103 protein-coding genes and 1 pseudogene (2 of these 104 only partly in view) are annotated in these 115,343 nt (G+C 62.4%); 66 read left to right on the top strand and 38 right to left on the bottom strand.

Annotation, left to right across the window (positions count from 1 at the left end):
* Positions 1-519: the 3' portion of an ABC transporter permease gene (locus BLU76_RS09630; protein WP_013692177.1), read on the top strand. Its footprint begins 408 nt before the window's first position; 519 of the gene's 927 nt are visible here — the last part of the coding sequence; the start codon falls outside the window, past its left edge; its stop codon occupies positions 517-519.
* 52 nt (positions 520-571) lie between these two features.
* Here BLU76_RS09630 and BLU76_RS09625 read toward each other — a convergent pair whose 3' ends face one another.
* Complete coding sequence (locus tag BLU76_RS09625; protein WP_063323082.1) at positions 572-1,009, bottom strand: hypothetical protein; 438 nt, start codon at positions 1,007-1,009, stop codon at positions 572-574.
* Between the two features lie 81 nt (positions 1,010-1,090).
* On the opposite strand from BLU76_RS09625, the gene BLU76_RS09620 reads away from it, so the two are divergent.
* The 3 genes from BLU76_RS09620 to BLU76_RS09610 all read left to right on the top strand — a co-directional run bounded on the left by BLU76_RS09620 (position 1,091) and on the right by BLU76_RS09610 (position 3,758).
* On the top strand, positions 1,091-1,441 hold the full coding sequence (locus BLU76_RS09620) for a MerR family transcriptional regulator (protein WP_053118143.1): 351 nt from the start codon (positions 1,091-1,093) through the stop codon (positions 1,439-1,441).
* Between the two features lie 25 nt (positions 1,442-1,466).
* Positions 1,467-2,153 (top strand): SDR family oxidoreductase, encoded by a 687-nt coding sequence (locus BLU76_RS09615; RefSeq protein ID WP_063323084.1) that lies wholly within the window; start codon positions 1,467-1,469, stop codon positions 2,151-2,153.
* Between the two features lie 246 nt (positions 2,154-2,399).
* Positions 2,400-3,758 carry an 8-oxoguanine deaminase gene (locus BLU76_RS09610; protein ID WP_092222541.1) on the top strand — a complete coding sequence of 453 codons (1,359 nt, stop codon included), beginning with the start codon at positions 2,400-2,402 and terminating at the stop codon, positions 3,756-3,758.
* A 243-nt stretch (positions 3,759-4,001) separates the two neighbouring features.
* On the opposite strand, the gene BLU76_RS09605 is transcribed toward BLU76_RS09610, so the two are convergent.
* Positions 4,002-5,093, bottom strand: a complete 1,092-nt coding sequence (locus tag BLU76_RS09605) for a calcium:cation antiporter (protein WP_092222539.1) — start codon at positions 5,091-5,093, stop codon at positions 4,002-4,004.
* Between the two features lie 314 nt (positions 5,094-5,407).
* Here BLU76_RS09605 and BLU76_RS09600 point away from each other — a divergent pair, with 314 nt between their 5' ends.
* From BLU76_RS09600 to BLU76_RS09590, 3 genes are all read left to right on the top strand, one after another.
* Positions 5,408-6,490, top strand: coding sequence for a BMP family ABC transporter substrate-binding protein (locus BLU76_RS09600; RefSeq protein ID WP_092222537.1), 1,083 nt, complete (start codon positions 5,408-5,410; stop codon positions 6,488-6,490).
* An 84-nt stretch (positions 6,491-6,574) separates the two neighbouring features.
* Positions 6,575-7,540 carry a 2-oxoglutarate and iron-dependent oxygenase domain-containing protein gene (locus BLU76_RS09595; protein WP_092222535.1) on the top strand — a complete coding sequence of 322 codons (966 nt, stop codon included), beginning with the start codon at positions 6,575-6,577 and terminating at the stop codon, positions 7,538-7,540.
* An 83-nt stretch (positions 7,541-7,623) separates the two neighbouring features.
* Complete coding sequence (locus tag BLU76_RS09590) at positions 7,624-8,577, top strand: adenosine deaminase (RefSeq protein WP_092147117.1); 954 nt, start codon at positions 7,624-7,626, stop codon at positions 8,575-8,577.
* 170 nt (positions 8,578-8,747) lie between these two features.
* Here BLU76_RS09590 and BLU76_RS09585 read toward each other — a convergent pair whose 3' ends face one another.
* The 3 genes from BLU76_RS09585 to BLU76_RS09575 form a co-directional block, all read right to left on the bottom strand.
* Positions 8,748-10,124, bottom strand: coding sequence for an MFS transporter (locus BLU76_RS09585; RefSeq protein WP_092222532.1), 1,377 nt, complete (start codon positions 10,122-10,124; stop codon positions 8,748-8,750).
* A gap of 110 nt (positions 10,125-10,234) precedes the next feature.
* A complete protein-coding gene (locus BLU76_RS09580) occupies positions 10,235-10,969 on the bottom strand; it encodes an ArsR/SmtB family transcription factor (RefSeq protein WP_092147111.1) in 735 nt (244 codons plus the stop codon).
* A 141-nt stretch (positions 10,970-11,110) separates the two neighbouring features.
* The gene (locus BLU76_RS09575; RefSeq protein ID WP_092147108.1) at positions 11,111-12,040 is read right to left on the bottom strand and encodes a LysR family transcriptional regulator; all 930 of its coding nucleotides are present in this window, start codon (positions 12,038-12,040) and stop codon (positions 11,111-11,113) included.
* 113 nt (positions 12,041-12,153) lie between these two features.
* Between BLU76_RS09575 and BLU76_RS09570 the strand changes: the two genes are divergently transcribed.
* A complete protein-coding gene (locus BLU76_RS09570) occupies positions 12,154-13,167 on the top strand; it encodes a zinc-binding alcohol dehydrogenase family protein (protein ID WP_092147105.1) in 1,014 nt (337 codons plus the stop codon).
* A gap of 174 nt (positions 13,168-13,341) precedes the next feature.
* Positions 13,342-13,512: a hypothetical protein gene (locus BLU76_RS31475; RefSeq protein WP_170845930.1), complete on the top strand. Its 171-nt coding sequence runs from the start codon at positions 13,342-13,344 to the stop codon at positions 13,510-13,512.
* A gap of 1 nt (position 13,513) precedes the next feature.
* Here BLU76_RS31475 and BLU76_RS09565 read toward each other — a convergent pair whose 3' ends face one another.
* Positions 13,514-14,716 (bottom strand): multidrug effflux MFS transporter, encoded by a 1,203-nt coding sequence (locus BLU76_RS09565; RefSeq protein WP_063323093.1) that lies wholly within the window; start codon positions 14,714-14,716, stop codon positions 13,514-13,516.
* Positions 14,717-14,811: 95 nt separating this feature from the next.
* Positions 14,812-15,009 carry a heavy-metal-associated domain-containing protein gene (locus BLU76_RS09560; protein WP_092222530.1) on the bottom strand — a complete coding sequence of 66 codons (198 nt, stop codon included), beginning with the start codon at positions 15,007-15,009 and terminating at the stop codon, positions 14,812-14,814.
* Between the two features lie 148 nt (positions 15,010-15,157).
* Between BLU76_RS09560 and BLU76_RS09555 the strand changes: the two genes are divergently transcribed.
* From BLU76_RS09555 to cueR, 3 genes are all read left to right on the top strand, one after another.
* A complete protein-coding gene (locus BLU76_RS09555) occupies positions 15,158-15,541 on the top strand; it encodes a hypothetical protein (protein ID WP_092222528.1) in 384 nt (127 codons plus the stop codon).
* A gap of 104 nt (positions 15,542-15,645) precedes the next feature.
* Positions 15,646-18,039: a heavy metal translocating P-type ATPase gene (locus BLU76_RS09550; protein WP_092222526.1), complete on the top strand. Its 2,394-nt coding sequence runs from the start codon at positions 15,646-15,648 to the stop codon at positions 18,037-18,039.
* The gene (gene cueR / locus BLU76_RS09545) at positions 18,036-18,449 is read left to right on the top strand and encodes a Cu(I)-responsive transcriptional regulator (RefSeq protein ID WP_063323097.1); all 414 of its coding nucleotides are present in this window, start codon (positions 18,036-18,038) and stop codon (positions 18,447-18,449) included. The genes BLU76_RS09550 and cueR overlap by 4 nt, the downstream gene beginning before the upstream one ends.
* A gap of 380 nt (positions 18,450-18,829) precedes the next feature.
* Here the strand turns inward: cueR and BLU76_RS09540 are convergent, their stop codons facing one another.
* Together BLU76_RS09540 and BLU76_RS09535 are read right to left on the bottom strand one after the other, a co-directional pair.
* Entirely contained in the window at positions 18,830-19,723 is an 894-nt protein-coding gene (locus BLU76_RS09540) for a PA4780 family RIO1-like protein kinase (protein ID WP_079301706.1), read from the bottom strand.
* Between the two features lie 239 nt (positions 19,724-19,962).
* Positions 19,963-20,754, bottom strand: a complete 792-nt coding sequence (locus BLU76_RS09535) for an AraC family transcriptional regulator (RefSeq protein WP_072340309.1) — start codon at positions 20,752-20,754, stop codon at positions 19,963-19,965.
* A 79-nt stretch (positions 20,755-20,833) separates the two neighbouring features.
* On the opposite strand from BLU76_RS09535, the gene BLU76_RS09530 reads away from it, so the two are divergent.
* Positions 20,834-21,862 (top strand): bile acid:sodium symporter family protein, encoded by a 1,029-nt coding sequence (locus BLU76_RS09530; RefSeq protein WP_092222524.1) that lies wholly within the window; start codon positions 20,834-20,836, stop codon positions 21,860-21,862.
* Here the strand turns inward: BLU76_RS09530 and BLU76_RS09525 are convergent.
* Positions 21,849-23,126, bottom strand: a complete 1,278-nt coding sequence (locus tag BLU76_RS09525) for an acetyl-CoA C-acetyltransferase (RefSeq protein ID WP_063323100.1) — start codon at positions 23,124-23,126, stop codon at positions 21,849-21,851. The genes BLU76_RS09530 and BLU76_RS09525 overlap by 14 nt on opposite strands.
* 259 nt (positions 23,127-23,385) lie before the next feature.
* On the opposite strand from BLU76_RS09525, the gene BLU76_RS09520 reads away from it, so the two are divergent.
* Both BLU76_RS09520 and BLU76_RS09515 read left to right on the top strand, forming a co-directional pair.
* Positions 23,386-24,738: a 3-oxoacyl-ACP reductase gene (locus BLU76_RS09520; protein ID WP_092222522.1), complete on the top strand. Its 1,353-nt coding sequence runs from the start codon at positions 23,386-23,388 to the stop codon at positions 24,736-24,738.
* Positions 24,739-24,740: 2 nt separating this feature from the next.
* A complete protein-coding gene (locus BLU76_RS09515; RefSeq protein WP_092222520.1) occupies positions 24,741-25,595 on the top strand; it encodes a MaoC family dehydratase in 855 nt (284 codons plus the stop codon).
* Positions 25,596-25,673: 78 nt separating this feature from the next.
* Here the strand turns inward: BLU76_RS09515 and BLU76_RS09510 are convergent, their stop codons facing one another.
* Genes BLU76_RS09510 through BLU76_RS09495 form a run of 4 tightly spaced genes read right to left on the bottom strand, consistent with a single transcriptional unit; the run spans position 25,674 to position 27,930 of the window.
* Positions 25,674-26,228: a DUF4136 domain-containing protein gene (locus BLU76_RS09510; RefSeq protein ID WP_092147088.1), complete on the bottom strand. Its 555-nt coding sequence runs from the start codon at positions 26,226-26,228 to the stop codon at positions 25,674-25,676.
* 20 nt (positions 26,229-26,248) lie between these two features.
* On the bottom strand, positions 26,249-26,866 hold the full coding sequence (locus BLU76_RS09505; protein ID WP_063323104.1) for a DUF4136 domain-containing protein: 618 nt from the start codon (positions 26,864-26,866) through the stop codon (positions 26,249-26,251).
* 12 nt (positions 26,867-26,878) lie between these two features.
* Positions 26,879-27,628 carry a methyltransferase gene (locus BLU76_RS09500; protein ID WP_063323105.1) on the bottom strand — a complete coding sequence of 250 codons (750 nt, stop codon included), beginning with the start codon at positions 27,626-27,628 and terminating at the stop codon, positions 26,879-26,881.
* Positions 27,625-27,930 carry a MazG-like family protein gene (locus BLU76_RS09495; RefSeq protein ID WP_003186192.1) on the bottom strand — a complete coding sequence of 102 codons (306 nt, stop codon included), beginning with the start codon at positions 27,928-27,930 and terminating at the stop codon, positions 27,625-27,627. Before BLU76_RS09495 ends, BLU76_RS09500 begins: the two co-directional genes overlap by 4 nt.
* A gap of 164 nt (positions 27,931-28,094) precedes the next feature.
* Here BLU76_RS09495 and BLU76_RS09490 point away from each other — a divergent pair, with 164 nt between their 5' ends.
* A complete protein-coding gene (locus BLU76_RS09490; RefSeq protein WP_018607618.1) occupies positions 28,095-28,388 on the top strand; it encodes a hypothetical protein in 294 nt (97 codons plus the stop codon).
* Between the two features lie 278 nt (positions 28,389-28,666).
* Positions 28,667-30,016 (top strand): MATE family efflux transporter, encoded by a 1,350-nt coding sequence (locus BLU76_RS09480; protein WP_092222518.1) that lies wholly within the window; start codon positions 28,667-28,669, stop codon positions 30,014-30,016.
* Positions 30,017-30,019: 3 nt separating this feature from the next.
* Here BLU76_RS09480 and BLU76_RS09475 read toward each other — a convergent pair whose 3' ends face one another.
* The 6 genes from BLU76_RS09475 to BLU76_RS09450 form a co-directional block, all read right to left on the bottom strand.
* Complete coding sequence (locus BLU76_RS09475; RefSeq protein ID WP_092147082.1) at positions 30,020-30,817, bottom strand: DUF4123 domain-containing protein; 798 nt, start codon at positions 30,815-30,817, stop codon at positions 30,020-30,022.
* Positions 30,814-32,121, bottom strand: a complete 1,308-nt coding sequence (locus tag BLU76_RS09470) for a type VI secretion system Vgr family protein (protein WP_092222516.1) — start codon at positions 32,119-32,121, stop codon at positions 30,814-30,816. The genes BLU76_RS09475 and BLU76_RS09470 overlap by 4 nt, the downstream gene beginning before the upstream one ends.
* Before the next feature lie 427 nt (positions 32,122-32,548).
* Positions 32,549-34,462: an arginine decarboxylase gene (speA, locus tag BLU76_RS09465; RefSeq protein WP_014336393.1), complete on the bottom strand. Its 1,914-nt coding sequence runs from the start codon at positions 34,460-34,462 to the stop codon at positions 32,549-32,551.
* Positions 34,463-34,673: 211 nt separating this feature from the next.
* A complete protein-coding gene (locus BLU76_RS09460; protein WP_053118082.1) occupies positions 34,674-35,045 on the bottom strand; it encodes a translation initiation factor Sui1 in 372 nt (123 codons plus the stop codon).
* Positions 35,046-35,213: 168 nt separating this feature from the next.
* Positions 35,214-35,771: an NUDIX hydrolase gene (locus tag BLU76_RS09455; protein WP_063323109.1), complete on the bottom strand. Its 558-nt coding sequence runs from the start codon at positions 35,769-35,771 to the stop codon at positions 35,214-35,216.
* A gap of 3 nt (positions 35,772-35,774) precedes the next feature.
* Complete coding sequence (locus tag BLU76_RS09450; protein WP_003197431.1) at positions 35,775-36,842, bottom strand: DUF2333 family protein; 1,068 nt, start codon at positions 36,840-36,842, stop codon at positions 35,775-35,777.
* Between the two features lie 284 nt (positions 36,843-37,126).
* Between BLU76_RS09450 and BLU76_RS09445 the strand changes: the two genes are divergently transcribed.
* The 5 genes from BLU76_RS09445 to accC all read left to right on the top strand — a co-directional run bounded on the left by BLU76_RS09445 (position 37,127) and on the right by accC (position 43,440).
* A complete protein-coding gene (locus BLU76_RS09445) occupies positions 37,127-38,797 on the top strand; it encodes a GGDEF domain-containing response regulator (protein WP_092147078.1) in 1,671 nt (556 codons plus the stop codon).
* 52 nt (positions 38,798-38,849) lie between these two features.
* Positions 38,850-40,796 carry a methyl-accepting chemotaxis protein gene (locus BLU76_RS09440; RefSeq protein ID WP_092222514.1) on the top strand — a complete coding sequence of 649 codons (1,947 nt, stop codon included), beginning with the start codon at positions 38,850-38,852 and terminating at the stop codon, positions 40,794-40,796.
* Positions 40,797-41,102: 306 nt separating this feature from the next.
* Complete coding sequence (gene aroQ / locus BLU76_RS09435) at positions 41,103-41,555, top strand: type II 3-dehydroquinate dehydratase (protein WP_063323112.1); 453 nt, start codon at positions 41,103-41,105, stop codon at positions 41,553-41,555.
* A gap of 47 nt (positions 41,556-41,602) precedes the next feature.
* On the top strand, positions 41,603-42,067 hold the full coding sequence (gene accB, locus BLU76_RS09430) for an acetyl-CoA carboxylase biotin carboxyl carrier protein (protein ID WP_003197423.1): 465 nt from the start codon (positions 41,603-41,605) through the stop codon (positions 42,065-42,067).
* 17 nt (positions 42,068-42,084) lie between these two features.
* Positions 42,085-43,440 (top strand): acetyl-CoA carboxylase biotin carboxylase subunit, encoded by a 1,356-nt coding sequence (accC, locus tag BLU76_RS09425; RefSeq protein WP_003197421.1) that lies wholly within the window; start codon positions 42,085-42,087, stop codon positions 43,438-43,440.
* 81 nt (positions 43,441-43,521) lie between these two features.
* On the opposite strand, the gene BLU76_RS09420 is transcribed toward accC, so the two are convergent.
* A complete protein-coding gene (locus tag BLU76_RS09420; protein ID WP_092222512.1) occupies positions 43,522-47,490 on the bottom strand; it encodes a DUF6543 domain-containing protein in 3,969 nt (1,322 codons plus the stop codon).
* Between the two features lie 193 nt (positions 47,491-47,683).
* On the opposite strand from BLU76_RS09420, the gene prmA reads away from it, so the two are divergent.
* From prmA to BLU76_RS09385, 7 genes are all read left to right on the top strand, one after another.
* Positions 47,684-48,562, top strand: a complete 879-nt coding sequence (prmA, locus tag BLU76_RS09415) for a 50S ribosomal protein L11 methyltransferase (RefSeq protein ID WP_092147072.1) — start codon at positions 47,684-47,686, stop codon at positions 48,560-48,562.
* Between the two features lie 30 nt (positions 48,563-48,592).
* On the top strand, positions 48,593-49,819 hold the full coding sequence (locus BLU76_RS09410; protein WP_092222510.1) for a DUF3426 domain-containing protein: 1,227 nt from the start codon (positions 48,593-48,595) through the stop codon (positions 49,817-49,819).
* A 185-nt stretch (positions 49,820-50,004) separates the two neighbouring features.
* A complete protein-coding gene (gene dusB / locus BLU76_RS09405; RefSeq protein ID WP_092147068.1) occupies positions 50,005-51,012 on the top strand; it encodes a tRNA dihydrouridine synthase DusB in 1,008 nt (335 codons plus the stop codon).
* On the top strand, positions 51,009-51,329 hold the full coding sequence (fis, locus tag BLU76_RS09400) for a DNA-binding transcriptional regulator Fis (RefSeq protein ID WP_003186237.1): 321 nt from the start codon (positions 51,009-51,011) through the stop codon (positions 51,327-51,329). The genes dusB and fis overlap by 4 nt, the downstream gene beginning before the upstream one ends.
* 83 nt (positions 51,330-51,412) lie before the next feature.
* Positions 51,413-53,020 (top strand): bifunctional phosphoribosylaminoimidazolecarboxamide formyltransferase/IMP cyclohydrolase, encoded by a 1,608-nt coding sequence (gene purH, locus BLU76_RS09395; RefSeq protein WP_063323116.1) that lies wholly within the window; start codon positions 51,413-51,415, stop codon positions 53,018-53,020.
* Positions 53,021-53,160: 140 nt separating this feature from the next.
* Positions 53,161-54,456, top strand: coding sequence for a phosphoribosylamine--glycine ligase (purD, locus tag BLU76_RS09390; RefSeq protein ID WP_063323117.1), 1,296 nt, complete (start codon positions 53,161-53,163; stop codon positions 54,454-54,456).
* A 99-nt stretch (positions 54,457-54,555) separates the two neighbouring features.
* The gene (locus tag BLU76_RS09385) at positions 54,556-57,345 is read left to right on the top strand and encodes a hybrid sensor histidine kinase/response regulator (RefSeq protein WP_063323118.1); all 2,790 of its coding nucleotides are present in this window, start codon (positions 54,556-54,558) and stop codon (positions 57,343-57,345) included.
* A gap of 15 nt (positions 57,346-57,360) precedes the next feature.
* Here the strand turns inward: BLU76_RS09385 and BLU76_RS09380 are convergent, their stop codons facing one another.
* From BLU76_RS09380 to BLU76_RS09370, 3 genes are all read right to left on the bottom strand, one after another.
* A complete protein-coding gene (locus tag BLU76_RS09380; RefSeq protein WP_092147066.1) occupies positions 57,361-58,038 on the bottom strand; it encodes a hypothetical protein in 678 nt (225 codons plus the stop codon).
* The gene (locus BLU76_RS09375; RefSeq protein WP_092147064.1) at positions 58,035-58,751 is read right to left on the bottom strand and encodes a hypothetical protein; all 717 of its coding nucleotides are present in this window, start codon (positions 58,749-58,751) and stop codon (positions 58,035-58,037) included. Before BLU76_RS09375 ends, BLU76_RS09380 begins: the two co-directional genes overlap by 4 nt.
* Before the next feature lie 64 nt (positions 58,752-58,815).
* Positions 58,816-59,625: a hypothetical protein gene (locus tag BLU76_RS09370; RefSeq protein ID WP_092147062.1), complete on the bottom strand. Its 810-nt coding sequence runs from the start codon at positions 59,623-59,625 to the stop codon at positions 58,816-58,818.
* A gap of 234 nt (positions 59,626-59,859) precedes the next feature.
* Between BLU76_RS09370 and BLU76_RS09365 the strand changes: the two genes are divergently transcribed.
* The gene (locus BLU76_RS09365; protein WP_014336378.1) at positions 59,860-60,456 is read left to right on the top strand and encodes a MarC family protein; all 597 of its coding nucleotides are present in this window, start codon (positions 59,860-59,862) and stop codon (positions 60,454-60,456) included.
* Between the two features lie 3 nt (positions 60,457-60,459).
* Here the strand turns inward: BLU76_RS09365 and BLU76_RS09360 are convergent, their stop codons facing one another.
* Complete coding sequence (locus BLU76_RS09360) at positions 60,460-61,281, bottom strand: hypothetical protein (RefSeq protein WP_092222508.1); 822 nt, start codon at positions 61,279-61,281, stop codon at positions 60,460-60,462.
* Positions 61,282-61,498: 217 nt separating this feature from the next.
* On the opposite strand from BLU76_RS09360, the gene BLU76_RS09355 reads away from it, so the two are divergent.
* Positions 61,499-62,149 (top strand): hypothetical protein, encoded by a 651-nt coding sequence (locus BLU76_RS09355; RefSeq protein WP_092222506.1) that lies wholly within the window; start codon positions 61,499-61,501, stop codon positions 62,147-62,149.
* A gap of 132 nt (positions 62,150-62,281) precedes the next feature.
* Here the strand turns inward: BLU76_RS09355 and BLU76_RS09350 are convergent, their stop codons facing one another.
* From BLU76_RS09350 to cobG, 5 genes are all read right to left on the bottom strand, one after another.
* Positions 62,282-69,352, bottom strand: a complete 7,071-nt coding sequence (locus BLU76_RS09350; RefSeq protein WP_092222504.1) for a TcdA/TcdB pore-forming domain-containing protein — start codon at positions 69,350-69,352, stop codon at positions 62,282-62,284.
* 421 nt (positions 69,353-69,773) lie between these two features.
* A complete protein-coding gene (gene cobJ / locus BLU76_RS09345) occupies positions 69,774-71,462 on the bottom strand; it encodes a precorrin-3B C(17)-methyltransferase (RefSeq protein ID WP_092222502.1) in 1,689 nt (562 codons plus the stop codon).
* Positions 71,462-72,193, bottom strand: coding sequence for a precorrin-2 C(20)-methyltransferase (locus BLU76_RS09340; protein ID WP_092222500.1), 732 nt, complete (start codon positions 72,191-72,193; stop codon positions 71,462-71,464). The genes cobJ and BLU76_RS09340 overlap by 1 nt, the downstream gene beginning before the upstream one ends.
* Positions 72,193-72,819 (bottom strand): precorrin-8X methylmutase, encoded by a 627-nt coding sequence (locus tag BLU76_RS09335; RefSeq protein WP_092222498.1) that lies wholly within the window; start codon positions 72,817-72,819, stop codon positions 72,193-72,195. The genes BLU76_RS09340 and BLU76_RS09335 overlap by 1 nt, the downstream gene beginning before the upstream one ends.
* Positions 72,812-74,131: a precorrin-3B synthase gene (gene cobG, locus BLU76_RS09330; RefSeq protein ID WP_092222496.1), complete on the bottom strand. Its 1,320-nt coding sequence runs from the start codon at positions 74,129-74,131 to the stop codon at positions 72,812-72,814. The genes BLU76_RS09335 and cobG overlap by 8 nt, the downstream gene beginning before the upstream one ends.
* A 339-nt stretch (positions 74,132-74,470) precedes the next feature.
* Here cobG and cbiE point away from each other — a divergent pair, with 339 nt between their 5' ends.
* The 24 genes and pseudogenes from cbiE (at position 74,471) to BLU76_RS09205 (ending at position 97,993) form a co-directional block, all read left to right on the top strand.
* Positions 74,471-75,682 (top strand): precorrin-6y C5,15-methyltransferase (decarboxylating) subunit CbiE, encoded by a 1,212-nt coding sequence (gene cbiE / locus BLU76_RS09325; RefSeq protein ID WP_092222494.1) that lies wholly within the window; start codon positions 74,471-74,473, stop codon positions 75,680-75,682.
* The gene (locus BLU76_RS09320; protein WP_092147048.1) at positions 75,675-76,772 is read left to right on the top strand and encodes a cobalt-precorrin-5B (C(1))-methyltransferase; all 1,098 of its coding nucleotides are present in this window, start codon (positions 75,675-75,677) and stop codon (positions 76,770-76,772) included. The genes cbiE and BLU76_RS09320 overlap by 8 nt, the downstream gene beginning before the upstream one ends.
* Positions 76,769-77,491, top strand: coding sequence for a cobalt-precorrin-6A reductase (locus tag BLU76_RS09315; protein WP_092222492.1), 723 nt, complete (start codon positions 76,769-76,771; stop codon positions 77,489-77,491). Before BLU76_RS09320 ends, BLU76_RS09315 begins: the two co-directional genes overlap by 4 nt.
* Before the next feature lie 476 nt (positions 77,492-77,967).
* A pseudogene (locus tag BLU76_RS32265) lies at positions 77,968-78,078 on the top strand (transcriptional regulator); the annotation flags it as partial.
* A 311-nt stretch (positions 78,079-78,389) separates the two neighbouring features.
* Entirely contained in the window at positions 78,390-78,788 is a 399-nt protein-coding gene (locus BLU76_RS09305) for a DUF2946 domain-containing protein (RefSeq protein ID WP_092222488.1), read from the top strand.
* Between the two features lie 47 nt (positions 78,789-78,835).
* Positions 78,836-79,315 carry a copper chaperone PCu(A)C gene (locus BLU76_RS09300; RefSeq protein WP_092222486.1) on the top strand — a complete coding sequence of 160 codons (480 nt, stop codon included), beginning with the start codon at positions 78,836-78,838 and terminating at the stop codon, positions 79,313-79,315.
* A 12-nt stretch (positions 79,316-79,327) separates the two neighbouring features.
* On the top strand, positions 79,328-79,777 hold the full coding sequence (locus BLU76_RS09295) for a DUF2946 domain-containing protein (RefSeq protein ID WP_256572059.1): 450 nt from the start codon (positions 79,328-79,330) through the stop codon (positions 79,775-79,777).
* Between the two features lie 162 nt (positions 79,778-79,939).
* Positions 79,940-82,066, top strand: a complete 2,127-nt coding sequence (locus BLU76_RS09290) for a TonB-dependent copper receptor (RefSeq protein ID WP_092222482.1) — start codon at positions 79,940-79,942, stop codon at positions 82,064-82,066.
* Between the two features lie 203 nt (positions 82,067-82,269).
* Positions 82,270-83,649, top strand: coding sequence for a PepSY-associated TM helix domain-containing protein (locus tag BLU76_RS09285; protein ID WP_092222480.1), 1,380 nt, complete (start codon positions 82,270-82,272; stop codon positions 83,647-83,649).
* 115 nt (positions 83,650-83,764) lie between these two features.
* Positions 83,765-84,553 carry an ABC transporter ATP-binding protein gene (locus BLU76_RS09280; RefSeq protein WP_092222478.1) on the top strand — a complete coding sequence of 263 codons (789 nt, stop codon included), beginning with the start codon at positions 83,765-83,767 and terminating at the stop codon, positions 84,551-84,553.
* Complete coding sequence (locus tag BLU76_RS09275; RefSeq protein ID WP_092222476.1) at positions 84,550-85,497, top strand: ABC transporter substrate-binding protein; 948 nt, start codon at positions 84,550-84,552, stop codon at positions 85,495-85,497. The genes BLU76_RS09280 and BLU76_RS09275 overlap by 4 nt, the downstream gene beginning before the upstream one ends.
* Positions 85,494-86,504, top strand: a complete 1,011-nt coding sequence (locus BLU76_RS09270; protein ID WP_092222474.1) for a FecCD family ABC transporter permease — start codon at positions 85,494-85,496, stop codon at positions 86,502-86,504. The genes BLU76_RS09275 and BLU76_RS09270 overlap by 4 nt, the downstream gene beginning before the upstream one ends.
* Positions 86,505-86,786: 282 nt before the next feature.
* Positions 86,787-88,052 carry an urea ABC transporter substrate-binding protein gene (gene urtA, locus BLU76_RS09265; RefSeq protein ID WP_063323138.1) on the top strand — a complete coding sequence of 422 codons (1,266 nt, stop codon included), beginning with the start codon at positions 86,787-86,789 and terminating at the stop codon, positions 88,050-88,052.
* Positions 88,053-88,210: 158 nt separating this feature from the next.
* The gene (gene urtB, locus BLU76_RS09260; protein WP_092222472.1) at positions 88,211-89,713 is read left to right on the top strand and encodes an urea ABC transporter permease subunit UrtB; all 1,503 of its coding nucleotides are present in this window, start codon (positions 88,211-88,213) and stop codon (positions 89,711-89,713) included.
* Entirely contained in the window at positions 89,713-90,792 is a 1,080-nt protein-coding gene (gene urtC / locus BLU76_RS09255) for an urea ABC transporter permease subunit UrtC (RefSeq protein WP_092222470.1), read from the top strand. The genes urtB and urtC overlap by 1 nt, the downstream gene beginning before the upstream one ends.
* Positions 90,789-91,658 (top strand): urea ABC transporter ATP-binding protein UrtD, encoded by an 870-nt coding sequence (gene urtD, locus BLU76_RS09250; protein ID WP_092222468.1) that lies wholly within the window; start codon positions 90,789-90,791, stop codon positions 91,656-91,658. The genes urtC and urtD overlap by 4 nt, the downstream gene beginning before the upstream one ends.
* A gap of 133 nt (positions 91,659-91,791) precedes the next feature.
* Entirely contained in the window at positions 91,792-92,490 is a 699-nt protein-coding gene (gene urtE, locus BLU76_RS09240) for an urea ABC transporter ATP-binding subunit UrtE (protein WP_092222464.1), read from the top strand.
* 30 nt (positions 92,491-92,520) lie between these two features.
* A complete protein-coding gene (locus BLU76_RS09235) occupies positions 92,521-93,372 on the top strand; it encodes an urease accessory protein UreD (RefSeq protein ID WP_092222462.1) in 852 nt (283 codons plus the stop codon).
* An 89-nt stretch (positions 93,373-93,461) separates the two neighbouring features.
* On the top strand, positions 93,462-93,764 hold the full coding sequence (ureA, locus tag BLU76_RS09230) for an urease subunit gamma (RefSeq protein ID WP_003197350.1): 303 nt from the start codon (positions 93,462-93,464) through the stop codon (positions 93,762-93,764).
* Positions 93,765-93,773: 9 nt separating this feature from the next.
* Entirely contained in the window at positions 93,774-94,307 is a 534-nt protein-coding gene (locus BLU76_RS09225) for a GNAT family N-acetyltransferase (RefSeq protein ID WP_092222460.1), read from the top strand.
* A gap of 5 nt (positions 94,308-94,312) precedes the next feature.
* Positions 94,313-94,846: a GNAT family N-acetyltransferase gene (locus BLU76_RS09220; protein WP_072340210.1), complete on the top strand. Its 534-nt coding sequence runs from the start codon at positions 94,313-94,315 to the stop codon at positions 94,844-94,846.
* Positions 94,843-95,151: an urease subunit beta gene (locus tag BLU76_RS09215; protein ID WP_092222458.1), complete on the top strand. Its 309-nt coding sequence runs from the start codon at positions 94,843-94,845 to the stop codon at positions 95,149-95,151. Before BLU76_RS09220 ends, BLU76_RS09215 begins: the two co-directional genes overlap by 4 nt.
* A 141-nt stretch (positions 95,152-95,292) precedes the next feature.
* Positions 95,293-96,993, top strand: a complete 1,701-nt coding sequence (ureC, locus tag BLU76_RS09210; protein WP_072340207.1) for an urease subunit alpha — start codon at positions 95,293-95,295, stop codon at positions 96,991-96,993.
* A 139-nt stretch (positions 96,994-97,132) separates the two neighbouring features.
* The gene (locus tag BLU76_RS09205) at positions 97,133-97,993 is read left to right on the top strand and encodes an RHS repeat-associated core domain-containing protein (protein ID WP_256572662.1); all 861 of its coding nucleotides are present in this window, start codon (positions 97,133-97,135) and stop codon (positions 97,991-97,993) included.
* A 76-nt stretch (positions 97,994-98,069) separates the two neighbouring features.
* Here BLU76_RS09205 and BLU76_RS09200 read toward each other — a convergent pair whose 3' ends face one another.
* Positions 98,070-98,372 (bottom strand): chaperone modulator CbpM, encoded by a 303-nt coding sequence (locus tag BLU76_RS09200; RefSeq protein ID WP_092222454.1) that lies wholly within the window; start codon positions 98,370-98,372, stop codon positions 98,070-98,072.
* Between the two features lie 252 nt (positions 98,373-98,624).
* Positions 98,625-99,566, bottom strand: coding sequence for a DnaJ C-terminal domain-containing protein (locus BLU76_RS09195; protein ID WP_092147016.1), 942 nt, complete (start codon positions 99,564-99,566; stop codon positions 98,625-98,627).
* A gap of 296 nt (positions 99,567-99,862) precedes the next feature.
* Between BLU76_RS09195 and BLU76_RS09190 the strand changes: the two genes are divergently transcribed.
* The gene (locus BLU76_RS09190; RefSeq protein WP_092222452.1) at positions 99,863-101,128 is read left to right on the top strand and encodes an Hsp70 family protein; all 1,266 of its coding nucleotides are present in this window, start codon (positions 99,863-99,865) and stop codon (positions 101,126-101,128) included.
* A 103-nt stretch (positions 101,129-101,231) separates the two neighbouring features.
* On the opposite strand, the gene BLU76_RS09185 is transcribed toward BLU76_RS09190, so the two are convergent.
* The 4 genes from BLU76_RS09185 to BLU76_RS09170 form a co-directional block, all read right to left on the bottom strand.
* Positions 101,232-102,245, bottom strand: a complete 1,014-nt coding sequence (locus BLU76_RS09185; RefSeq protein WP_003197331.1) for an AI-2E family transporter — start codon at positions 102,243-102,245, stop codon at positions 101,232-101,234.
* Between the two features lie 218 nt (positions 102,246-102,463).
* Complete coding sequence (locus BLU76_RS09180) at positions 102,464-102,745, bottom strand: PsiF family protein (RefSeq protein ID WP_092147012.1); 282 nt, start codon at positions 102,743-102,745, stop codon at positions 102,464-102,466.
* A 137-nt stretch (positions 102,746-102,882) separates the two neighbouring features.
* A complete protein-coding gene (locus BLU76_RS09175; protein WP_092147009.1) occupies positions 102,883-103,773 on the bottom strand; it encodes an esterase/lipase family protein in 891 nt (296 codons plus the stop codon).
* Between the two features lie 118 nt (positions 103,774-103,891).
* Complete coding sequence (locus BLU76_RS09170; RefSeq protein WP_092147007.1) at positions 103,892-104,530, bottom strand: FMN-dependent NADH-azoreductase; 639 nt, start codon at positions 104,528-104,530, stop codon at positions 103,892-103,894.
* A gap of 136 nt (positions 104,531-104,666) precedes the next feature.
* On the opposite strand from BLU76_RS09170, the gene BLU76_RS09165 reads away from it, so the two are divergent.
* Together BLU76_RS09165 and BLU76_RS09160 are read left to right on the top strand one after the other, a co-directional pair.
* Positions 104,667-105,608: a LysR substrate-binding domain-containing protein gene (locus BLU76_RS09165; RefSeq protein ID WP_092222450.1), complete on the top strand. Its 942-nt coding sequence runs from the start codon at positions 104,667-104,669 to the stop codon at positions 105,606-105,608.
* Positions 105,609-105,665: 57 nt separating this feature from the next.
* Positions 105,666-106,196, top strand: a complete 531-nt coding sequence (locus tag BLU76_RS09160; RefSeq protein WP_003197320.1) for a ferritin-like domain-containing protein — start codon at positions 105,666-105,668, stop codon at positions 106,194-106,196.
* Positions 106,197-106,302: 106 nt separating this feature from the next.
* Here BLU76_RS09160 and BLU76_RS09155 read toward each other — a convergent pair whose 3' ends face one another.
* Positions 106,303-108,378 carry an AsmA family protein gene (locus tag BLU76_RS09155; protein ID WP_092222448.1) on the bottom strand — a complete coding sequence of 692 codons (2,076 nt, stop codon included), beginning with the start codon at positions 108,376-108,378 and terminating at the stop codon, positions 106,303-106,305.
* Positions 108,379-108,755: 377 nt separating this feature from the next.
* Here BLU76_RS09155 and BLU76_RS09150 point away from each other — a divergent pair, with 377 nt between their 5' ends.
* From BLU76_RS09150 to BLU76_RS09115, 8 genes are all read left to right on the top strand, one after another.
* Entirely contained in the window at positions 108,756-109,223 is a 468-nt protein-coding gene (locus BLU76_RS09150) for a hypothetical protein (RefSeq protein ID WP_092222446.1), read from the top strand.
* A gap of 158 nt (positions 109,224-109,381) precedes the next feature.
* On the top strand, positions 109,382-110,014 hold the full coding sequence (locus BLU76_RS09145; RefSeq protein WP_063323156.1) for a TetR family transcriptional regulator: 633 nt from the start codon (positions 109,382-109,384) through the stop codon (positions 110,012-110,014).
* A gap of 465 nt (positions 110,015-110,479) precedes the next feature.
* Positions 110,480-110,863 (top strand): DUF6124 family protein, encoded by a 384-nt coding sequence (locus tag BLU76_RS09140; protein WP_092222444.1) that lies wholly within the window; start codon positions 110,480-110,482, stop codon positions 110,861-110,863.
* A gap of 224 nt (positions 110,864-111,087) precedes the next feature.
* On the top strand, positions 111,088-111,588 hold the full coding sequence (gene ureE, locus BLU76_RS09135) for an urease accessory protein UreE (RefSeq protein ID WP_063323158.1): 501 nt from the start codon (positions 111,088-111,090) through the stop codon (positions 111,586-111,588).
* On the top strand, positions 111,585-112,259 hold the full coding sequence (locus BLU76_RS09130) for an urease accessory protein UreF (protein WP_092146999.1): 675 nt from the start codon (positions 111,585-111,587) through the stop codon (positions 112,257-112,259). Before ureE ends, BLU76_RS09130 begins: the two co-directional genes overlap by 4 nt.
* Positions 112,260-112,268: 9 nt before the next feature.
* Complete coding sequence (gene ureG / locus BLU76_RS09125; protein ID WP_003197309.1) at positions 112,269-112,883, top strand: urease accessory protein UreG; 615 nt, start codon at positions 112,269-112,271, stop codon at positions 112,881-112,883.
* A 31-nt stretch (positions 112,884-112,914) separates the two neighbouring features.
* A complete protein-coding gene (locus tag BLU76_RS09120; RefSeq protein WP_092222442.1) occupies positions 112,915-113,487 on the top strand; it encodes a HupE/UreJ family protein in 573 nt (190 codons plus the stop codon).
* A gap of 200 nt (positions 113,488-113,687) precedes the next feature.
* Positions 113,688-114,821, top strand: coding sequence for an AGE family epimerase/isomerase (locus tag BLU76_RS09115; RefSeq protein ID WP_092222440.1), 1,134 nt, complete (start codon positions 113,688-113,690; stop codon positions 114,819-114,821).
* A gap of 156 nt (positions 114,822-114,977) precedes the next feature.
* Here BLU76_RS09115 and BLU76_RS09105 read toward each other — a convergent pair whose 3' ends face one another.
* Positions 114,978-115,343, bottom strand: partial view of an SDR family oxidoreductase gene (locus BLU76_RS09105; protein ID WP_003197302.1) — the final stretch only. Its footprint extends 399 nt past the window's final position; 366 of the gene's 765 nt are visible here — the last part of the coding sequence; its start codon lies beyond the right edge, outside the window; it ends in the stop codon at positions 114,978-114,980.

The following is a 115,343-nucleotide window of genomic DNA, read 5'->3' as shown; positions in this document are numbered from 1 at the left end:
ATGCTGTTTGCCCAGGATCTGCTGGTTTACCTGTCCTTCGCGCTGTTTGCCCTGGTGGCGTGGATGATTGTGAAAAGTCGCGTCGGGTTGATCATCCAGGCCGTCGGCGAGAACCCCGACGCCGCCAGTGCCATGGGCCTGCCGGTGTTAAGGGTGCGGACCCTGGCGGTGCTGTTCGGCGGCGCCATGGCCGGCCTGGCCGGCGCCTATCTATCGTTGGCCTACACGCCGATGTGGGCCGAGAACATGAGCGCCGGGCGCGGCTGGATCGCCCTGGCGCTGGTGGTGTTCGCCAGTTGGCGGGTGTGGCGCCTGCTGCTGGGCGCCTACCTGTTCGGCCTCGCCAGCATCCTGCACCTGGTGGCCCAGGGCTTGGGGCTGGCGATTCCATCGAGCTTGCTGGCGATGTTGCCGTATGCCGCGACCATTGTGGTGCTGGTGCTGCTGTCCCGGGACGCCGTGCGCACCCGACTGTATGCGCCGGTGTCCTTGGGGCAACCTTGGCAGGCGGGGCATTGAAGTACACCTGTGGCGAGGGAGCTTGCTCCCGCTGGGGCGCGCAGCGTCCCTCTTAGGAAGGCGACTGCTGCGCAGTCGAACGGGAGCAAGCTCCCTCGCCACGGACGGGCAGTGTCTGCACGACGCCCCACACCACCTCGAAAAACAGGAAAACCCACAACACCGCACTGGCCCCATGAAGCAGCGCATACAGCATCCAGGCGGCAAACAGAAACCGCCCCGTCGCGTCATAACGCCCATACAGCGGCTGCGGATCCCGAATCCGCAGCACCGCCCATACGCAGACAATCGAGCCCAGCAGATTCACCATCAGCACATGCGCCGGCGCAAACGGCGGCAGTTCTCCAGGCAGGTCGAATAGCTGAGCCAAGCTCATCAACACACCATGCAGCGCCGCAAAGCTCCACGGCGTGACCAGCGCGGCCGACACGATCAGGTCGTACCAGGCACTGCCGAGCACCACCCGGCGATATTGCATCGAAGTCCACATACACTTTGCTCCAGATAATTGGGGAGCGAAAAGGCTAAAGCCTGGGGTATGCTCCAAGGTCAAGTCCTCTGGAGTTCCACAATGCGCATCGGTGAATTAGCCCAGGCCTGCGCCGTCAGTCGAGACACGCTGCGCTTCTACGAGCAGCGGGGCCTGATCGCAGCGACGCGCAGCGCTAACGGCTATCGCGACTACCCCGCCGACGTGGTCCAACTGGTGCTCTATATCAAGACCGCCCAGCGCCTGGGCTTTACCCTGGGCGAGATCGGCGCCAGCGTCGCCGCCCTGTGGAACGCCCCCGACCCGGACTGCGCCGTGACGCAATTGCTGCAAGACAAACTGAACCTGATCGAAACCCGTATGACCGAACTCGACGCGTTGCGTCACGAGCTGAAACAACGGCTCGGGCAACGCTGTCCATTAAATCCATGACCTTTTTCTTTCAAGGATGCCTCTCATGAATTCGGCAAGAAACGCATTGATCATCGGCGCCTCCCGGGGCCTGGGCCTTGGTCTGGTGAAGACCCTGCTCAGCGATGGCTGGAACGTGACCGCCACCGTGCGCAACCCGCAGAACGCAGAGGCTTTGAGGGCGCTGGGCCCGGTGCGGATCGAAAGACTCGACATGGACGACCAGCAAGCGGTCATCGCCCTGAGTCAACAACTCAAGGGCGAAACCTTCGACCTGCTGTTCGTCAACGCCGGCGTCAAGGGTCCGGACAACCAGAGCCCAGGCGGCGCGACGCTGGCCGAAGTCGGCCAGTTGTTCTTCACCAACGCCGTGGCCCCGATCAACCTGGCCCAGCGCTTTGTCGGCCAGATCCGCGACGGTAGCGGCGTGCTGGCGTTCATGAGCTCGGTGCTGGGCAGCGTGACCATGCCCGACGCCCCGGAACTGGCGCTGTACAAGGCCAGCAAGGCGGCGCTCAATTCGATGACCAACAGTTTTGTCAGCCAACTGGGCGAGCAGGCATTGACCGTACTGTCGCTGCACCCGGGCTGGGTCAAGACCGACATGGGCGGTGAAGGCGCGGACATCGATGTCGAGACCAGCACCCGCGGGTTGATCGACCAAGTGAATGCCTTCGTCGGCAAGGGCGGGCATCACTTCGTCAACTACAGGGGCGAAACGATTCCCTGGTAACCCATCTTTCCTCTGTGGGAGCGAGCTTGCTCGCGATGGCGGCCTTACATCCAAGATTGATGTCGCTGATCTACCGCTATCGCGAGCAAGCTCGCTCCCACAGGGGTCTCGACCTGACACTGGATCTGCGCCCGGCAACCTGAGTAAACTCCGCACCTCGCCCTGTCCAACGGGCGACCCTGGATCAGCAGACAGGGCATCACTGAGCTGGCTAACCTGAACCCACTTTCAGAGGAGCCGGCCACCATGCCTGCGACCCGTACCTGGTTAAAAAATCCCCTCGCCATTTTCACCGCCAACGACCTCGATGCCCGTGGCGGCCTCGTCCTGCAGGACGGTGTGATCGTCGAACTGCTGAGCGCCGGCCAACAACCCACCCAGCCCTGTGACGACATCTTCGATGCACGCGAGCATGTGATCCTGCCGGGGTTGATCAACACCCACCATCACTTCTACCAAACCCTGACCCGCGCCTGGGCGCCGGTGGTGAACCAGCCGTTGTTTCCCTGGCTCAAGACCCTCTACCCAGTGTGGGCGCGGCTGACCCCGGAAAAACTTGCCCTGGCCAGCAAAGTGGCCTTGGCCGAGTTGCTGCTGTCAGGCTGCACCACGGCGGCCGACCACCACTACCTGTTCCCCGAAGGCCTGGAAAATGCCATCGATGTGCAGGTGCAGAGTGTTCGTGAACTGGGCATGCGCGCGATGCTGACCCGCGGGTCCATGAGCCTGGGCGAGGCCGACGGTGGCTTGCCGCCGCAGCAGACCGTGCAGCAGGGCCAGGTGATTCTCGACGACAGCCAGCGCTTGATCAGCCAGTACCATGAGCGCGGTGACGGCGCCCGGATCCAGATTGCCCTGGCGCCCTGCTCACCGTTTTCGGTCACGCCCGAGATCATGCAGGCCAGCGCCGAGCTGGCGGAAAAACTCGACGTACGCCTGCACACGCACCTGGCCGAGACCCTCGATGAAGAGGACTTTTGCCTGCAACGCTTCGGCCTGCGCACCGTCGATTACCTGGACAGCGTCGGCTGGCTCGGACCGCGCACCTGGCTGGCCCATGGGATTCATTTCAACCCGGATGAAATCGTCCGCCTCGGCACCGCCGGCACCGGCATCTGTCACTGCCCAAGTTCGAACATGCGCCTGGCCTCGGGCATTTGCCCGACCCTGAACCTGACCGCCGCCGGCGCTCCCGTGGGCCTGGGGGTAGACGGTTCGGCATCCAACGATGCCTCGAACATGATCCTCGAAACCCGCCAGGCGCTGTACATCCAGCGCCTGCGCTATGGCGCGCAAGCGATCACACCGGAACGCGTACTGGGCTGGGCAACCCGGGGCTCGGCGCAACTGCTCGGGCGCGGCGATATCGGTGAATTGGCGGTGGGCAAGCAGGCCGACCTGGCGCTGTTCAAGCTTGATGAGCTGCGCTTTTCCGGCAGCCACGACCCGGTCTCGGCGCTGCTGCTGTGCGGTGCGGATCGGGCGGATCGGGTGATGATCGGCGGGCAATGGCGAGTGATCGATGGGCAGGTCGAGGGCTTGGATTTGAAGGGGCTGATTGCCGATCACAGCCAGGCGGCGCGGGAACTGATCGCCGGAGCCTGATCCAGCCAAAATCCCCGGTGGGAGCCAATGCGGTTCATTTAAGAAAAATGATGGACCTGTGGCGAGGGAGCTTGCTCCCGCTCGGCTGCGAAGCAGTCGTAAACCGGTGTGTCCGATGCTCCGTATTTGGCAGGTTTTGGGGCCGCTCCGCGGCCCAGCGGGAGCAAGCTCCCTCGCCACGGGTTTGTCGATTGCCCTAAGTGAACAGCAAGCCCGCTCCCACAGTTTGGTTTTGTGCAGGGCCTAAAGCCCCAGCAGGGACAACATGATGAACGTCGCGAACAACACAAAATGGGTCATGCCTTCGATGGCATTGGTTTCGCCATCGTTGAGGTTGATGGCGCTGACGATCAGGGTGATGAAGATCATCACCGTCTGCACTGGAGTCATTGCCATCTGGAACGGCTGGCCGGTGTAGAGGGCCATGGCCTCCATTACCGGCACGGTCAGGATCACGGTGGACAGCGAAGCGCCCAGCGCGATATTCACCACCGACTGCATGCGATTGGCCAGGGCCGCGCGCAGGGCGGTGAGGATTTCCGGTGCGGCGGAGATGGCGGCCACCAGGATCGCCGTGACCACCGGCGGCGCACCCGAGCCTTCCAACCCCAGGTCGAGGGCCTTGGACATGACTTCGGCCAGGGCGCCGATAATCACCACGCCAACCACCAGCGCACCGATGGAAAGCGCCAGGCTGATGGGTTCCGGTTCGTTTTCCAGCGGCTCTTTCTTGCGGCGTTTTTCCGGGTAGCTGTAGCTGAAGAAGTAACTGTGAGGCCCGACCTGCATGCGCAGGAACAAGGTGTACAGCACGATCATCGCGCCAATGGTAAAGGCCGAATACATTTCCCAGCTCTCGCGGGGAATGAACTCCGGCACCACCATCGATACCCCCATGGCGGTGAGAATCATCACGCTGTAGGTGCGCGCCGAATCGTCGTTGTAGGCCTGCTCGCCATGCTTGATCCCGCCCATCAGCGCCGCGAGCCCGAGGATGCCGTTGATGTCGAGCATCACCGCCGAGTAGATCGTGTCCCGCACCAGTGTCGATGACGCTTCGTTGCTCATCATGATCGCCAGGATCACCACCTCCACCAGCACCGCCGACAGCGTCAGGATCATCGTGCCGTAGGGATCACCGACCTTTTCCGCCAGCAGTTCGGCGTGATGGGCCACGCGCATCGAGGCGGCGACGATGAAGCCGATCAGCACCAGGCCGCTGATCAACGCGACCAGTTGCCCGTTGCCCAATAGCCAATGTTCCAGCGGATAGGCGATACACGCGGCGATCAGCGCCAGCAACAGCAGTTTTTCTTGCTTGAGCAAAGTGAGCATCGCAGGCCTGTCAGCGTGGGCGGGTCATGAATTACTGACTATAGGAGGCGGTGAACGTTTCGTTCGGTGTGATGCACCAGGGGGTGGCGAGTGGCGGGCGGCGCGCACCTTTATCGCCCGGACGATCTTACTGTGGCGAGGGAGCTTGCTCCCGCTGGGGCGCGCAGCGGCCCCCGGCTTTTACAGCCGCTGCGCGACCGAGCGGGAGCAAGCGCCCTCGCCACAATTGGACCGTGCCGATTAGTTGTCCTGTTGGTCAGCATTTTGCATTAGTGCCGTACAGCCAACCTCACAACAAAATGGAGTTCGAGTTCATGCACAAACGCCCCTTGAAGAAGTTGCTTTGCGCCGTTGTCGCCGCCGTCGGCCTGGGCGCCGGCCTGAATGCCAGTGCCGCCGACCCGCTGAAGGTCGGCTTCGTCTACATCGGCCCGATCGGCGATCACGGCTGGACCTATCAGCATGAACAAGGGCGCAAGGAGCTGGCGGCGAAATTCGGCGAGCAGATCACCACCAACTACGTGGAAAACGTGCCAGAGGGTGCCGATGCCGAGCGGGTGATCCGCAACATGGCCAAGGACAAATACGACCTGATCTTCACCACCTCCTTCGGCTACATGAACCCGACACTGAAAGTCGCCAAGCAGTTTCCCAAGGTGATCTTCGAACACGCCACCGGCTACAAGCAAGACAAGAACCTGGGCACGTACCTGGCTCGCACCTATGAGGGCCGCTACATCGGTGGTTTTCTCGCGGCCAAGATGACCAAGACCAAGAAGATCGGCTACGTCGCCTCCTTCCCGATCCCGGAAGTCATCCGCGACATCAACGCCATCCAACTGGCCCTGAACAAGTACAACCCCGGCAGCGAGATCAAAGTGGTGTGGGTCAACTCCTGGTTCGACCCGGGCAAGGAAGCCGACGCCGCCAACGCGCTGATCGATCAGGGCGTGGACGTAGTGTTCCAGCATACCGACAGCCCGGCGCCGATCCAGGCCGCCGAGCGACGCGGCGTCTATGCGGTGGGCTACGCTTCGGACATGGCTCACTTCGGTCCCAAGGCGGTGCTGACCTCCATCGTCAATGACTGGGGCCCGCATTACATCCAGGCAACCCAAAGCGTGCTCGACCACAACTGGAAATCCCAGGACTACTGGGGTGGCCTGAAAGAAGGCACGGTGAAACTGCCGATCAGCGACCTGGTGCCAGCAGCGGTCAAGGGCGAAGCCGAACAGATCATCGCTGACATCGAGAGCGGGACCTTCCATCCGTTCACCGGCCCGATCAAGGACCAGGCCGGCGTCGAGAAAATCCCGGCGGGCGTGAGCGCCACCAACGCGGAACTGGCGTCGATGAATTATTACGTCGAAGGCATGAAGGCTGAGATTCCCAAATAGTCCCCAAAACCAACCTAAAACCTATTATGGGAGCGAGCAAGCTCGCTCCCACATGAGGTATCTATTTCAAGCCAGGAAAGCCGCATGAACAGCCTGCCCATCATCGACATCAGCCCGCTCTACGGCGACGAGCCCAGCGCCTGGCAAACCGTCGCCGAGCAGATCGACCAAGCCTGCCGCCAATGGGGCTTTTTCTACATCAAGGGTCATCCCATCAGCCCGGCGCGTATCGCCGAGGTGCTGGGCAGTGCCCAACGCTTCTTCGCCCTGCCCGTCGAAGAAAAACTCAAGATCGACATCACCCAGACCCGCCACCACCGTGGCTACGGCGCCGTCGCCACCGAACAACTGGACCCGACCAAGCCCAGCGACCTGAAGGAAACCTTCGACATGGGCCTGCACTTGCCGGCCGATCATCCCGACGTGCTGGCGGAAAAACCCCTGCGTGGCCCCAACCGCCACCCGGACCTGATTGGCTGGGAAAGCTTGATGGAGCAGCATTACCGCGACATGCAGGCACTTGCACAAACACTGCTGCGGGCCATGACCCTGGCCCTGGGTATCGAACGGGACTTTTTCGACACGCGCTTCAACGAGCCGGTCAGTGTACTGCGCCTGATCCACTACCCGCCCCGCCGCACTGCCAGTAGCGCCGAACAGCAAGGAGCCGGCGCCCATACCGATTATGGCTGCATCACCTTGCTCTATCAGGACGCCGCCGGCGGCCTGCAAGTGCGCAACGTCGACGGCCAATGGATCGACGCGCCGCCCATCGACGGCACCTTCGTGGTCAACCTCGGCGACATGATGGCGCGCTGGAGCAACGACCGTTACCTGTCGACGCCGCATCGAGTGATCAGCCCGCTGGGGGTGGACCGGTACTCGATGCCGTTCTTTGCCGAGCCGCACCCCGACACGCTGATCCAATGCCTGCCCGGTTGCCGGGATGACGCCCACCCGCCAAAGTACCCAACGACGACCTGCGCCGAATTCCTGCTGTCGCGCTTCGCCGACACCTATGCTTATCGGCGTGAATCGCTCGCCGTGTAGTGGATCAGCCGGTCAGGTTTTACCCGACAGGGCGGCCAGCGCCTGTAGAATGCCCGCCATCGATTCGCTGATGAGAAAAGACCATGTACGACTGGCTGAACGCCCTGCCCAAGGCTGAACTGCACCTGCACCTGGAAGGCTCGCTGGAGCCCGAACTGCTGTTCGCCCTGGCCGAACGCAACAAGATCGCCCTGCCGTGGAGCGACGTCGATACCCTGCGCAAGGCCTATGCCTTCAACAACCTGCAGGAATTCCTCGACCTGTATTACCAGGGCGCCGATGTGCTGCGCACCTCCCAGGATTTCTATGACCTGACCTGGGCCTACCTGTTGCGTTGCAAGGCGCAGAACGTGATCCACACCGAACCGTTCTTCGACCCGCAGACCCACACCGACCGTGGTATCGCGTTCGAAGTGGTGCTCAACGGCATCGCCGCCGCCCTCAAGGACGGTGAGCAGCAACTGGGCATCACCAGCGGCCTGATCCTGAGTTTCCTGCGCCACCTGAGCGAAGAACAAGCCGAGAAGACCCTCGACCAGGCGCTGCCGTTCCGCGAGGCCTTCGTGGCCGTGGGCCTGGACAGCTCGGAAATGGGCCATCCACCGAGCAAGTTCCAGCGCGTATTCGACCGCGCACGCAACGAAGGCTTCCTGACTGTCGCCCACGCCGGCGAAGAAGGTCCGCCCGAGTACATCTGGGAAGCCCTGGACCTGCTGAAGATCCAGCGCATCGACCATGGCGTGCGAGCCATTGAAGACGAGCGACTGATGCAGCGGATCATCGACGAGCAGATTCCGCTGACCGTGTGCCCGCTGTCCAACACCAAGCTGTGCGTGTTCGACGACATGTCGCAGCACAACATCCTCGACATGCTCGAACGCGGTGTGAAGGTGACGGTGAACTCCGATGACCCGGCGTACTTCGGCGGCTACGTCACCGAAAACTTCCACGCGCTGTATACCCATCTGGGCATGACCCAGGACCAGGCCAAGCGCCTGGCGCAGAACAGCCTGGATGCGCGGCTGGTAAAACCTTAGCGTTGTGGAAATGAGCTGCCCTTACCACAGGGAACAAAGAACAACCTGTGGCGAGGGAGCTTGCTCCCGCTCGAGCGCGAAGCGGTCGCAACCGATGGGTTTCGTTCATGTGACGAGAGGACTGCTACGCAGCCCAGCGGGAGCAAGCTCCCTCGCCACGGGAATGCCTATCACCTTATCGCCTCGCTCAACTCCTCCAACGTCTTGCCCCGGGTCTCCATCCCGAACAACCAGACCACCCCCGCCGCCACGGCGAAGCACAACGCGCCCAGGGCGAACACGCCACCCTGGCCGGTGATGGGAAAGACCAGGCCGGTCACCAGCGGACCGAGCAGCGAACCGATGCGTCCCACCGCCGAAGCAAAGCCTGAGCCCGTGGCCCGGGCCGAGGTGGGGTACAGCTCCGGCGTGTAGGTGTAGAGCACCGCCCACATGCCGAACAGGAAAAACTGCATCAGCAAGCCGGTGCCGATCAACAGGCCGACGTTGCCGCCAAACACCGCGCTCTGCCCATACAGAAACGCCATCGCCCCACCGCCCAACAGCGTGATGACGCACACCGGTTTGCGCCCCCAGCGCTCCACCAGCCAGGCCGCCATCAGGAAACCGGGAATCCCGCCCAGGGAAATCAGCACCGTGTAATACACCGACTGGGTCACCGCGAACCCCGACTGCTGCAACAACGCGCTGAGCCAGGACGTCAGGCCATAGAAACCGAGCAAGGCAAAGAACCAGACGCTCCAGATCATCATCGTGCGCTGGCGATACAGCGGTGACCAGATCTGCGCCAGGGCCGAAAAGAAATTGCCCGGCGCGCTCTCAACCCTTGGCAAACGGATCGGCTCCGGCAGGTTCTGATACCCCAGCGAGGTCCGGACCTTATCTTCGATTCGCTTGAGCACCGCGTCCGCTTCATCGCCCCGACCGGCTTGCTCCAGCCAGCGTGGCGACTCGGGAATGAAGAAACGAATCGCCAGGACAAACACCGCTGGCACCGCCAGCACCAGAAAGATGTCGCGCCAGCCGACCACCGGCAGCAGGAAATACGACAGCACCCCCGCCGCCACGAAACCCAGCGGCCAGAAGCCGTCCATCAAGGCGATGTAGCGGCCCCGACGCTTGGCCGGGATCAGCTCCGAAAGCATCGACTGGGCAATCGGAAATTCCATGCCCATGCCGATGCCCAGCAGGATGCGAAACAGCGTCAAGGTCTCGATGTCCTGGGCCGTGGAGCACAAGTAACTGGCAATGCCCCACAGCACGATGCTCCACTGGAACACCGGCTTGCGCCCGAAACGATCGGCCAGCATGCCCGACAGCGACGCCCCCACCACCATGCCGAAGAAGCTGGAGCTGGCGAGCAAACCGGCCTGGGCGGTACTCAGGCCGAACTCGGCTTTGATCGATCCCAACAGGAACGTCATCATCGCCAGGTCCATGGAGTCAAAGAAAAACGCCAGGGCGATGATGATGAAGATGACCCGGTGGTAACCGCTGATGGGTAACCGTTCCAATCGTTCCGCCGCACTGTAGCCGTGAGTGTCCATGCTGCCTCCCCCAATCCGATAATTCCCCGGACCGAGTGTGCGCGAACCTCGCAGGTGGCTATTGCTGAATACGACCTGCCGACAGCCCTGAGCGACGCATCGAGCGTTCTCTAGATTGCCATCTCCACCGTGTCCTGCCGGGCGAACCGCTGGATTTCCTGCTGGCCGAGCGTCGTCACCTGCAGGGCTCGCGAATCGTTCGGCAAGCTCAGCCAACCCGACTGCATGAACAGTTGCAGCAGGGCCGCCCCCAGCGCGCCCCCCAGGTGTGGACGACGCTCGCTCCAGTCCGGGCAGGCACAAGCAATGCGGGCGTTGCGATGGGCCAGGGCCTGGATGAACAGGCCACGTTCGGCCAACTGATTGGCGCCTTTGTGGGTGACGATCACCCGCTGCTCGAACTGCTCGATCCACCCGGCATCCAGCAGTTGCTGATACAGGTCCGCCGCCAGGGTGCCCCCCAGGTGATCGTCGCAAAGTCTGGCCCGCATCAACGACGTGGGAGCCGACGGCGCTTTGCTCGGCATGACCCGGCGCTTGAAGATGTCCGGGATCTGGCGCGGCGTACTGACCAGCGTCGCGCTGGCCAGCGCTTCGACGGCAGCACCGATTTCAGGGGCTGCCAGGCGGAAAAACCGCTTGCGGCCCCGGGCTTCGACTTTCAACAGGCCTCCAGCGGACAGGCGTCCCAGATGCGCGCTGGCCGAGGACGGCGACAACCCGGCGAGCAATGCCAACTCCTCGGCCTGGCGGGCCGTGCCGTCCATCAAGGCCCACATCATTGCGCTGCGCTTGGGGTCAGCCAGCAGCGTGGCGATCTGGCTGATGCAAGGTGCATGTTCCATGTATTCACTCCCTGTTGAATCATTCGTCTACTGCTCTGGCGCAGGCGGCCGATAGTATAAGCGGGGCGGTCGAGCTTTCCTGTCCTCCGGAAACCTTTGGAGGCGATTGTTCCTGAGGGAAAATTCTCTATTTGCCCGCGACTAATGGCCGGCCCCCGTCAAGACTGGAAAACGAGCCGTCAACTCACCGCAGCGGGCCTGGAGCATGTCCCGTAAAAGGTTGATGGGCTTGCTTAATTGCGCCCGGTGGGCACACAGCAGATTGAGGGGCGCGCGTTCGCATTGCAGGTGCGGCAATAGGATTTTCAAGCGTCCGGCCAGCACGTCCGTGGACACATCCAGCCACGATTTATAGGCAATCCCGGCACCCGCCACCGCCCAGCGTCGCACCACATCGGCGTCGTCACTGAAACGGTCGCCACTGACGGTGAGGCTCACTTCCCGTTTGCCGTCATGAAAACCCCACCGGTCATGGACCCGACTGCCCAGCATGTACAACAGGCAGTTGTGCTGGGCCAGTTGTTCCAACTGATGGGGTGCACCGTGGCGAGCCAGATAGTCCGGCGATGCGCACAGCACCCGGCGGTTATCCGGGGCAATGGGCAGGGCGACCAGGCTCGAATCTTCCGGATCGCCATAACGCAAGGCGATGTCCACCGGCTGCTTGAACAGATCGGCGATGCGATCGCCCAGCAACAGCCGCACCGTCAGCCCGGGGTACTCGCGCTGGAACGCATCCAGCCAGGGCAGCAGCAGGTTGCGTCCCAGGTCCGACGGTGCGGACAACTGCAACACCCCACTGACCTGGTCCTGGCCACTGGTCAACAACCGCCGGCCCTCGTCAAGGCTGCTCAATGCAGCCCGGGCATATTCGAGAAAGCCCTCGCCTTCGGCCGTCAGGCGCAGGCTACGGGTGGAACGGGCCAACAGCCGCGCGCCGAGGTGCTGCTCGATCCGTTTCAACGCGGCACTGGCCACCGCCGCCGACAGGTCCATGACCCTGGCCGCAGCCGAAAGACTGCCCAGGTCCGCCGCCCGGACAAACAACTGCAAGTCATCGAAGCGAAGCATGACGACTCCATTATCAAAAAATCATTGAAAGAGCCTGTTCTTTTAGCCGGTTTTATCTCGACGATAAATAGCTAAACATGGCTTCCATCGAATTCATCTCACGGAGCCGCTTCATGAAAGCCATCGCCTACTACCACTCGTTGCCTATCACTGACCCGCAATCGCTCCAGGACATCGAGCTACCAGAACCGGTCGCCGGTCCCAGGGACCTGCTGGTGGAGGTCAAGGCTATTTCGGTCAACCCGGTGGACACCAAGGTCCGCCAGAACGTCCAGCCCGAAGACGGCGCAGCCAAGGTGCTGGGCTGGGACGTGGCCGGAGTGGTCAAGGCGGTGGGCAGCGAGGTTACGCTGTTCAAGGCCGGGGACCAGGTGTTCTATGCCGGCTCCATCGCCCGGGCCGGCGGCAACAGCGAGCTGCACGTGGTGGATGAGCGCATCGTCGGCCACATGCCCAAGACCCTCGGTTTCGCCGAAGCGGCGGCGCTGCCGCTGACGGCCATTACCGCCTGGGAGTTGTTGTTCGAGCGCCTGCAAATCCAGGAAGGCCAAAGCGACCTGGGCCAGAGCCTGTTGATCGTCGGCGCGGCGGGAGGCGTGGGTTCGATCCTGACGCAACTGGCCAGCCAACTCACCGGGCTGAAGGTGATTGGCACCGCGTCCCGTGTGCAGACCCAGGATTGGGTACACAGCCTGGGGGCCGACCTGGTGATCGACCACAGCCAGCCATTGAGCGAAGTGTTGAAAGAAGCGGGCCAGCCCCAGGTGACTCACGTCGCCAGCCTGACCCAGACCGACCAGCATCTGGACCAGTTGGTTGAAGCCCTCGCGCCCCAGGGCAAACTGGCGCTGATCGACGATCCCAAGGCGCTGGACGTAACCAAGCTCAAGCGCAAGAGCCTGTCGTTGCATTGGGAATTCATGTACACCCGCTCGCTGTTCGAAACGGCCGACATGCTTGAACAGCACAAACTGCTCAACCGCGTGGCCGCCCTGATCGACGCAGGCACACTGAAGACTACGGTTGGCGAACATTTCGGCACCATCAACGCCGAGAACCTGCGCCGGGCGCATGCCTTGCTGGAAAGCGGCAAGTCCAAGGGCAAGATTGTGCTCGAGGGCTTCTGACGGCAGGTCGAAACACTTCACCTGTGGAGAGGGAGCTTGCTCCCTCTCCACAGGTGTTGCATTAACTTGGGACCGCACCGTCAGTCCGAGAATTGATCCTTGTCACAATTGCGATCGCATTCGGGTCTACACTCGAGGCCTTTGCAACGCAATCTTTTCGTGAGGAGGTCAGCAATGAAGATCCTGATAAAAGAAGTGGCAAAATCCCAGTGGCAAGTGCGCCTTGACCAGCACGTCGTCACCTTCCGTACCGAGGCCGAAGCCCAGGCCTTCGCCAGCACCCTGCAAGCGCGGATCCTCGCGCCCCATCATTTCCCCGAACAACAGCAGCGCGCGGTCGGCTGAGTCAGCCCTCGCGACTGGCCTGGGCCAATGCCCGGGCATTTTGCAGGCGACGAGTCAGCATCGCTGCGCCCACCACCAACAGCCCGCACAGGCTGATGACCAGCGCCATTGGCACGGCGGTGCCGTCATGCAGCGCCGCCACCAACGAGGCTGCCCCGGCGGCGACGGAAAACTGCAGGCATCCCAGCATCGCCGAAGCACTGCCGGCCCGGGCGCCCTGCCCGTTCATGGCGCAGGCCGAGGCATTGGGAAGGATGCAACCCAAGCTGGCGATGCAGATAAACAGTGGAACCAGCAACGGCCACAACTGCGCAGGTTGCAATGAACTGACGGCCAGCAAGCTCAGCCCGGCGCCCAGGTAGACCCATACCGCGCGGCTCAGCAGGAACGCCGGGCCGCGCTTGGACAGCAGCCGGGCGTTGACCTGCGCAACCAGGATGAAGCCCGCCGCGTTGGTGCCGAACAGCCAACCGAAATGTTCGGCCGGTACACCGTAGAGCTTGATAAAGACGAAAGGCGAACCAGCGATGTAGGCAAACATCCCAGCGATAGCGATACCCCCCGTCAGCGCATGGCCGAGGAAGACAGCGTCGGTCAATAACCGGCCATATTGGCGCAACGCCCCCGACAACGGTTGCCGAGGCACATAGTCCGGCAAACTTTCCGGCAGCCACAAGGCCACCGCCGTCGACGCCAATGCACTGAACAGGGTCAGGGCAATGAAAATTGACTGCCAGCCATGCAGGTTCACCAGCAACCCGCCCAGCATCGGCGCGAGAATCGGCGCCAGGCCCATCACCAGCATCAACTGCGAAAACACCTTGGCCGAACCCACCGCATCGCATTTGTCGCTGACCACCGCCCGCGAGATCACCATCCCGGCGCATCCACCCAGGGCCTGGACGAAACGGGCGCCGATCAGCCATTCCAGGCTCGGCGCATAGGCGCAGGCCAGGGAGGCCAGAGTGAACAGGCCGACGCCAGTCAGCAGCGGAATGCGCCGCCCGAACCGGTCCGCCACCGGCCCATAGGCCAGTTGTCCGATGGACAAGCCGAGGAAATAGGCCGCCAGGGTCAACTGGATGTGTTTTTCATCGGTACCGAAGGCCGTGGCCATCGCCGGAAAGGCAGGCAGGTAGAAGTCGATCGCCAAGGGACCGAAAGCGCTCAAGGCGCCAAGAATCAGAATGGTACGGAGGTTCATCGGGCGTCCAGCTCAGGCGTCGTTCGACAGCCCGACAGTCTAGCCGTGCCGGACGCTCTTGAACATTCCGGTAGGTCGCTAACGATTAAAAAACTTCAAGCAGGGCTGGCCTCGTAGCCCTCCTCCTTGATGGCCGCGAGCACGGCATCGGCCGGCAACGAACTCTGGACCTGGACAGTCTTGGCGCCCAGGTCGATTTGCACATCGGCCGCCGGGTCCTTGGACTTGACCGCCTGGGTGATGGCCTTGACACAGTGACCGCAGGACATGCCCTGGACATTGAAAGTTTGCATGAGATAACTCCTTGGGATTGAGGTTGCCAGCAGTCTCAAGCTTGCCATCATGGCAAGGTCAAGTTCTGACAAAAACTGCCGGGCTGGCAATCGGCATCGCGCTCAGCCAAGCTGCACACATCAAGGATTTAACACCGGAGGTTCAGCCATGCGCTGGTCAGCGTTCAGCCTGTTTTGCATGCTCGGTTTTTCAGCGGTGGCGCCCCAGGCATCGGCCGCCGGCGAAGACTACGGCGTGTTGATCATTTCTCGCGAGCGCCTGGAAGTGGCGACCAGTTGCGAAATCGGCATCTACATCCAGGATCAGCTCTCGGCCAGGCTGTTCCAGGAGCAAAGCACCTCGTTCAACCTGCCGCCGGGCCAGTTCTCCTTGCGCCTGAAGTTGCTGCCAAGCCAGGCACAGGGGTGCAACCCGGGCATGCTCGCGCCAGGGTCGCAGAACATCACCCTCAAGGCCGGTGACATTCTGAAGTTCCGCATCGCCATGAATGAACAAGGCATGTACCTCAAGCAGGCGGGGCTCGGTTACTGACACGCCACTTGAACTTGTGGCTCGCTCCCACAGAGGATTGGCGCTTGACCTTGCCAACATGGCAAGGTTGATCCTGTAGTCATTCACTACAGGGAGCGTGACCGATGTCCGAATCCACCACATTCGATCTACCCATTGCCGGCATGACCTGCGCCAGCTGCGCCGGACGGGTCGAGCGGGCCTTGAGCAAAGTCACCGGTGCCAGCGCCGTCAGCGTCAACCTGGCGACGGAACTGGCGCGTGTCCAGGCCCCCGAAGGTAGCCTGCCGGCCTTGAAGCAGGCCGTCGAACAGGCAGGCTATAGCGTTCCGGTGCACACCCTGGAACTGAACATCGAAGGCATGACCTGCGCTTCCTGTGTCGGCCGGGTCGAACGCGCCTTGGGCAAAGTCGACGGTGTGAACAGGGTCAGCGTCAACCTGGCCAATGAGCGGGCCCACCTCGAACTGCTCGGCCAGGTGGATCCACAAAACCTGATCGATGCGGTCAAGCGCGCCGGCTATGACGCCACTGTCTGGCAGGCCGAACAGCCCGCCGACACGCAGGCCAACCGTCTGAACCGTGAGCGCCTGATATTGGCGCTGGCGATTGCGCTGTCCGTGCCGCTGGTACTGCCGATGCTGCTGCAGCCGTTCGGCGTGCATTGGATGCTCCCGGCCTGGGTGCAGTTCGCCCTGGCGACGCCGGTGCAATTCATCTTCGGTGCGCGTTTCTACGTCGCCGCCTTCAAGGCCGTGCGTGTCGGTGCCGGGAACATGGACCTGCTGGTGGCCCTGGGCACCAGCGCCGGCTACGGCTTGAGCCTTTATGAATGGGTGATCGCCCGCCCTGGCGGCATGCCGCACCTGTACTTCGAAGCCTCGGCCGTAGTGATTGCCCTGGTACTGCTCGGCAAATATCTGGAAAGCCGCGCCAAGCGACAAACCGCCAGCGCCATCCGCGCCCTCGAAGCCTTGCGTCCGGAACGGGCGATCCAGGTGATCGATGGCCAGGAGCGGGATGTTGCCATCAGTGCCCTGCGCTTGAATGACCTGGTGCTGGTCAAGCCCGGCGAACGCTTCCCGGTGGACGGCGAAGTACTGGAAGGCCAGAGCCACGCCGACGAAGCGCTGATCAGTGGTGAAAGCCTGCCGGTGCCCAAGCAGCCCGGCGACAAAGTCACCGGCGGCGCCATCAACGGCGAAGGTCGGCTGCTGGTACGCACGCTGGCCCTGGGGACCGAAACCGTCCTGGCGCGCATCATCCGCCTGGTAGAAGACGCCCAGGCCGCCAAGGCCCCGATCCAGAAACTGGTGGATAAAGTCAGCCAGGTGTTCGTACCGGTGGTGCTGGCGCTGGCCCTGGCGACGCTCATCGGTTGGTGGCTGTACGGTGCGCCACTGGAAACCGCGCTGATCAACGCCGTCGCCGTGCTAGTGATCGCCTGCCCCTGCGCCTTGGGCCTGGCAACGCCCACGGCGATCATGGCCGGCACCGGCGTGGCCGCGCGTCACGGGATTCTGATCAAGGACGCCGAGGCGCTGGAGCGTGCCCATGAAGTCAACACCGTGGTGTTCGACAAGACCGGCACCCTGACCTCCGGCACACCGCGCATCGCCCACTTGACGGCCCTGGAAGGTGATGAAGACGCGCTGCTGAAAATGGCCGGCGCCCTGCAACGCGGCAGCGAACACCCGCTCGCCAAAGCCGTACTGGATGCCTGCGCCGAGCGCGGCCTGGACGTGGCGGATGTCAGCGACAGCCAGTCCCTGGCCGGACGCGGCATTACCGGTAGCCTCGACGGGCATCGCCTGGCCCTGGGCAATCGCCGTCTGCTGGACGAACTGGGCCTGGCCCCCGGCTCGCTGGCCGAGTCGGCACAGGCCTGGGAGACCGAAGGTCGCACGTTGTCCTGGCTGATCGAACAAGGCGCGATGCCTCGGGTGCTGGGCCTGTTCGCCTTCGGTGATACCCTCAAGCCCGGCGCCCTCGCTGCCGTACAGGCCCTCAATGAGCGCCACATCGCCAGTCACTTGCTCACGGGCGATAACCGGGGTAGCGCCCGGGTGGTGGCCGAGGCGCTGGGGATCACCCAGGTCCATGCCGAAGTGCTGCCGGCGGATAAGTCCGCCATCGTCCAGCAGTTGAAAACACACTCGGTAGTGGCGATGGTCGGCGACGGCATCAACGACGCCCCAGCCCTGGCCGCCGCCGATATCGGCATTGCCATGGGCGGCGGCACCGACGTGGCGATGCATGCCGCGGGCATCACCCTCATGCGCGGCGATCCGCGACTGGTGCCGGCGGCGCTGGATATCAGCCGCAAGACCTACGCCAAGATCCGCCAGAACCTGTTCTGGGCGTTCGTCTATAACTTGATCGGCATCCCCCTGGCGGCGTTCGGTTTTCTCAACCCGGTGCTGGCCGGCGCGGCCATGGCGTTGTCGAGCGTCAGCGTGGTCAGCAATGCGTTACTGTTGAAGTTCTGGACACCCAAGCAGTTGGAGGACAAGCGATGAACATCGGCCAAGCGGCCCGCCAGAGTGGCCTGAGCGCGAAGATGATCCGTTACTACGAGTCCATCGGCCTGCTCAAGGCCGCCCATCGCACCGACAGCGGCTACCGGATCTACGGCGCCGATGACCTGCACACCCTGGCGTTCATCAAGCGCTCCCGCGACTTGGGGTTTTCCCTGGAAGAGGTCGGCAAATTGCTGACCCTCTGGCAAGACCGCCAGCGCGCCAGCGCCGACGTCAAGGCCCTGGCCCGGCAACACATCGATGAGCTGAACCAGAAAATCCGCGAACTGGCCGAACTGCGCGACACCCTCCAGGACCTGGTGGAACACTGTCACGGCGACCACCGTCCGGATTGCCCGATCCTCAAGGAACTGGCGTCGGGGTGCTGCCAGGAAAACGCCCCCCTCTGACATTCCCAGTGGGAGCGAGCTTGCTCGCGATGACGGCGATACATTGAACATGGATGCAAGCTGATCCACCGCTATCGCGAGCAAGCTCGCTCCCACAGGGGGACTGCGGTGGGTCTAGGATTTTGCAGTGCCTAAAAAAAACCCGGCCTTGGCCTAATGCTATTCATTCAAGAAAATGAGGAACCTGTGGCGAGGGAGCTTGCTCCCGCTCGGCTGCGAAGCAGTCGTAAACCGACGGGAGCGGTGTGTCTGACGCTGCGCATTTGGCAGGTTTAGGGGGCCGCTTCGCGGCCCAGCGGGAGCAAGCTCCCTCGCCACGGGTTTGGCGATGGCCTCAAGTGAACAGCATTACGGCCTTGGCCGGGTTTCTGGTCAACCGATCATTGCATCCAAGGCGGAGGCGGCTCTTCAGCTTTGCCCGGCGGGGCATCATCGGCGGCGCGGACGGCCTGGCGACGTTCCTCGTCCAGGCGCGCGGCCTCGATCTCGCGCATGATCCCGCCGACATCCGCCAGCTCTTCCGGCTCGTCGAACTCGCCGGTTAACACACTGGCCGGATGCAAGGTGCCGGCTTCATACAGCGCCCACATTTCCTTCGCGTACTTGGTGCGCTTGAGCTCCGGAGCGAACCGGCCGAAGTAGGACGCCATGTTGCCCACGTCCCGCTCCAACATGCTGAAAGCATGGTTGTTACCCGCAGCATCCACGGCCTGCGGCAGGTCGATGATCACCGGCCCGGTCGGCGTGAGCAGGACGTTGAACTCCGACAGGTCGCCGTGCACCAGACCGGTACACAGCATCAGCACAATCTGGGAAATCAGATAGGCGTGATATTCCCGGGCCTGGTCCGGCTCCAGCACCACGTCGTTCAGACGCGGCGCTGCATCGCCGTACTCGTCGGCCACCAGTTCCATCAGCAGCACGCCTTCAAGGAAGTCGTATGGCTTGGGCACGCGCACACCCGCGCTGGCCAAGCGGAACAGTGCCGCCACTTCGGCATTCTGCCAGGCGTCCTCGGTTTCCTTGCGCCCGAACTTCGAGCCCTTGGCCATGGCCCGGGCCTGACGGCTGTTGCGGACCTTGCGGCCCTCCTGATATTCGGCCGCCTGACGAAAACTTCGCTTGTTCGCCTCCTTGTAGACCTTCGCGCAACGTAGCTCGTTGCCGCAGCGCACCACATAAACAGCTGCTTCTTTACCACTCATGAGTGGGCGCAGCACCTCGTCGACCAGACCGTCCTCGATCAGGGGTTCAATGCGTTTTGGAGTCTTCATCAGCTTTTATTGTGGGTCCTTTATTACCAAACACGCGAATGACAGTCGTTATACGGCAATCCTTCCTCCACGGGGAGGGGTTGCCGACCTATGAACTTGCGATGCACACAATGTGCCTGATTAATCGACCGAGCCGAATCATAGCCGAGACCGGACTTGGCGTTGGCAACTGAATGCGAAGGCATTTGCGACAAGAGCTGACAGCCGTGCCTACCGTCGGTTGTAAGCGATGCGACGACTCAATGCTTGAACAGTTCCCCCGGCGTAAAGCCGAACATCCCCTTGAACGCGGCAATGAACGCGGACGTTGAATCATACCCACAGGACAACGCAGCGCTGGTGACGCTGTCGCCCTGCTCCAGCGACCCCAGGGACGACAACAGGCGCATGCGCTGGCGCCAGGCGCGAAAGCTCAGGCCGGTCTCGCGCTGAAACAGGCGCATCAGGGTTTTTTCCGACGTACCCAGACGCTCAGCCCAGGCGTGCAAGGTGACGTTCTGCTCAGGCTGTTCGATCAACTCGTTACACAGCCCCAGCAGACGGGCATGTCGCGGCAGCGGCAGGGAGAATCCCACTTCCGGCAGGGTCGCCAGTTGGTCCAGCAACACCTGCACCAACCGTTGTTCCTGGGTATCGCCTTGCGGGTAATCGACCGGAAGCTGACAGAACACCTTGATCAACTCACGGGCCAGTGGCGTGACTTCCAGCACCCGACAGCGTTCATCGGCCCAGGGGCAGGCGTGACGATGGACATACAGGCTGCGCATTTCCGCCCGGGTGGAGGTCACCACCTGATGTTCCAGGTCGGCCGGGATCCAGATGCCCCGTTGTGGCGGGGCAAAGAAGCTACCCGCGGCGGTGTGTACGCCGAGAACGCCGCTGATGGCGTAGGAAAATTGCACCCAGTCATGACGATGGGCTTGCGTCCAGGAACCGGCGCTCAAGCTTTCGACGCGGGCATACAGCGGCCTCGGCAATTGCGCCAGGTCGGGGATACGTCGTTCCAGCTGCTGGTGTCCGTTAGGCGGCATTGATTGGCCTTATGTCGCAAGACGACTGATGAGGACGACGTTAGGCTAAGTCGACTTTTCTTACAACATGCGGTGCCCTATGCATATCCTCAGACACCTCAAACGCATGGTGACCGACTGGTTCCTGTGCGGCATGGTGCTCGCCACGCTGCTGGCGTACTTCTTTCCCACCTTTGGCGCCACGGGCGGTGCCATGCATGCCGAATGGGTGGTCAACATCGGCATCTTCGTGGTGTTCTTCCTGCACGGGGTCAACCTGTCCGGCGAACAGATCCGCCACGGTTTGAAGAACATCCGCCTGCATGTGATGGTGCAGGGTTTCACCTTTGGCGTGTTTCCATTGATCTGGCTGATCAGCCACTGGCTAGTCGGCAGCCATGTGCCCGCGCTGCTGATGCTGGGGTTCTTCTACCTATGCGCCCTGCCCTCGACGATTTCTTCCTCGGTGGCGCTGACCGGCAGTGCCGGCGGTAACGTGCCGGCGGCGATTCTCAACGCGAGCCTGTCCAGCGTACTGGGGATTTTCCTGACACCGCTGCTGGTCAGTTTCGTGGTCGGCAGCGGCGCCGGAGGTATCGACCTGGGGTCAACCTTGCTCGACCTGTGCCTGATGTTGCTGCTGCCACTGGTGCTGGGGCAGTTCCTGCGGCGTTGGCTGGCCGGCTTTTTCGGTCGGTATAAACGCTACACCAGCATCATCGACAAGCTGGTGATCCTGCTGCTGGTCTACGCGGCGTTCTGCAACTCGATGGTATCCGGCATCTGGCAACAGCAAGGCCACGGTGTGCTCTTGAGCGCAGTGCTTGGCAGTGCCGTACTGTTGGCGATCATCTTGTGGGCGACCACCCGCACCGCCCGCGCCCTGCACTTCAGCAGCGCCGATGAGGTTGCCGCGGTGTTCTGTGCCAGCAAGAAATCCCTCGCCGCCGGAGTGCCCATGGCGGCGTTGATTTTCGGCAACCATCCCGGCCTGGGGCTGATCCTGCTGCCGATCATGATCTATCACCCGCTGCAGTTGATCGTCTGCTCGATCCTCGCCGAGCGCTACGCCAGCCATCACCGGGAACTGGCGTCCCGCCAGGACGGCGCGGTCCTCAACGCTCGATAATCGCCGTCACCCCCTGGCCTGCGGCGGCGCAGATGGAGATCAAGCCGCGACCTCGCCCGGCGGCATCAAGCAACTTGGCGAGGTTGGCGACAATGCGCCCGCCCGTGGCGGCAAACGGGTGCCCGGCGGCCAGGGAACTGCCCTTGACGTTCAACCGGCTGCGGTCGATGGACCCGAGTGGCGCGTCGAGGCCCAGGCGCGTCTTGCAGTAGTCCGGGTCTTCCCAGGCCTTCAGCGTGCATAACACTTGGGCGGCGAACGCTTCATGGATCTCGTAGTAGTCAAAGTCCTGCAAGGTCAAGCCGTTGCGCGCCAGCAACCGCGGCACGGCGTAGACCGGGGCCATCAACAGTCCTTCGGCGCCATTGACGAAATCCACCGCCGCCGTTTCGCCGTCGCGCAGGTACGCCAGGATCGGCAGGCCTCGGGCCTTGGCCCACTCTTCGCTGCCCAGCAGCACCAACGAAGCGCCATCGGTCAGTGGCGTGGAGTTGCCCGCCGTCATTGTGCCCTTGGCGCTTTTTTCGAAGGCCGGCTTGAGGGCAGCGAGTTTTTCCAGGGTCAGGTCCGGGCGCAGGTTGTTGTCCCGGGTCAGGCCAAGAAACGGTGTCATCAAGTCGTTCTGCCAACCTTCGGCATAGGACGCGGCCATTTTCTGATGGCTTTCCAGGGCCAACTGGTCTTGCGCCTCCCGGGGGATCTGCCAGGTCTGGGCCATCAATTCGCAATGCTCCCCCATGTTCAGGCCGGTGCGCGGTTCGTTGATGCGCGGCAGGTCGGGGACGAGGTGCTGGGGACGCAGCTGCAGGAAGGTCTTGATCTTGTCGGCGGTGGTCTTGGCGCGATTGGCTTGCAGCAGGATCCTGCGCAGGCCTTCATTGACCGCGATCGGCGCATCCGAGGTGGTGTCGACGCCGCCGGCAATACCGCTGTCGATCTGCCCCAGGGCGATCTTGTTGGCCACCAGCAGCACCGTTTCCAGCCCGGTGCCACAGGCCTGCTGTACGTCATAGGCCGGCGTCATCGGTGACAGCCGCGAGCCGAGCACGCATTCGCGGGTCATGTTCATATCCCGGGAGTGCTTGAGCACCGCACCGGCAGCCACTTCGCCGATGTGCAAGCCATGCAGGTTGTAGCGTTCGATCAGCCCCTCGAGGGCAGCCGTCAACATCGCCTGGTTGCTGGCGGTGGCATAGGCCCCGTTGGAGCGGGCGAACGGAATGCGGTTACCACCGATGATCGCGACGCGGCGTAGTTGTGTCATGAAGAACTCCCCTGTGTAGGTCTAGTGCCCTATGAAGACTCAACCGAACCCTGTGGGAGCAAGGCTTGCTCGCGATGAACGATGACGCGACCTACCTGAAAAACGCGGTGTCTGCATCGCGAGCAAGCTTTGCTCCCACAGGAATTCGGTGCCCTGGAAAAAAGCGCTCCCGCTCAAGCTTAGGCTTTATCTCGCCAATCGAACGACTGATTGCCAATCATGGTCCACACTTGGAACCTCATCAGCCGGAGTGTGTTCCATGTCTGACCGTTATATCGACTTCGCCAATTCGCCCATTGGCCGGCGCATGGTCGGGTCCCTCGGCCTGCCATCGCCGGTGCGCCTGGAACGCTGGCAGGCCGGGCGCCTGCGGCCGATCGAAGGCGCATTGCTACTGGGCGGCGGGCCGTTGACCGAACAGATCGGCACGTTTGCCAAGCGCCTGACCGACACCATCTTCATCTACGGCGGCGAGCCGACCCTGGCCACCGAGTGGATCCCCGGCCATGGCCCGAAAATCAAGGCGGTGGTGTACGACGCCAGCCATTTGCTGCCGATCGACCAGCTCAAGCAGTTGCGGGAATTTTTCCAGCCGCTGATGAAAAACCTCGACCACAGCGCCCATGTCGTCATCCTCGGTCGCGCGCCGGAAAGTCTTGCCGACCCATTCGCCGCCAGTGCCCAGCGGGCGTTGGAGGGTTTCAGCCGTTCCCTGGCCAAAGAGCTGCGCCACGGTGGGACGCTGCAACTGCTGTACGTCGGCGACGGCGCCGAAGCCCAGCTGGAAGGCGCATTGCGGTTTTTCCTGTCGCCCAAAAGCGCCTTCATCTCCGGGCAGGTCATTCGCCTCAACGCCTGTGACACCCAGGTCCAGGACTGGACCCGACCACTGACTGGGCTCAAGGCACTGGTCACCGGTGCAGCCCGCGGGATCGGCGCTTCCATCGCCGAAACCCTGGCCCGTGATGGCGCCGATGTGATCCTGCTGGACGTGCCGCAGGCCAAGACCGACCTCGACGCCCTGGCCGCTCGCTTGAGCGGGCGCAGCGTCACGCTGGACATCTGCGCCCAAGATGCCGCGGCACAGCTGATCGAGCACCTGCCCGACGGCGTCGATATCCTGGTGCACAACGCCGGCATCACCCGGGACAAGACCCTCGCCAACATGACCCCGGAATTCTGGGACGCGGTGCTGGCCGTGAACCTCAATGCCCCGCAAGTATTGACCAAGGCCCTGCTCGACAGCGGCACCCTGCACGACAATGGCCGCGTCGTGCTGCTGGCCTCCATCAGCGGCATTGCCGGCAACCGTGGGCAGACCAACTATGCGGCGAGCAAGGCCGGGCTGATCGGCTTGGCCCAGGCCTGGGCACCGTTGTTGCAACCACGGGGCATCAGCATCAACGCCGTGGCGCCGGGTTTCATTGAAACGCGCATGACCGCCGAGGTTCCTTTCGCGCTACGCGAAGCCGGGCGGCGCATGAGTTCCCTGGGCCAGGGCGGCCTGCCCCAGGATGTCGCCGAAGCCGTTGCATGGCTGGCGCAACCGGGCACGGGTGCCGTGACCGGCCAGGCCCTGCGGGTATGCGGGCAAAGCCTTCTGGGAGCGTGACCATGACGATCCAATGGCATGAAGTCAGCAGCCCGCCCTCCATGTCCGGGCTTTATTCGAAAGCGGCGACACGGCGCAAGGTCACCGGAACGACCCTGCCCGAGGAGGGGCTGCGTCAAGTGCTTCAGGTCGACCCGCAACGCCTGGCGGCCTATCGCAAAGTCTGCGGGTTCGTCGATAACGGACTGCTGCCGCCGACCTATCCCCACGTCTTGGCGTTTGCCCTGCAAATGCAATTGCTCACCGCGCGGAATTTTCCATTCCCACTGCTGGGGCTGATCCACTTGAGCAACCGCATTCGTCTATTGCGGCCCATGGGCGGGGTTGGCCAAGTGCGTGCCAGCGTCAATGTCGAGAATCTTCAAGCCCACCCCAAGGGCGCGGTATTCGACCTGGTGACCCGCCTCGATGACCAGTTGGGGCCGCTATGGGAGGCCCAGAGCCAGATGCTTTGCAAAGGCGTCCAGCTCGACGGGGCACTTGTGGAGGACTCACCGCAGGCCAGCCTGCCCTTGATTGAAGTCGCGCACTGGACCGCACCGGCAGACATCGGGCGGCAATATGCCAAAGTGTCTGGCGACTACAACCCGATTCACCTGAGCGGTATCAGCGCCAGGCTGTTCGGCTTCCCCACCGCCATCGCCCACGGCTTGTGGAACAAGGCCAGGACCCTCGCGGCGCTGGATGACCACCTGCCCGAGGCCAACATCGAGATCGAGGTGACCTTCAAGAAACCGGTACGCCTGCCCAGCGAAGTGACCCTGCTGTCCAGCGCGGCGGGATCCAGTGGACAACTGCAACTGGTGGGGACCGGGGCGCTGGAGCATATGGTGGGAGAGTGGCGGCCGGTGACCTGAGCAGCCCCCCCTAATGTGGGAGCGAGCTTGCTCGCGATGGCAGTGGCTCAGCCTCCCCCCATCTTGAATTCGCCGTGCTCAGCGCGGCGGGTAGTTGGACAGGATCCGCCCAACCGTCTCGCGCACGGCGGTGTTGCGGTCAGCCGGGTTGGGGGAGTTGCTGAGCAGTTGTTCGTCACTGCCACGCCACACCAGCTTGCCGTCCTTGCCATCGAGCAGGTCGATCTGCACGGTGGCGACCTTGTAGCTGATGTTGCGGGTTTCGTTGTACATCGGCCCGCCCCAATAGCCATTCCAAGGGCCGCCCCAGCCGCCGCCGTAGTGGGTGGTGACCTGCTGCTGGCGGTCCTCGACGATCAAATAGGCCTGGACCAGCACATCGCCATGCCCGCCAGCCGCCGGACGCAAGCCGCGCTGGTCGAGTTGATCGGCAACCGCCTGGCGGATCCGCTGTTCGGTCAGGTCGCTCTTGATGCGAGGGTCATCGGGGCGATATTGCAGCGCCGGGTCTTTCCAGCTCCAACTGCGATACGCCGCGAAATCGCGGCTGGTGTCGAAATCATGGTTGACCTGATTAGAGGCACAAGCGCCCAACAATAGGGTGAAGGCCAGTAGAGCAAGACGGCGAAACATGGTTTTACTCCGTTGCGTAATCAACTTGGAGGATACGCCGACATGGCTTTTTCCACTGCAGCACGAATGGCATCGGTGCGCTCGCTTTGACTGCCCCGCTGGCCGGTCTCGGCGCTGGCGCTCCATACCGGTTGCCCCGTGCGGGCATCGAACAGATCCACCCGCACCACCACGACCTGCTCCTGATACGTGCGCACCATCGGCACCGGATGGTACATCCCATAACCCGGGCCATAGCGGTCATAACGGTTATAGCCGCCGTAGTAACCGGCATCGTAGTCGTCGCGGACCTGGCGCACGCGGGTTTCCAGACGCAGGTCGGCGCTGACGAACAGGTCGGCGGGCCGGTTGTCATGCAGCGGGCGCAGGCCACGCTGGTCCAGGGCATTGCTCACCGCTTCGGCCACTTGGGCCGAATCCGCCCAGGCGGAACCCGACGGCAGGCGCCCGTCGCGCCAGGCCCAACTGCGATAGCGCCCATAGTCACGGGGCGGCGCAGGGTAAGCGCTGCGGTCGAACACCGTGGCGGCCTCGGCCGGCGCCGGTGGCAGTGGATTGGACGTGGCGACATAGGGGTTGCTGCCCTGGCAGGCCGCCAGTCCCAGGCACAGCATCAACAACCCTGAACGACCTTTCATTTCACTCTCCGGTCACACTGGACGGCAGATCCAGTGCAGATAACGTCCCAACCCGGCAAACGCCGGATGGCGACGGTGGGCCAGTTCCATTTCCAGCAACTGCGCAAGCTCCACGCGTCCCTGGAACTCCACCGGCATATAGTCATGGAAAACCCGCACACCACTCTGGTTTTCGACCTGCCACAGGCCTTCAAGTTGCGCCGCCAACTCTCGTGGATCAAGAGGTTGTTGCGGCGTCAGGCTCTGTTTTTCGCCGGCCATGTCATTTTTGCGCAACTTGCGAAAATGCCCCTTGAGCAGGTTGCGATAGACCAGCGCGTCGCGGTTGTAGAATGCCAGGGACAGCCAGCCGCCAGGGACCGTGAGTTGATGCAGCACTGGCAGGATCGCGTGAGGTTCGGCCAGCCATTCCAGCACCGCGTGACACAACACCAGGTCGTAAGGTTCGGTGAGCTGGCCGAGCAGGTCCTGCCACGGCGCCTGGATGAACGTGGCGCTCTGGCCCGCCTCGGCAAAGCGCTGGCGGGCGCCTTCGAGCATGGGCTCGGCCGGCTCGGCCAGGGTCACCTGGTGACCGCGTTCGGCCAGCCACAACGACATGTGGCCCAGGCCGGCGCCGATGTCCAGCACGCGCAATGGACGCTGTGGCAAGGCTTCCAGCAGATCGGCCTGAAGCACCGCCAGGCGGATCGCGCCCTTGGCCCCACCGTAGATTTTTTCGGCAAAACGCGTGGCGAGCTGATCGAAATGACGGTCGCTCATTGGCCGAACCGCCGTTCGCTGTCAGCCAGTTTGCTGCGCACCACGGCGTCCATGTCCAGGCCCAGTTCGCTGCAAAGCAGCAACAGGTACAACACGATGTCACCGACCTCCTGCCCGGCGTGGGCCAGTTTGTCCGCCGGCAACTGGCGCGACTGGTCCTCGGTCAGCCACTGGAAAATCTCCACCAGTTCGGCCATTTCCACACTGGCGGCCATGGCGAGGTTTTTCGGGCTGTGGAATTGCCGCCAGTCGTTACGGTCACGAATGGCATGCAGGCGTTCGGTCAGTTCAACAAGGTTCATCGGGTTCTCCTGAATGCGCATAGCTTCAGGGGGATGACCTGGGAAGGCAAGAGTCTCGGTACGAAGCGACAGTTTGCCCCATAATCGAACCAACTCGGCCGCTACAGCTCCTACAATCAGGAGCCAACGGCTCAGCTCAGATCCCCTCCCATCAGGATGCACACATGCAGGCAGAAAGCTTTTTCGAATGGCTCGGCCAGGCGCTCGGTTCGGTGATCCGTTTCATCGTCGACCTGCTCAGCGGTCTCTTCAACACCCTGGCCAATGCCGGCGGCAATTTTGTCGATGGGCTGTCACGTACCCTGGGCATGGACACCTCGATCATCAGCATCATCGCGCTGATCCTCGGGCTGATGTTGCTTTACTCGGCGATCCGCGCGTTCATGCGGGCCTCGATCGTCATGGGCATCATCTGGCTGGTGCTGGGGTTGTGGTTGTTGAGCTGGATTATCCACTAGCACTCGGATCGCTCCCCACCACAGAGCCCGCGCCGGACACAAGCACCTGTGGCGAGGGAGCTTGCTCCCGCTGGGTGGCGAAGCCGCCCCAAATGGGCTGACGCAATCTTCCAGACACATCGCGCCAGCCGGCTTTACGACTGCTTCGCAGCCGAGCGGGAGCAAGCTCCCTCGCCACAATGAGTCCGAAGTCACTTTGGAGAATTGCGTGTTCCCCTCCGCACCGGGCACGATCAATTCAGGAACCCGCTACAATCGCGCTCCATCAAGGAGCCCGCATGTCCAACCTGACCACCGACTGGCGCGACCGCCTTACCCATCGCCGGGTCTGGGCGCTGGCTGCGCCAATGATTCTCTCGAACATTTCCGTACCGCTGGTGGCCTTGGTGGACAGTACCGTCATCGGCCATTTGCCCCATGCCCATCAGTTGGGCGCGGTGGCGGTCGGGGCGAGTTTGTATACGGTGTTGGCGTGGGCCATGGGTTTCCTGCGCATGGGCACCACCGGGTTCGCCGCCCAGGCTGCCGGGCGCGGTGACGGGGCGGCGTTGCGACAAGTGCTGCTGCAAGGGCTGTTGTTGGCGATGGGGTTGGCGGTACTGCTCGGTGCCGTCGGCGTGCCGTTGAGTGGCGTGGCTTTGCACTTCATGCAGCCGTCCGCCGAGCTCAACCAGTTGACCCAGGATTTCTTTCACACCCGGCTGTTCGGCCTGCCGGCGGCGCTGGCCAGTTATGCGCTGGTAGGCTGGTTCCTCGGTGCCCAGAATGCCCGGGCCCCGCTGGCGATCCTGTTGGTGACCAACCTGATCAACATCGCCCTCAACCTGTGGTTCGTGATCGGCCTGGACTGGGGCGTGACCGGTTCGGCCCGGGCGTCGGTGATCGCCGAGTGGACCGGTGCGCTGGTCGGCCTGGCCCTGGCTCGTCACACACTCCGCGCCTGGCCTGGACAGATTGCCTGGGGCGCCCTGGGGGTGTGGCAGAGCTGGCGTCCGCTACTGGCGGTGAACCGGGACATTTTCATCCGCAGCCTGGTGCTGCAAGCGGTGTTTTTCCTGATCACCGTGCAAGGCGCACGCCTGGGGGATGCGACCGTGGCGGCCAATGCCTTGCTGCTCAACGGCCTGTTGCTGACAGCCCATGCCCTGGACGGCCTGGCCCATGCCGTCGAAGCGCTGTGCGGCCATGCCATTGGCGCGCGCGACCGCCTGGCGCTGCGTCGCTCGCTGGTGGTGGCGTGCGGCTGGTCGTTGATCGCCAGCCTGGGCTTTGCACTGCTGTTCCTGCTCGCCGGCCACCTGTTCATCGACATGCAGACCGACATTCCTGACGTGCGCGCCACCGCTTATCACTACCTGCCCTACCTGGCCGCCTTGCCGCTGATTGCGGTCTGGAGTTACTTGCTCGACGGGCTGTTCATTGGCGCCACCCGTGCCCGGGAAATGCGCAACGGCATGCTGCTGACCCTGCTGCTGGTGCTGCCCATCGCCTGGGCGCTGCAAGGGCTGGGCAACCATGGGCTATGGATAACCTTCCTGCTGTTCATGGCCCTGCGCAGCCTGACCCTCGGCGCTTTCGCCTGGCACTTGCAGCGGCACGATCGCTGGCTCGGCGCATCAGCCCACTAACGCTCAATCCTGGCTGCCCTGCCAGCGCCGGCGCAGATGCTCGAACCGCTCGCGCTGCGAACCACCCACCAGGCCAGGCACTGGCCGGGCATCGGGGTATTGCAGGCGTAGCCACAGCCAGTCATCGAGCACCGCCCGCTCGGTAAACCCCAGCGTCAGGCCCTGCTGCAAATCCCCCCAGAGCCGCTGGTAATTACATCCGGTGGAGCGGCACCATTGCCAGGCGTGACGCTCCAGCAGGCACCGTTGCAACTGGTCCTGCTGCCGGTCGCTGAGCCCATGCTCTTTCTCCAGCGCCGCCACCGGCAGCCCAGGGTTGGACAGTTGTTGCCAACCCTGGCTGCCGATCGCCCGGTCGGCCCAGGTGCCACCAAACCAGCGCAACAAACTGATCGGGCCCAGCCAGCAACTGAGTTCTTGAGGGTCGCAACCGTCGAAGAAATAGCTGGCGATGTACGGGTTGTAGTAGCTCAACAAAGCTTTGTGGTGCAGACCCAGGGTCACCGTCAGCATGCGCCGCAGATGCGCCAGCAATTGCGCAGCGGGCGATGGGCTGACCAACAACAGCCCCGGCCAGGAACCTGGGTCCAGGTGACAAAGGCTGGCCAGCGCAGGCGAATGGCGCAGATCCACCAACAGCGGACCGTGCTCTCGCAACCCATGCAGCTCGGTGTTTTCAAACAAGGCAAAGCACCGGGCCTTGGCGAACTGCGCGCGCACCAGCCGCGCAGCGCCAGGCGCACTCGGTACGTCGAGCAGCAGCCATTGCGGCGGTGATCCAGACAGGGGCGCGGCGTTCATCGAGCGACACTCGCGCCACGCCGCATGAGCATACGGCAGGTGCACAGTGGCTGGGAGCAGGGGCTGAAAGGCCCGCCTTCGGGCAACAAGCACAACAAGACCAGCGGCTCGGCATCCCGGATTGCAGACAACAGAAACGGATCGGCAACCGATGGCCCACGCGTTTCGCCTGTGGATGACTCATCCACAATCTCTACTGAGGCAGGCGCATCCAGAAATGCACTGATCATTGGCCGATCCGGATCGCCTTCGATAAAGCTCACCAGCACCTCGGTGCCGTCACTCAAGGCGCCCGCCATGCCCGGGACCAGTTCGGGCGCCAAAGGCAGCCAGCAATGACTGGGGCTCGCGCCTTCGCCCTGGTAGAGCCAGTCAAACTGCACCGCCACGCGCCCCGCTCCCAGCTCCGACGGCTCGTCCACCGCCACGACCCAGCCACGTTGCCGGCTCACCATGCGCGGTTTTACCGGGACCTCCTCCGGCACGAACAGCACGCCCCGGGGAATGGCCCTGAAATGATTGCCGTACACCCCCGCCTGTGCGCGGTGCTCGACCTTCGTCAGCAGCCAGCGCCGGTTCCAGTCGGCAAACGGATGGCCCGTCAGCTTCAGCACCTGACCGCCGTGCAGGCTCATCAAGTCGCTGCGCCCCTGGGCGACCTGCTCCTCCGACACATCGGTTTGCACGCTGAACGAGCGCACCGCGGCAATCGGGTCGTCGTCCGCGTAGACCGCCTTACCGGCAGGGGGAAAACTGTGTGGATTATCAGCGAACACCAGGCAATGCCCGTCCCGGGTGTGTTCGAAATGAAAGTGGATACCCGCCTGGGCGCATACGCGCTGCAGGAACTGCAGGTCCGACTCTCGATACTGGGTACAGAAATCCTGCGGTGGATAATCACCACTCAAATCCAGGCACAGGCTGCGGCCAATGATGTCATGGGCCTTGAGCACCTGGCGAATGATCTGCGGCACCGAGCGGGCGCTGAAAACCCGCTGGCTGAATCGCTGCGCCAGACAGGCCAGCTTCGGCCCGATACGCACCTGGCAGCCGGCGCCATGACTGTGTTGGACCAACTCATGAAGCTGCCCATGAACACCTCGGCCCGGGGCCCCGAAACTCAACCAGACGCTGCGGTACAACAGGCCCGCCAGGTCCAGGTTCGCGTCGCGCAACGACAGCTGCGCTTCATAGACGAAGGGTTCGCTGATCGCTTCGCTACCCGTGAAGGCCACGACGTCAACAGGCTCGGGCAGACCGGCTATCTCCAGACGAAAGGCTGGCTCGCTGGCTGGATCGGACATCGGCGTTTCTCTACAGGAGGGGCGGTCGGGGATTCTCGCCGAGAGCCATGGCCGAGTAGAGGGGCCAAGTACAAGTTAGGAAAGGGACTACACGAAATAAGGACATCGCCGGTTAAACGCACCGATGTGCGGAAACAGCGGCGGCACACATAAAAATGCCCTTCAGGACTGTCCGAAAAAACCCGCAGCATGCGGTGCATTTTCTGACAGCCCTGGAGGGCATTGCCGATCAGTAAAAAAGGTGAGCCTCGCTGCAATCTTGTGGCGAGGGGATTTATCCCCGCTGGGCTGCGCAGCAGCCCCTAAGCAGCCAACTCAATCTGCCTGACACACCGGTTGTCGGCATTTAGGGCCGCTTCGCGACCCAGCGGGGATAAATCCCCTCGCCACAAAGGGAGTTCTTTGCTCAGCGAATACTCATGACTCATCAGGAAGACAGGTAGGAGGAACGCGTCAGCCCCAGGCGCAAGGCATCGAGGAACTGGGTACGTTCGGCGGCGCTGATACGGGCGCTGGCGCACTTGTCGCGGTAGTGAGTCATCAACTCCTCCGGCGACAGGTGCACGTAGCGCAGCATGTCCTCGATGGTGTCGTGGGTTTCGATACCGGCGTGGTACACGCTGCCATCGGCGTTCTGGTAGATGTTCACCGAGTCGGTGTCACCGAACAGGTTGTGCATGTCACCAAGGATTTCCTGGTAGGCACCCACCAGGAAGATGCCCAGCAGATAGTCTTCATCCGGCTTGAGAGCGTGAACCGGCAGGCTGGTCTCGATGCTCTGCTCGTCGACGTACTGCTTGATCTTGCCGTCCGAGTCGCAGGTCAGGTCTTGCAGCACGGCGCGGCGCAGCGGCTCTTCGTCCAGGCGATGCAGCGGCAGGATCGGCAACACCTGGCCGATGGCCCAGGTGTCCGGCAGGCTCTGGAACACCGAGAAGTTGCAGATGTATTTGTCGGCCAACTTGTCGTTGAGCTCATCCAGCACCTGGCGGTGCGAGCGCTGGCGCGCCTTCAACGAGTTGTGCAGGCGACGGCACACCGCGAAATAGCATTGCTCGGCCAAGGCTTTTTCGGCCAGGGTCAGCTTGCCGTCGGCATATTGGGTCGCCACGTCGCTCATGTAGTGGGTGGCGCGCCAGTAAGTCTCGGTGACCATCTCGATATCAGTCGGGCCCAGCAGGTCAACCAACCATTGCACGGTTTCCGGCAGTTCCTGCTTGTTGTCGATCACCGGCACGTCGTCGTTGTGTTTCTCGACGTCGGTCACTTGCACCACCAGCATGGCGTGGTGAGCGGTCAGCGAGCGGCCGCTTTCGGAGAAGATGTTCGGATGCGGCAGGCTCTGGGCATCGCAGAACTCCTTGAGCATGCCGACCACGACACCGGCGTAATCGTCCATGTCGTAGTTGATCGAGCTGGCATTGCGCGAGTGCGTGCCGTCGTAGTCCACGCCCAGGCCACCGCCGACGTCGATGTGATCCACCGGCAGGCCGAGGTTGCGCAGCTCACCGTAGTAACGGATCGCTTCCTTGAAGCCATGCTGGTAGTCCGCCAGGTTGGCGATCTGCGAACCCATGTGGAAGTGCAGCAGGCGAATGCCCTGGTCCAGGCCGGCAGCACGGAAACGCTCGACCACCGACAGCAGTTGCGCGGCCGACAAGCCGAACTTGGACTTCTCGCCACCGGTATCGGCCCACTTGCTCGACGCCAGGGATGACAGGCGCACGCGCAAGCCGACCTGCGGCTTGACCTTGAGCGTCGCGGCCTCTTCGATCACCAGGCCGACTTCGGACTCTTTCTCGATGACGATGAAGACGTTGTGACCGAGCTTCTGGCCCATCAGCGCCAGACGGATGAATTCGCGGTCCTTGTAGCCGTTGCAGACGATGGTCCCGCCCTTCGGCGCCAGGGCCAGGACCGCCAGCAGCTCCGGCTTGGAACCGGCTTCCAGGCCGATGGAGACGTTCTGGGTGGCGATGATGTTCTCGATCACCGCTTCCTGCTGGTTGACCTTGATCGGATAGAGCGCGGTGTACTTGCTCTGGTATTCCAGGCGCGCGATGTTGCTGTCGAAGGCGCCGGTGAGCTGGCGCACACGGTCTTGCAGGATGTCGGGGAAGCGCACCAGCAAGGGCAGCGACAGGCCGCTCTGGCGCAACTGGTCGACTTGCTCGAACAGGTCGATGGGCGAGCTGTCGGGACCGTTCGGACGGACTTCGACGCGACCGGCTTCATTGATCGCGAAATACCCGGCCCCCCAATGGCGAATCCCGTAAACACTGCGGCTGTCCGCAACTGTCCATTGGCTGCCATCGTCTTTGCGTGTGCGTCGTACGGACATCGAAGTCCCCTATAAAGAAGTCAAAATGCACCATCCGGTCGGAGGCTGGGGCAGTCTAGAGAGTGAAAATGACGAATTGCCTGTTAGCAAGGTAGACCCTGCTCCCAGCGATGAGTTTAGAAACCCGTTCAGAACAGGCTCTGTGAAAACCATGCGGGCGACCTCGAACGTTGGATTCGGGTCAAGCCGAGGGTGGCTTTCACAGAGGCTGCTAGCCGCCGGATTTCTTTGCCTTGAAGCCGTGCTTGAGCAGTTCCGCCAGCAGCAGCTCGACGTGATCGCCCTGGATCTCGATGATGCCGTCTTTCAACGCACCACCGGTGCCACAGCGTTTCTTCAACGTGGTGGCCAGCTCCTTGAGCGCGTCTTCGGCCAACGGCACGCCAGTGATCGTGGTCACCGTCTTGCCGCCGCGACCTTTGCTTTCACGGCGCACGCGCGCTATGCCGTCACCGGCAGGGATGGCGGTCTGTTTGCAGATGCAGGCATCCACCGGCTGACGGCAATCAGGACAATGACGACCGGCGTCGGTAGAAAATACCAGGCCGCCCAGGGCGGCGAAGGATGCGGCTTTTTTGGCCACCGGCAATCCTCTCGGGAGGACAAAGACTGGTCGAGGGGGAATGTGCCTCGACCGCGAAACCCCACTCAGGCAGGGGCAGCGCTACTGGACCGCAGACACGGTTCAGCTTGAAAAGTCGCGCAGTGTAACGGCAAAAAGCCGACTTGCTAAGGGCCAATCAGCGCCAATTTATAGCTTCTTTGCGACGCTGCCGCCATGGACCCGCAAATAGCGTTCAAGCGCCGCCAGAGAGTCCGGGCAGTAAGGCTTGCGCTGGATTTCATCAAGCACCTGTTCGAGGGGCAGGAAACGCGCTTCGAGGACTTCTTCAGGCTGCAGCACCAGCGGGCCGTCCCACACCGCCGAGAACGCCGAGCACCACAGGCGACTGCCAGGGTCTTCGAAATAAAAATGGTCGTGTGCGGTCAGTTCCACGCCGCTCACGCCCAGCTCTTCCGCCAGTTCACGGGCAGCCGATTCGGCGTAGGTCTCGTCGGCCTGGACCATGCCGCCCGCCGCCACGTCCCAGAAACCAGGGTAGATGGCCTTGCTCAGGGTGCGCCGATGAACACACAGCTCACCGGACGAATTGAACAGCATGATGTAGGTGCCGCGTCCGATCAGGCCACGCTCGCGCAGCTCTGAACGCACCAGGCTGCCGAGCAGGTTGTCCTGCTCATCGACCCACGCAATCAGCTCGGCATCCGAGGCCACTCGATGGGCGACCTCCCGGGGGCTTTCGCTCATGAATCAACCCTGGTTCAGCAGTTGCCGCAAGTCGATGACCGCTGCGTTGGCCCGGGAAATGTAGTTGGCCATGACCAGCGAGTGGTTCGCCAATACACCGAAGCCGCTGCCGTTGAGGATCATCGGGCTCCAGACCGGTTCCTGGGACGCTTCCAGTTCACGGATGATCTGCCGCACGCTGACCGTGGCGTTCTTTTTCGCCAGGACATCGGCGAAGTCCACTTCGATGGCGCGCAGCAGGTGCGACAACGCCCATGCCTGGCCACGGGCCTCATAGAACACGTTATCGATTTGCAGCCACGGGGTCTCGACCACTTCTTCATCCACCTGTGGCACCTGGCCCGGGGCCGGGACTTCGGTTTTCAGCGAGGTGTTGAGCTTGACCCGGCCAACGCTGGCCGACAGACGCTGGGACAACGACCCCAGGCGAGTGCCGACATCCCCGAGCCAGTTGTTCAGGTTGTCGGCGCGGGCGTAGAACAGCGCGCTTTTCTGGCTTGGGTCGGACAGACGCGCCTGATAGCGGCTCAGGGAATTGATGCCTTCCTGGTATTCAGATTCGCTGGAGGGCAGTACCCAACTGCGGTTGTCGAAGTTGAAGCGCGGTTCGGCCTTGGCCAGGTCGGCGTCCTCGGCGGACTGGGACTGGGAACGGGCGAAGTCCTTGCGCAGGGCACGGCTCAGGTCGCGGACCTGCACCAGCACGCCGTATTCCCAGCTCGGCATGTTGTCCATCCACAGGCCAGGTGGGAAGCGGTCGTTGGAGATGTAGCCACCCGGCTTGCTCAGCAGGGTCCCGGCCACCGTCTTGAGCGTCTCGACCGTGGTGTAGCCCACCACCATCTGCCGGCCATCTTTCTCGGCTGCGGCCTGGGCGTTCTGCTGCACAGGGAACAGCGCGGGCTCCTGGCTCCAATACCAGCCGACGGCAATGGTCACCAGCAGGTAAAGGCCGATCAGCGTCGCCAGTGCGCGGCTGAAAAAAAGCCCACCCAGGTAGCTGCGGGTGTCCGATTTCGGCTCGGCGGCACGTTCAGGCGCGCTGCCCGCGCGGTTTTTCCAGTCCAGCATGGTGATATCCCTTCAATCACTTGAGTTCTCGGTTCGACCACAACCCTACGCCATCGTGCCTGATTTGAAACGCGATAATGCGGCGCCCATCATGCCGGGCGCGACAGGGCAATCGAACAGCACTATAAAGGAAGCGTTGCCATCGGCCTACGAGACCGCTCAGTCACAAACTGAATTTCGCGACTGGACAGAATATTGACGTATGACACTCATGCAGAGGAAAAGAGGTGCTAGCATAGAGCCACCAGTCGATCTCAGCATGCACCCTAACTAGTAGTCAGGATATGACCGAGCCAGAAGACCCCAGCCGTGAGCGCCTCAAGCACCACTTTGCCCAGCGGGTAATTCATCAGGCTCGTCAGATCCTGGAGATTTGGCAGCGCCTGCAACGCAGTGAGTGGTCAAGCACCGACCTGTCGGAGCTCAGCGAAGCCAACCTGCGCCTGCTGCGCTTTGCCGAGCGCTTCGAACAGCCCGAGCACGCCCAGTTGGCCCAAGGCATCAGCCAGTCACTGCAAGCGGTGGACGCCAATCGTGGGCGCCTGAGCAGCCACCTGATCACCGAAATCAACCGCTTGATGCAGCGCTTGTCGCGTACCGGCCTGCGTCATGGCGACCAACTCGAACAAACCTTCCTGCCGCCGCTGCGCAAACCCATCTACGTGTTGCTGCAAGACCATGACCGCGCCGAGCGCCTGGCCAAGCAGTTGGAGTTCTTCGGCCTCGGCGCCCAGGCGCTGGACAGCGTCGCGGGGTTCCGCGCCTCCATGGTCGAGCGCCTGCCGGCGGCGATTGTCATGGATGTGGATTTCAGCGGACCCGGCGCGGGCCTGAAACTGGCCGCCGAAGCCCAGGAAGGCCTGGAGCAGCCGCTGCCGCTGTTGTTCTTCAGTTTGTTGGAAACCGACACGCCGACACGCCTGGCCGCGGTGCGTGCCGGTGGGCAGGAGTTTCTCACCGGCACCCTCGAAGCCTCGAGCCTGCTGGAAAAGATCGAAGTGCTGACCTGCGTTGCCCAGTACGATCCGTACAAAGTGCTGATCATCGATGACTCCCGTGCCCAGGCCATGCATACCGAACGCTTGCTCAATAGCGCCGGCATCATCACCCGCACGCTGATCGAGCCGATCCAGGCCATGGCCGAACTCGCGGACTTCCAACCCGACCTGATCATTCTCGACATGTACATGCCGGCCTGCACCGGCACGGAACTGGCCAAGGTGATACGTCACAACGACCGCTACGTCAGCGTGCCGATCATCTACCTGTCCGCCGAAGACGACCTGGACAAGCAACTCGATGCCATGAGCGAAGGTGGCGACGACTTCCTGACCAAACCGATCAAGCCCCGGCACCTGATCACCACGGTGCGCAACCGTGCCGCCCGGGCACGCAACCTCAAGGCGCGGATGGTGCGCGACAGCCTCACCGGCCTGTACAACCACACCCATATCCTGCAACTGCTCGAGGATTGCAGCTTTCGCGCTCGTCGCGAAGGCAAGCCCCTGAGCTTTGCCATGCTCGATATCGACCATTTCAAACGGGTCAATGACAGCCACGGCCACCCCATGGGCGACCGGGTGATCAAGAGCCTGGCGCTGTTTCTCAAGCAACGCCTGCGCAAGACCGACTTCATCGGCCGTTACGGCGGCGAAGAGTTCGCCATCGTCATGCCCGACACCGACATCGACGCCGCCTGCAAAGTGCTGGATGAAATTCGCCAGCGCTTTGCCGAAATCCACTATCCAGCCCAGCCCCATGATTTGTGGTGCACCTTCAGCGCCGGCGTGGTGGAGATGAGCGATGACTCCGACAGCCTGATGATGGCCAGCCAGGCGGATGAAGCGCTGTATCGCGCCAAGCATGCCGGGCGCAACCGGATACAGAGCGCCCGCCAATCAAAGCAAAGTGCCACCTTTTCATCGGAATCGACCGATTCGGTCATAAACCTGTAACGCAAACGCAATAACTTCAAGCGCTTACGATTCTGCCCCTGGTAGACACTTGATGCGCCTGAAGCTGCTGACCAATCTCAATACCCTTCTTTTAGTTGCCGTGTGCCTCGGCCTCGGCGCCACGCTGTGGTGGTCGCAGATTGCCCTGGAGCGACCCTATCTGCTGATGGAGCGCTACCTGGGCCTGTCGCGACAATTCCAGGGCGAAGTGGCGCGCAACATCGAGGACTATCTGGCCAGCGGCGATGCCCTGCGCTTGAGCACCGCCACCCAGGCGCTGGAAACCCTGCAAAAAGACCTGGATCAATTTCCCCCGGAAATGGCCAAGACCCTGCGCCCGAGCCTGGCGAACCTCGACAGCTTCAGCAAGACCGATCTGCTGGCCGCCGGCAAACTGGCCGGTGATCCGCAGGCCTTGCTGCTACAGGCCGAACGAGAGTTGAGCGCCAGCCTCGATCAACTGGCCCAATACGCCAATGGCGCCCCGGCCTACTTGCCCGCGCTGTTTGCCGCGTCGCAGCACCTGGGCCGCCTATCCCTCACGCGGGACAAACTGGTCAGCAGTGGCCGCAGCGAATTGGCCGCCGACGTCGAGCGGGAACTGGCGAGCATCCGTGTGGAGGCCGAACGCCTCGACAACCTGCCACTGCTGGGCGTCACCGCCAGCAGCGAATCAGGCAGCGATGATTTCGCCGCGCTGATGGGTTTGCAAATCCAGGAAAAAACCGCCGCCGAAGATGCGGGCATCGCCCTCAAGCGCGAGCTAAACAGCCTGCTCGGTCGTTACCCGGCAGAATTGGCCCGCACCCGTGAACTGATCCAGAAACGCACCGAACTGAGCAGCGCCACGCACCTGAAAATCGCCGATGTACAACAGGCGATCGATGCCATGGAACCAGCGGTGCGCGCCCAGCATGGGCAGATCCAGGGAGAGGTTCGCTTGATCCAAGGGGTAATGATTGGCCTGATCCTGCTGATCGCCCTGCTCATCGACACCTTGCAGCGACGCCTGGCGCGGACCTTGACGCACCTGGCGCCGGCCCTGTCGACCTGGGCCGAGGGCGACTTCAGCCGTGATATCCGCGTGGGCGCCAGCAACCGCGAACTGCAAGACATCGAAGCGTCGCTCAATCGCCTGCGGGCTTATCTGGTGGATCTGGTGGGCACCATTCGGGTGAACGCCGAACAGGTCGCCGGCAGCAGCCGTACCCTGGCCGAGTTGAGTGGCGAGCTGCACAGCGGCGCCGAGGATCAGGCCAGCGACACGGCGCTGATCCGCGACTCCCTCAGCGAACTGGAAGCGACGATCCAGCAGGTGGCCGGCGATGCCAGCCAGGCCGCAGACGCCAGCCGCAGCGCCGGGCATGCCGTGGAACAAGGGCAGAAGGTCATTGGCCTGAGCCTCACCGGCCTGCATGCGCTGGTGGGCGAAGTGCAAGGCAACGCGCAGATGATCGAACAACTGGCCGAGGAGTCGGCCACCATCGGTGGCGTGCTGACGGTGATTCGCTCGATTGCCGACCAGACCAACCTGCTGGCCCTCAACGCCGCCATCGAAGCGGCCCGCGCCGGGGAAATGGGCCGGGGTTTCGCGGTGGTGGCCGAGGAAGTCCGCTCCCTGGCCCAACGCACGGCCGGTGCCACCGCCGAAATCCAGACACTGATCGCCCGTCTGCAACAGGCCGCACGCCAATCGGTGGACGGCATGCGCGCCCAGGTCGAACACGCCGAAGCCACCGCCAACCAGGCGCAAGCGGCCGACGGCGCGCTGGATGAGATCGTCGGCGCCATCCAGACCATCTCCGACACGGCAGTACGCATCGCCGACGTCACCGCCCAACAAAGCGGCGCCGTCAGCGAAATCCGCGATCACAGCGAGCGGATTCACCAACTGGGCGGCGACAACCTGCTGCGCATCGGACAGGGGCGGGAACAGGGTGACAATCTGCTGGTGCTGGGCGGACGTTTGCACACCGCCGTGCAGGCCTTTCGGGTTTAGCGCCACAGACTGCATGAAGCACTATGGGGGCTTGCTCGCGATAGCGGTGGGTCAGCTTGCTTCGATGCTGGATGTGCCGCCGCCATCGCGAGCAAGCTCGCTCACATTGATTCGAGGGGCCCCTGGAATTGATGCCCCCACGGGGTGCGGTTTGCAACCGTATGACCGGATCAGAGACCATGGTCACAAATTTCGCGCAAACATCGGTCATCGTGCTGGCTATTGCAGAGAACTGGACAGTCACAAAGGCTTTGCGGCATAGTCGCCAGGTTCTGATACCTGCTCACAGATAACAAGGAACAGCAGATGGCGACCCTATTGGTCCTGCATGGACCCAACCTGAACCTGCTGGGCACCCGTGAACCGGGCGTCTATGGCGCCGTGACACTGGCCCAGATCAACCAGGACCTGGAACAGCGGGCCCGCGCCGCCGGCCATCATTTGCTCTATCTGCAAAGCAACGCCGAATATGAATTGATCGACCGTATCCATGCCGCGCGTGGCGAAGGCGTGGACTTCATTTTGATCAATCCAGCAGCTTTTACACACACAAGCGTCGCATTACGTGACGCGCTGCTGGCGGTGAGCATCCCATTCATCGAAGTGCATTTGTCTAACGTGCACAAACGCGAACCTTTCCGCCATCACTCTTACTTCTCCGATGTAGCGGTGGGAGTGATCTGCGGCCTTGGCGCCAGCGGTTACCGACTGGCCCTGGAGGCCGCTCTAGAGCAGCTTGAAAGACAGGCGACAGCTTGAAAACAAGCGTTAAACGCCCCTGACCGACCCTTGGGAGTTGATGATTCATGGATATCCGTAAAGTTAAGAAATTGATCGAATTGCTGGAAGAGTCCGGCATCGACGAGCTTGAGATCAAGGAAGGCGAAGAGTCCGTACGCATCAGCCGCCACAGCAAGACCCCGGCCCAGCAGTTCTATGCACCGGCACCGATGCATGCTCCAGCCGCCGCGCCTGCTCCAGCAGCAGCGCCGGTTGCCGCAGCCGCGCCCGCCGCACCGGCTGCGCCAGCGCTCAACGGCACTGTTGCCCGTTCGCCAATGGTGGGCACGTTCTATCGCAAGTCTTCGCCATCCTCGCCGTCCTTCGTTGAAGTCGGCCAGACCGTGAAGAAAGGCGACACCCTGTGCATCGTCGAAGCCATGAAGATGATGAACCACATCGAAGCTGAAACCAGCGGTGTGATCGAGTCCATCCTCGTCGAAGACGGCCAGCCGGTTGAGTACGACCAACCGCTGTTCACCATCGTTTGAACCGCGGAGAGCCTTTGATGACTGCGAAGTTGGAAAAAGTTCTGATCGCTAACCGCGGTGAGATCGCCCTGCGGATTCTGCGTGCCTGCAAAGAGATGGGCATCAAGACCGTCGCCGTTTACTCCAAGGCCGACAAAGAACTGATGCACCTGGGCCTGGCAGACGAATCCGTCTGCATCGGTCCGGCGTCGGCTGCGCACTCCTACCTGCACATCCCGGCGATCATCGCCGCTGCCGAAGTGACCGGCGCCACCGCCATTCACCCAGGCTACGGTTTCCTGGCGGAAAACGCCGACTTCGCCGAACAGGTCGAAAACTCCGGTTTTGCCTTCATTGGTCCGAAAGCCGACACCATCCGCCTGATGGGCGACAAGGTTTCGGCCAAACACGCCATGATCGCTGCGGGCGTGCCAACCGTTCCGGGTTCCGACGGCCCGCTGCCTGAAGACGAAGAAACCGCTTTGCGCATCGGTCGCGAAGTTGGTTATCCGGTGATCATCAAGGCCGCTGGCGGCGGCGGTGGTCGTGGCATGCGCGTGGTACACAAGGAAGAAGACCTGATTTCCTCGGCGAAACTGACCCGCTCCGAAGCGGGCGCAGCGTTTGGCAACCCGATGGTCTACCTGGAAAAATTCCTGACCAACCCACGCCACGTCGAAGTCCAGGTGCTGTCCGACGGGCAGGGCCATGCGATCCATTTGGGCGACCGCGATTGCTCGCTGCAACGTCGTCACCAGAAAGTCCTCGAAGAAGCGCCGGCACCGGGCATCGACGAGCAGGCTCGCGAGGAAGTCCTGGCGCGTTGCGTCAAGGCCTGCATCGACATCGGCTATCGCGGCGCCGGCACCTTCGAGTTCCTGTACGAGAACGGTCGTTTCTACTTCATCGAAATGAACACCCGTGTTCAGGTGGAGCACCCGGTTTCGGAAATGGTCACGGGTATCGACATCGTCAAGGAGATGCTCAGCATCGCCGCCGGCAACAAGCTGTCGTTTACCCAGGATGACGTGGTCATCCGCGGTCACGCACTGGAATGCCGGATCAACGCCGAAGACCCGAAAACCTTCATGCCAAGCCCAGGCACGGTCAAGCATTTCCATGCCCCGGGCGGCAATGGCGTTCGCGTCGATTCGCACCTGTACAGCGGTTATGCCGTTCCGCCGAACTACGATTCGTTGATCGGCAAGCTGATCACCTACGGGGCGACCCGTGACGAAGCCATGGCGCGCATGCGCAATGCGCTGGACGAAATCGTGGTCGACGGGATCAAGACCAACATCCCGCTGCACCGCGACCTCGTACGCGACGAAGGCTTCTGCAAAGGCGGCGTCAACATCCATTACCTGGAACACAAGCTGGGCAACCAGCACTGATATTCCAAGTGGTGTGAAAAGACCCCGGTCCATTGGCCGGGGTCTTTTTTTGCCTGTTCTTCAAGATGACAATCCAGTGGATCAGCTCAGCGCCACCGTAGGGAACGCGTGGGCTTCGATCTGCGCCGCAGTCGCTGGCCGCCCCTGCGGAGTGAGCACGGCACCACTGGCATTGGCCACCAGCGGCTCGCTGCGCACGCGCGTCATGAACCCACGGGCCCGCACCGACACCGGATCAGAACCCTGTTTCGCCCTCGCCAGCACCGGTATGTAGTAGCGTTCGACCTGAGTGCGTGACGTCTTGAAAACCGACGTCACGCCATTGCGCAAATCCAGCGACACACCATAGGTATTGCCGAAGCAGGACGAATACGACCAGTGATCCCAGGTGGGCCGCAGCCCCTGGCGCCGCATCGCCGACCTGACCCGCCCGCCGATGTCCGCCCCCGTCAACCAGTCGCCACCCACCAGGGTCGAACGAATATCCTTTGCGCTGGCTCCCAAGCGTTGCGTCACGTCCCGGAGGCTGCGCTCGATCAGCGCGCGGATATTGTGATCGAAATGGATCACTGCCCCTGTCTTGGTGGCCGGGTTATACAACGACGCGATCACGCACGTCTGCGCGTTCAGGGAGAACAGATAGTTGTCCGCCGCGGCCTCGCTGAACCTTGCCACCACAGCCTCGCCCTGCAACGCCCCCCTTGATACGTCCGGAAAGACATGGGCGGGAAACGCCTCCCGCAGATCGCTCACTCGGCCGAGGACAAGCACTTGATCATTGCCTCCTTTCAAGCCGACATCGTTGTGTACCCACTTGCCCTTCCCCACCCTGCGGATAGGCAGGTTGTACAAGGCACCGGGGCGACTGGCATCCACCAGGCACAAACCACCGAAGTAAGGGTCTTCCTTCACCTGGTAGTACTTGCCTTTACTGCGGATGTAATAAGTAGTGTGTGGCTGCGATGCGCTGGACGGGCTGCGATAGGTGCCCTCAAAGAGGCTCTCCCCGGTTACCAGCTCCAGATTCTCAGGCGCTTTGCCAACTGCCTGTTTCGGCTTGAAATGTATGGGCTGGATGACTGGCCCGGTCTCTTTGGCAATCAGCGGCGTCACGCGTCTCAAGCGCTGCTCGGACAGTGACACAGGCTTCACGACAAGCTTCAGGCTCCTGGCTGCCCGCCCCAGTAGCGGAGCAAGGGTCCCGCCCCCCAAGGCTGCGAACAACAGGCCCCAGGAAGCCATCAACCAGTGGCCCAACGCACGATCCGTGTCGCCCTGCCCATGCGCCTCGGCGGCCTGTTTGACGCTGACGGCAATGAAGGCGACATCCAGCAGCAAGGCGAAGGGCGGATAAACCAGGCACACGGGAGCCGATGCAAACAGCAGCCCCTTGATGACCTGCCGCCTGATCACCTCGGCGCGACTCTTGGTGACGTCTTCCACATCGCTGATGGCGCGCTCGATGTAGGCATCGAACTCCGCCTGGATATCGTTCACTCGATTGAACTCGCGCAATGTGTCGACGCCAATGCTCGTCGCCGCCAGCGCCGCCAATGAACGCCTGACCGCCGCGCGGGCGCCGAGGGCAACCCGTTCCAGCACATAGTCATGCAAGCGCGTGGCGACCGCCCCGGAAAAGTCCTGATACCGGCGAAACGTGACACCGTCCGGAGCGTCCGGCGTGTACAGCCAATAGGCGCCCTTCGGGTCGAAGTAGGCAAAGACATAGGCGCCCATCACGATATGGCCGCCGATGGAAAACCTGATCACTCCTTCGCGCTGCACGACGCTCCCCGAATACACCGGACCGGACACCGACACCGACTCACCCAGAAGGGTGACTTGCCGGGTGAGCCACCAGAACTCACTGGCACCCAACTGGGATTTGCCCGTTGCGACACGCAGGTCACGGTCCATCCGGGTCAACAGCAGGTTGCGGTAGGCATTGCGCCGCTGGGCGTATTCCGGGGCACGGACATCAAGAAACCTGCGGCGGACCTGTCGCGCATATTGCTCACCCAGGTATGCCCGCCGGATATAGGACGCAAGCTCCGCACTGCGGACCTGCCCCAGGTCCTGCCCCACCGACGAGCGCACACCTTTTCTGGGATTGTCGATACCCGAGTTGTCGTCATACCCGTGGATGGCAAGCTCCAGCAGGCTGGCGACTTTGGTCTTGCCGTCTGCCAAGCCCGGGTTGTAGTCGATGAGCACCGTCGCAGGATCGACCGGTGCCTGCACGCCCTTGCTGCGCATGTAAGGCGCAATCGCCTGCGTGACGATACGCTTGGCGAAATCCACGAAGACTTCGTAACCCACCAACTGCTGATTGAACACCTGCTGATGGACCACCAGCTCCTGACTCAAGGTGCTGATGTTTCGCCGCGCATCGAGCGGCAGGGCGGCGTACCAGCGGGGCGATTCGTCCAGTTCCACTTGCGCCAGGTTGTTGTCCAGGCCCCTTGCTACGATGTCTTCAAGGCATGCCCTGAAACCTTCCACCGCGCCCCTGGGATCCTGGCTTGAATCCCATGTCGCCGGCTTGTCTGCCACGCGGGTAAAGTACTCCCGGGCCACGCTTCGGTCCGCTGGAGAAATCCGTTGCAGCAGGTACTCGCGGCCGGCTTCGCTGCGGGTCCAGGCACCTATCTCCACACTCACGGCCCAAAGCGAGGGCAATTCGATCCACTCCTGGCCATCCGGCTTGTCGGGGGCGTACAGCAGCAGGTCGCCTTGCAGGTCCTGGCGATGGAACAGGAGAAAGTCGGCACACTTCAACGCGTTTGGAAGTACCAGGTAACTGACCCGTAGAACGCCGACGGACGATGCCGAAGCCTCGCCCTCCCATAGCGCCTTGACGGCCTCATGGTTGGCCACCGTCAAGTGACCCGCACAGCGGGCAATGAACGCACTTTGCTGCAAGCGTGCCGTGAACCAATCGAGCATGGCGTCTTTCAGATCCCCTCGGCCATACCGCTCGACCAATGCCTGCCGGTACCCGGCCGGGGCATCGAGCTCTGCCAGCATTTGGCTGATGAACGCCGGGGAAAGCGGCTGGTTACGCAGCATGGCGCCGTTTTCCACCAGGAACACCGACACGGCGTCCGGCCTGACTGGACCGGCCGCCAGCAGCTCGCTCAGGCTGCGGGTTTGCACCGGCTGCCCCATTACACTTCGCCATTGCAACTGCACTCGAATGCTGTCCGGCTCGACCTCCATGTCCCGTTCACGTCGGACATAGTCCTTGGCCAGGTGCCGGGCAAAAGCCTGCAGCGAAGCCAGGCCATCGAGCAGCCCATCCAGCAACGCCTGGGCCTGGGTAGTCTGGTCCTGGAAAGCCTTCAGCTTTTTACGATCAACTTCGCCTAGCCCTCGCAACCAATCAGGCAACTGCAAACGCGCGATGGCCTCGAGGTCTTGACGCTCCTGCGTCGTCGCCAATGCGGTCAATTGACTCATCTGCCGCCAGCGGTGCTGGAGCGCTTCGATTTTCTCCCTGAGCTCATCGCTCCCCTGGCCCTCCAGCGGACCAGGCTGGAACAGCAGTTCGACTGCAGCCATGTGCTCATCGAGCTTGTGCCCGAGCAGCGCTTCAAGCGAGGCGTCGCGCTCCGCCATTCGCCAATGACGTCGCAAATAGTCTTTGTAGTGATAAATAAAACCCGAGGCGACACTCTCCACCGCCTGGACGATAACCGCCTGGCGCTCAGTCGGGAAACCCAGGTCAGCCCCGTCCGGCCAGCGATAGGGCGCATCCTGCTCTTCATCGCTAACCAGTGGTTTCTGATCGATCATGCGCTGCAACACCGTGTCGAGCAGGGTGTCAATGAAGTGAGGATCGATGTTGCCTTGGTGATAATGGGTGCGCAGCTCGACCAGCAGGTACTCCTCCAGTACCTCCAGCAAGCTCATCTGGGTTTGCAGTCGCGCGTCGATAGCCACCTGCCAACGCGTCAATCTCTCCAGGGTCATTTGTACAGTCGCCGCCTGCGGGGAAGAGACCGACCCCGTGCGCGCCATGTTGCTTTGCCGTTCGGCAGTGATGTCCATACACATTCCTCCCTGCTGTGTGGACCGGCACCTTATCCGCCCGGCGATACGCCCATGGCATACATATATATATCGAAACACCCACCCGGATGGCGCGAGACTCGCTTATCCACTTTGGCGGCGACCTGGCGTACACTGCGCGCCTTTGCAGCCCTGCGCTGCCCCCTGTAGATTTTTTCCAAAGGTGCCCGCCATGCCTTGGCTGCAAGTACGTCTGGCCATCAGCCCGGAACAAGCCGAAACCTACGAAGACGCGTTTCTTGAAGTAGGCGCCGTATCGGTAACCTTCATGGACGCCGAAGACCAGCCGATCTTCGAGCCGGAGCTCAACACCACCCCGCTGTGGTCCCACACCCACCTGCTGGCCCTGTTCGAAGGCGGCACCGAGGCGGCCAGCGTGCTGGCCCACCTCGAGCTGCTGACCGGCAGCCCGCTGCCCGAGCATCACAGCGAAGTGATCGAGGACCAGGACTGGGAACGCAGCTGGATGGACAATTTCCAGCCGATGCGTTTCGGCCAGCGCCTGTGGATCGTCCCGAGCTGGCACGCCGCGCCAGAGCCGGACGCAGTCAACCTGCTGCTGGATCCGGGCCTGGCGTTCGGCACCGGCACCCACCCGACCACCGCACTGTGCCTGGAATGGCTCGACGGCCAGGACCTGAAGGGCTGCAACGTACTCGACTTCGGCTGCGGTTCGGGGATCCTGGCGATTGCCGCGCTGCTGTTGGGCGCCAGGGAAGCGGTAGGCACCGACATCGACGTCCAGGCCCTGGAAGCGTCCCGCGACAACGCCGGGCGAAACAACATTGCCGAAGCATCGTTCCCGCTGTACTTGCCGCAGGACTTGCCACAGGTCCAGGCCGACGTCCTGGTGGCCAACATCCTCGCCGGCCCGCTGGTGTCCCTGGCGCCGCAACTGTCGAGCCTGGTCAAGCCGGGCGGACGCCTGGCACTGTCAGGCATCTTGGCCGAACAGGGTGAAGAAGTCGCCGCCGCTTATGCCGCGGACTTTGACCTGGACCCGATCGCCAATCGCGATGGCTGGGTGCGCATCACCGGACGTCGGCGCTAGAATGACCGCCTGTATCCACCGGATTGCCGCATGACTGACAGTTTCGTCACCCAGTGCCCGCATTGCCATACCCGTTTTCGCGTCAGCCATGCTCAATTGAGCGTGGCCCGCGGGGTGGTTCGTTGCGGCTCGTGCCTGCAAGTGTTCAATGCCGCACGACAGTTGCTGGAACAACGCACTGCCAAACAAGCGGCGCCTGCCGTCGTGCCGACCTCCAAGCCTGCGGTCGAAGCCCCGCCCCGGGCGATCAGCCAGAAACAATGGAGCGCTGCCGAGCTGGATCTGGATGATCTGGACAAGGAACTGGCGCGCCTGGAGCGGCGCGACAATCGCGCGCCAGGAAATACCGGCCGGCGCCGGGAAGACAACCTCAGCGCGCAACGCGACTCGCTCTCCAGCGAACAGCAAGCCTGGCCCGACAGCCTGTACAGCGAATCTTCCAGCGAGCGCGCCGAAGCCGTCCTCCAGGACACCATCGAACCGTTCGAACCCCACGAGCCGGCCCGACCACCGCGCACTGAGCCGTCGCTATCCCTGGCCCTTGAACCACTGGAACCGGACGACGAGCCTGCCGCCCCTCTCCACCTGGCGCCGGACGACGAGCCCGACGAACACCTCGAGCGCCTGTCCGCCACCGACGACCACGACGACGAACCCGAGCAGTTGGCACCGTTGCGCAAGTCACGGGAACGCCAGGAGCCGGGGATACGCGCCGAAGCCCTCCACGACCTGGACGACGACCCGTTGCAACTGGACTGGCGCAAACGCCGCTCGCCCTGGGGCCGACGCTTGTTGTGGGGCCTGCTGATACTGCTCGCCAGCGCGGCCCTGGGCGGCCAGTACATCGCCTACCATTTCGAAGAACTGGCCCGCCAGGACCAGTACCGGCCGTGGTTCCTGCAAATCTGTCCGACCATCGGCTGCGAAGTACCGTCCAAGGTCGACATCGCCAAGATCAAGAGCAGCAACCTGGTGGTGCGCAGCCATCCGGAGTTCAGCGGTGCCCTGGTGGTGGACGCGATCATCTACAACCGTGCGCCCTTCTCCCAACCTTTTCCGTTGCTGGAACTGCGCTTTGCCGACCTCAACGGACACCTGATCGCCAGCCGTCGCTTCAAGCCCGGCGAGTACCTGGGTGGCGACCTTGAGGACCGCGGCGAAATGCCGCCCCAGACGCCCATTCACATCGCGCTGGATATCCTGGACCCTGGCCCCAAAGCGGTGAACTACAGTCTGAGCTTCCATTCCCCGGAATGAAGCCGGCCAGGGTCGGCCAATTGACGGCAACTTTCTGACTGACCCTACCCGGACCAAACCGCTGGCGATAACAAAATAGCTGTTCAGATTTTATCCAATTCGATCTTTATCCAGTCATCGAGAGCGGGTATCATGCCAACCCTTTTTCGAAGTCTCATGATCCGACCCCACTTCAGGGAAGTCCTATGTCGGCGGTACGCATCGGCCCATATACATTGCAGAACGGCCTGATTCTCGCCCCTATGGCGGGGGTCACCGACCAGCCCTTTCGTCAGCTGTGCAAGCGACTGGGTGCAGGATTGGTGGTTTCGGAAATGGTCACCAGCGACATGAGTTTGTGGAACACCCGCAAATCGCGTCTGCGCATGATCCACGAAGGTGATCCCGAGCCCCGCTCGGTACAGATCGCCGGTGGCGACGCACAGATGCTGGCGGAAGCGGCCCGGGCGAACGTCGAGCTGGGGGCGCAGATCATCGACATCAACATGGGTTGCCCGGCAAAAAAAGTCTGCAACAAGGCCGCAGGCTCGGCACTGTTGAAAGATGAAGCACTGGTCACCGAGATCCTGCAGGCGGTCGTCGCCGCGGTCGATGTGCCGGTGACCCTGAAGATCCGCACCGGGTGGGACCGGGAGAACAAGAATGGCCTGGTGGTGGCGAAGATCGCCGAACAGGCGGGCATCACGGCGCTGGCGGTCCACGGCCGCACCCGTGCCGACCTGTACACCGGCGACGCCGAGTACGACACCATCGCCGCGATCAAGCAGGCGGTGTCGATTCCGGTGTTTGCCAATGGCGACATCGATTCGCCCGAGAAGGCCCGGTACGTGCTCGACGCGACCGGTGCCGATGGCCTGTTGATCGGCCGGGCCGCCCAGGGGCGGCCATGGATTTTTCGTGAGATCGAACACTTCCTGCGCACGGGCGAAAAGCTCGCGGCGCCGCAGTTGTCCGAGGTGGAACGTATTCTGCTAGAGCATCTGGCCGCGCTACATGCCTTCTACGGAGAAGTCATGGGCGTACGCATCGCTCGCAAGCATGTGGGCTGGTATCTCGCAACCCTGCCGGGCGCCAGGGAGTTTCGCGCCCGTTTCAATCGTTTGGATGGTACGCAAGCACAATGCGCCGACGTTCAGGCGTTCTTCGCTGAGCGTTACAAGAGCCTGACAGGGGACGAAGGGGTGGCCGCATGACGATGATGACCGAGACTTTAGTGAGTGGAACAACACCCGTGAGCGACAACGTGAATTTGAAACAGCACCTCAATACGCCCAGCGAAGAAGGCCAGACCCTTCGCGGGAGTGTCGAGAAGGCGCTGCACAATTATTTCGCCCACCTTGAGGGCGCTGCCGTCACGGATGTGTACAACCTGGTGCTTTCCGAAGTCGAGGCGCCTCTGCTCGAAAGCGTGATGAACTACGTCAAGGGCAACCAGACCAAAGCCAGTGAGCTGCTGGGCCTGAACCGCGGCACCCTGCGCAAGAAACTCAAGCAGTACGATCTGCTGTAAGCATTCAATCAAACCAGAAAGGCGCCCGCGTAAAAAACGGTCGCCTTTTTTGCTGACTTCCCTTGCTTTTGATGGAAATTGAAATGACCGACCAGACCACCCGCCTGCCGATCCGCCGCGCCTTGATCAGCGTCTCCGACAAGACCGGGATCCTCGAATTCGCCCGCGAGCTGCAACAGCTGGGCGTCGAGATTCTCTCCACCGGCGGGACCTTCAAGCTGCTGCAGGACAACGGCGTCGCCGCAGTGGAAGTCGCGGACTACACCGGTTTTGCAGAAATGATGGACGGTCGGGTCAAGACCCTGCACCCGAAAATCCACGGCGGGATCCTGGGCCGTCGCGGCATCGACGACGCCATCATGAACGAACACGGCATCAAGCCGATCGACCTGGTAGCGGTCAACCTCTACCCGTTCGAAGCCACCATCAACAAGCCCGGCTGCGACCTGCCGACTGCCATCGAGAACATCGACATCGGCGGCCCGACCATGGTCCGCTCGGCGGCCAAGAACCACAAGGACGTGGCCATCGTGGTCAACGCCAGCGACTACGCCAGCGTGCTGGAAAACCTCAAGGCCGGCGGCCTGACCTACGCCCAGCGTTTCGACCTGATGCTCAAGGCCTTCGAACACACCGCCGCCTACGACGGCATGATCGCCAACTATATGGGCACCGTGAACCAGGCCGCTGAAACCCTGTCGACCGAAGGCCGCAGCGAATTCCCGCGCACCTTCAACACCCAGTTCGTCAAGGCCCAGGAAATGCGCTACGGCGAGAACCCGCACCAGAGCGCGGCGTTCTACGTGGAAGCCAAGCCTGCCGAAGTCGGCATTGCCACCGCCACCCAGTTGCAGGGCAAGGAACTGTCGTTCAACAACGTGGCCGACACCGACGCCGCGCTGGAATGCGTGAAGAGCTTCGTCAAGCCCGCCTGCGTGATCGTCAAGCACGCCAACCCGTGCGGCGTGGCGGTGAGCCCGGACGCCGAGGGCGGCATCCGCCAGGCCTACGAACTGGCCTACGCCACCGACACCGAATCGGCCTTCGGCGGCATCATCGCCTTCAACCGTGAGCTGGACGCCGCGACCGCCAAGGCCATCGTCGAGCGCCAGTTCGTCGAAGTGATCATCGCCCCTTCGGTCACTGAAGAAGCCCGCGCCATCGTTGCCGCCAAGGCCAACGTTCGCCTGCTGGCCTGCGGCCAATGGTCGGCCGACCGTGTGCCGGCCTGGGACTACAAGCGCGTCAATGGCGGCCTGCTGGTCCAGAGCCGCGACATTGGCATGATCGGCAGCGAAGACTTGAAAGTAGTGACCAAGCGCGCCCCGAGCGAGCAGGAAATCAACGACCTGATCTTCGCCTGGAAAGTCGCCAAGTACGTAAAATCCAACGCCATCGTCTACGCCAAGAACCGCCAGACCATCGGTGTCGGCGCCGGCCAGATGAGCCGCGTGAACTCGGCCCGCATCGCCGCCATCAAGGCTGAGCACGCCGGCTTGCAGGTACAAGGCGCGGTCATGGCCTCCGATGCGTTCTTCCCGTTCCGCGACGGCATCGACAACGCGGCCAAGGTCGGCATCACCGCCGTGATCCAGCCGGGTGGTTCGATGCGTGACAACGAAGTGATCGCCGCTGCTGATGAGGCAGGGATTGCGATGGTATTCACCGGCATGCGCCACTTCCGTCACTAATTTGCTTGATCGTACCCACGCTCTGCGTGGGCACGCAGCCCGGGACGCTCTGCGTCCCTGGACGCAGAGCGTCCGTAGAGGCATTCCCACGCAGAGCGTGGGAACGATCAGCCCCATCAGCGTCATCCGAGGTTTTTGAAATGAATGTTTTGATCATTGGCAGCGGTGGCCGCGAACACGCCCTGGCCTGGAAAGTGGCCCAGGATCCACGCGTGCAGAAGGTTTTCGTGGCACCGGGCAATGCCGGCACCGCCATCGAAGCCAAATGCGAAAACGTCGCCATCGACGTGCTGGCCCTGGAACAACTGGCCGACTTCGCCGAGAAGAACGTCTCGCTGACCATCGTCGGCCCGGAAGTGCCGCTGGTCGCCGGCGTGGTCGATCTGTTCCGCTCCCGTGGCCTGGACTGCTTCGGCCCGACCGCCGGTGCCGCGCAGTTGGAAGGCTCGAAAGCGTTCACCAAGGATTTCCTGGCGCGTCACAAGATCCCGACCGCCGACTACCAGAACTTCACCGAAATCGAACCGGCCCTGGCGTACCTGCGCGAGAAAGGCGCACCGATCGTGATCAAGGCCGACGGCCTGGCTGCCGGTAAAGGTGTGATCGTTGCCATGACCCTGGCCGAAGCCGAAGACGCCGTGCGCGACATGCTCGCCGGCAACGCCTTCGGTGACGCCGGTTCCCGCGTGGTGATCGAAGAGTTCCTCGACGGCGAGGAAGCCAGCTTCATCGTTATGGTCGATGGCAAGAACGTCCTGCCAATGGCCACCAGCCAGGACCACAAGCGTGTCGGCGACGGCGACAGCGGCCCGAACACCGGCGGCATGGGTGCCTACTCCCCGGCCCCGGTGGTGACCGCCCAAGTACACCAGCGCGTCATGGACCAGGTGATCTGGCCGACCGTGCGCGGCATGGCCGAGGAAGGCAACGTCTACACCGGCTTCCTCTATGCCGGCCTGATGATCGACAAGGCTGGTAACCCAAAAGTCATCGAATTCAACTGCCGTTTCGGCGATCCTGAGACCCAGCCGGTGATGCTGCGCCTGCAATCGAGCCTGGTCCTGCTGGTCGAGGCCGCACTGGCCCAGGCACTGGACAAGGTCGAAGCCCAATGGGACCCGCGCCCAAGCGTCGGTGTCGTATTGGCGGCTGGCGGTTACCCCGGCGACTACGCCAAGGGTAGCGCGATCCAGGGCCTGGATGCCGCAGCCCGCCTGGAAGGCAAGGTCTTCCATGCAGGCACGGCGTTGAAGGACGGGCAAGTGGTCACCGCCGGCGGTCGCGTGCTTTGCGCCACCGCCATGGGCGCCAGTGTCGACGAAGCTCAGCAGCAGGCCTACAAGCTTGCCGCCGAGATCGACTGGGAAGGTTGCTTCTACCGCAAGGACATTGGCTACCGCGCCATTGCCCGCGAGCGTGGCGAAAATCTGGAATAACCCAGCCATTCAGCCAGGCAAGGGTCTTCGGCCCTTGCCTGACTGTTCCGGCGCCGCGCATAGTTATACTCTGGCATCAACCTACGAAGGGATTTCGCCGTGCGCTGGCTCAGGATTGCCATAGGCCTTACCGTCACCTTGCTGACGTTGCTCTGCATGCTCCCGGCCCAGGCCGCGCCAGGCAGTGGCTGGGCCGTATTGCTCGACGAACAGGGCGACCTGACGCTGAGCGACATCCGTTCTGCCCGCTACACCAATCAATTCAGCCCCATCGACCTGGACCGTCTCCAGGCCGCCGAGCCCGGCGGGGCATTGTGGTTGCGTTTCCGCCTGGCCCCCGACCGGCATGAACAGATCCTGCGCATCTTCGCGCCCGACCTGTCGCGCCTGAACCTCTACGTGCTGGACGGCGATACCCTGGTTGACCAGCAAGTCAGCGGCAATGCCACGCCGCACACCGAACCTGCGGTCCCCAGCAACGATTTGATGCTGCCCCTGCCACGCAGCGACAAATCGCTGGACGTCTACCTGCGGCTGTCCTCGCGCCATGAACTGCGCCCCTACATCACCTTGCAATCGGCAGTCGTGGCCGCGGCCGATCAGAACCAGACACTGATCTATGGGTTGCTGTTCGGCTGCATCGCCATGCTGGTGCTGCATAACCTTACCCGCTACGCCTACACCCGTTCACGCAGTTGCCTGTGGCTGGCAGCCTGTGAAGGACTGCTGATGCTCAGCCTGGCGCTGTTGCTGAATCTGGCCGGAGCCTGGCTGCCCGACTGGCCAGCCGTCCAGACGCCCGGAGCCTACCTGGCCTTGTTGCTGACGGCGCCCTGCGGCCTGATGTTCGCCTACCGTTTCTTCGCGCCCCTGGGGCCGCACCCATTGAATCGGCTGCTGCTGGGGGACATCGTGCTCGTCATGCTGTGCAGCCTGTTGCTGTTGTTCGTCAATACGTTGCCGCTCAATATCATGACCTATGCCCTCGTGGCCCTGGCCGGCCTGAGCATGCTGCTCGTCAGCGCCTGGCACTGGCAAAAGGGCTACCGCCCAGCCCGGCTGTTCGTCGCGGCCATGGTGGTCTTCAACCTGGGCACGCTGATCATCCTTCCGGCACTGCAAGGGCTCACGGAGGTTCCTCCCCAGGGCTTGATCATCACCCTGCTGATCTTCATCTGCATCAGCGGCCTGTTGATGAGTGTCGCCCTGGGCGAGCGCCAGCGCTCGATCAACGAAAGCCGGTTCAGCATCAGCCGCGACCTGGCGGCGAGCAATGCCGAGATCAATGCCAAGGCCGAGTTCCTGGCCAAGATCAGCCACGAGATCCGCACCCCGATGAACGGCGTGCTGGGCATGACCGAACTGCTGCTGGGCACGCCGTTGTCGGTCAAGCAACGCGACTACGTGCAGACGATCCACAGCGCCGGCAATGAGCTGCTGACCCTGATCAACGAGATCCTCGACATCTCCCGGCTCGAATCCGGGCAGATCGAACTGGACGACGTGCAGTTCGACCTCAATGCACTGATCGAGGATTGCCTGAGTATCTTCCGCGCCAAGGCCGAACAGCAGAATGTCGAGCTGATCAGTTTCATCCAGCCCCAGGTGCCGCGAGTGATCAGCGGTGACCCGACGCGACTGCGCCAGGCGCTGCTGAGCCTGCTGGAAAACGCCCTGAAGAAAACCGACGAGGGCGAAGTGCTGATCGTCGTCGCCCTCGACGAGCGCAGCAATCAGCCGCGCCTGCGCATCGCCGTGCAGGACAGCGGGACGCCGATGGACGCCGAAGAGCGCGACACGCTGATGCACGCCGAGCTGCATAGCAAGAATTTCCTGTCGGCCACGCGCCTGGGGGGCAACCTGGGCCTGGTCATCGCCCGTCAGTTGATCATCCTGATGCACGGGGAATTCGGTATCAAAAGCGGCAGCAACCAGGGCAGTACCTTGTGGCTGACCTTGCCGCTGGACCCGGATCGCCTCGAACATCCGACTGCCGACCTCGATGGCCCGCTGCAAGGGGCGCGGGTATTGATCGTCGACGACAACGACACCTGCCGCAAAGTACTGGTGCAACAGTGCAGCGCCTGGGGCCTGAACGTCAGTGCCGTGCCATCGGGCAAGGAAGCCCTGGCGCTGCTGCGCACCAAGGCGCACCTGCGCGATTATTTCGACGTGGTGTTGCTGGACCAGAACATGCCAGGCATGACCGGCATGCAACTGGCGGCCAAGATCAAGGAAGACCCGAGCCTGAACCACGACATCCTGTTGATCATGCTCACCGGTATCAGCAATGCACCGAGCAAGATCGTGGCACGCAACAGCGGGGTCAAGCGCATCCTCGCCAAACCGGTGGCCGGCTATACCCTCAAGACCACCCTGGCGGACGAGCTGAACCAGCGCAACCGGGGCCAGGCGACGAATGTACAGGTGAACGCCGGCCCTCCCCTCCCGGTGAAGGTGCCGAGCGATTTCCGCATCCTGGTGGCCGAGGACAACAGCATCTCCACCAAGGTCATCCGCGGCATGCTCGGCAAGCTCAACCTGCAACCCGACACCGCCAGCAACGGCGAGGAAGCCCTCAAGGCCATGAAGGAGCAGCGTTACGACCTGGTCCTGATGGACTGCGAAATGCCGATCCTCGACGGGTTTTCCGCCACCCAGCAATTGCGCGCCTGGGAAATGGGCAACCAGCGGACCCGCACTCCCGTGGTGGCGCTCACCGCCCACATCCTGGCCGAGCACAAGGAACGCGCCCGCCAAGCCGGGATGGACGGGCACATGGCCAAGCCGGTGGAGTTGTCGCAGCTACGCGAGCTGATCGAGCATTGGGTGGCCCAGCGTGACCAGCAGAACCAGACCGTCGCGCATTCGTCCGAGGGCGTCCGCTGACGCCCGGAGCCCTGTTCAACATTTCAACGCATGAATATTACGGGTCGTCTCGGCGATAACGGCGCGCAGGACTTTTTCCCGGAACATTGAGTAATGCAGCGTGTTGAACGTCACGACCGCCATTTCTTCATGGCTGGTTTGCACAACCTCCTCTATCGGCCAAAAAAGGAAGGTCGAGAGCGTTTTACGAATGCTGAATTGCTTGTGATAAAGCGCGACCTCTATTCGCCCAGGCGATTTCGGCAGGCAGGGAACCACCTGGAAGAACGCCGAATCATGCTGCAGGCTTGCCCGTTCGAATGCCGCAAGGGCATTGGGGTGGCGCTTCAGGGCGCCAATCGAATCAGTCGCCGAGCGCGCAAAGCGTTCATCGAATGACTGGGAGATTTGCCGGGCAACACTCTCGGCCATTGACCCCTCGCCCGCCTGTCCAGGCCTGAGGGGACGCGCCGAATCCCACCCCAGGTACCTGAGCGTGTTCCTGTAGTAGTTGAACCAACTGCCCACCAAACCGTCCTGATAAGCCGACCGCGTTGCCAACTGGGCATACAGGTTGCTCAGACAGATGTCTTCGCGATCCTGGGGAGACAGCCCCTGGCCGAACGACACGAGGCTTGCCCCCACGACCGCAGCCGGCGCGGGATCGCTGCTGTGAAACAGGCGCTCGCCGGCCTGTAGGCGTTCGCTATTCATCGCGCGGCCCCCCGTTCAACGTCGTCAGAAATATCAAAGACATGCTTCGTTGGCTTATCACCCAGCTTCCGTACGATCGCACCGCGCAGGGGAGCGTAAAGCTCTTTCGATAAGTTGGCCTGAAAGCATCTGGACTGAAGATTACCGACCACATTGGCGACGGACAGGCACTGACCGAGGGGGTTGGAGATTGCCAGTTGCGTGGTCTCATAGCTCAGGGAAACGCTGCTCAGCAAGGGGGCTCGCCGGGCCAGAATCACTTGCAGGCAGACCCTGCCAACGGCTTCATCGGTCTCTGACGGTGGCACGGGCTCCTTGCGCTTGCAGGTCTGCTCGCGCAGTTGCTCGATGGCCGGCAGGGTACCGGGCAACTGCGCGACACGGTTCAACAGGCGAGTGACTTCATCGGCCACTGTAGGATCGACATACTCCCCCAGTCGACACCCTAGCCAGTGCGCCGCATTGAAGTTGGATTGCTCATCGAGGGTGAAGTTGTCCCATGCTGCAGTCTTTTGCAACCAACCGTTCTTCAAGACGTCACGGTACTCGTCATACCATATTTGTGCCTGGGTATAAGCCGGATACTTCTTGTTGGCGACCAACTGCGCGAACAATACCGAATCCAACACATCGCTTTTTTCCTGCCCGGCCATATCCGGAGACACTATCACGACAGCGCCAGCATTAATAAAAACCGAATAACCATCATTCATTGCAATCACCTAGTTATTTTTATGATTGGCGACTACGGTGTAGTCGCCAGGTGGATTCACAAGATCAGAGTTCGTATGCTTCGATTTTCTTCTGTGCTCGATCGCCGAGTCGTTCGATAATGGTCGCACGTGTACGGTTAATAACGGACGGCACCATGGTCATGTGGCTTTCACCGCGATACAAGTCGACCGAACTGCTGTCCCAATTAACGAACAAGACCTGGGTCTGGTTCGTGCGCTTGATGAAACGCACGGCTCCCAGTGCCATGATGACTTCGCCATGCGGCGTCTCATGGCAGGCGGCGACGCCAAACCCTCCCGCACCAGACTCCTGGATGTTCTGGTCAAACACCCGGAGCGGCCTGTCACGGGTTTGCAAGGCCGCGATGGCATCGCTGGCGACCTTGAGCATCAGCAGTGACGCCGGCCCGGGCACCGCGGCGGCCGTCACCGCCGACCCCAGGATCTTCAGCACCAGTTGGTCCATCTTGAAGCTCTTGCCCGAGGCGGCAACCGCGTCATAGTACTTCTGCAGGACCGTCCAGCCGCAATCCTGCATCACTTGCAGGAAAAGTTGATACCACTCCTTACCCTGCTCATCACGTGGGTAGCGCTTATTAGCCACTAACGAAGCAAACAGATAAGAGTGCTGGATATCCGCCTGGTTCTGTTCGGACATTCCCGAAACAAAAGCCAGGATACCGTCACCCACAATCGAAGCGCGATCCGGTTTTTCCGGATAGTCAGCCGTCTCGCCAGGACGCACAATAAAAGCACGCGTCGACAACTCAAACGCCTCCGGCTCAACATCATAAGCACTCAAGCGCTCCAGACGATCAGCCAGGGTTACAACAGAATCATATTTAACGTTCATACTATTTCCTTATTTAATCAAGATCATCCTTGGATCCGAGAGTTGAACTTACGCAACCCACCTCATCACAACAAGCGCGCAACTGTAACCGTAAATAATCAAATTCAATGGCGTACAATCACCTGTAATGAAGTGGCATTTTCCTGGACTTGCATCTCGCCCTTGCCACGAGCCGACAGACATCCCGACGCCTGATAGACTCCACGTCAAATTCATTCGTCGCGAGCCTCAACCATGCTCCATGTGCTGTTCAGCGTTTACCTGAAGATGCTGGTGCTCTATAGCCCCTTCTTCGTGCTGTCGTGTTTTATCGGCCTGACTCGCGGCTATTCGCGCAAGGAACAACGCCGCCTGGCCTGGAAGGTTGCGACCGCGACGCTGGTCTCCAGCGTGTTGCTGTATTTGTTCGGGCGGGTGATTTTCAGCGTGTTCGGCATCACCGTGGACGCCTTCCGTATCGGCGCTGGCAGTGTGCTGTTCATTTCGGCCCTGGGCATGGCCCAGGGCAAGTCGGCCGTACAGACCGACAACGTGCAGCAGGACGTGACCATCGTCCCACTGACCATACCGTTGACCGTCGGCCCCGGCACCATCGGTGCCCTGCTCGTGATGGGCGTGAGCCAGCCGCACTGGGACGACAAACTCATGGCCATCATCAGCATCGCCCTGGCCAGTTTCACCGTCGGCGTGGTGCTTTACCTGTCCAGCCGCATCGAGCGGATCCTGGGTGACCAGGGCTTGCAGATCGTCAGCCGGCTGATGGGTTTGTTTGTCTGTGCGCTGGCGGCGCAGATCATCTTTACCGGCGTGAGAGGCTACCTGGTGCCGTAGCCATCACGGCATGCTCAAGCGCACCTTGGGCTTGCGCCGGCTGAACCTCCTGCTCAGCACCTCCCGGCGATGTACGCCCAGATATTCCTCGATGTCCTGCCTGAACGCTTCATAACGCGCGGGGTTGAAGGTCACGAACGATTTTCCACGGAAGATCTCCCGCGCCGAAGATTGCCAGTTCACGAAAACCACACCGCCGTTACTCGAAGTACCGGACTGTTTGATCGAGGCGGACGAGGCGATCAGGATTCCGTTGGCCAACTGCTCGCAAGGAATGACCGACAAACGCGCGCCTTCGGCCACCTTGACCTGGCTGTTGAACAGACGCATGGTCTCCTCATCCCGCTTCAAACCGTCAATCGTGGTGCTCACCACGGTACCCAGCACCGTCGCCGCCGGAACGCTGGCCTTCACGCCATCAATGCTGATCACGAAGTCCATGTCCACCCGCCGGGAACTCTCGGAGTAACGGGTGTAACCGTCATCGGCAACGAAACACCCGAGGTCTTGCAGGCATTGGATAAACGCGTCGTACCACGCCCGCGTATTTTTGCCGCCAGGAACTTCAAAGTTGGCCTCCATCATCGCCATGGTCATCAGGTTCTCCATGATCGCCATATTGTTGAGCGACATGTTGTTGCCATAGCCCACGAGCGCATCCCCCAACATGAGCGCATCCAGGTCCTTGTTCGGATTGTCATGCATCTGCACCACGGACCTGCGTACACGTCGACCCGCAGTGGCCAGCGCCTTACGCTTGTTGATACGTGCCTGGATCAACTCAACACTTTGCGCCACACTGGCTCCACTTTCGAACTGTTCCATAAAAACCTCCTTGGTTATATATAAGCCCGCTCCTGCGGACCGACTTCAATCTAATTTATTATTTTCAGGAACAACAACACTGACTGATTGCAGAATATTAACCCGCGCATGCCTTCAAATATCCAGACTCAATTCCACTGCCGACTTAATCAAGACCCACGTTCATCATTGCACGTCCAACAAGCCAAACAACACACTTACTCTTGGCGGAAATATTATGAGCAATGAATTATTAACCGGATTGGTCACCGGCCCTAACCTGTTTTCGTATATCGGCGCACCCTCCCTGCAAGACCACGATGACATCGCCGATTGCAACAATATCGCTACCCGATCGGCCGACCTCGGCCATCATCGCTATGTAAATCCCAGGGGCTGGTTCGAAGAATATGCCCGCACCTTGAGTTTCCTCGGCTGGTCGCTGTATGGCGACTCCATCCATACACGCACACAACATCTCGTCTCGGGCTCCGTGGCGGATTTCCTGGTGCAGAGCGCCCACGCCATGAGGGATGCACAGCAGGCCAACGCAATGATCGATACCCTCGACACACTAAAAACCAATCACTCGGCCATCCTGTCCTTTGACAACGAAACCCAGGAAGGCGAGACCTTTCAAGTCGTCCCGGCCCGCTACGACTCACAAGGCAACCTTCATATCGCCCTGTTCAAACTCGAACTGAGCGTCGAGGTAAAGAGGCGCAGCTTCCTGTTCTGGAACTGGGAAGAGCGTTCAGCCAGGATCGTTCAACGCAAAGCGTTCCTGAAATTGGACCGAAGCGAACTCGACAACAAAAGGACACTTATCAACAAAGTCCTGGATGAACACTTGATGAGACGTTTTACCTTGAGAAGGAACGTCTCGTGAAACATTGATACTTCCAGGCCTGGCGTGGCGCAACGTTTTTATGGAATGACGGCCAATCAAAAAAGAGTTGTCGACTAACACACCGACAACTCCTTTTTTACTTAAAACCTAACCCTGGATAACGGCCTTGGTTCAACCCACCGTATTGGTCTCCACCGCATACGTTTCATCCGACAACGCTTGCAGCAGGACACCATTCTGGAGATCCGGCAGGGCATCCAGGCGCTGCACCAGTGTCGAAACGGCATAGTGTTGACCCCCACCGAAACTGAGCAACACGTCGCCACGCAAATTGACATCCGCCGCATACACCTCACGAAAAATCACACTGTGACCGCTGTTCGGATCGATGATCACCAGGTGCTCATGAACCTTGCTCAGCCATAACTGGTCTGGCTCATCCAGCTCCCAGATCAACTTGCCGGGGATGGTCACCGCGTTGCCCAGGGGATGTCGGCAGTCGAGGACCACCGACTTGACTCTCAACCAGGCGGCTTTTGACAACCGGTAACTCACCGCGCCCTGCCCCATGCGCAGGATCAGGATCTTGACGTCATCCGGCATCAACGGCAGCAGATCATCGATCTTCGCTTCGTGACCCTCGACAACCATCACCTCGCCTTCACGCTGGACATAGCTGAGCGGCCCGCCATGGCCCATGCCTGGCAAGGACAATAGCGTTCCGCTCCTGCTTTCGTGCAACAGGACGTTGGTCTGCCGTTGGGTCCCCAGTACCTCGAAAGATTCAGGGATGGCGGCCTTGGGAACCCGGATGACACGTTCAGTCCCGGCGACATACCACTTCAGGTCATCGGGATCGCCCACCGACAGCAGTGGGCTGGAGAACGCACGGGCGGTCAATTGCCTGAGCCCCTCGATCACCCGCCCCCCTTGAGTGACGACCCATTCCTGAGTGACACCGGTCACCAGCGCCGGCGCCTGGTCACGCAGCAGGACCTCCACGCCTTCGAATGTCACGCCACGCAGGCCCGCGCCATCGCCCGTCAACTCGACAAACTGCCAGGGCGACCACTCACGCTGGGGGTGGGGCAGTACGTCAGCCTTCAATAATTGCGAACCCTGGCCAAAGGCAGCGTCCAGCTTCTGCGGATCGATAAAGGCCTGGCGATAGACCTCGCCGCTCGCCACGTCGAGCAACCAGGCGGCCTCGCCGTCCGGGGTTGCGCCCAGCAACCGCAGCTCCTTGGTGCTGCCCAGGTCAGCCAGCAGCAACCGGTTGCCGACGTACCAGGCGCACAACCGCTCGTCACCACTGAGGTTGGTCAAACCGATCAGGGCAAGCGTTTTGTTCCTGTGCTGCAGGACCAGCGCATCCAGGGCCGTCCACCATTGTGCCCGGTCCTTGAACCACTGCTCCCTGACGCCGCCCAGTGCCAGGTCGCCTCGGCCACTCAGGTTGTAGAACACGCCATTCGAGGTCAGCGCCACGTAGCCACCGTCAACGGCGATGACATCCTCCAGGCCGGGGGCACGCGCCCACCGGTTGGCCCAATGCCCCCGGCCCTCTACCAGCGTACGCCGCCTGCCGCACAGCTCCTGTTTGAGCCGGTCATAGATGACAAACACATCGCTGTCGTCCGGCGGTGCGAGCAGCGTCAGGTCGGTCATGTTCTTGATCGAGTCGGGCCATCCACGTGGCTGGTTTCGTCGCGGCGAAGGACGAATGATCAAACGGTCACTGCGGCGAACCCAGGCCATGTCCCGCCACTGTGCATCGAACTTCCAACAGATCGAAACGAAGGGGGCCGGTTGCCAATTGACGGTGACGAACGAGTCCTCAGGATGGGTACTCGGTGTGAAGGGCAGGCTGTCACCCAGTACCTGCGACCAGTCGGCCAGCGTCTCGCTGGCACTCAAGACCGGTTCCATCGCCAGATCCAGCTCTCGTGTGATCGAACTGAGCAGCAGTTGCCCGTCATGGATCAGATACACCAGCACATCGACGCTCTGGTCCGCGCGGGTGTTTTGCTGGACGACATGAATCACCCCCTGCGCGTCCGCCTCGACGCTCTTGATGGCGCTTACCAGGTTGTTCGTAGTGCGCAACCAATAACGATGGCTCACCAACCCAGTGACCGCATCGACTTGCCAGATAATCAGGTTCTGCGGGTCGTAGAAATAGCAGGAGTCGCCGACAACCACCCGCAACACCGCGTCCTCGACACCCAGCAAATCGTCGCGAATATAAAGAAAGCGGTCCTCCTTCGCGTCATACCAGGCCGTGACGTAGCGAGGCTCGTCCGGGTCCTCAAACGGAATGAGGTGGTGGTGAATCGGTGTGTACGCCATCGCTAGACGGTGGTCTCGAGCCAGGGCCTTGAAATGATCCTGCAACGTTTGCTGATCCATGTCGGGCGGTGCGTCCAGTTCCAAAAGCACGAGCGTGCGGTTGAGCACATCAACCTTGAATACTTGATTATCGGCAAGCCGGAGTAAAATTTCGTGACGCCACCCTCCAACGATCGTTACCTGAATGTCGTCGATGAAGAACTGATCGTGACGCTCAATCCTTATCTCTTTCTCCGAGGCCCAAGAGGCGTCCATAAACCAAGTGGACACCTGTAGGCTCGTCGACTCCAGGCTCAGCTTCACGCCGGGATGAACGACCAATGCGCATCGTTTGCCGGCCCCCTGGATTTTATAAGCGATCATGTTGTGCCAAATCGGGGGAATAAGAGGCACCACCAGTGAACGGTCAGCACTATCGAGCAACACGTCGATCACCGTTGGCCGATAATCGGGAACCATGCGACGGACGATGTATTCACTGGGAAACGAATAAAAGGAAAACTGAAATTGCCAGCTGCCGTCCGCTTTTCTTTTCTCCAGGCGCCGTGCCGTGTCGAACCCGGTGTCATGACGCGATGTCGCGAATGGCAGGGCAATGTACTCATAGCGGTAACAGGTTTGCGGTGTGCAGGGCAGTACGATGACTTGGCCGGCGGGTGGCTTGAATGCAACTTGACCCGGCAGACCTAGATCTCGACGGATGTTAATGGCCCGATCGTAATCGAGTTCTATCGTCGGCACGCCAAAATGATCGCGTTGCGGATAGAGCTTGGGGCTGTCCAGCATCAATGCGCCCCGAGTCAGATCCAGCGCCTGGACGATCAACGACGAGCGCGGCAGCCATGCCCCCTGCCTGGCATCAAAGTGGTACGCCTGCAGATGACCCTTGGCGATTTCATCGAATAACAACCCGACCTCTTTGGCCTCCTCGGCAATGGTGGCGAAGCCCCGGGCCAATGCCGCGACCCCCACCGCCAACCCACCGAGCATCACCGCGGCGCCGCCCAGCATTGCGCCGGCCGTCGTGGCGCCAACCGCATAGGCGCTCACCGACAACACCAGGCTGGCGGAGTCGAAAGCCAGCTGGGTGCCGAACTGAGCGCGTTCGACGTCGTTGTGGGCCGTCGCCAACTGGTAGATGTCAAAACCGACATTGGCCAGTTGCAGCAGCCCCCCTGTGGCTTCACTGAGACTGGACCCCAGCGCCGCCTTGACCACTGGCGCGACGGTACGGGCAATCAGTTTCTCTTCGGCCAGCGCCTGCCGAACCAGGCCGACCAGGCCGGCGATATCCGCCACGACGCCATGCACCAACTGCGCGTAGTTGACATAGGCGTGCAAGCGCACCGCCAGGGTCAGGGGCCGACCCGATCCTTCCTGGCCGCGCAACGCGTTCATCAGCGCTTGTATGGCGAAACCGGCGTTCAGCGTGTGGACGCTCCCCACCTCGGTGGGGTCGCTCGGCACGAAGGGTTTGTTGGCCAAGGCTGAAAACTGTTCCGAGAGGTAGCTTTTTATCCGCAGGAGCCGATGGTCATCCGTGACCACCCGTACCAGTTGCTCAGGATTGGCCGGATCGATCAGGCTCACCCGGTACGACCCGTCCGGCGAGACCTCCAGCGTATCGAACAACGGCACAAGGTGCGCCGCCAGCTGGTTTTCCTGCTGGAGGCGGCTCGTCGCTTGCTCGATCTGCTGGCTCCACCAATGGCCATCCAGCGCCAGCAGACAGCTGCCCAGTCGAGGATTGTTTTGCAGCGACTGTCCACGGGCGCTGGCCAACCGCTGTCTCACAGGGCGTTGCGACTGCCCAGGCAAGGCGCCGGGTTGCAGCAGTTTCGAAACCTCAATGGCGCCTGGCAATACCTGCCTCGACACCCGTGCACCTTCCAGTTCGACCAGGTCGAAAGTCGGCCGCGCCGCATCGCCATACGCCGCGTAATGGCTGGCCATGTCCTGTTGGAGGAAGAACCGCTCCAGCGCCTGCCTGAACAAGGTCGGATGCTCGAACTCAAACACACCGAAATTCGGATCGTAGAAGTGATAGGTGCTGCGCTCACCCTCCACGGTCTTGGCCACCAGCATGGCGTGGTTATCGGAGTTGAGCATCAGCGTGCTGGTGGTCGTCCTGGCTTGCAGGATCTCCGTGACCTCATTCAGGTCCGAGCGCGCCAATGCACTGCCCACATCGCCGAGCTGCACATCGCGCAACGCCTCCACGCTGTTGAGGAAGGCCACCGAATCGCTTGCCCCCGGTTCGAGCACCGCGAGGTAGAAACGCTCACGCAAGGTGTTGACCGCAGCCTTGCCTTGCGACACGGCCGCCGCCATGGCGAGGGCCAGGGGATAGCAACGTCCGCCGACCCTGTCACCCTCACCCTGGAGCAGCAGATCCTGCGGTACAAGCTTGTTCGTGGCGGCCTCGAAACCGTTCAGGACAGTACCGAGGCGTTCGATGATCCGGACGCGATACTCAAGCTGCGCCACCTGACGAATCCGGGCCACGTGCTGGCCCCATTGGCGCAACGTCAACGGCTGCTCCAACGCGGTTTTCTTCAAGCCCAGGGCGGTTTCGCCATGCCTCGGTGGCGCATCGGTGGCGCTGGCGAGCCCGGCCAGGAAGGCCGGCGCCTGACGCTGGAGCAACGCTTGTTCGATCGCCGCATAACGGCCAGCGGTTCCGTGCGTGGCGAGGTTGTTGGCCAGGTTGTCCAATGACGGCCGAGCCGCGTCGAAGCTGCGGTTATCCAACGCCCTCGCGCCACTCAAGCCTCCCAGCAGCAGACGCTGCAAGGGGCTCAGCCGAGCGACTTCGAAACGGTCGCTGGCCAGGCGCTCCAGCAATTCAGCGATCGACAGCTGTCGCGTCTGCGAATCGCTCACCGATGCGGGCGGCAACGCATAGGCGCTTTGATCGCGGATCGACTGACGCTCATCAAAACCCAGCGGGATGGGCTTATCGAAGATCACCTCACCGTTATGGCGCTGGCTCATCATCTGCATGAACGGCTCACCCAGCTCATCGGCCAGATGCTGCAACAGCTCGGTAGACAGTACATGCCGCCCCTCGATCACGGGCCAGCCCTCATCGAACTGGAGGGCGCGGTATTTGAGCAGCTCTGCCATATCACCCGCATAACGAGCCTTGAACTGCCCCTCCTGCCAGCGTTTTTTTTCGTCGATCAGCCATTGCGCGGTGTCACGCGCGTTCTCTTTCCAGGAGTGATCCAGCTCCTCCTCCGTCGCCCGGTTGACCGTGGCGACGGCCTTGATCGCCACCTCCGCCTGCCACTGTTCGGCGGTTTGAGGGGTGAAGTGGGTGCGTTGGTAGTCCGCCATCCCCTGGCGCATGGCGGCGGGACCGGTGAGATAGATCGTGCCTTCGCTCTGGGGGCGGATACCATCGCTGTAGTAGGCGGCGGCCGCCTCCACCAGAAAAGCCGCGGCCAGTTCAATTTCCGGGGGCAGCTCATGCAATGCACCGAACACCTGCGTCGCGGCCTCGCGCGCCAGATCACTCATGGCCTTGACGTCGACCAGGCTGACGTTTTGCTCATCGGCCAGGCGCGCGGTGGCGTCGACGATTTCATAGTTGAGCCGTAAACGCTCGATCACGCTCTTGAGCATCGCCGCCCCGGGGTGGGCCATCAGGAATGCGTTGCCCACCACGTGCTGTTCGACGACAGCACGCAATTCGTCCGGTCGGGCCAGGCGCTCCGCCGGGGGGCGAAAGACGCGGTTCAACGCCGGTCCGCTTTTAGCGAAACGCTCAAGCGCTTCGCGATGCTCGGCTGGAATCTCGTTGGCGTAGTCCGTGTATTTATTGCGCTGGGCCTGGCGGCCGGGCATCCATTCGGGGTTTCGATCCAGCAGTAACTGCAGCACGCCCAGCCGCGCATCCGTCTGGAACGCCCGGATGTCCACCTCGCCCAGCTTTTCCGCCAAGGGCGGCAGGCCATCGACATCAGCGTAGCTGCCACCCTCGGCGAACAAGGCTTCGAAACGCACGATATCGGAGCCCCCGGCAAGCATGCCACGCAGACTGATCTCGCGTTCGTAGGCATCCTGCAGATGCAGTGGCAATTCACCGCTGGCCAGATCGCGCAGTGCCAGGCTGCCCTCGGCCAACGCTTCGAGACTGAGCCGGTTATCGTGCCTCAGGGCCACCAGTCGTGCCTTGTCCTGGCCGTACGCCCGAACCAGCAGATCGATTCTCGCGTCATCGGCGCTGCCGCCGTTGTTCACCGCCTCGGTGATATGGGCGTACATCTGCTGCTTCAGGACGATCGCGCGTTCTTCATAACGGTCGCCCAACGCCAAGGCATCGACACTGTTTTCTGCGCCATTGAGCATGGCATCAGCCTTGGCCGCTTCGACAATGATCCGGTTGGTTTCATAGGCCAGCAGTGCATCGCTGTCATACCAGAGACTGATGCGATAACCCTCCGGGCCCAGCACCTGTTTCCAGACATTGATGTAGTCACGCTGGATCGCTCCGACGCCGCCGCCCAGCCAGACCAAATGCAGTTTTTTTGGCACCTCGGTGGCAGGCACTTTCAATTGTTCGACGCTATTGCGCAGGCGCGTTTCGAAACCCTCTATCTTGTTGTAGGCGTGCGTCAGATCCGCGGCCTCGGCAACTTCCGGCAACTCAGGCGTACGCCGCCGCCTGCTGTTTCCCCGCAAGGCCCCCACGGCCTGTTTGAGCAACCCTAATGGCTCCAACATTTGTGGAGAATCGAGCAAGGCGATACAACCGAAGTAATAGCGCAACACCGCTTCATATTCATCGGTGCCCTTGTGGGTTATTAATGCCTGTTCAAGATCCTTAAGCCTCAACAACCCCACAAAATCGACGTAGCTGCCCGTCGATGAAATTCCAGATTTACTCATGGACAACACTTCCATTTATTGTATGTAAATAGCCAGGACAGCCCTCAGGCGCCTGAACATCAACAAGTTGAACGACACGCATCCATGCGCTGACAACCCATGAATCAGTGGTCTGATTAATTAACTGACCTTATCCAGGGTCATGACGACCCGCAAAGTCAAAACGAACATAACCCTCATCAAGACCGCGCTCAACCACTAAGGAATTCAATAAATGTCCAGCGGCGAACGTTCATCTTATTTCCTCACAACTTGGCATTCGAAACATTAGAACTTTCGACCTGCAGCCAATAAATCAGCCAACTAACGTCAGGACTTATTACATTCCGAAAAAAACGGATACAGGCACGCAGACCGATACCCGGGTGCACTCAGGGGCGGGAATCAGGAAGCGGTGGCCCAGGCAGGCCACCGGAGTTCATCAGAGCGGTTTACTGCCGTACCAGCGCGGTGTGTACACCCAGTCGCCGCCTTCGGCACGAGGGAAGACACAGGTCGTGGAAGAGCCGATCAGCACCATGGTGCGCATGTCCACCTGATCCGGGGTCAACTGCCCCAGCGTCGTGACGCGCAGTGTCTGGCCCGGGCGTCCGATGTCGCGTCCCAACACCACCGGCGTCTGCGCCGTACGGTGGTGCGCGACGATTTCCAGCGCCCGCCCCAATTGCCAGGGTCGAGAGCGCGAGATCGGGTTGTAGAACGCCAGGGCCAAATCCGCCTCGGCGGCCAGGTCCAGGCGTTTTTCGATGATCGACCAGGGCTTGAGGTTGTCCGACAGCGACATCACGCAAAAGTCATGGCCCAGCGGCGCCCCAGCCTGGGCGGCGGTGGCCAGGGAGGCCGAGACGCCGGGAAGGATTTGCAGGTCGACGGCGTGCCATTGGGCATCCGTCGATTCGTGCAACGCTTCGAGCACAGCGGCGGCCATGGCGAACACGCCCGGGTCACCGGATGACACCACCACCACGGAGCGGCCCTGGGCCGCCAGTTCGAAGGCATGGCGGGCGCGCTGCATTTCCTCGCGGTTGTCGGTGCAGTGCTGCACCTGATCGGCCCGGAACGGCCCGGCCATGCGCACGTAGGTTTCGTAGCCCAGCACATCGGTGGCGCGGTCGAGTTCGGCGCGTACCGCCGGCACCATCAGCTCGGCCGCCCCTGGGCCAAGACCGATCACCGCCAGGCGCCCGCGCAGGCGGCCGACCTGTCGAGGGTCGAGGGGCTGCTCGGTCACAGCGACGGCATGCTCGCCCAATATGCGAATTGACGCCGGTTGGTCGAGGGTTTCGCTCAGCCACTGGCCGACGTCACCAGCGACCGGCGCGAAACGCAGCGGCACGTTCAAGGCCGATGCGGCTTCATGCAACTCTGGCCGGGCCATGTCGCTGTCCGCCGCCAACAGGCATGCCAGCGACTGCACGGCGAGGTCGGCCTTACGCAAAGTCTCGCCAATGGCCGGCGACGCCCCCGCGCTGATCGCCACGACGACATTGCGCGGATAAATACGCAGCTCATCCGCCGCAGGCGTGCCCGCGGCGCTGTCGATGCGGATCGCCAGCCGGGCCTGTTCATCCTCGGGCAACTGCGCCTGGTCCAGCCACGGCGCGGCCCCCTCGATGCGTACCGATTCGCCAGCGAGCAGATCGGAGACGAAACGCTTGCCCTGCTCCAGATCGCCAAGGCTGTAGCCGCTCGGTGGATTGAGCAGGCAAGTACCAAACCGCAATTCACCGCTGGTGGTGATCGCCGGCGCGACATGCAGCGTCTGCGCAATCTCGCGGGCCATGACATTGACCCCGCCCAGGCCGCCCAGCAGCGGCACCACGGCACTGCCGTCCTCGGCCACCGCCAGCACCGGCGGCTCGGCGCCTTTTTCCAGCAGCAGCGGCGCCAGGGTACGGATGACAATACCCGCCGCGCACAAGGCAATGATCGGCGTGTCCTGTTGGTAGAGTTCACGCATCGTCGCGCCAAACTCAAGGTATTGCCGATCACCCTCGACCCGTCCGGCCAGGCCATGGATCAGGGCGTCGGGGTAACGCTGCTGAATCCGTCGGGCGGTTGCCAGGCTACCGGGGCCGAGGATGACGATGGCCGGCGTCTTGGCGGCCATCAACCCTGCCACCGTTCGCCCGGCACGATGATCAACGAGAAGTACGGCGAAGACATCGGCTCGACTTCATCCAACGGCACGATTTTCTGATTGGCCATGGTCGCTCGCTCGACGTACAGCGCTCGCCCGTCCATGCCCAGTTCCTGAAGCACCTGGCGAACCTTGGGGAAATTGCGCCCCAGCTTCATGATCACCGCCGCGTCGGCGTCGGCCAGGCGACGCTTGAGATCATCGTGGGGCAAGACGCCGGAAAGCACCGACAGGCTCTGGTTGCGATAGACCAACGGCGCACCGAGCACCGAGGCGCCGCCGAGCATCGAGCACACCCCGGGAATGACCTCGGCGTCATAGCGCTCGGCCAGGCGATCGTGCAGGTACATGTAGGAGCCGTAGAAGAACGGGTCGCCCTCGCAGATCACCGCCACGTCGCGACCGGCATCCAGGTGCACGGCCATCTGCTCGGCGGCGGTGTCGTAGAAATCGGCGATCACCTGTTCATAGGACAGCGGCGCAGGCAGCACCTCGGTGGTGACCGGGTAGACCAATGGCAGCAATGTCTGCGCGTCCTGCAAATGGGCCTCGATGATGCCGAAGGCGTTGCCCTTCTTGCCCTTGGCGACGAAATACGCCACCACGGGCGATTCGCGCAGCAGGCGCAGGGCCTTGACCGTAATCAGTTCCGGGTCACCGGGGCCCACGCCGAGGCCGATCAGACGTCCAGGCTGCTGCATCATTCAATCTCCGTGGCGAGGGCATTGACGGCCGCGGCGGCCATGGCGCTGCCGCCGAGACGGCCTTGCATGATCACGAACGGCACACCACGGCTGTCGGCCGCCAGCATCGCCTTGGACTCGGCGGCACCGACGAAGCCCACCGGAAAGCCGAGGATCAATGCCGGTTTCGGTGCGCCGGCATCGAGCATTTCCAGCAGATAGAACAGCGCGGTCGGTGCGTTGCCGATGACCACGACGCTGCCTTCCAGGTGCGGGCGCCACAGCTCCAGGGCGGCGGCCGAACGGGTGTTGCCCAGCTCAAGGGCCAACGTCGGCACGCTTTCGTCGCGCAGGGTGCAGATCACCGGGTTGTTGGCCGGCAGGCGAGCCCGGGTCACGCCTTCGGAGACCATCCGCGCATCACACAGGATCGGCGCACCGGCGGCCAGCGCCTGGCGCCCGGCCGTGCCTGCGCCCTCGGAAAACTGCAAGCCATCGATGGCCTCGACCATGCCGCAGGCGTGGATCACGCGTACTGCGAGTTTTTCCAGGTCGGCCGGAATGCGCGCCAGGTTGGCTTCGGCGCGGATGATCGCGAAGGAGTTGCGATAGATCTCCTGACCGTCGCGGATGTAATCAAGCATCAAGGGGGCTCCGGGAGCGAGCGTCGAGCCAGTGGCCGAGCGCTTCAATAGTTAGATTGTGTGCCTGCAACGCGCCGAAACCCGGCAGCGTGACATCGCGAAAATACAGGTCATAACGACCGGGGGCGACCGCCAGCAAGGTGGCAGGCGCGACATGGGCTGCCGCGCAGGAACGCGGGCAGCCCGACAGATGGACTTTCAGGGTCTGGCCCTGGCGTTGCAGCAGCTCGGCCAGTTGGCGGGCATCGGCCTTGGTGTCGGCCAGGGCTTTGCCACAGCCACTGGAGCCGGTGCAGGCGATGAGCTGCGCCAGGGGTTGATCGAGCGAGCACAACAGGCCCAGGCCCTCCAACCCCGCCAAGACTTCGTCCGCCTCCTCGCGGCGCACGCTGGGCAGCAGCAGGCTTTGCCACGGCGTGAAACGAAGGCTGGCGTCGCCCTTCTCCCGCGCCAATTGCGCCGCCCCGCGCAGCATGTCCGCGTCGAGACGGCCAAGCGGCGCCGCAGCCCCGACATAGACGCGGTCGTCGTGCTGGGCATGGGCACCGATGTGCAGTCCGTCGGTGGCCGCGTGCCGTTGCCAATCGCGACAAGCGTGCAGCGGCACGCGACCGGCCAACCGGGCCATGAACTCATCCGTGGGGATTTCACTCAACAGGTGACGCATGCGTGTCTGGTCCGGGCGGGCCAAGTCGAGGAACAACGCCAGCACCGCCACCACCAATGCATGCCCCTGGGCCATCGGGACCCTGCCCACCGGCTCATCCAGCGGCGAGCCAGCCAGGCCGAAGACCAACCAGGGTTCGCCTTCATGGACAAGGGCCGACAGCCACAGGTCATGATGATGCTCGAGCATCGCCAGCGCTTCCCCACCGTCCAGTTGCACGGCGAACTTGGCCGACAGTTCATGGAAGCGCTCATGGGTTTGCAGGGTGAAAAGGATCTGCGCGGCCAACGGACGAGTATCCAACAACATCTGCCTGTCGATCCCGGCTGAGGGGCTGAGCATCAGGTTGCGCACGTCATCGCCAGCCGGGGTTCGGGGCCCAAGCCCGGCGGCCAGTAATTGTTCGATCAGCGCGCCGTGCTCAGGACCGATGCCACGGATTTGCAGGTTGCCACGGTTGGTCGCCTCGATCACGCCAGCGGCGAACCGCTCGGCCGCGGCCGCCACGGCGTCGGCCTGGTCCGCCCGGATGGAGCCGCCATCGAGCTTGATCCGACAGATTCCACCGTCCAATGCCTGGACGACACGCAACAAACCCGGACAACCCGAGGGGCGTATGACGTTGGTTGATGGACGTTCGTTCAAGGGATAACCGCTAGACAAGGCACGCCACGACGGCGAAGGAGCGCCATTATGCCTGCTTTGCCGGGGGTCATGAAAAGCTTGCCGGTCGGATTGCGGACGACAGGCAATGTTGTTCACTGAAAGTAGATGAGCCCGTGGCGAGGGAGCTTGCTCCCGCTTGACCGGGCTGGCGCTCCAGTGCGAGCGCTCACAAAAAGGGCTGCTGCGCAGCCCAGCGGGAGCAAGCTCCCTCGCCACAATGACTCACACAAGTCTTAAGTGAAGGGGCGCGGTATGATGGCGGCCCGGTTCGCGGGCATAGGCCCCCGGGAATCAACCCCATCGATTCGAGGAACACAGATGACACCCTGGCTGACCGTAGTGGGCATCGGCGAAGACGGCTTCAAGGGCCTGGGCCGGACGGCACGCCATGCCTTGCTGGGGGCGTCACGCATTGTCGGCAGCGATCGGCAACTGGCGTTGTTGCCGGTGTGCATCCGCGGCGAACGGGAATTGTGGCCCAGCCCGTTTTCCCTGGAACCGCTGCTGGCACGACAGGGCGAGTCGGTGTGTGTGCTGGCCAGCGGCGATCCGATGTTCTATGGCGTGGGCGCGAGCCTGGCGAAACAGCTGCCTGGCGACCAGATGCGGGTGATACCGGCGCCATCCTCCTGTTCACTGGCGGCGGCGCGCCTGGGCTGGCCGTTGCAGGAGGTGGTCACGCTGTCGCTGGTGGCGCGTCCCCTGGCGGCACTCAGCGCTCATTTATCCACAGGCGTCAGGCTGTTGCTGCTGAGCAATGACCGTCACAGCCCTGCCGCCGTGGCGACGTTGCTGCGCGAGCGGGGGTTCGGCCCGAGCGTCATGACCGTGCTGGAACATTTGGGCGGTGCGGCAGAACGACGGATCGACGGTTGCGCCGCGCAATGGTCCGATGACACCGTCGCCGACCTGAACCTGATCGCTATCGAATGCCGGGCCGAACCTTCAACGTTACGCCTGTCTCGTCTGGCCGGTTTGCCGGACAGCGCGTTCGAACATGACGGCCAGTTGACCAAACGCGACGTGCGCGCCATCACCCTCGCCCGTCTTGCGCCAACCCCTGGCGAACTGCTCTGGGACGTCGGTGCTGGCAGCGGCTCCATCGGCATCGAATGGATGCGCACCCACCCTAGTTGCCGGGCCCTGGCCATCGAAGCCGACGAAGGTCGCCAGGCCTTGATCGAACGTAACCGCGACAGCCTCGGCGTGCCCGGCCTGCAGCTGATTCGCGGCAAAGCCCCACAGGCACTGGAAGGCCTGGAGCGGCCGGACGCGGTGTTCATCGGCGGCGGTGTTACCCGTGAAGGAGTGCTTGAGGCTTGCTGGGCTCAACTCAAGCCCGGCGGCCGGCTCGTCGCCAACGCCGTGACTCTGCAAAGCGAAACGACCCTGATGCACTGGCGCGAACGTCACGGCGGTGAACTGACCCGGATCCACATCGCCCAGGCCCAGCCATTGGGGGAGTTCGACACCTGGCGCCAGGCCTTGCCGATTACCTTGCTGGACCTGACGAAGCCTCTCGATGCGTGACGAAACCGCCGAACAACCCGCCCCCTTGCGCAGCGGCCTGACCACCGGCAGTTGCGCCACGGCCACGAGCCTGGCGGCCGCTCGACTCCTGCTGCGCGGCACCGAAGCCGATGCCGTGGAAATCGTACTGCCCAAGGGCAAGCACGTGCAGATGCGCCTGGAGTTCTGCCGGCTGACCGAACAAGGTGCCGAAGCCGGGACGATCAAGGACGCGGGCGACGACCCGGACGTGACCCACGGCGCCCTGTTGTTTTCCCAGGTGCGCTTGATCGCCGAGCCCGGTGTACGTTTCGTCGCTGGTCGTGGCGTCGGTACGGTGACGCGCCCCGGCCTGGTGCTGGAGGTCGGTGAGCCGGCGATCAACCCGGTGCCGCGCAAGATGATCAACGATCACCTGGCCCGTCTGGCGCAAGACAGCGGATATGCTGGCGGCTTCGAGGTCACGGTCAATGTCGAGGGCGGCGAAGCCCTGGCGCTGAAAACCATGAATCCACGCCTGGGGATTCTTGGCGGCCTGTCGATCCTCGGCACCAGCGGCATCGTCCGGCCGTTCTCCTGCGCGGCCTACATTGCCTCGATCCACCAGGGTATCGACGTGGCAAAAACCAACGGCTATCTGCACATCGCCGCCTGCACCGGCAACGCCAGCGAAGACACCATGCGTCGGGTCTACAACCTGCCGGAAATCGCCCTGATCGAAATGGGCGACTTCGTCGGTGCCGTGCTCAAGCATGTGCGCAAGGTCCCGGTGGAAAAACTCAGCCTGTGCGGCGGCTTTGGCAAAATCAGCAAACTCGCCGCCGGCCACATGGACCTGCACAGCCGTCACTCAAGCATCGACCTGCCACAACTGGCCGAGTGGGCCGCCGCTATCGGTGCCGATGAGGCGTTGCAGCAAGGCATCCGCGCGGCCAACACCAGCCAGCAAGCCCTGGCAATGGCCAGCGCCGCTGGCATCGCCCTCGGCGACGCGGTGTGCGCACACGCGTTGGCCTTCGCCCGCAGCGTGGTGCCGGCCCAGGTCCAGGTCGAAGTCTTCGCCATCGATCGCCAGGGCGGGATTGTCGGCCACGCCGGAGAGCTTCGATGAAACGCATCCTCCTGCTGGGCGGCGTCACCGAAGCCCTGGCCATCGCCCGCACCCTCAGCCCCCAACACATCTACAGCCTGGCGGGCATCGGCCGCGTCCCCACCGACCTGACCTGCCAGGTGCGCGTCGGCGGCTACGGCGGCGCCGAAGGGCTGGCGCACTTCATCCACGCCGAAGGCATCGACCTGCTGCTGGACGCCACTCACCCCTACGCCGCCCAGATCAGCCACAACGCCGCCCGCGCCGCCCGCGCCTGCGCCATCCCCTGCTGGGCCCTGCGTCGCCCGGCCTGGCAACCCCAGACCGGGGATGACTGGCGCGAAGTGGCCGATTGGGCCGAACTGATCCAAGCCCTGAAACCCTTCCACCGCCCGTTGTTCACCCTCGGCCGCGAACCACTGCAACACCTGCACGAAATTCCGCCAGAGCAATTCTGGACCCTGCGCGCCCTGGACATTTATCCCGGCAATGAACGCTGCGAAGTCATCGGCGCCCGCGGGCCGTTCCACATCGAAGGCGAGCGCGAGCTGTTCGAGCGTCGGCGGATCGATGTGTTGGTCAGCAAGAACAGCGGCAGCACGGCGACTGAGCCGAAGCTGGAGGTGGCGCGGGAGCGGGGGGTGCCGGTGTTGATTTTGCAGCGGCCGGTGTTGGCGGAGGTGGATCGGGAGTTTGGGACCGTGGATGAGGTATTGCAGAGCTTGCGACATCTGGTCTGACAGTCTTTTTTGCTGCAACGCTGAAGGCCTACATATCCCTACAGCCCTGTCCCGTAGGAACTACGACAGCAGGCTACATCGTCTTGCGCCGCAGCCTACAACTTCGCCAGAATCCGCCGGCTTGTGCGCCTTGGAGGCCGCCGGTAACTTGATTCCCGTCACTGCCCTTCAGTGATCGGGTTTAGTCGCTCGGTGGTTTCAGCAGGTTCACAAGCTCCGTCCAGTCAGGTATCCACTCCTGCACTTGATGGTGGTTGTGCGCAGGGCGCCCTCGGGCGCGCCGGTAATGCTGGACTCCCCGGTCGACTAACCTGCGTACAGCCGCCGCCCTGTGGCGAGGGGATTTATCCCCGTTGGGCTGCATAGCAGCCCCTGAACGACAGCACGGGGTTAGGCTGATGCTGCGAGGTGCCGGCTTTTTTGGACTGCTTCGCAGCCCAGCGGGGATAAATCCCCTCGCCACAAAAACTACGCAGGCTTATCTAGATGCTTGTCTCGAAGAAGACACGGGGGACGGAGTACTGATTCGAGCATCCCTTGACGATATCGCTCGGGCAAAAGATATGACACAGATGGACTACGATGCAGATTGGGAACAATCGAATATCGACTGATCAACAACATTCTCCGTGGCGAGGGAGCTTGCTCCCGCTGGGCTGCGCAGCAGCCCCAAAAAGGATCGCCGCCATTCTCCTGACACACCTCGCAACTTGATATTCAGGGCCGCTTCGCGCCCCAGCGGGAGCAAGCTCCCTCGCCACGAAAGCATCCACTTACAAAAACTGTTGCTACTGTTAGTGCAAACCCTGCGACCCTATACCGCATGCGCCTTTTTTACTTCTCAACCTCGATCAGGCTAAATACCGCCACTTGATCGCCCAACCGAGCGGATTCGCCCATGTCCCGACAACGGCTTGCATTTGCCTGGATCGCCTGCTTCGCAGTGCTGTTCAACATGCTTGCCATGCCGCTTTCCAACAGCGGTGGCGCGACTGCCAATTCGCCAGCCGAGCAACTGTTGTGGGGCAGTTTCTGCTCGTCCAGCGGCACGAAAATGGTCGCGGTGTCCCTGGGCAAGCTCGAGCAGGGCACGCCGCAGAAGGACACTCACTCGACGATGCAGCATTGCTGGTGCTGCGCCGGCTCCGCGTCGCTGGTGGCGCTCACCGGCCATGCCCCGCAGTTGTATCTGGATGCTCGGCCCCACCATCGCGGCATTGCCCATTCCAAGCTCGACAGCCCCACGCCACGCCAGCAATGGCCAAGCCTCAACCCCCGCGCCTCGCCTCTGGCCTGATTCTTTCCGCACAAGACTGCGCCTCGAATCGTTCTGGAGAATCACCCATGTTGAACAGACTTATCCTGCTGGCTGCCCTGCTGCTTCCCGTCGGCTTTGCCCAAGCGCACCAATACAAGGCGGGCGAGCTTGAGATCGCCCATCCGTGGTCCCAGGAGTTGCCGCCCAACGCACCGACCGTGGCCGCGTATTTCGTGATTCACAACGGCGGCACGACCGCCGACAAGCTGCTCAGCGTCGACTCGCCGATTGCTGGCAAGGCCGAGCTCCATGAGCATGTGATGCAAAACGACCTGATGAAAATGCAACCGGTGCCCGTCGTGGATATCGCCCCCGGTGCGACCGTCACCTTCGCGCCGATGGCGTATCACGTGATGCTGTTGGGCCTGAAGGACCGCAGCCTGCTCAGCGATGGCAAGCGCTTTACCATGACCCTGCATTTCGAAAAAGCGGGGGATGTCACGGTCGACGTTGCGGTGCAGAAAAAAGCCCCCGACGGCAGCAAAACCCAAATGCACATGCACTGATAGCACCTGCCCATGGGTCTTCCTCGCAACAGGTCCGCCATACCCCGCCGCCAGCCCTTGAGCCTGGCACGCGGCAGTTGGATCAGCCTGTTCGCCATGTTGATGATCTTTATCGGTCCACTGATTTCTCAGTCGATGCCGATGGATCAGCGCATGCCTGTGAGCATGAGCATGAGCATGTCGATGGACATGAGCATGGACATGCCGGCGGGAGCCCACGCCGAACATGAGGCATCAGCCGACGAACACTGCCCGCCCCAGAGCGAACACCACGCACTGTGGGAAAAGTGCGGCTATTGCAACCTGCTGTTCAATTGCCCCGCGCTGCCTGGCGGTCACACGTTCGCGGTCTTCGTCACACCCCACACCAACACCTACACCAGTCCTTCCCCACGCCTGGGCCATGCCCGGCCCGCGTTTTTCCCGGGTGCCCGTACCCGCGCACCGCCCCTCGACGCGTAACCCCCGACACTTACCCAACCCGGTCGCACAAGACAGCCTCAGTGGCATGTGTAGCTAGTTGTGTTAGTCAACTTCTGGCATCCGAATTTGAGCTAACAAACTAGCCACACATGCCACTAGGCTGCCCGACCGTGTCGTCTACGTCTGTTCGATGGAATCATCATGTCCAGGTTTTCTGCTGGCACCGCTTTGGGCTCTGCCCAGGTTCGCTGCCCCCTGAACGAACCACGGGTTCGTTTACGCCAAACTATCGCCGCACTGTGCGGCCTGCTGCTCACACCCTACGCACTCGCCGATGAACACGACCATCACGACCATCAGGTAGAAGAGCTGAGCCCGACGGTCATCACCGCCATCGCCCCCAGTTCCCCCCTGACTGTCGTCACCAACCCCAAGGACCCGCGTCAACCGGTGCCGGCCAGTGACGGCGGCGACTACCTCAAGACCATCCCCGGCTTCGCCCTGGTGCGCAACGGCGGCACCAATGGCGACCCGGTGTTGCGCGGCATGTTCGGCTCGCGGCTGAACATCCTCACCAACGGCAGCATGCTGTTGGGTGCTTGCCCTGGCCGGATGGACGCGCCGACGTCCTATATCTCGCCGGAAACCTACGACAAACTCACCGTCATCAAAGGCCCGCAGACCGTGCTCTGGGGCCCCGGCGCATCGGCCGGGACCGTGCTGTTCGAGCGCGAGCCGGAACAGTTCGGCGAATTGGGCACCCGGGTCAACGCCAGTGTGCTGGCCGGCTCCAACGGCCGTTTCGACAAAGTGGTGGATGCCGCCGCCGGTGGGCCGCTGGGGTATGTACGAGTGATCGGCAACACCGCCCACTCGGACGATTACCGCGATGGCAACAACGACAGCGTGCCGTCGCGCTACGACAAGTGGAACGGCGACGTCACCCTCGGCTGGACCCCGGACGCCGATACCCTGCTGGAATTGACGGCCGGCAAGGGCGACGGTGAAGCGCGCTACGCCGGGCGTGGCATGGACGGCTCGCAGTTCAAGCGCGAAAGCCTCGGGCTGCGTTTCGAGCGCTCGAACATCGGCGAGGTGCTGGACAAGGTCGAGGCCCAGGTCTACTACAACTACGCCGACCATGTGATGGACAACTACACCCTGCGCACGCCATCCGGCACCGGGATGATGGCCGGGCCCATGGCCTCCAACGTCGACCGCCGCACCCTGGGTGCGCGTATCAAGGCCACCTGGCGCTGGGCCGATGTGCAGTTGATCAGCGGCCTGGACGCCCAGACCAACGAGCATCGCCAGCGCAGCAGCATGGGCGTCGACACCTACAAGGACCTGCCGTACACCAAGGACGCCGACTTCCACAATTACGGTGCCTTCGGCGAACTGACCTGGTACGCCGCCGATCGCGACCGAGTGATCACCGGCGCCCGGCTCGACCGCGCCTCGGCCAAGGATTACCGCCAGAGCCTCGGTTCCGGTATGTCGGCCCGCCCCAACCCCACCGCCGATGACACCCGTGCCGACACGCTGCCCAGCGGTTTTGTCCGCTACGAACACGACCTGGACGACAGCCCCACTACCCTCTATGCAGGCGTGGGTCACGCACAACGCTTCCCGGACTACTGGGAGCTGTTCTCGGCGAACGTCGGCCCCAGCGGCTCGCTGAATGCCTTCGACGCGATCAAGCCGGAAAAAACCACCCAGCTCGACTTCGGCCTGCAGTACAAGACCGAAACCCTCGAAGCCTGGGCGTCGGCTTATGTCGGGCAGGTGCGCGACTACATCCTGTTCGACTACACCCCCGGGATGATGGGCACCACCTCCCGGGCCGAGAACATCGATGCGCGGATCATGGGCGGCGAACTGGGCGCGGCCTACAAGCTGAGCGAGCGCTGGAAAGCCGACGCCACCCTGGCCTACGCCTGGGGCAAGAACAGCAGCGACGGCAGCGCCCTGGCGCAAATGCCGCCGCTGGACGCACGCCTGGGCCTGACCTACAGCGAAGATCGCTGGAGCGCCGGCGCCCTGTGGCGTGTGGTGGCAGCGCAGCACCGGGTCGACGAGAACAAAGGCAACGTGGTCGGCAAAGACTACGGCAAGAGTTCGGGCTTCGGCGTGTTCTCACTCAACGGTGCCTACCGCATCAACAAACACTGGAAGGTCAGCAGCGGCGTCGACAACCTGTTCGGCAAAGCCTATGCCGAGCACTTGAACCTGGCCGGTAACGCCGGGTTCGGCTACCCGGCGAGCGACCCGCAAGCCATCAACGAACCGGGGCGCACCCTCTGGACCAAGGTGGACATGAGTTTCTAACACCATCGCAGGCAAGGCCTGACACCTGACCCTGTGGCGAGGGAGCTTGCTCCCGCTGGGCTGCGCAGCAGTCCTTCTTTGATGCGGTCGCTACGCAACCGAGCGGGAGCAAGCTCCCTCGCCACAGGTTTTGTGTCCAAACAAGGCTTTGCCCAAACCGCAAAAAACATAACGATCACATTTGCCCTGCGGAGCGCTTTCTGATGAGCCAACCGAAACCCAATTTCTACAACCTGGCCTGGCGCTGGCATTTCTATGCCGGGCTGTTCGTGGCGCCGTTCATGGTGATGCTGTCCCTGACCGGCATCATTTATTTGTTCAAGCCACAGCTCGATCCCCTGATGTACGGCAGCCTGCTGAATGTACCCGCCGGGCATCACACCCTGGCGGCGGACGACTTGCTCAAGCAGGTCCACCAAGCCTACCCCGAAGGCCAGGTCAAACAGTACCTGCCACCGGCCAATGCCGAGCGCAGCGCGCAATTCGTGGTGATCGACCAGGGTCGGGAACTGAACGTGTTCATCGACCCGTACCATGGCGATGTCCTCGGCGAGCAGGATGCGAAGAACAACCTGCAAGCCATGGCCCGGGCCATCCACGGCGAACTGCTGATCGGCACTGTCGGTGACCGGCTGGTGGAAATGGCCGCCGGTTGGGGCGTGGTGCTAGTGGTCTCCGGGCTGTACCTGTGGTGGCCCCGTGGGCAATCGTCAGCCGGCGTGCTGTGGCCGCGCTGGAGCGCCCGCGGTCGGCTGTTCTGGCGTGACCTGCACGTGGTCGTCGGTTTCTGGGGCGCAGCCTTGCTGCTGGTGATGCTGCTCAGCGGCATGACCTGGACCGGTTTCTGGGGCAAGCAATACGCCAACCTCTGGAACCGCTTCCCGGCGGCGATGTGGAATGACGTGCCCAAGTCCGACGTCGAGGCCGGCAGCCTCAACAACGCCCATCGCCAGACCGTGCCGTGGGCCGTGGAAAACACACCGATGCCGATGTCCGGCGACCATGCCGAGCACATGGGCCACGGCGGCATGCACGAAGGCCCCGCCGCCCCGACTGTCAGCCTGCAAGCGGTGCAGGACATCGCCACCGAACGCCAGGTCACGCCCGGCTACAGCATCACCCTGCCGACCACGTCCACCGGCGTGTTCACCGTCGCCGTGTTTGCCGACGACCCGCGCAACGATGCCACCCTGCACGTGGACCAATACACCGGCAAGGTCCTGGCCGATGTGCGCTGGGAGCATTACGGCGTCGTGGCTCGCGCCACCGAAACCGGGGTAATGCTGCACGAAGGCAAAATGTTCGGCCCGCTGAACCAGATCATCGTGCTGCTGATTTGCCTGATGATCCTGCTCAGCGCCGTGAGTGGCCTGGTGATCTGGTGGAAGCGCCGGCCAGAAGGCAAGTTCGGCGTACCGCCGCTGCGTCACGACTTGCCGACGTGGAAGACCGGGGTGTTCATCATGCTGGCCCTGGCGGTGGTGTTTCCGATGGTGGGGGCGTCGCTGGTGGTGGTGTGGTTGCTGGATCGGCTCGTCACCCGGCTCAATCGCCAGCCTGAGATTGCCTCATCTTCAAACTGAAGACAGTGCGTTAACGGAAGGCGGCGCGAAACCTCTACAATCGCGCCCGCCTTTCGAGCTGTGAACACCGCTCCCACAATGGGATTGTGTTTCGGCCCAATAATTGAGTGTACGCATGACCTCTCTAACCCTCTCCCACCTCGCCTGGACACCCCTGGGCCATGGCCATTGTCATCACCAGTTCCAGCTGCGTGACGTGACGTTGCAGGTGGCGGCCGGGGAGTTTGTCGGATTGATCGGCCCCAACGGCAGTGGCAAGACCAGCCTGTTGCGCTGCGCCTATCGCTTCAGCCGGCCGGAACAGGGCGAGGTAAAGCTTGCCCATCACAACGTCTGGCAACAGTCCTCGCGCTGGTGCGCCCAACGCATCGCCGTGGTGCTGCAAGAGTTTCCCGACGCCTTCGGCCTGACGGTGGAAGAAGTGGTCGCCATGGGCCGCACACCGCATAAAGGCCTGTTCGACGGCGACAATCACGAGGATCGACGGCTTGTGCGCCAAGCCCTGGCATCGGCAGGCCTTGAAGGCTTTGGCGACCATGCATTCGCGACCCTCTCGGGTGGTGAGAAGCAACGGGTGATCCTCGCCCGGGCCCTGGCCCAGCAACCGCAGTTGTTGATCCTCGACGAACCGACCAACCACCTCGATCCCCACTATCAATTGCAATTGCTGCAACTGATCAAGGGCCTGGGCATCGGCACCCTTGCCAGCCTTCACGACCTGAACCTGGCCGCCGCCTTCTGCGACCGCCTGTACGTGATCGAACACGGGCGCATTGTCGCCAGCGGCACGCCCAGGGACGTCCTGACCGTCGAGCTGTTGCGCGAGGTGTTCGGCATCGAAGCCCTGGTGGATGAACACCCGCTGTCCGGCTACCCACGAATCACCTGGATAACCCAACCATGACCTTGCGTTCCCTGCTGTTGCTGCCCCTGCTGCTGGGCAGCGCCCATGCCTTGGCCGAAGCCACCCACTATCCGTTGACAATCCAGAGCTGCAACCGCCAGGTGGTGTTCAACGAGGCACCTCGGCACGCTGTCAGCCATGACATCAACATGACCCAGATGATGCTCGCCCTGGGCCTCAAGCCGCGCATGGTCGGCTACAGCGGCATCAGTGGCTGGAAATCGGTGACGCCCGAGATGGCGAAGATCCTTGATGGCCTGCCGGAACTGGCCGCCAAGTACCCGTCGGTGGAAACCCTGCTCGATGCCAACGTGGATTTCTTCTTCGCCGGTTGGGACTACGGCATGCGCGTGGGCGGCGACCTGACGCCGCAGACCCTGCAACCGCTGGGCATCAATGTCTACGAACTGAGCGAATCCTGCGCGTTCGTGATGAAGCGTCCAGCGGCCTCACTGGAGGATACCTACAACGACCTGCGCAACCTCGGGAAGATCTTCGACGTGCAGGATCGTGCCAACGCACTGATCGCCCAGATGCAGGCCCAAGTGGCGCAAGTGCGCAAGCACCTGCCGCCCGGTCAACCCCGCGTATTCCTCTACGACAGCGGCGAAGACCGGGCCATGACCTCCGGCCGTCTTGGCATGCCCCAGGCGCTGATCGACGCGGCCGGCGGACGCAATATTCTCGATGACCTGGAAACCAGCTGGACGCGGGTGAACTGGGAGAACGTAGTGGAGCGCAACCCCGAGGTGATCGTGATCGTCGACTACGGCGAAGTCAGCGCCGAGCAGAAACAACAATTCCTGCTGAACAACCCGGCCCTGCAGTCGGTGGCGGCGATCAAGCATCGGCGCTTCATCGTGATCCCCTACGTCCAGGCCACGCCGGGCATCGATAACGTGCTGGCGGTGCAAACCCTGGCGCAGGGTTTTCACGGCCAATGAACGGTCGTCGCTACGGCGCCCTGCTGATGTTCCTCGGTGCACTGCTGCTGGTGTCGTGCGTGGTGTCCCTGGGCTTCGGGCCGGCGCGGGTGCCGGTGGCCGTGGTCTGGGACATCCTGTTGAACAAGGCCTTCGGTGTCGGCAGCGCCTATTGGTCGCCTGGCCAGGAACACATCGTGTGGCTGATCCGCGTGCCGCGCCTGCTGCTCGGTGCCCTGGTGGGCGCCGGGCTGGCGTTGATCGGTGCGGTGCTGCAAGCAGTCACGCGCAACCCGCTGGCGGACCCGCACCTGCTGGGCGTCACCTCTGGCGCGACGCTGGGGGCGGTCATCGTGGTGCTGCATGTCGGCGAGATTGTCGGCCTGCTGACCCTGCCGCTGGCGGCGTTCATCGGTGCGCTGTTGAGCATGCTGCTGGTGCTGACCATCGCTGCCCGCCAGGGTCGTCTGGAAAGTGATCGCCTGTTGTTGTGCGGCGTGGCGGTGTCCTTCGTGATGATGGCGGCGGCCAACCTGTTGTTGTTCCTCGGTGACCATCGCGCCAGTTCGGCGGTGATGTTCTGGATGCTCGGCGGCCTGGGCCTGGCCCGTTGGGAACTGCTTGCGGTGCCGGCGGCCAGTGTGGTGCTGGGGCTGGTGTTGCTGCTGGGCATGGCCCGTCCGCTGAACGCGCTGATGGCCGGCGAACAGACCGCCGTGACCCTGGGCCTGAACGCGGCGAAGGTGCGCTTGTGGATCTTCTTGATCGCCTCGCTGATGACCGGTGTGCTGGTGTCCATCAGCGGTTCGATTGGTTTTGTCGGGCTAATGGTGCCGCACATTGCCCGGCGCCTGGTGGGTGCAGAGCATCGTCGGTTGCTGCCGGTTTGTGTGCTGCTTGGCAGCCTGTTCCTGGTGTGGGTGGATGTGGCCGCCCGGACCTTGATCGCGCCGGAAGACTTGCCGATCGGTGTGGCGACAGCCGCCATCGGCGGGTTGTTCTTCATCGGCCTGATGCGCCGCCGATAAAAAGGAGACTGACTCCAACCTGTGGCGAGGGAGCTTGCTCCCTCGCCACAGGGTGTATTCACAAGCAGAGTCTCGGCAAGGCTTCAACCCCGCGCTCCAATGTGGCGCATCCCTCGCACCAAACCCCATGACGCGATCACTCATGGTGCACCACGCTTTTCCCTCCCCCCACCACCCCCCTGTTTCCGGGCCTTTTTTCCGACCGGGCACACCCCTTGCAAAAGCGCTTTCAGCGTTTGCATCTGCCCTCAAAAAAATTCATAAGTCCACGGAGATCGCACAATGAAGCGTCGTAGCTTGATCAAGGCTTTTACACTCTCGGCAAGCATTGCCGCGATGGGCATGGCCTGGACCGTCCAGGCCGCCGAGACCATCAAGGTCGGCATCCTGCATTCGCTGTCCGGCACCATGGCGATCTCCGAGACGTCCCTCAAGGACATGGCGCTGATGACCATCGATGAGATCAACGCCAAGGGCGGTGTGAACGGCAAGAAGCTTGAAGCGGTGGTCGTGGACCCAGCGTCGAATTGGCCGCTGTTCGCCGAGAAGGGCCGTCAACTGCTGACCCAGGACAAAGTCGCGGTGGTATTCGGCTGCTGGACGTCGGTGTCGCGTAAATCCGTGCTACCGGTGTTCGAAGAGCTCAATGGGCTGCTGTTCTACCCGGTGCAATACGAAGGCGAAGAGATGTCGCCAAACGTGTTCTATACCGGCGCGGCGCCGAATCAACAGGCGATTCCGGCAGTGGAATACCTGATGAGCGAAGAAGGTGGCAGTGCCAAGCGCTACTTCCTGCTGGGCACCGACTACGTCTACCCGCGCACCACCAACAAGATCCTGCGCTCGTTCCTGCACTCCAAAGGCGTAGCAGACAAAGACATCGAAGAGGTCTACACCCCGTTCGGCCACAGCGATTACCAGACCATCGTGGCCAACATCAAGAAGTTCTCGGCTGGCGGCAAGACCGCAGTCATTTCCACAGTCAACGGCGACTCCAACGTGCCGTTCTATAAAGAACTGGCGAACCAGGGCCTGAAAGCCACCGACGTGCCGGTCGTGGCGTTCTCGGTGGGCGAGGAGGAACTGCGCGGCATCGACACCAAGCCACTGGTGGGCAACCTGGCGGCGTGGAACTACTTCGAGTCCGTGGATAACCCGGCGAACAAGAAATTCGTCGAGTCCTGGAAAGCCTACGCCAAGGCCAAGAACCTGCCAGGCGCCGACAAAGCGGTGACCAACGATCCGATGGAAGCCACCTACGTCGGCATTCACATGTGGGCGCAAGCCGTGGAAAAAGCCAAGTCCACCGACGTCGACAAAGTCCGCGAAGCCCTGGCCGGCCAGACCTTCGCCGCACCGTCGGGCTACACCCTGACCATGGACAAGACCAACCATCACCTGCACAAGCCAGTGATGATCGGCGAGATCCAGGCCGACGGTCAGTTCAACGTGGTCTGGCAGACCGAAGGCCCGATCCGCGCCCAGCCGTGGAGCCCCTTCATCGCCGGCAACGACAAGAAGCCTGACTATGCGGTGAAGAGCAACTGAGCCCATGGGTGTCGGCCCCAATCCCCGGGCCGACACACAACCCCTGTGGGAGCGAGCTTGCTCGCGATAGCGGTGGATCAGCCAGAAGAACAGTGACTGACACACCGCTATCGCGAGCAAGCTCGCTCCCACAAAAAGCACTGCGCAAGGCCTAGCATATGCCCACCGCCCTCTACCGCCTCATCCTCGCCCTGGTGCTGCTGTTGCCACTGGAGGCCCACGCCGGTGACGCCGAAGATTTCGTCGCCGCCAACCCGACCCAGCAAGCCAAGCTGCTGGAAACCTGGGCCGCCCAGCCGGAGCCTGAGCGCGTCGAACTGATCAATGCCCTGCAACAGGGCCAGTTGACCGTCGACGGCCAACCCAAGACCCTGCGCCTGAACAACCGCTTGCGCGGGCTGATCGAAACGGCCCTCGCCAGCCATCAACTGCTCGCCGTCGATGCCCGCGTACGCCTCGGCGCCGCGCAGCAGCTGCAAAAAAGTGCCCGTCCGGCCCAACTGGCGTTTCTCGATCGGCAACTGGCCGGCGAGCAGGACGAAGATGTACATGCCGCCCTGAGCCTGGCCCTGGCGAACCTGCAACTGGTGGACACCAACCCGAACGTGCGCCTGGCCGCCGTCCGCCTGCTGGGGGAAACCGGCGATCCGCTGGCCCGTACCCGCCTGGAAGGTTTGCTTGAGCCCGGCGTCGAAACCGATGCCAACGTGCGCACCGCCGCCGAAACCAGCCTCGCCCAAGTCAAACGCAAACTCCTGGTGGGCGAGCTGCTGGGCCAGGCCTTCAGCGGCATGTCCCTGGGTTCGATCCTGCTGCTCGCCGCCCTCGGCCTGGCCATCACCTTCGGCCTGCTGGGGGTGATCAACATGGCCCACGGCGAGATGCTGATGCTCGGTGCCTACTCCACTTATGTGGTGCAGATGCTGTTCCAGCGCTTCGCCCCGAACGCCATCGAGTTCTACCCGCTGATCGCCCTGCCGGTGGCGTTTTTCATCACCGCGGCCATCGGCATGGCTTTGGAACGCACGGTGATTCGCCACCTCTATGGGCGTCCGTTGGAAACTCTGCTCGCCACCTGGGGCATCAGCCTGATGCTGATCCAACTGGTGCGCCTGGTGTTCGGCGCGCAGAACGTCGAAGTCGCCAACCCGGCCTGGCTGTCGGGCGGGATCCAGGTGTTACCGAACCTGGTGCTCCCATACAACCGCATCGTGATCATTGCCTTCGCACTGTTCGTGGTGGTGCTGACCTGGCTGCTGCTGAACAAGACGCGCCTAGGCCTGAACGTGCGCGCCGTCACCCAGAACCGCAACATGGCCGCCTGCTGCGGTGTGCCCACCGGCCGCGTGGACATGCTCGCCTTCGGCCTCGGCTCGGGCATCGCCGGGCTCGGTGGCGTGGCCCTGAGCCAGATCGGCAACGTCGGCCCGGACCTGGGCCAGAGCTACATCATCGACTCGTTCCTGGTGGTGGTGCTCGGTGGTGTCGGCCAGTTGGCCGGTAGCGTGTTCGCCGCGTTCGGCCTGGGCATCGCCAACAAGATCCTCGAACCGCAGATCGGCGCCGTGCTCGGCAAGATCCTGATCCTCGCGCTGATCATTCTGTTCATCCAGAAGCGTCCGCAAGGCCTCTTCGCGCTCAAAGGACGGGTAATCGACTGATGAACCAGCCCCTGATGCTCACGGCCACGCAAAAGGCCGGTCCCAAACTCACCCTCGCCATCGGCGCGGTAATCCTGGCGGTGCTGCTGAGCCTGCCGCTGCTGTCGCTGTTGGCGGCGGACCATCCACTGCACGTTTCAGCCTATACCTTGACCCTGGTGGGCAAGATCCTCTGCTACGCCATCGTCGCCCTGGCGTTGGACCTGGTCTGGGGCTACGCCGGTTTGTTGTCCCTGGGTCACGGCCTGTTCTTCGCTCTGGGCGGCTATGCCATGGGCATGTACCTGATGCGCCAGGCCGCCGGTGATGGCTTGCCGGCGTTCATGACGTTCCTGTCGTGGACCGAACTGCCCTGGTACTGGGCCGGCACCGACAGTTTTCTCTGGGCCCTGTGCCTGGTGGTGCTGGCGCCGGGGCTGCTGGCGCTGGTGTTCGGCTTCTTCGCCTTCCGTTCGCGGATCAAGGGCGTGTATTTCTCGATCATGACCCAGGCCCTGACCTTCGCCGGGATGCTGCTGTTCTTCCGCAACGAAACCGGGTTCGGTGGCAACAACGGCTTCACCAATTTCCGCTCGATCCTGGGCTTTGGCATCACCGAACCGGGCACCCGGGCCGTGCTGTTTTTTGCCACGGTGTTGTTGCTGGTGGCGAGCCTGTTCATCGGCTGGCGCCTGGCCCGCAGCAAGTTCGGCCGGGTGCTGACCGCCCTGCGCGATGCGGAAAACCGCCTGATGTTCTGCGGTTACGATCCCCGTGGTTTCAAGCTGTTCGTCTGGGTGTTGAGCGCAGTGTTGTGCGGCCTGGCCGGGGCGTTGTACGTGCCGCAGGTGGGCATCATCAACCCCAGCGAAATGTCGCCGACCAACTCCATCGAAGCCGCCGTGTGGGTCGCCCTTGGCGGGCGCGGCACGCTGATCGGACCGCTACTGGGTGCCGGCGTAGTCAATGGCATGAAGAGCTGGTTCACCGTGGCCTTCCCTGAGTACTGGCTGTTCTTCCTCGGTGCGCTGTTCATCGTCGTGACCCTGTACTTGCCCAAGGGCATGATCGGACTGCTGAAGAAACGAGGTGAACAATGAGAATCACAGCGAGTGCCGAATTCATGCTCGAACCTGCTTTCTTTCCGCCGGAACCCAACCAGGACGCCGGCAGCAGCCGCGACGCCATCGGCCTCGGCCAGGCGGCAGGCGTTGGCCTGAACACCCGCCACGGCACCATCCTGACCCTGGAAGACATCAGCGTCAGCTTCGACGGCTTCAAGGCCTTGAACGATTTGAACCTGTACATCGGCGTCGGCGAATTGCGCTGCATCATCGGCCCCAACGGCGCGGGCAAGACCACGTTGATGGACGTGATCACCGGCAAGACCCGCCCCAGCCACGGCAAGGCCTGGTTCGGCGAAACCCTGGACCTGACCAGCATGAGCGAAGTGCAGATCGCCCAGGCGGGCATCGGGCGCAAGTTCCAGAAACCCACGGTGTTCGAAGCGTTGAGCGTGTTCGAAAACCTGGAGCTGGCGCTCAAGACCGACAAATCGGTGTGGGCCAGCCTGCGGGCGAAACTCACTGGCGAGCAGCACGATCGCATCAGCGAAGTGCTCGAGACCATCCGCCTCACCAACTCGGTCAACCGCGCTGCCGGGTTGCTGTCCCACGGGCAGAAGCAGTTCCTGGAGATTGGCATGCTGCTGGTACAAGACCCGCAATTGCTGCTGCTCGACGAACCGGTGGCGGGCATGACCGACGCCGAGACAGAGTTCACCGCCGAGCTGTTCAAGTCCCTGGCGGGCAAGCATTCGCTGATGGTGGTAGAGCACGACATGGGCTTCGTCGGCGCGATTGCCGACCACGTCACCGTGCTGCACCAGGGCAGCGTGCTGGCCGAAGGGTCGCTGGAACAGGTGCAGGACAATGAGCGGGTGATCGAGGTGTACCTCGGTCGCTAGAGTGGCAAATGCTGTTCCCTGTGGGAGCGAGCTTGCTCGCGATGGCGGCGACACATTCAGCACCTAAGCAAGCTGACCCACCGCTATCGCGAGCAAGCTCGCTCCCACAGGGAACTTGAGGAGATTCTGGAAGATGCTGCAAGTCGACAAGCTGCACCAGTACTACGGCGGTAGCCACATCCTTCGGGGCCTCTCGTTCGACGTGAAGATCGGCGAAGTGACCTGCCTGCTGGGTCGCAACGGCGTGGGCAAGACCACCCTGCTCAAATGCCTGATGGGCCTGTTGCCGGCCAAGGAAGGTGCGGTGAATTGGGAAGGCAAGGCCATCACCACGTTCAAGCCACACCAACGGGTGCATGCCGGCATCGCCTACGTGCCCCAGGGCCGGGAGATTTTCGGGCGGCTGACGGTGGAAGAAAACCTGCTGATGGGCCTGTCGCGGTTTCCCGGCTCCGAGGCCAAGGAGGTGCCGGCGTTTATCTACGAACTGTTCCCGGTGCTGCTGCAGATGAAGCAGCGCCGTGGCGGTGACCTGTCCGGCGGCCAGCAGCAGCAACTCGCCATCGGCCGGGCCCTGGCCAGCCGTCCGCGCCTGCTGATTCTCGACGAGCCCACCGAAGGCATCCAGCCGTCGGTGATCAAGGAGATCGGCGCGGTCATTAAGAAGCTGGCCGCCCGGGGCGACATGGCGATTCTGCTGGTGGAGCAGTTCTACGACTTCGCCGCCGAGCTGGCCGATCAATACCTGGTGATGTCCCGGGGCGAGATCGTGCAGCAAGGGCGTGGAGAAAATATGGAAGCCGAGGGTGTGCGCGGCCTGGTTACGATCTAGTCTGTAGCGTCCTGACGATCATTGAAAATCATGAATCTACCTGTCTCTTCGTTGGCGCCTTCAGGCGTGTTCACCCCTAGCTGGCATGCCGAGCTGGAACTGATCTACGCCCGTTTTGGCGACTGCACACGCCCGGTACAGCGCCGCCATAAAGGCCCGCTGCGGGTGCAGAAGCACTTGTATGCCGAAGGCCCCGAGGTGTGCCAGCACATCATCGTCCACCCGCCCGGTGGGATAGCCGGCGGTGACCGCTTGGACATTTCGGCCCACGTCGGCCCGGACGCCTGGGCGCAATTAACCAGCCCCGGCGCGGCCAAGTGGTATCGCGCCGCCGGCCCGGCGTACCAGCAGTTGACCCTGAGCGTGGCTCCCGGCGCGACCCTGGAATGGCTGCCCCAGGAAACCATCGTCTTCAGCGCGGCCCAGGCCGAACTCAGCACCTGCATAGACCTGCAGGGCGACGGGCGTTTGTTCTACTGGGACATGGTTGCCCTCGGCCGACCGGCCAGCGGCGAGCGGTTCGACCTGGGGCATTTCCAGTCGCGGCTGGACATTCGTCGCGACGGCCAGTTGCTGTGGCATGAGCGCCAGCGCATTGTGGGCGGTGATGGCTTGCTCGACTCGCCCATCGGCCTGGGCGGGGATCCGGTGTTTGCCACGTTATGGGTGACCGGCGAGATCGACAGCGAGCTGTTGGAGCAGTGCCGCTCCCTGGGCCATGCCGTGCGCGGTGACCTGACCCAGTTGCCCGGCCTGGTCGTGGCGCGGTGCCTGGCGAGCGAGGCGTTGCTGGCGCGGGGGTGGTTGATTGCGTTGTGGCGGCTCCTGCGCCCGGCGCTGCTCGGTCGGGAGGCCGTCCCCCCGAGAATCTGGAGCACCTGAATTTGCTTTCCTGTGGGCGCGAGCAAGCTCGCTCCCACAGGGGGATGTGTTTACAGCGAAAACTATTTATCTGCCCTTATGGATTGCACATGGACCTGACCCCACGCGAAAAAGACAAGCTGCTGATCTTCACCGCCGGCCTCGTCGCCGAACGACGGTTGGCCCGTGGCCTGAAGCTCAACTACCCGGAGGCCATGGCCTATATCTCCGCGGCCCTGCTCGAAGGCGCCCGTGACGGCCAGACCGTGGCCGAGCTGATGCACTACGGCACCACGCTGCTGAGCCGCGAACAGGTGATGGAAGGCATCCCGGAAATGATCCCCGAGATCCAGGTCGAGGCGACGTTTCCCGACGGCACCAAACTGGTCACCGTCCATCAACCGATCGCCTGAGGCCATGCCATGACCTATCTCGTGCGCGACGCCCAGCCGACCGACCTGCCAGCGATCCGCGACATCTACAACGACGCGGTGCTGAACACCACCGCGATCTGGAACGAACAGGCCGTGGACCTGGGCAATCGCCAGGCCTGGTTCAGCGCCCGGCAATCCCAAGGCTACCCGGTGCTGGTGGTGGTCGACGCCGAGGAGAACGTGCTCGGCTACGCTTCATTCGGCGACTGGCGGCCTTTCGACGGTTTCCGGCACACCGTGGAGCATTCGGTGTACGTACGCAGCGATCAGCGCGGCAACGGCCTCGGTCCACGGCTGATGACCACGCTGGTCGAGCGCGCCAGGGCCTGCGCCAAGCACGTCATGGTCGCCGCCATTGAAAGCGGCAACACCGCCTCGATTCGCTTGCACGAGCGAGCCGGTTTCATCACCACCGGGCAAATGCCCCAGGTGGGTACCAAGTTCGGTCGCTGGCTGGACCTGACTTTCATGCAGTTGGTCCTCGATCCCGGGGCGCAACCGCCTGCCTTAGACAAGGAGTGATGCCTATGAACCCCGCCCAGTTGCGTCGAGTCCACGCTGAAAGCTTTGCGCATTATCGCCAGGGCCTGATCGATCTGTTGCTCGATGCCGTCGGCTATGGCGCCAGCGTGGGGTTCATGGCCGACCTCGATGCCGTCCAGGCCCGCGCCTACTTCGACGAAGTCCAGGCCAGCCTCAACCAGGGCCACTTGCTGCTGTGGGTAGTGGTCAAGGATGAACAGGTGCAGGCCAGCGTCCAGCTTGCCCTGTGCCAGAAGCCCAACGGCCTCAATCGCGCCGAAGTGCAGAAGCTGCTGGTCCGCGGCGAGGCGCGCCGCCGGGGCCTCGGCCAGCAATTGATGAATGCCCTGGAACTCGGCGCCCGTCAGCACAAGCGCGGCCTGCTGTACCTCGACACCGAGGCCGGTTCCGAGGCCGAGGCGTTCTACCGGGCCATGGGCTACACCCGCGTCGGCGAGCTGCCCGACTACTGCCAGAGCCCGGACGGGACCTACACACCGACCGCCATTTACTACAAGACTTTGGGGCAACCGCAATGATTCCAGGGCAATACCAGGTCCAGCCTGGCGACATCGAACTCAACGTCGGCCGCCGCACGCTCACGCTGAAGGTCGCCAACAGCGGCGATCGGCCGATCCAGGTCGGCTCGCACTATCACTTTTTCGAGACCAACGACGCCCTGACCTTCGACCGCGCCGCCAGCCGTGGCATGCGCCTGAACATCCCGGCCGGCACCGCCGTGCGCTTCGAGCCAGGCCAGAGCCGCGAGGTGGAGCTGGTGGACCTGGCCGGGCATCGGCGGGTGTTCGGGTTTGCCGGGCGGGTGATGGGCGACCTGGATTGACACGCCTTTGTGGCGAGGGAGCTTGCTCCCGCTGGGGCGCGCAGCGGCCCTGTTTTTGGGGGCTGCTGCGCAGCCCAGCGGGAGCAAGCTCCCTCGCCACAGTGATCGCAAATTTCGAATATTGAATTCCAAGGCAAGCACATGAAAATTTCGAGACAAGCCTACGCCGACATGTTCGGCCCCACCGTCGGTGACAAGGTCCGCCTGGCCGACACCGAGTTGTGGATCGAAGTGGAAAAGGATTTCACCACCTACGGCGAAGAGGTGAAGTTCGGTGGCGGCAAGGTGATTCGCGACGGCATGGGCCAGAGCCAGCTGCTGGCTGCCGAGGTCGTCGACACCTTGATCACCAACGCGCTGATCATCGACCACTGGGGCATCGTCAAGGCCGATGTCGGCCTCAAGGACGGACGCATCGCGGCCATCGGCAAGGCCGGCAACCCGGACATCCAGCCTGATGTGACCATCGCCATCGGCGCCAGCACCGAAGTGATCGCTGGCGAAGGCATGATCCTCACCGCCGGCGGTATCGATACCCACATCCACTTCATCTGCCCACAACAGATCGAAGAAGCGCTGATGAGCGGCGTCACCACCATGATCGGCGGCGGCACGGGCCCGGCCACCGGGACCAACGCCACCACCTGCACCTCCGGCCCCTGGCACTTGGCGCGCATGCTCCAGGCCGCCGACGCGTTCCCGATGAACATCGGCTTCACCGGCAAGGGCAACGCCAGCCTGCCGGAACCGTTGATCGAGCAGGTCAAGGCCGGGGCCATCGGCCTGAAACTCCACGAAGACTGGGGCACCACGCCGGCGGCCATCGACAACTGCCTGAGCGTGGCCGACCAGTACGATGTGCAGGTGGCGATTCACACCGACACCCTCAACGAGTCTGGCTTCGTCGAGACCACCCTCGCCGCGTTCAAGGGCCGCACCATCCACACCTACCACACCGAAGGCGCTGGCGGCGGTCATGCGCCGGACATCATCAAGGCCTGCGGCTTCGCCAACGTGCTGCCCAGCTCCACCAACCCGACCCGGCCGTTCACCCGCAACACCATCGACGAACACCTGGACATGCTGATGGTCTGCCATCACCTGGACCCGAGCATCGCCGAAGACGTGGCCTTCGCCGAAAGCCGCATCCGCCGCGAAACCATCGCCGCCGAAGACATCCTCCATGACCTCGGTGCGTTCTCGATGATCAGCTCCGACAGCCAGGCCATGGGCCGCGTCGGCGAAGTCATCACCCGCACCTGGCAGACCGCCGATAAGATGAAGAAGCAACGCGGCGCCCTGCCCGGCGACGGCGAAGGCAATGACAATTTCCGCATCAAGCGCTACATCGCCAAGTACACCATCAACCCGGCAATCACCCACGGCATCAGCCATGAAGTGGGTTCCATCGAAGTGGGCAAATGGGCTGACCTGGTGCTGTGGCGACCGGCATTCTTCGGCGTCAAGCCAACCCTGATCCTCAAAGGCGGGGCCATCGCCGCCAGCCTGATGGGCGACGCCAACGCCTCGATCCCGACGCCGCAACCGGTGCACTACCGACCGATGTTCGCAAGCTTTGGCGGCTCGCGGCACGCCACCAGCCTGACCTTCATCAGCCAGGCCGCCGCCGAGGCGGGGCTACCGGAGCAATTGGGCTTGAAGAAGAGAATCGCCGTGGTCAAGGGCTGTCGCGATGTGCAGAAGACCGACTTGATCCACAACGACTACCTGCCGAGCATCGACGTTGATCCACAGACGTACCAGGTCAAGGCCGATGGGGTGTTGCTGTGGTGTGAACCGGCTGAGGTGCTGCCGATGGCGCAGCGGTATTTTCTGTTTTGAATCGGTGTTCGCGAAGGAAATGGCTGCTATGCCGAAGGCGGCAGCCACTAACACTTCTGCTAGTTACCAGCGTTACAAAATACGGGTAAAACGGGAGACGTTGATTAACGTCGGCACTCAGCACAAGGGAAGGCCCGTCATGACCCGCTCTCGCCCTGATGATGTACATTCGCGCCAATCCCAAACCATTCTGCTGGCCGCGGATGACAAGCACTCCATCCTCGCTGAAGTTTCGGAGAGTCAGACCCGTTCTATCGCATATTCCGCTTACGGACAGCAGTCCACGCAACAGATGATTGCGACGAAGCTAGGCTTTAATGGTGAACTGCGGGAGGCGCGGCTGGGTTGGTATTTTTTGGGCAAGGGCTATCGCGTCTACAACCCGGTATTGATGCGCTTTCATAGCCCGGACAGTTTGAGCCCATTTGGGAAGGGTGGGTTGAATGCGTACATGTATTGCGTGGGAGATCCGGTGAATTTTTCGGATCCGACGGGGCATGTCGGGCAGGGCAGAAGGCTTGTTCTTCCATCTAGGTCCTCAGCCCCTGCACCTAGCTTAGATTCCCTTACCCGAAGTTCTAGAAGTACCACTGCTATTGTTTACACTCCTACCGGATCTCAGCCAGTGCGCACCGAACCTACAATCATCGCGCCCCCTCCCCCAACCACACAGACTCAACCAACCACCAATGTTACCCAACGTGTTAGGGAAATTCCTCCGCCACCACGCCCACTAAAATCAACGCCCCGCTTTAATGACTCGGGCGGACAGGTAAGTCTCATCAGCCCCGATGAGAGATCAATGGAGTTAATCTGGGACAACGGACCCGTTAAAGATGGACGTATTCCTGTTCCCCCTCCAAGAGCGTGGGGAAATAATGCCGAGCATGAGTATCACGTGAAATACGACCCTTCAGGTAACCCTATACAGATCACCAGAACTTTAAAGGTCCTGATGCCGCTGCCTGAACAGAACAGCAACATCCGAAACACAAGCTAAGTTATCAACGCTTAAATGACGGCGACCAATGGTCGCCATCGCCGATACATAGGGCTGGATTGATGTGCCGATACACCTAGTCGATCACCAACCGCCCCAACCGCTGCTTGAGCATGCGGTTTTCGCTGCGCAGTTGTTGCACTTCCTCCAGCAGGTCCAGCGCCAGGGCGACGCCTTCCCATTCCAGCTCCAGCTCGCGGCGCAACTTGGCCGCGCGGCGGGCCAGGACCAGTTCGTAGTCAGTGAAACGCCAATCCGCCGGAGCCGCGCCATGGGGTTCGAGGATGCCGTGGGCGACGATTTCGATGACGTGGACATCCTGCAACGCGGCGGCCTCGCAGAACTCCGTCAGGGTCAGTTCAATGATCGGGTTGTTCATGGTCTGCTTCTCCCAATGCGTAACTGTCGAGTCTAGCCGTGACTGCCCTTGTGGACACAAACACCTGTGGCGAGGGGATTTATCCCCGCTGGGCTGCGTAGCAGCCCCAAGACTCACCGCCTCGGTATGTCAGGCTGATTGCGCTCAGCCTTTTTGGGGCTGCTTTGCAGCCCAACGGGGATAAATCCCCTCGCCACGGTTTCTTGCCTGGCCAATCAAATGAATGCCTCAGCAACCAGCAACCAGCAACCATCAGAAATTCTCCCGCGGATCGAACGCGGCTTTCTTCGCCAGTTCTGCCCACAGTGCCTTGACCGCCTCATCGTTGGCCTTGGGCATCACGGCCTTGAGCTGCACGAACAGATAACCGCGCTCGCCGGCCTTGTTGCGCAGGCCATGGCCCTTGGCGCGCATGCGCTGGCCGTTCTGGCTGCCGGCCGGGACCTTGAGGTTGATCTTGCCGGTGAGGGTCGGCACCGCCACTTCGGTGCCCAGGGCCAATTCCCACGGGGCCAGCGGCAAGGTGATGATCAGGTCCTGGCCTTCGACGTCGAACTTGGGGTGCGGCGCGAAGCGAATGGTCAGGTACAGGTCACCATTGGCACCGCCACCGATACCCGGCGCGCCCTGGCCCTTGAGGCGGATGCGTTCGCCGTCCGTCACACCGGCCGGGATCTTTACGTTCAGGCTTTTGCTGGTGTTGCTCACATGCTGGCCGGCTGCGTTGTACTGCGGCACCTGGAAGCTGACTTTCTTCGACTCGCTCGACAGGGTCTCTTCCAGGAAGATCGGTAATTCCATTTCCACGTCTTGCCCTCGACGGCCGGCGCTGCGACCTGACTGCCCACCACCGAAACCCGACCCGCGATTGCCGAAGATCGAACTGAAGAAGTCCGAGAAGTCGCCGGTGTCCTGGCCACCGCCAAAACCGCCACGGCTTTGCCAACCCGGAGGGCCCTGGAACGGCTGGCCGTGCTGGCCATAACGGCGCAGGTCGTCGTACTCGGCGCGCTTGTCGGCGCTCTTCAGCGCTTCATAGGCTTCGGAGACGTCCTTGAACTTGGTCTCGGCGTCTTTTTCCTTACTGACATCCGGGTGGTACTTGCGCGCCAATTTGCGATAGGCGGCCTTGATCGTGGCGTCGTCGGCCGTCGGCTCCACACCCAGGATCTTGTAATAGTCTTTGAAGTCCATTGAAGGATCACCATCCATTATCGAATCGCACCACCACCCTCAGCATGCTCGTGATACAAGTCCTGGGGTTTGACCGATCTCAAGGTTTGTGACCGGGCGGTGCAGCAGAAGTTTATCGGCAGTCGGTGGCGGTTCTTGTGCCCGCCCTGTGGCTGCCAGGCTCATGCCAGCAAGTTTGGGGGTGTCGGGGCGTCTTTCAAGGCCAACGATTGCGAATTAGCAGATAACCGGCCTTCGAATCCGGGCCGCACTGACATACACTGCGCGGCCGTTTTTTCAACTGGAACCCGAAAGACATGAAAAACGCATCCCCGGCCCGTGCCTGCGGCATCGACTTTGGCACGTCCAACTCCACCGTCGGCTGGCTGCGCCCCGGCATGGAAACGTTGATCGCGCTGGAGGACGACAAGATCACCCTGCCTTCGGTGGTCTTTTTCAATCTCGAGGAACGCCGCCCGGTGTATGGCCGCCTGGCCCTGCACGAATACCTGGAAGGCTACGAAGGCCGGCTGATGCGCTCGCTCAAGAGCCTGCTGGGCTCCAAGCTGATCAAGCACGACACCAGCGTGTTGGGCACGGCCATGCCGTTCAAGGATCTGCTGGGGCTGTTCATCGGCCAGTTGAAGAAACGCGCCGAGGCCACCGCCGGTCGGGAGTTCGAAGAAGTGGTGCTGGGTCGCCCGGTGTTTTTCGTCGACGACGATGAAATGGCCGACCAGGAAGCGGAAAACACCCTGGTGGACGTCGCCCGAGCCATCGGCTTCAAGGAGGTTTCATTCCAGTACGAGCCCATCGCCGCGGCCTTCGATTATGAATCGACCATCGAGAAAGAAGAGCTGGTGCTGATCGTCGACATCGGCGGCGGTACCTCGGACTTCTCCCTGGTGCGCCTGTCCCCCGAGCGCCGCACCCACGACAACCGCCACGCCGACATTCTCGCCACCGGTGGCGTGCACATCGGCGGGACCGATTTCGACAAGCAACTTTCGCTAGCCGGCCTGATGCCGCTGTTCGGCTACGGCAGCCGCATGAAGAGTGGCGCCTACATGCCCACCAGTCACCACATGAACCTGGCGACCTGGCACACCATCAACGCGGTGTACTCGCAAAAATCCACCCTCGCCCTGGGCAGCATGCGCTACGACATCGAAGACACCGGCGGCATCGACCGGTTGTTCAAACTGATCGAACAGCGCGCCGGGCACTGGCTGGCGATGGAAGTGGAAGAAACCAAGATCGAGCTGACCCACGCCGACCAGCGTCATTTGCTCCTGGACCGGATCGAGCCGGGCCTGAGCGTGGACCTGAGCCGGGCCTTGTTCGAGTCGGCCATCGACGGCTTGCTGGAGCGAGTGCGCGGCAGCGTCACGCAGTTGCTGGGCGATGCCGACGTGCGGGTCGATCAGGTGGACACGGTGTTCTTCACCGGCGGTTCCAGCGGTATCCCGGCGCTGCGCAACAGCGTCTCGGCGATGCTGCCCCAGGCGCGGCATGTGGAAGGCAATATCTTCGGCAGTATCGGTAGCGGGTTGGCGATCGAGGCGATGAAGCGGTATGGGTGAGGAGCAGCTTCAAGCGGCAAGCGGCAAGCGGCAAGCGGCAAGCGGCAAGTGAAAGCAGGTTGGCTTCTACTTGTAGCTTGCCGCTGAAAACTTGCCGCTGCTCCTAAACCATCCCCACCTGCTTCAACTCACTCTTGAGATACGCATAATAAATCGGTCCCGCCACCACCCCCGGCAGGCCGAATGCGGCTTCGAACACCAGCATCGCCATGAGCAACTCCCAGGACTTGGCGCTGATCTGCCCGCCGACAATGCGGGCGTTGAGGAAGTACTCGAGCTTGTGGATCACGATCAGGTAACCCAGCGCCGCCACCGCCACCCAGATCGACAGCGACAAGCCGACAATGGTGATCAGGGTGTTGGACATCAGGTTGCCGATGACCGGTAGCAGCCCCAGCAGGAAGGTCATCACGATCAGGGTCTTGGTCAGCGGTAGCTTGATGCCGAACAACGGCAGCACCACCGCCAGGAAAATCCCGGTGAAGAAGGTGTTGAGCAGGGAAATCTTGATCTGGGCGAAGACGATGTTGCGAAACGCCTTGACCAGCAGGTTCAGGCGATCGAACAGCGCCGCGGCCAGAGGCTTGCGCTTGGTCAGGTCGGGGATGCGCTGCAGGGCAACGATGGCCCCCAGCACCATGCCGATCAGCAGCGTCACGAACATGTGGGCCGCGTCCTTGCCCACCAGTTGCAGGTCGCTCAGGTGCTTGCTCACCCAGTCACCGATCGCCACCCGGAACTCGGCGGCGCTGGCCGGCAGGTAAGCGTCGATGAACGGCGGTAATTGCCCACGGGCACGGTCGACCACGGTCATGAACTTGTCCAGGGACGCGCCCGGGTTTTCCGCTTCATGCAACAGGAAACTGAAAGCGCCGGCGAAGATCAACGTCAGCACACTGACCACCAGCGTGCCCAGCAACGCCACCGCCAACCAGCGAGCACGGCGGCCTTCGATCAGTCGCTGCAACTGCGGGGTGAGCATGTTGACCAGTTCGAACACCAGCAACCCGGCCAGCAGGCTCGGCAACAGGCGCAGCGGCAGCACCAGCAACAGCCCACCAAAAATGATCACCCAACTGATCACCAACAACACATGACGCTGAGAAAACGTTGGCATACAGCCTCAGGACAAAACGGCGTGAAAGGATCGGCAGTCTGCCAGCCTTCCACTAGCAGCACTAGGGATTGTATCGGCCAACCTTCGTCGCAGTTCAGGGTTTTTTGCGGTGGATGTGCCGGCCCCATCGCGAGCAAGCTCGCTCCCACCCTGGACCGGGCAACACAGCCCCACCGTGGGAGCGCGCTTGCTCGCGATAGGGCTCATGGGTTCAACGCTTATTTTTTCTTCAGGCACTCACTCATGAACGCCTTGCGGGCATCGCCCTTCAATGCCTGGGTGGTGGCCGTGGCATTGCAGGTTTTCATGCGTTCCTGCGGGGTGCTCGGTGCAGCCTTGAGGCAGGTGCTCATGAACGCCTTGCGCTCGTCACCCTTGAGCGCCTTGGCGGTGGCATCGGCGTTGCAGGTGGTCATCTTGGTCTGCTGCGCCGTCTCGGCGAAGCCCTGGGAACACAGTAGCAAACCGATCATCAACAGAGGGACACGCAGCATCTTCATGGTGGTTCTCCTGGCTGCCGCACGAGGGTGCGGCGATGAGGTGCAGTGTAGACAACGCCTGTTACACCTTCCCCAGGTTGACCCTCAGGGCCTGATCTAGCGCTTGCTCGCGATGAACGATAACGCGGTCCAACGGGCTACACCCCGGCAGCCTTCAACCGCTCGGCATGCTCGACAAACAACCGGATCGGCTCGGCCCCCTTGCCCACCAACCCCAGCGATTGATTGACGATATCGAAATGGTCCAGCGGATAGTCATCGCCGATGACCGTGCCCAGGTGCGAGCTGTAGCGTCCGACCATGCCATCGCATTGCCCCGCTTCCCTGACAAAGGTGCGGGCGAATAAACGGCAAGTGCGGTTGGTGCCGTCGAACAGATTGCGCCCTCTATCGGTCTTGCCTGGCTGCAAGGTGCCGGACCACGAGTAGTAACGCACGCCATTGACCTCTTCCGGTCCATTCCCGCCCCAGGTTTGCGGCAAGCCCTGTGGATAACGTTGGTTGAACAGCGCCACCCCGGCGGTGGTCAGGGAAGCATGGGACGCCTGTATATCCACCGGTAGCTTCGGCCCGCGATAGCCGGTTTCCAGCAGGCTCATCAGGGTGTTGATCAGGCGCAGCACGGCACTGAGCACGCGCCCCTTGGCACTGTCGGCGGGGTAGTGGGCTTGCAGGTAATCCGCCAGTTCGGAGCCGTGGTTGGTGCCTGCCACCGACGTGACCGACGCCACCAGATCCGGCCGTTTGGCCGCCGCATAGCGGGCGGTAAGGCTGCCCTGGCTGTGGCCGATCAGGTTGACTTTCTGCGCACCGGTTTGCCGCAGGATCTCCTCGATCCGCGCCAGCAATTGCTCGCCGCGCACCTCGGAAGAATGCAGCGGCGAAACCTTCACCGCCACGACCACTGCCCCGCCGCGACGCAGCGCCGAGACGATCCCATACCAGTACGAATACAACACCAGGCGTATGAACCCGAGCATGCCCGGGACCAGTACCAGCGGATAACGAGTGGCGCAGCGTTGCGACATGGCGACATCCTTGTGATCAAGAGGGGTCAGCATCGGTACTGATGATGACCAGTCTATGACATCCAGATGAATCCGTGGCGAGGGCGCTTGCTCCCGTTGGGCTGCGCAACAGCCCTTCTCAGAAGGACCGCGCCAAGGCCAGCAAACGCTCCTCGGCCTCGGCGCAGGACAACGCAAAGCTGCGCTCGGCCGACTCCTCGCCTTCTGCCGCCACCACCGTCACATCGGTAATGCCGATAAACCCCAGGACGGTGCGCAACAGCGTGTCGGCGTGGTTCATGCTCTCCAACGGGCCGCCAGGCCCGAAACCGAAATCGCCGCGACTGGTCACGATCAGCGCCTTCTTGCCCAGCAACAGCGGCTCGTAGTGCGACACGCCATTATCCAGGCTGTGGTTGAACGTCAGCCCGATGCGCACGATCTGGTCGATCCAGGCCTTCACGCCGCCGGGCACGCTGAAGTTGTGCATGGGCGCGGAGATCACCAATCGGTCATGGGCTTGCAACTCCTCGACCAAGGCATCGCTCAGGGCCAGGTCCGCTTGCATGATCAACGGGCGGGCCTGGGGCTCGGGGTAGAACGCCGCGGCGATGAACGCTTCGTTGACCGGTGCAATCACTGTCCGTCCAACTTCTCGACGGGTCAATTGCGATTGTGGATGGGCGGCCTGCCACGCCGACACAAAGACCTCGGCCAAGCGCCGGGAATGAGAGCGCTCGCCACGTGGACTGCCATGCACCACAAGAATACTACTCATCTGAATCTCCTTTTATGCGGCTACAATCAAAACTGCTTATGCCTTGCAGCTTGAGGCTCGTTGCCGCTGACAGACAAATGAGCGTTAGTTCATCTGGATGAATTAGTTTCATCCATCGTATTTCAGGAGAATCAGGATGTTCGCCAACCTGCCGCTCAACGCCCTGCGCGCCTTCGAGGCTGCCGCGCGGCTGCTCAGTTTCAAGGCGGCTGCGGCGGAGCTGTCGGTGACGCCTACGGCGGTCTCCCATCAGATTCGATCCCTGGAGAGCTGGCTGGGGCTGGCGCTGTTCGAACGCCTGCCACGCCAGGTACGCCTCACCGACGGCGGGCAACGCTTGTTCCACAGCCTGCACGGGGCGTTGCTGGAAGTGGCCCAAAGCGTCGACACCCTGCGCCCGCAACGCAGCACCAGCCACCTGACACTGTCCACCACCGCAGCGTTTGCCGCCCTGTGGCTGGTGCCTCGCCTGGGGCGTTTTTATGCGCGTCACCCGAACATCAACGTGCGCCTGGACACCCACTGCGAAGTGATCGACCTGCACCAGGACGCCAGCGTCGACCTGGTGGTGCGCTACAGCTTGGACGCCTACCCGAACCTGTACGGCATGTGCCTGTTCGATGAAAGCTTCGGGGTCTATGGCTCGCCTGAACAGGTGGCCCTGGCGGCACGGCAGGTGCCGACGCTGATCAGCGTGCATTGGCACAACGCCAAGCTGTACGCCCACGGTTGGGATGCCTGGTGCGCCCAGGCCGGGGAAACCTGGCTTACCCGGCAGCCGTGCATGCGCGCGTACGACGAGGAGCATTACGCCTTGCAAGCGGCGATCGCCGGGCAGGGCCTGGTGCTGGCGAGTAATATCCTGGCGTCCGAAAGCATCGCCAGTGGCTTGCTGGTGGGCTATCGCCCGGACGTCCAAGTCAATGGTGCTGGCTATAGCGCCCTGTGCGTCCCGGGCCGCGAACGCCATCCCCCGGTGCGGGCGTTCTTCCAGTGGCTAGGGGAGGAAGCACGGCTGTCCGGCTATGCGCTGAAAAACTCGGTAAAACTTTTTCAGGACCGTGTCACTCAGACTTAGAGTGATCGCGCCATCAGAGCGTGACGCTCCCACCGGATCAGCCTCCAGGAGAACGAGATGAGCGACATGCACTTATCCGATGTAACGACCCTGCGCGAACGTGCACGGCAGAACGTGCAGAACGGCGCAGTGACCGAAGGTTACGGCGCCGATCGGCAGGAAGTTGTCCGCCTGCTCAACGAAGCGCTGGCCACCGAACTGGTGTGCGTGCTGCGCTATAAGCGCCACTACTTCATGGCCACCGGCCTCAAGGCCAGCGTGGCGGCCAGTGAATTCCTCGAGCACGCGAACCAGGAAGCCGAACACGCCGACAAACTCGCCGAGCGAATCGTGCAGTTGGGCGGCGAGCCGGAGTTCAACCCCGACCTGTTGACCCGCAATTCCCACGCCCAGTACGTGGCGGGCAACACCCTCAAGGAAATGGTGTACGAGGACCTGGTGGCGGAACGGATCGCCATCGACAGCTATCGGGAAATCATCCAGTACATCGGCGAAAAAGACCCGACCACCCGGCGCATCTTCGAAGACATCCTGGCCCAGGAAGAAGAGCATGCCGATGACATGGCCGATATCCTGGCCGACCTCTGATACTGATACCGCTATCGCGAGCAAGCTCGCTCCCACATGGAATCGCATCTCCCTGTGGGCGCGAGCTTGCTCGCGATGAGGCCCGTCGCCTCACCGCAAGCCTGGCTTATCGGGTGGGCTTGACCGTCACCGGCGCCTTGCCCGCCTTCATCTGCTCCAGCAGCGGTGCGCACTGGTTCGGCTCACCGCCGCTGGGCGCTACCAGCGCGAGCAAGCCGGCGGCCGGTGCAGCGATCACACCCAACGCCACCATCCCGGCGCCGCGCAGCATCAGCGGCACCGCCTTGACCCCGGCGGCGGGCTTGGCGAACGGACCCCGGACGTACAACGGCGAGCGCAGGGAAATCAGGCGCCAGCCCTTGGACTCGGGGGTGATGGTCAGGTCCAGCTGTTCATTCGCCATGTTCGCCGTGCCGTCGATGTAGATGATCGCGTTCTCGGTGTCGAACACGAACAGACGCGTGGTTGCCAGGCCCGTCTTGATGTCGAAGTCCGCCGCTGCGCAGTTGATCTTCACTTCCTTGTCGCCAAAGATTTTCCCCACCACGTAGTTGCCGACGTTCAGCCCCGCCAGCTCCATCAGCTCACGACTGATAGCGCCATCGTTGATGAGCATTTTCAGCGTGCCGTTGGAAGTGCCCAGCAACGCCGCCACCGAATTGCCGCGCCCGGTGATATCGGCATCGCCGTTCAATTCGCCGAAACTGGTTTTCATCGGCTCAAAACCCGGGAACAGCTGCTTGAGTTTGAAGCCGCGCGCCGTCAACTTCGCCTGGCCTTCAAGGGGCTGGGCATGGCCATTGAGGCGGATCTGCGCATCGAGGCGACCACCGGCCACACCGAAGCGCAGGGGCTCGAGGCTCAACTGCCCATCGTTGAGCACCAGATGGGTATACAGGTCGGTGAATGGCAACTGCTCGCTATGGACAATGCGCTTGCCGGTGAACTCCACATCGGCGTCCATCACGTTCCAACGCTCGGTGCGAAACTCTTCCACGGGCAAGATCTTGTCGGCTGGCTGCTTGCTGGCGCCGCCACGGGCCTTTTGCTCGGTATTGGAGTCCGCACCGATCAGCGGCGCCAGGTCGCTGAACAGCAATTGGTTGGAGACCAGCGCGCCACTGAGTTTCGGCCGGGGCTGACTGGCGACATAAGCCAGGTCGCCATGGATATCGCTGTCGCCGATCTTGCCGTTGAACGCCTCGTAGCGGAACAGCGCCCCACCCGGCTCATGCAGCTTGGCAATCAAGCGGCCATCGGTGGCGTAAGGCGGCGAATCCGGCAGGGTCACGCCGGTCAGCGGGTAGAGATGAGCCAGGCTGTTGCCGGCCAGTTTCAGGCGCAAGTCCAGGGCCCCGAGATTCATCGGGTCGGTGAGGGTGCCGGCCAGTTCGACGCGGGTCTCGGCGATCTTCGCCTGGGCCTGGAGCGGAAAGGGTCGTGAGGCATCCTGCAATGCCAGCAAACCACCGACCTTGCCGGAGCCGGCCAGGTTCTGCCCGTGATACTGCCCGTTGACCTTGAAGGCGAACGCGTAGTCCTGCGGTGTCGCGCCCTGGTCCTGAGCCTTTTTGGCGGCCTTGTCGCCAACAATGTCGCTGAACGGGATGGGTTTGCCCAACGGGTCGATCAACAGGTCGAGCCGGGTCTTGAGCGTCTGGTCGTCAAGGGTGACGTGGCCCTTGTCGAAGCCGATGGCGCCGATGTCCACCGCCCAGCTGGACGGCTCGGCGTCCGGGTCTTTCGGATCGAATTGGAAGGTCCAGTTGGCGCGTCCGTCAGCCAGACGCTGCAGGTTGGCATTGGGCTCAGTCAGGTCGATGCGCGGTATCGCCACCCGCCGGGCCAGCAAGGCCAAGGGGGACACGCGCAACTCGACACGCTTGAGCGTGACCATTTGCGGGGTTTTCGACCAGTCAGGGTTGCCCAGGCTCAAATCCTCGGCCACCACATGGGGCCAGGGCAGCCAGGCACGCCAGCCCCCTTCCTCTGGCTCACGCTGCCAGGCTACCGCCAGATTGCCGTTGATGGCGAAGGGACGATGCAACTCCTCGGAAACCTTGGCATTGAGCGTGGGCTTGATGCGGTTCCAGTCGAAGAAGGCGATGACCAGGACCAGCACGGCCAGCAGGACAACAAGGCTGGCAAAGCTCCAGGCGAGGATTTTCGAGGTGCGCGTCATGCACAAGGCTCCTGATGACAAGTCAGCGTCCGCAACCGCGACGCCGCTGGGAACACGACCTTGCAGTCGGTTCGTTATGAAGGGTTGGACTGGTAAAGCGGCCCACAGGTGCCGATGAACGGCACAAAAAAATGCAATATTCCTGACCGATCAGCCAACAAACTGTTACCGCCCTCGCACATTTACGAGGCAGTAGTGGGTACAAAATACCCACCTCGGTGCAAAACGGCACCTCGGAAACGCCCGTTCTAGAGCCTTCGCGCAGAACAATCAATTCCGTTGATTATTACCATTGTCTTTATGAACTTTTATATCGACTTATCGAGAGTAGCATTGCCCTCGTACCCACTTTATCGCCCCCCCAAGGAGCAACGATCATGAAACGCCAATTACTGATGAGCCTGTCCCTTTCACTGCTGGCCTCCACTGCCTTCGCACTGCCAGCTTCCGAACAAGCCACGCCACAGGTCAAGGACAGCCACTCTGTCTACAGCCAGACGGTTGCCGAAGGTGGCCGTGATCGCCTGGAACAAAAAGGTCTGGTTGAAGACGGTTATGACCGCACCAAGCAAAGCGAGACCTTGGCTGAAGACGGTTACGACCGCACCAAGCAGAGTGAGACCTTGGCTGAAGACGGCTCTTCCCGCACCAAGCTGGGTGAGACCCTCGCCGAAGACGGCTCTGCCCGCACCAAGCTGGGCGAGACCCTCGCCGAAGACGGCTCTTCCCGCACCAAGCTGGGTGAGACCCTCGCCGAAGTCGGCTCTTCCCGCACCAAGCTGGGTGAGACCCTCGCCGAAGGCGGTGGTGACCGCGTGATCGAACGCAACGGCACAGTGAGCTGAGCCCATGGTGGCCCAGAAAAAAGCCCGATTCCTGCAATCGGGCTTTTGACTTTTCAAACCCCTCGTTTTCCCCGCCCGCCCCCCTCTCTATCGTTCGACGTCGACAAAGCCGATTTGCTAGAGTGCGTCGCTCCCGTGAATCAGAAGCCAGCCTTGCGATGCTGCCCCGCGCCGAACAGAAACAACAGACCCGAATTGCCCTGATGGACGCAGCCCGCCGTTTGATGGAGTGTGGCCGGGGGTTCGGCAGCCTGAGCCTGCGGGAAGTCGCCCGGACAGCCGGCATCGTCCCCACCGGGTTCTACCGGCACTTCGACGACATGGACCAACTGGGCCTGGTACTGGTCAGCGAAGTCGGCCAGACCTTCCGCGAAACCATCCGCCTGGTACGCCACAACGAATTCGTCATGGGCGGCATTATCGACGCGTCAGTGCGGATCTTTCTCGATGTGGTGCAGGCCAACCGATCGCAGTTCCTGTTCCTGGCCCGCGAGCAATACGGCGGTTCCCTGCCGGTGCGCCAGGCCATCGCCCAACTGCGCGAAGACATCAGCTCGGACCTGGCAGCCGACCTGGCCTTGATGCCCAAGTTGCAGCACCTGGACCTTGCCGCCCTGGGCGTGATGGCCGACCTCATCGTCAAGAGCGTATTCGCCACCCTGCCGGACATCATCGACCCACCCGCCCAAGCCCTCCCCGAACATCTCACGCCCCAGGCGAAGATTACCCAGCAACTGCGGTTCATCTTCATTGGCCTCAAGCATTGGCAAGGGTTGGGCAGTACCGAATAACCCGATGTACCCACTGTGGGAGCTTGCTCGCGATAGCGGAGTCTCAGCCCCCTGATTGCTCACCTGACACACCGCCTCCCGAAGAACCGCCTGGGAGATGTGGCCATCTCTGTAGGAACTGCCGACCGCTGTGACCTTTCGGGGCTTTTCCCTGCCAAACCCTCGGACATTTCCTTCAACACGCAGGGCTGCTCATGAACTAGGCAGCAATTTCGAGCGCCGCTAACCTTTGTTCGTCATCGCAAAAAACGGTGACACGGACGTGCAAGTCCGATCTAGGAACGCATTCGTTATGGCTATTCGCCGAGCATTTTTCTATGCTCGCCGACTGTTATGGCGGCTGCGCGTGGGAGACCTTCGGGTCTGCCGGGTTCCTGGACCGGTCTTGCACACCTACGTACAGCTGCCACCCATTTTTCGACGTGCAATCGGAGGGTGTCGGCTCCACTTCCAGGAATTTTCACTATGTTCAAAGCAACTCCGAATCCCCCGCAAAGCAGCCACAAATCCCGCGTCGAAGCACAGGAAGAAAAAAAGCTCGAAGACGCCGCCACCCGCGCCCTCGACTACTACCTCAAGCCCAAGCCCGCCTCACCGCCCGAACCTGACAAAAACCAACTCTTCATCGTGTCCCCCCACATCGACACCGAAACCCTGCTCGCCAACGCCTCCGAAGACCTGCTCTCCATCAGCACCATCGCCGCCGACCTGGCTGACGACGTGGACGATTCACGCCGCTGCGTCGCCCTGGCGATCAGCCGGATGGCCGATGGGGTGCAGTTGTTGGTTGAGCGGGCGTTGGATCATCTGGAAACCAAGGAGATGGCGGCGCCTGGTGCCAAGGGATAGCGCTTTGTTTTGACGCAAGCTGAGCCGACACCTTCGCGAGCAAGCCCGCTCCCACAGGTTCTTTTTGTGTCAGCCGCAAAATGGTGCACGCCATCGCGCCGCGCACCGACATGGCACGCAATCCGCCCCATCCTGAAACGCCATCCCAGCTATTTCCTACACCTCATTCGGTTGGCAAGCCCCTTGCTCTAAACACAGCACTGTTCATTGCTGGAAGCACTCCGATGCTGGTGATTCATCGCAGAATCGACACTCAACCGCGCTGGGACGCCGAGCTGCACCTGACCTTTGACGCCCGTAGCAAAAGCCGCCTGCGCTGTTTCAGTGCCGAGGGTGAAGACGTGGGGTTGTTCCTGGAACGAGGCCAACCGCCGCTGTACGACGGCGAATGCCTGCAAGCTGAAGACGGGCGCATCGTGCGCGTTTGCGCCCGCGCCGAACAATTGCTGCATGTCACCTGCGCCAACGCCTTCGAACTGACCCGCGCCGCCTACCATCTGGGCAATCGCCATGTCGCCCTGCAAGTGGGCGATGGCTGGTTGCGCCTGCTGGACGACTACGTGCTCAAGGCGATGCTCGAACAACTGGGCGCCCGCGCCGAATCCATCGAAGCCCCGTTCCAGCCGGAACACGGCGCCTATGGCGGCGGTCACCATCACTCCCGGCACGGCGACGAAGATTTCAACTACGCGCCGCGCCTGCATCAGTTCGGCGTGCGCACATGAACCCGGCCTGGGCGCTGCTGCGTCTGGCCAGCCCGCAACTGCCGATTGGTGGCTACAGCTATTCCCAGGGGCTGGAGATGGCGGTGGACAACGGCCAGGTGAAAAACCCTGACGACGCCCGTCGCTGGATCAGCGATCAATTGCTGCTGAACCTGGCACGCTTCGAAGCGCCCTTGCTACTGGCGCACTGCACCGCAGCCGCCGCTGACGATTGGGACGCGCTGCTGCAACGTTGCGAAGAACACCGCGCCAGCCGGGAAACCCGCGAGCTGTATCAGGAGAGCCGGCAGATGGGCTACTCGTTGCAGCAATTGCTCGCGGGCCTGCCGGAACTCGACCGCGCCGCGCGAGACTTTCTCGAACAGCGCAGCGAGCCGCACCTGGCCTTGTGCTGGGCCCTGGCCGCCCGCGCCTGGCAGATAGCCCCCCAGGACGCCCTCGCCGCCTGGCTGTGGAGCTGGCTGGAAAACCAACTGGCGGTGCTGATGAAAACCCTGCCCCTGGGCCAGCAAGCGGCCCAGCGCCTGACCAGCGAGCTGCTGCCGCTGCTGCAACAGGCCCAGCGCGACGCCTCGAACATCGACCCCGATCATTACGGCAGCGCCGCATTTGGCCTGTCCCTGGCGTGCATGGCCCATGAGCGCCAGTACAGCCGTCTGTTCCGTTCCTAGGAGACACTCATGAATACACAACCTCTGCGCGTCGGTATCGGCGGCCCGGTAGGTTCCGGCAAGACCGCCCTGACCCTGGCCCTGTGCCTGGCTCTACGTGAACGCTACAACCTGGCGGTGGTCACCAACGACATCTACACCCGCGAAGACGCCGACTTCCTGGTGCGCAACGAGGCCCTGGCGCCGGAGCGGATCATCGGCGTGGAAACCGGCGGTTGCCCGCACACGGCGATTCGCGAAGACGCGTCGATCAACCTGGAGGCGGTGGACCAGTTGAACCGGCGCTTCCCGGGCCTGGACCTGATCCTGGTTGAGTCGGGCGGCGACAACCTGTCGGCGACCTTCAGCCCGGAATTGTCGGACCTGACCATCTATGTGATCGACGTCTCGGCCGGTGACAAGCTGCCGCGCAAGGGCGGGCCGGGCATCTGCAAATCAGACCTGCTGGTGATCAATAAAATCGACCTGGCACCGCTGGTGGGTGCGTCCCTGGAAATGATGGACAGCGACACCCGGCGGATGCGCAACGGCAAGCCCTTCGTGTTCAGCAATCAGAAGACCGGCCAGGGCCTGGACGACATCATTGCCTTCATCGAGCGCCAGGGTCTGCTGACCGCCGCCTGATCTTTCCGACTGACCACAAGGAAGCTTATCCATGAACTTCAAACGCATCCTCGGCGCCCTTGCCCTGCTGCTGACCCCAGCCTTGGCCTTCGCCCATCCCGGCCATGGCGACAATGGCCTGATCGCCGGCCTCGGCCACCCCATCGGTGGGCTCGACCATTTGCTGGCGATGCTGGCGGTGGGCTTGTGGGCCGCGCAACAACAAGGCGCCGCGCGCTGGGCGCTGCCCTGCACTTTCGTCGGTACAATGCTGCTCGGTGGCCTGCTGGGCTTTGAAGGCCTGGATCTGCCAGCGCAGGAAAGCGGGATCGCCGCCTCGGTGCTCGCCCTGGGCCTGGCGGTGGCACTGGCGGTGCGTCCACCATTGAGCCTGGCAGTCGGTGCGACGGCACTGTTCGCGCTGTTTCATGGCGTGGCCCATGGCTTGGAACTGCCGGACATGTCGAGCCCGTGGGCCTATGCGGTGGGCTTCGTCGCAGCGACGGCGGCGTTGCATGGCGCCGGGTTTGCCCTGGTGCGGGTGTTGCCGCGAGCGGCGGCGCCGTTGGTTCGATTGGCTGGGGCGGCTTCGGCGGCGACTGGGGTTTGGTTGCTGGCGGGCTGATTCTTTAGCGCCCGCCAGGCCGTCATCGCCAGCAAGCTCGCTCCCACAGCTTGATCGGGCTCCACACTTTGATCGGTGTACACCGGCCCCTGTGGGAGCGAGCTTGCTCGCGATGACGGACTTACAAGCACCATCTCTCTGGAGTCGGTCACTCTGCTACCATGTCGCGCAATCGCCCCCAGCCGTGACGACCTCCGCCGATGCCTGATGCTTCCCGCCCCGCTCCCCAGCCTGAATTGACCGCCCTGTTCGCAACGGTGCGTCAGCATTTTCACGACGTGATCGTGCCGATGTGGCAAGGCCCGGGCTGGAATGCCGAACTGGCGTTGCCCTATGAATCCCTTGATGCCGAGCATGTGCCGCTGCCACCCCAGCGCTACCGCGCCATGGCCTGTGCGCGGCAGTTGTATGTGTTCGCCAATCTGATCGGCGAAGTGCCCCAGGCCGAGGAGCGGGCCAGTGCACTGTTCCGCTCGCTGCAGCGTCATTTCCACGATGCCGAGCATGGCGGCTGGTTCTACAGCATCGACCCGCAAGGCGCGCCGCTGGACACCGGCAAAGACCTCTACACCCACGCCTTTATCCTGTTCGCCTGCGCCCATTACTGGGGCAAGGTCCGCGAACCGCTGGTGGAGTCGGTACTCAACGCGAGCCTGGAGGTCATTGCCCGGCGCTTTGCCAGCGCAGACGGCCTCTACGAAGCCAGCCTAAAGCGCGACTGGTCAACGACCGGATCCGGCCCGTTGCAAAACCCCTTGATGCATCTGGCCGAAGCGTTCCTCGCGACCTTGTCGGTTCGCGAAGACGCCAACGTCCGCCAGGCGCTGCTGAGCCTTTGCGACGGGATGTCCAAGCATTTCATCGAGCCGCAGCAACGCGTGATGATGGAGAAGCCGCTCAGGGCTGTGGATAACTGGTTCGAACCGGGGCACCAGTTCGAATGGTATTTCCTGCTGGCTTCCTCACCCCTGCTGCGTGACGGCAAGCTGCACGCGGCCCTGGAGCACAGCTTCGGCCATACCGAACAACGCGGCGTCGCCCCGGACTCCGGCGCTGTGTGTGCAACGCTGGCCTTGGGATCCCAGGCAGGCCCGCGCGATGCCACCCAACGCATCTGGGCCCAGGCGGAATACTTGCGGGCACTCACCTTGCGCCCGGGCAGCCAGGGGCTGCTGCTGCGTCAATTGCGCGCGCTGCAGCAGCATTTCCTGCATGCCAAGGGCTGGAACGAATGCCTGGACGCCGACGGCATCGTCAGCCGCCGGGACATGCCGTCCACTACGCCGTATCACCTGCTGACCTGCTATCGCGGGCTGGCCGACTACCTGGCATAACGCTGCTGTGGCTGCTGTGGCTGCTGTGGCTGCTGTGACTCCTGTAGCTTTTGTGGCGAGGGAGCTTGCTCCCGCTGGGCTGCGTAGCGGCCCCAAAAGCTGGCGGCTGCTTCGCAGCCGAACGGGAGCAAGCTCCCTCGCCACAGATGTCCACCATCAAGTCTTGTTGCGCTCAATGGCAAACCCGGCCCAGGTCTGGCTCACCGGCATCAGCTCCAGGCTGTTGATGTTGATATGCGCTGGCGCATTGAGCACCCAGAAAATCGTATCGGCGATGTCCTGTGGCTGGATCGGCTCCGCGCCGGCGTAGGTCGCGTTGTAGCGTTCCTGGTCGCCACCGAAGCGCACCAGGGAGAACTCGCTCTCGCACAGGCCCGGCTCAATATTGCTCACCCGCACGCCCGTGCCTTGCAGGTCGCAACGCAGGTTCAGGGAGAACTGTTTGACGAACGCCTTGCTCGCGCCATACACATGGCTGCCCGGGTACGGGTAGTTGCCGGCGATGGAACCCAGGTTGACGAT

It is taken from the genome of Pseudomonas sp. NFACC08-1 (genome assembly GCF_900106735.1).
GTDB classification, from domain to species: Bacteria; Pseudomonadota; Gammaproteobacteria; order Pseudomonadales; family Pseudomonadaceae; genus Aquipseudomonas; species Aquipseudomonas fluorescens_Q.
The sequence above is the reverse complement of the archived record's forward strand: the minus strand, read 5'-3'. Positions and strand labels throughout refer to the sequence as shown.

Coding starts and splice junctions, on each gene's coding strand:
- BLU76_RS09360 (WP_092222508.1), bottom strand. CDS start 61,281: ATGGAACAGTTCGAAAGTGGAGCCAGTGTGGCGCAAAGTGTTGAGTTG.
- BLU76_RS09155 (WP_092222448.1), bottom strand. CDS start 108,378: ATGACGCGCACCTCGAAAATCCTCGCCTGGAGCTTTGCCAGCCTTGTT.
- BLU76_RS09150 (WP_092222446.1), top strand. CDS start 108,756: ATGAAACGCCAATTACTGATGAGCCTGTCCCTTTCACTGCTGGCCTCC.
- BLU76_RS31475 (WP_170845930.1), top strand. CDS start 13,342: ATGAAGATCCTGATAAAAGAAGTGGCAAAATCCCAGTGGCAAGTGCGC.
- BLU76_RS09535 (WP_072340309.1), bottom strand. CDS start 20,754: ATGCCGCCTAACGGACACCAGCAGCTGGAACGACGTATCCCCGACCTG.
- BLU76_RS09470 (WP_092222516.1), bottom strand. CDS start 32,121: ATGTCCGATCCAGCCAGCGAGCCAGCCTTTCGTCTGGAGATAGCCGGT.
- BLU76_RS09455 (WP_063323109.1), bottom strand. CDS start 35,771: ATGAGCGAAAGCCCCCGGGAGGTCGCCCATCGAGTGGCCTCGGATGCC.
- BLU76_RS09225 (WP_092222460.1), top strand. CDS start 93,774: ATGACCTATCTCGTGCGCGACGCCCAGCCGACCGACCTGCCAGCGATC.
- BLU76_RS09270 (WP_092222474.1), top strand. CDS start 85,494: ATGAACGGTCGTCGCTACGGCGCCCTGCTGATGTTCCTCGGTGCACTG.
- BLU76_RS09195 (WP_092147016.1), bottom strand. CDS start 99,566: ATGGACTTCAAAGACTATTACAAGATCCTGGGTGTGGAGCCGACGGCC.
- BLU76_RS09275 (WP_092222476.1), top strand. CDS start 84,550: ATGACCTTGCGTTCCCTGCTGTTGCTGCCCCTGCTGCTGGGCAGCGCC.
- prmA (WP_092147072.1), top strand. CDS start 47,684: ATGCCTTGGCTGCAAGTACGTCTGGCCATCAGCCCGGAACAAGCCGAA.
- BLU76_RS09410 (WP_092222510.1), top strand. CDS start 48,593: ATGACTGACAGTTTCGTCACCCAGTGCCCGCATTGCCATACCCGTTTT.
- ureC (WP_072340207.1), top strand. CDS start 95,293: ATGAAAATTTCGAGACAAGCCTACGCCGACATGTTCGGCCCCACCGTC.
- purD (WP_063323117.1), top strand. CDS start 53,161: ATGAATGTTTTGATCATTGGCAGCGGTGGCCGCGAACACGCCCTGGCC.
- BLU76_RS09130 (WP_092146999.1), top strand. CDS start 111,585: ATGAACCCGGCCTGGGCGCTGCTGCGTCTGGCCAGCCCGCAACTGCCG.
- BLU76_RS09605 (WP_092222539.1), bottom strand. CDS start 5,093: ATGCTCACTTTGCTCAAGCAAGAAAAACTGCTGTTGCTGGCGCTGATC.
- cobJ (WP_092222502.1), bottom strand. CDS start 71,462: ATGGCCGCCAAGACGCCGGCCATCGTCATCCTCGGCCCCGGTAGCCTG.
- BLU76_RS09480 (WP_092222518.1), top strand. CDS start 28,667: ATGTCCAACCTGACCACCGACTGGCGCGACCGCCTTACCCATCGCCGG.
- dusB (WP_092147068.1), top strand. CDS start 50,005: ATGTCGGCGGTACGCATCGGCCCATATACATTGCAGAACGGCCTGATT.
- BLU76_RS09180 (WP_092147012.1), bottom strand. CDS start 102,745: ATGAAGATGCTGCGTGTCCCTCTGTTGATGATCGGTTTGCTACTGTGT.
- BLU76_RS09165 (WP_092222450.1), top strand. CDS start 104,667: ATGTTCGCCAACCTGCCGCTCAACGCCCTGCGCGCCTTCGAGGCTGCC.
- BLU76_RS09565 (WP_063323093.1), bottom strand. CDS start 14,716: ATGAACCTCCGTACCATTCTGATTCTTGGCGCCTTGAGCGCTTTCGGT.
- BLU76_RS09305 (WP_092222488.1), top strand. CDS start 78,390: ATGTCCCGACAACGGCTTGCATTTGCCTGGATCGCCTGCTTCGCAGTG.
- BLU76_RS09140 (WP_092222444.1), top strand. CDS start 110,480: ATGTTCAAAGCAACTCCGAATCCCCCGCAAAGCAGCCACAAATCCCGC.
- BLU76_RS09170 (WP_092147007.1), bottom strand. CDS start 104,530: ATGAGTAGTATTCTTGTGGTGCATGGCAGTCCACGTGGCGAGCGCTCT.
- urtA (WP_063323138.1), top strand. CDS start 86,787: ATGAAGCGTCGTAGCTTGATCAAGGCTTTTACACTCTCGGCAAGCATT.
- BLU76_RS09235 (WP_092222462.1), top strand. CDS start 92,521: ATGAATCTACCTGTCTCTTCGTTGGCGCCTTCAGGCGTGTTCACCCCT.
- BLU76_RS09445 (WP_092147078.1), top strand. CDS start 37,127: ATGACCGAGCCAGAAGACCCCAGCCGTGAGCGCCTCAAGCACCACTTT.
- BLU76_RS09495 (WP_003186192.1), bottom strand. CDS start 27,930: ATGAACCTTGTTGAACTGACCGAACGCCTGCATGCCATTCGTGACCGT.
- BLU76_RS09205 (WP_256572662.1), top strand. CDS start 97,133: ATGACCCGCTCTCGCCCTGATGATGTACATTCGCGCCAATCCCAAACC.
- cbiE (WP_092222494.1), top strand. CDS start 74,471: ATGACACCCTGGCTGACCGTAGTGGGCATCGGCGAAGACGGCTTCAAG.
- speA (WP_014336393.1), bottom strand. CDS start 34,462: ATGTCCGTACGACGCACACGCAAAGACGATGGCAGCCAATGGACAGTT.
- ureG (WP_003197309.1), top strand. CDS start 112,269: ATGAATACACAACCTCTGCGCGTCGGTATCGGCGGCCCGGTAGGTTCC.
- ureA (WP_003197350.1), top strand. CDS start 93,462: ATGGACCTGACCCCACGCGAAAAAGACAAGCTGCTGATCTTCACCGCC.
- BLU76_RS09570 (WP_092147105.1), top strand. CDS start 12,154: ATGAAAGCCATCGCCTACTACCACTCGTTGCCTATCACTGACCCGCAA.
- BLU76_RS09585 (WP_092222532.1), bottom strand. CDS start 10,124: ATGGACACTCACGGCTACAGTGCGGCGGAACGATTGGAACGGTTACCC.
- BLU76_RS09285 (WP_092222480.1), top strand. CDS start 82,270: ATGAGCCAACCGAAACCCAATTTCTACAACCTGGCCTGGCGCTGGCAT.
- BLU76_RS09375 (WP_092147064.1), bottom strand. CDS start 58,751: ATGAATGATGGTTATTCGGTTTTTATTAATGCTGGCGCTGTCGTGATA.
- accB (WP_003197423.1), top strand. CDS start 41,603: ATGGATATCCGTAAAGTTAAGAAATTGATCGAATTGCTGGAAGAGTCC.
- urtC (WP_092222470.1), top strand. CDS start 89,713: ATGAACCAGCCCCTGATGCTCACGGCCACGCAAAAGGCCGGTCCCAAA.
- ureE (WP_063323158.1), top strand. CDS start 111,088: ATGCTGGTGATTCATCGCAGAATCGACACTCAACCGCGCTGGGACGCC.
- BLU76_RS09515 (WP_092222520.1), top strand. CDS start 24,741: ATGACGATCCAATGGCATGAAGTCAGCAGCCCGCCCTCCATGTCCGGG.
- BLU76_RS09315 (WP_092222492.1), top strand. CDS start 76,769: ATGAAACGCATCCTCCTGCTGGGCGGCGTCACCGAAGCCCTGGCCATC.
- accC (WP_003197421.1), top strand. CDS start 42,085: ATGACTGCGAAGTTGGAAAAAGTTCTGATCGCTAACCGCGGTGAGATC.
- BLU76_RS09500 (WP_063323105.1), bottom strand. CDS start 27,628: ATGAGCGACCGTCATTTCGATCAGCTCGCCACGCGTTTTGCCGAAAAA.
- BLU76_RS09290 (WP_092222482.1), top strand. CDS start 79,940: ATGTCCAGGTTTTCTGCTGGCACCGCTTTGGGCTCTGCCCAGGTTCGC.
- BLU76_RS09590 (WP_092147117.1), top strand. CDS start 7,624: ATGTACGACTGGCTGAACGCCCTGCCCAAGGCTGAACTGCACCTGCAC.
- BLU76_RS09530 (WP_092222524.1), top strand. CDS start 20,834: ATGCATATCCTCAGACACCTCAAACGCATGGTGACCGACTGGTTCCTG.
- BLU76_RS09320 (WP_092147048.1), top strand. CDS start 75,675: ATGCGTGACGAAACCGCCGAACAACCCGCCCCCTTGCGCAGCGGCCTG.
- BLU76_RS09580 (WP_092147111.1), bottom strand. CDS start 10,969: ATGGAACATGCACCTTGCATCAGCCAGATCGCCACGCTGCTGGCTGAC.
- BLU76_RS09185 (WP_003197331.1), bottom strand. CDS start 102,245: ATGCCAACGTTTTCTCAGCGTCATGTGTTGTTGGTGATCAGTTGGGTG.
- BLU76_RS09555 (WP_092222528.1), top strand. CDS start 15,158: ATGCGCTGGTCAGCGTTCAGCCTGTTTTGCATGCTCGGTTTTTCAGCG.
- BLU76_RS09200 (WP_092222454.1), bottom strand. CDS start 98,372: ATGAACAACCCGATCATTGAACTGACCCTGACGGAGTTCTGCGAGGCC.
- urtD (WP_092222468.1), top strand. CDS start 90,789: ATGAGAATCACAGCGAGTGCCGAATTCATGCTCGAACCTGCTTTCTTT.
- BLU76_RS09550 (WP_092222526.1), top strand. CDS start 15,646: ATGTCCGAATCCACCACATTCGATCTACCCATTGCCGGCATGACCTGC.
- BLU76_RS09175 (WP_092147009.1), bottom strand. CDS start 103,773: ATGTCGCAACGCTGCGCCACTCGTTATCCGCTGGTACTGGTCCCGGGC.
- BLU76_RS09540 (WP_079301706.1), bottom strand. CDS start 19,723: ATGAAGACTCCAAAACGCATTGAACCCCTGATCGAGGACGGTCTGGTC.
- BLU76_RS09220 (WP_072340210.1), top strand. CDS start 94,313: ATGAACCCCGCCCAGTTGCGTCGAGTCCACGCTGAAAGCTTTGCGCAT.
- fis (WP_003186237.1), top strand. CDS start 51,009: ATGACGATGATGACCGAGACTTTAGTGAGTGGAACAACACCCGTGAGC.
- cueR (WP_063323097.1), top strand. CDS start 18,036: ATGAACATCGGCCAAGCGGCCCGCCAGAGTGGCCTGAGCGCGAAGATG.
- BLU76_RS09490 (WP_018607618.1), top strand. CDS start 28,095: ATGCAGGCAGAAAGCTTTTTCGAATGGCTCGGCCAGGCGCTCGGTTCG.
- BLU76_RS09600 (WP_092222537.1), top strand. CDS start 5,408: ATGCACAAACGCCCCTTGAAGAAGTTGCTTTGCGCCGTTGTCGCCGCC.
- BLU76_RS09160 (WP_003197320.1), top strand. CDS start 105,666: ATGAGCGACATGCACTTATCCGATGTAACGACCCTGCGCGAACGTGCA.
- purH (WP_063323116.1), top strand. CDS start 51,413: ATGACCGACCAGACCACCCGCCTGCCGATCCGCCGCGCCTTGATCAGC.
- BLU76_RS09420 (WP_092222512.1), bottom strand. CDS start 47,490: ATGGACATCACTGCCGAACGGCAAAGCAACATGGCGCGCACGGGGTCG.
- BLU76_RS09370 (WP_092147062.1), bottom strand. CDS start 59,625: ATGAACGTTAAATATGATTCTGTTGTAACCCTGGCTGATCGTCTGGAG.
- urtE (WP_092222464.1), top strand. CDS start 91,792: ATGCTGCAAGTCGACAAGCTGCACCAGTACTACGGCGGTAGCCACATC.
- BLU76_RS09520 (WP_092222522.1), top strand. CDS start 23,386: ATGTCTGACCGTTATATCGACTTCGCCAATTCGCCCATTGGCCGGCGC.
- aroQ (WP_063323112.1), top strand. CDS start 41,103: ATGGCGACCCTATTGGTCCTGCATGGACCCAACCTGAACCTGCTGGGC.
- BLU76_RS09615 (WP_063323084.1), top strand. CDS start 1,467: ATGAATTCGGCAAGAAACGCATTGATCATCGGCGCCTCCCGGGGCCTG.
- BLU76_RS09335 (WP_092222498.1), bottom strand. CDS start 72,819: ATGCTTGATTACATCCGCGACGGTCAGGAGATCTATCGCAACTCCTTC.
- BLU76_RS09510 (WP_092147088.1), bottom strand. CDS start 26,228: ATGTTTCGCCGTCTTGCTCTACTGGCCTTCACCCTATTGTTGGGCGCT.
- BLU76_RS09505 (WP_063323104.1), bottom strand. CDS start 26,866: ATGAAAGGTCGTTCAGGGTTGTTGATGCTGTGCCTGGGACTGGCGGCC.
- BLU76_RS09440 (WP_092222514.1), top strand. CDS start 38,850: ATGCGCCTGAAGCTGCTGACCAATCTCAATACCCTTCTTTTAGTTGCC.
- BLU76_RS09475 (WP_092147082.1), bottom strand. CDS start 30,817: ATGAACGCCGCGCCCCTGTCTGGATCACCGCCGCAATGGCTGCTGCTC.
- BLU76_RS09525 (WP_063323100.1), bottom strand. CDS start 23,126: ATGACACAACTACGCCGCGTCGCGATCATCGGTGGTAACCGCATTCCG.
- BLU76_RS09450 (WP_003197431.1), bottom strand. CDS start 36,842: ATGCTGGACTGGAAAAACCGCGCGGGCAGCGCGCCTGAACGTGCCGCC.
- BLU76_RS09560 (WP_092222530.1), bottom strand. CDS start 15,009: ATGCAAACTTTCAATGTCCAGGGCATGTCCTGCGGTCACTGTGTCAAG.
- BLU76_RS09115 (WP_092222440.1), top strand. CDS start 113,688: ATGCCTGATGCTTCCCGCCCCGCTCCCCAGCCTGAATTGACCGCCCTG.
- BLU76_RS09620 (WP_053118143.1), top strand. CDS start 1,091: ATGCGCATCGGTGAATTAGCCCAGGCCTGCGCCGTCAGTCGAGACACG.
- urtB (WP_092222472.1), top strand. CDS start 88,211: ATGCCCACCGCCCTCTACCGCCTCATCCTCGCCCTGGTGCTGCTGTTG.
- BLU76_RS09610 (WP_092222541.1), top strand. CDS start 2,400: ATGCCTGCGACCCGTACCTGGTTAAAAAATCCCCTCGCCATTTTCACC.
- BLU76_RS09575 (WP_092147108.1), bottom strand. CDS start 12,040: ATGCTTCGCTTCGATGACTTGCAGTTGTTTGTCCGGGCGGCGGACCTG.
- BLU76_RS09120 (WP_092222442.1), top strand. CDS start 112,915: ATGAACTTCAAACGCATCCTCGGCGCCCTTGCCCTGCTGCTGACCCCA.
- BLU76_RS09355 (WP_092222506.1), top strand. CDS start 61,499: ATGAGCAATGAATTATTAACCGGATTGGTCACCGGCCCTAACCTGTTT.
- BLU76_RS09365 (WP_014336378.1), top strand. CDS start 59,860: ATGCTCCATGTGCTGTTCAGCGTTTACCTGAAGATGCTGGTGCTCTAT.
- BLU76_RS09295 (WP_256572059.1), top strand. CDS start 79,328: ATGGGTCTTCCTCGCAACAGGTCCGCCATACCCCGCCGCCAGCCCTTG.
- BLU76_RS09215 (WP_092222458.1), top strand. CDS start 94,843: ATGATTCCAGGGCAATACCAGGTCCAGCCTGGCGACATCGAACTCAAC.
- BLU76_RS09300 (WP_092222486.1), top strand. CDS start 78,836: ATGTTGAACAGACTTATCCTGCTGGCTGCCCTGCTGCTTCCCGTCGGC.
- BLU76_RS09340 (WP_092222500.1), bottom strand. CDS start 72,193: ATGCAGCAGCCTGGACGTCTGATCGGCCTCGGCGTGGGCCCCGGTGAC.
- BLU76_RS09280 (WP_092222478.1), top strand. CDS start 83,765: ATGACCTCTCTAACCCTCTCCCACCTCGCCTGGACACCCCTGGGCCAT.
- BLU76_RS09625 (WP_063323082.1), bottom strand. CDS start 1,009: ATGTGGACTTCGATGCAATATCGCCGGGTGGTGCTCGGCAGTGCCTGG.
- BLU76_RS09145 (WP_063323156.1), top strand. CDS start 109,382: ATGCTGCCCCGCGCCGAACAGAAACAACAGACCCGAATTGCCCTGATG.
- BLU76_RS09595 (WP_092222535.1), top strand. CDS start 6,575: ATGAACAGCCTGCCCATCATCGACATCAGCCCGCTCTACGGCGACGAG.
- BLU76_RS09380 (WP_092147066.1), bottom strand. CDS start 58,038: ATGAATAGCGAACGCCTACAGGCCGGCGAGCGCCTGTTTCACAGCAGC.
- BLU76_RS09350 (WP_092222504.1), bottom strand. CDS start 69,352: ATGAGTAAATCTGGAATTTCATCGACGGGCAGCTACGTCGATTTTGTG.
- BLU76_RS09190 (WP_092222452.1), top strand. CDS start 99,863: ATGAAAAACGCATCCCCGGCCCGTGCCTGCGGCATCGACTTTGGCACG.